Source organism: Pseudoalteromonas sp. 2CM28B, assembly GCF_023161935.1.
Genome location: NZ_JALNTH010000007.1, coordinates 1 through 115,343, shown reverse-complemented (window position 1 = coordinate 115,343; position 115,343 = coordinate 1). Strand labels below are relative to the sequence as shown.

At 40.5% G+C, this 115,343-nt stretch carries 100 protein-coding genes, 1 pseudogene and 2 riboswitches; of the genes and pseudogenes, 40 read left to right on the top strand and 61 right to left on the bottom strand.

From position 1 onward, the window contains the following. Nucleotides 1-485: 485 nt before the first annotated feature. Together MTN96_RS12095 and MTN96_RS12090 are read right to left on the bottom strand one after the other, a co-directional pair. Nucleotides 486-3,632: a pilus assembly protein gene (locus MTN96_RS12095; RefSeq protein WP_248531738.1), complete on the bottom strand. Its 3,147-nt coding sequence runs from the start codon at nucleotides 3,630-3,632 to the stop codon at nucleotides 486-488. 476 nt (nucleotides 3,633-4,108) lie between these two features. Continuing rightward, nucleotides 4,109-4,519 carry a hypothetical protein gene (locus MTN96_RS12090; protein ID WP_004587208.1) on the bottom strand — a complete coding sequence of 137 codons (411 nt, stop codon included), beginning with the start codon at nucleotides 4,517-4,519 and terminating at the stop codon, nucleotides 4,109-4,111. Between the two features lie 272 nt (nucleotides 4,520-4,791). On the opposite strand from MTN96_RS12090, the gene MTN96_RS12085 reads away from it, so the two are divergent. Then, nucleotides 4,792-6,105 carry a S41 family peptidase gene (locus MTN96_RS12085; RefSeq protein ID WP_248531736.1) on the top strand — a complete coding sequence of 438 codons (1,314 nt, stop codon included), beginning with the start codon at nucleotides 4,792-4,794 and terminating at the stop codon, nucleotides 6,103-6,105. Between the two features lie 76 nt (nucleotides 6,106-6,181). Here MTN96_RS12085 and MTN96_RS12080 read toward each other — a convergent pair whose 3' ends face one another. From MTN96_RS12080 to MTN96_RS12035, 10 genes and pseudogenes are all read right to left on the bottom strand, one after another. After that, complete coding sequence (locus MTN96_RS12080) at nucleotides 6,182-6,592, bottom strand: hypothetical protein (RefSeq protein WP_004587208.1); 411 nt, start codon at nucleotides 6,590-6,592, stop codon at nucleotides 6,182-6,184. A gap of 237 nt (nucleotides 6,593-6,829) precedes the next feature. Continuing rightward, nucleotides 6,830-7,345: a M23 family metallopeptidase gene (locus tag MTN96_RS12075; protein ID WP_374275181.1), complete on the bottom strand. Its 516-nt coding sequence runs from the start codon at nucleotides 7,343-7,345 to the stop codon at nucleotides 6,830-6,832. Between the two features lie 55 nt (nucleotides 7,346-7,400). Further along, the gene (locus MTN96_RS12070; protein WP_029772421.1) at nucleotides 7,401-7,670 is read right to left on the bottom strand and encodes a YrhK family protein; all 270 of its coding nucleotides are present in this window, start codon (nucleotides 7,668-7,670) and stop codon (nucleotides 7,401-7,403) included. Nucleotides 7,671-7,896: 226 nt separating this feature from the next. Then, nucleotides 7,897-9,240 (bottom strand): SPFH domain-containing protein, encoded by a 1,344-nt coding sequence (locus tag MTN96_RS12065; RefSeq protein ID WP_004587205.1) that lies wholly within the window; start codon nucleotides 9,238-9,240, stop codon nucleotides 7,897-7,899. Next, nucleotides 9,233-9,571, bottom strand: coding sequence for a methanolan biosynthesis protein EpsI (locus tag MTN96_RS12060; RefSeq protein WP_248531732.1), 339 nt, complete (start codon nucleotides 9,569-9,571; stop codon nucleotides 9,233-9,235). Before MTN96_RS12060 ends, MTN96_RS12065 begins: the two co-directional genes overlap by 8 nt. Before the next feature lie 267 nt (nucleotides 9,572-9,838). Further along, nucleotides 9,839-10,246 (bottom strand): hypothetical protein, encoded by a 408-nt coding sequence (locus MTN96_RS12055; protein ID WP_096739465.1) that lies wholly within the window; start codon nucleotides 10,244-10,246, stop codon nucleotides 9,839-9,841. 270 nt (nucleotides 10,247-10,516) lie between these two features. Then, nucleotides 10,517-10,690 (bottom strand): hypothetical protein, encoded by a 174-nt coding sequence (locus tag MTN96_RS12050; RefSeq protein WP_248531730.1) that lies wholly within the window; start codon nucleotides 10,688-10,690, stop codon nucleotides 10,517-10,519. A gap of 27 nt (nucleotides 10,691-10,717) precedes the next feature. After that, nucleotides 10,718-11,773, bottom strand: a complete 1,056-nt coding sequence (locus MTN96_RS12045) for a sodium:proton antiporter (protein ID WP_248531727.1) — start codon at nucleotides 11,771-11,773, stop codon at nucleotides 10,718-10,720. 152 nt (nucleotides 11,774-11,925) lie between these two features. Beyond that, nucleotides 11,926-12,333: a hypothetical protein gene (locus MTN96_RS12040; protein WP_004587201.1), complete on the bottom strand. Its 408-nt coding sequence runs from the start codon at nucleotides 12,331-12,333 to the stop codon at nucleotides 11,926-11,928. A gap of 229 nt (nucleotides 12,334-12,562) precedes the next feature. Then, nucleotides 12,563-12,888: pseudogene (locus MTN96_RS12035) on the bottom strand (alpha/beta fold hydrolase); the annotation flags it as partial. A 373-nt stretch (nucleotides 12,889-13,261) separates the two neighbouring features. Here MTN96_RS12035 and MTN96_RS12030 point away from each other — a divergent pair. From MTN96_RS12030 to sbcB, 3 genes are all read left to right on the top strand, one after another. Next, a complete protein-coding gene (locus tag MTN96_RS12030; protein WP_248531725.1) occupies nucleotides 13,262-14,443 on the top strand; it encodes a hypothetical protein in 1,182 nt (393 codons plus the stop codon). A 1-nt stretch (nucleotide 14,444) separates the two neighbouring features. Further along, nucleotides 14,445-15,485 (top strand): putative phage abortive infection protein, encoded by a 1,041-nt coding sequence (locus MTN96_RS12025; RefSeq protein WP_248531723.1) that lies wholly within the window; start codon nucleotides 14,445-14,447, stop codon nucleotides 15,483-15,485. A gap of 164 nt (nucleotides 15,486-15,649) precedes the next feature. Then, nucleotides 15,650-17,095 carry an exodeoxyribonuclease I gene (sbcB, locus tag MTN96_RS12020; RefSeq protein WP_248531721.1) on the top strand — a complete coding sequence of 482 codons (1,446 nt, stop codon included), beginning with the start codon at nucleotides 15,650-15,652 and terminating at the stop codon, nucleotides 17,093-17,095. 139 nt (nucleotides 17,096-17,234) lie between these two features. Here sbcB and MTN96_RS12015 read toward each other — a convergent pair whose 3' ends face one another. Next, nucleotides 17,235-18,116 (bottom strand): NAD(P)-dependent oxidoreductase, encoded by an 882-nt coding sequence (locus tag MTN96_RS12015; RefSeq protein ID WP_029773952.1) that lies wholly within the window; start codon nucleotides 18,114-18,116, stop codon nucleotides 17,235-17,237. Between the two features lie 116 nt (nucleotides 18,117-18,232). Between MTN96_RS12015 and MTN96_RS12010 the strand changes: the two genes are divergently transcribed. Both MTN96_RS12010 and MTN96_RS12005 read left to right on the top strand, forming a co-directional pair. After that, complete coding sequence (locus MTN96_RS12010) at nucleotides 18,233-18,784, top strand: glutathione peroxidase (RefSeq protein ID WP_248531719.1); 552 nt, start codon at nucleotides 18,233-18,235, stop codon at nucleotides 18,782-18,784. A 303-nt stretch (nucleotides 18,785-19,087) separates the two neighbouring features. Then, complete coding sequence (locus MTN96_RS12005; protein WP_248531717.1) at nucleotides 19,088-20,068, top strand: 2-hydroxyacid dehydrogenase; 981 nt, start codon at nucleotides 19,088-19,090, stop codon at nucleotides 20,066-20,068. Nucleotides 20,069-20,134: 66 nt separating this feature from the next. Here MTN96_RS12005 and MTN96_RS12000 read toward each other — a convergent pair whose 3' ends face one another. Further along, nucleotides 20,135-21,457: a sodium-dependent transporter gene (locus MTN96_RS12000; RefSeq protein ID WP_004587706.1), complete on the bottom strand. Its 1,323-nt coding sequence runs from the start codon at nucleotides 21,455-21,457 to the stop codon at nucleotides 20,135-20,137. Between the two features lie 138 nt (nucleotides 21,458-21,595). On the opposite strand from MTN96_RS12000, the gene MTN96_RS11995 reads away from it, so the two are divergent. Then, entirely contained in the window at nucleotides 21,596-22,342 is a 747-nt protein-coding gene (locus MTN96_RS11995) for a 4'-phosphopantetheinyl transferase superfamily protein (RefSeq protein WP_248531715.1), read from the top strand. A 15-nt stretch (nucleotides 22,343-22,357) separates the two neighbouring features. Here the strand turns inward: MTN96_RS11995 and lysC are convergent, their stop codons facing one another. Beyond that, nucleotides 22,358-23,743, bottom strand: coding sequence for a lysine-sensitive aspartokinase 3 (gene lysC / locus MTN96_RS11990; protein WP_055255752.1), 1,386 nt, complete (start codon nucleotides 23,741-23,743; stop codon nucleotides 22,358-22,360). Between the two features lie 76 nt (nucleotides 23,744-23,819). Next, a riboswitch (Lysine riboswitch) is annotated at nucleotides 23,820-23,992 on the bottom strand. A 290-nt stretch (nucleotides 23,993-24,282) separates the two neighbouring features. Here lysC and MTN96_RS11985 point away from each other — a divergent pair. The 6 genes from MTN96_RS11985 (at nucleotide 24,283) to MTN96_RS11960 (ending at nucleotide 30,578) form a co-directional block, all read left to right on the top strand. Then, nucleotides 24,283-25,554 (top strand): hypothetical protein, encoded by a 1,272-nt coding sequence (locus MTN96_RS11985; protein ID WP_096041534.1) that lies wholly within the window; start codon nucleotides 24,283-24,285, stop codon nucleotides 25,552-25,554. A gap of 3 nt (nucleotides 25,555-25,557) precedes the next feature. After that, nucleotides 25,558-26,106, top strand: coding sequence for a hypothetical protein (locus MTN96_RS11980; protein WP_024033404.1), 549 nt, complete (start codon nucleotides 25,558-25,560; stop codon nucleotides 26,104-26,106). Next, the gene (locus tag MTN96_RS11975) at nucleotides 26,103-28,880 is read left to right on the top strand and encodes an ATPase (RefSeq protein ID WP_248531713.1); all 2,778 of its coding nucleotides are present in this window, start codon (nucleotides 26,103-26,105) and stop codon (nucleotides 28,878-28,880) included. Before MTN96_RS11980 ends, MTN96_RS11975 begins: the two co-directional genes overlap by 4 nt. Before the next feature lie 108 nt (nucleotides 28,881-28,988). Beyond that, nucleotides 28,989-29,540, top strand: coding sequence for a DUF4136 domain-containing protein (locus tag MTN96_RS11970; protein WP_248531711.1), 552 nt, complete (start codon nucleotides 28,989-28,991; stop codon nucleotides 29,538-29,540). A gap of 392 nt (nucleotides 29,541-29,932) precedes the next feature. Then, on the top strand, nucleotides 29,933-30,229 hold the full coding sequence (locus MTN96_RS11965; protein WP_248531709.1) for a hypothetical protein: 297 nt from the start codon (nucleotides 29,933-29,935) through the stop codon (nucleotides 30,227-30,229). Beyond that, nucleotides 30,213-30,578, top strand: a complete 366-nt coding sequence (locus tag MTN96_RS11960) for a hypothetical protein (RefSeq protein WP_248531707.1) — start codon at nucleotides 30,213-30,215, stop codon at nucleotides 30,576-30,578. Before MTN96_RS11965 ends, MTN96_RS11960 begins: the two co-directional genes overlap by 17 nt. Before the next feature lie 6 nt (nucleotides 30,579-30,584). Here MTN96_RS11960 and MTN96_RS11955 read toward each other — a convergent pair whose 3' ends face one another. Continuing rightward, the gene (locus MTN96_RS11955) at nucleotides 30,585-31,076 is read right to left on the bottom strand and encodes a peptide-methionine (S)-S-oxide reductase (RefSeq protein WP_248531705.1); all 492 of its coding nucleotides are present in this window, start codon (nucleotides 31,074-31,076) and stop codon (nucleotides 30,585-30,587) included. A gap of 177 nt (nucleotides 31,077-31,253) precedes the next feature. On the opposite strand from MTN96_RS11955, the gene MTN96_RS11950 reads away from it, so the two are divergent. Beyond that, the gene (locus tag MTN96_RS11950) at nucleotides 31,254-33,107 is read left to right on the top strand and encodes a TonB-dependent siderophore receptor (RefSeq protein WP_248531703.1); all 1,854 of its coding nucleotides are present in this window, start codon (nucleotides 31,254-31,256) and stop codon (nucleotides 33,105-33,107) included. A gap of 519 nt (nucleotides 33,108-33,626) precedes the next feature. Here the strand turns inward: MTN96_RS11950 and MTN96_RS11945 are convergent. Beyond that, nucleotides 33,627-33,890, bottom strand: a complete 264-nt coding sequence (locus MTN96_RS11945) for a YkgJ family cysteine cluster protein (RefSeq protein ID WP_029774574.1) — start codon at nucleotides 33,888-33,890, stop codon at nucleotides 33,627-33,629. Between the two features lie 169 nt (nucleotides 33,891-34,059). Between MTN96_RS11945 and MTN96_RS11940 the strand changes: the two genes are divergently transcribed. The 4 genes from MTN96_RS11940 to MTN96_RS11925 all read left to right on the top strand — a co-directional run bounded on the left by MTN96_RS11940 (nucleotide 34,060) and on the right by MTN96_RS11925 (nucleotide 40,939). After that, nucleotides 34,060-35,241 carry an efflux RND transporter periplasmic adaptor subunit gene (locus MTN96_RS11940; RefSeq protein WP_154945952.1) on the top strand — a complete coding sequence of 394 codons (1,182 nt, stop codon included), beginning with the start codon at nucleotides 34,060-34,062 and terminating at the stop codon, nucleotides 35,239-35,241. After that, complete coding sequence (locus MTN96_RS11935; RefSeq protein ID WP_154945953.1) at nucleotides 35,238-38,387, top strand: efflux RND transporter permease subunit; 3,150 nt, start codon at nucleotides 35,238-35,240, stop codon at nucleotides 38,385-38,387. Before MTN96_RS11940 ends, MTN96_RS11935 begins: the two co-directional genes overlap by 4 nt. Before the next feature lie 711 nt (nucleotides 38,388-39,098). Next, nucleotides 39,099-39,767: a SulP family inorganic anion transporter gene (locus MTN96_RS11930; protein WP_248531701.1), complete on the top strand. Its 669-nt coding sequence runs from the start codon at nucleotides 39,099-39,101 to the stop codon at nucleotides 39,765-39,767. Nucleotides 39,768-40,048: 281 nt separating this feature from the next. After that, on the top strand, nucleotides 40,049-40,939 hold the full coding sequence (locus MTN96_RS11925; RefSeq protein WP_054983126.1) for a dienelactone hydrolase family protein: 891 nt from the start codon (nucleotides 40,049-40,051) through the stop codon (nucleotides 40,937-40,939). 45 nt (nucleotides 40,940-40,984) lie between these two features. Here the strand turns inward: MTN96_RS11925 and MTN96_RS11920 are convergent, their stop codons facing one another. The 3 genes from MTN96_RS11920 to MTN96_RS11910 form a co-directional block, all read right to left on the bottom strand. Next, the gene (locus MTN96_RS11920; protein ID WP_232510967.1) at nucleotides 40,985-41,149 is read right to left on the bottom strand and encodes a hypothetical protein; all 165 of its coding nucleotides are present in this window, start codon (nucleotides 41,147-41,149) and stop codon (nucleotides 40,985-40,987) included. A 171-nt stretch (nucleotides 41,150-41,320) separates the two neighbouring features. Further along, nucleotides 41,321-41,479 carry a hypothetical protein gene (locus tag MTN96_RS11915; protein WP_004589679.1) on the bottom strand — a complete coding sequence of 53 codons (159 nt, stop codon included), beginning with the start codon at nucleotides 41,477-41,479 and terminating at the stop codon, nucleotides 41,321-41,323. Nucleotides 41,480-41,492: 13 nt separating this feature from the next. Further along, entirely contained in the window at nucleotides 41,493-42,428 is a 936-nt protein-coding gene (locus tag MTN96_RS11910; protein ID WP_029774282.1) for a LysR family transcriptional regulator, read from the bottom strand. Between the two features lie 456 nt (nucleotides 42,429-42,884). Between MTN96_RS11910 and MTN96_RS11905 the strand changes: the two genes are divergently transcribed. From MTN96_RS11905 to MTN96_RS11890, 4 genes are all read left to right on the top strand, one after another. After that, complete coding sequence (locus tag MTN96_RS11905) at nucleotides 42,885-43,991, top strand: major royal jelly family protein (protein ID WP_248531699.1); 1,107 nt, start codon at nucleotides 42,885-42,887, stop codon at nucleotides 43,989-43,991. Nucleotides 43,992-44,043: 52 nt separating this feature from the next. After that, entirely contained in the window at nucleotides 44,044-44,598 is a 555-nt protein-coding gene (locus MTN96_RS11900; protein WP_248531697.1) for a thioredoxin family protein, read from the top strand. Next, entirely contained in the window at nucleotides 44,595-45,383 is a 789-nt protein-coding gene (locus MTN96_RS11895; RefSeq protein ID WP_248531695.1) for a glycine betaine ABC transporter substrate-binding protein, read from the top strand. Before MTN96_RS11900 ends, MTN96_RS11895 begins: the two co-directional genes overlap by 4 nt. A 78-nt stretch (nucleotides 45,384-45,461) precedes the next feature. Further along, nucleotides 45,462-46,115 (top strand): nitroreductase family protein, encoded by a 654-nt coding sequence (locus MTN96_RS11890; RefSeq protein ID WP_054983121.1) that lies wholly within the window; start codon nucleotides 45,462-45,464, stop codon nucleotides 46,113-46,115. Between the two features lie 52 nt (nucleotides 46,116-46,167). Here the strand turns inward: MTN96_RS11890 and MTN96_RS11885 are convergent, their stop codons facing one another. From MTN96_RS11885 to dapB, 11 genes are all read right to left on the bottom strand, one after another. After that, the gene (locus MTN96_RS11885) at nucleotides 46,168-46,752 is read right to left on the bottom strand and encodes a class I SAM-dependent methyltransferase (RefSeq protein WP_248531693.1); all 585 of its coding nucleotides are present in this window, start codon (nucleotides 46,750-46,752) and stop codon (nucleotides 46,168-46,170) included. Between the two features lie 263 nt (nucleotides 46,753-47,015). After that, nucleotides 47,016-47,648 carry a glutaredoxin 2 gene (grxB, locus tag MTN96_RS11880; RefSeq protein ID WP_248531691.1) on the bottom strand — a complete coding sequence of 211 codons (633 nt, stop codon included), beginning with the start codon at nucleotides 47,646-47,648 and terminating at the stop codon, nucleotides 47,016-47,018. 341 nt (nucleotides 47,649-47,989) lie between these two features. Next, nucleotides 47,990-48,904: a major royal jelly family protein gene (locus tag MTN96_RS11875; protein ID WP_248531689.1), complete on the bottom strand. Its 915-nt coding sequence runs from the start codon at nucleotides 48,902-48,904 to the stop codon at nucleotides 47,990-47,992. Beyond that, the gene (locus MTN96_RS11870; RefSeq protein ID WP_248531687.1) at nucleotides 48,850-49,122 is read right to left on the bottom strand and encodes a hypothetical protein; all 273 of its coding nucleotides are present in this window, start codon (nucleotides 49,120-49,122) and stop codon (nucleotides 48,850-48,852) included. Before MTN96_RS11870 ends, MTN96_RS11875 begins: the two co-directional genes overlap by 55 nt. 8 nt (nucleotides 49,123-49,130) lie before the next feature. Continuing rightward, the gene (locus MTN96_RS11865) at nucleotides 49,131-49,622 is read right to left on the bottom strand and encodes a cupin domain-containing protein (protein ID WP_029774290.1); all 492 of its coding nucleotides are present in this window, start codon (nucleotides 49,620-49,622) and stop codon (nucleotides 49,131-49,133) included. 189 nt (nucleotides 49,623-49,811) lie between these two features. Then, complete coding sequence (ribB, locus tag MTN96_RS11860) at nucleotides 49,812-50,465, bottom strand: 3,4-dihydroxy-2-butanone-4-phosphate synthase (RefSeq protein WP_248531685.1); 654 nt, start codon at nucleotides 50,463-50,465, stop codon at nucleotides 49,812-49,814. Between the two features lie 224 nt (nucleotides 50,466-50,689). Continuing rightward, nucleotides 50,690-50,871: riboswitch (FMN riboswitch) on the bottom strand. Nucleotides 50,872-50,937: 66 nt separating this feature from the next. Then, a complete protein-coding gene (locus tag MTN96_RS11855) occupies nucleotides 50,938-51,996 on the bottom strand; it encodes a S66 peptidase family protein (RefSeq protein WP_248531683.1) in 1,059 nt (352 codons plus the stop codon). 353 nt (nucleotides 51,997-52,349) lie between these two features. Next, entirely contained in the window at nucleotides 52,350-52,826 is a 477-nt protein-coding gene (greA, locus tag MTN96_RS11850) for a transcription elongation factor GreA (RefSeq protein ID WP_004588092.1), read from the bottom strand. A 46-nt stretch (nucleotides 52,827-52,872) separates the two neighbouring features. Beyond that, complete coding sequence (gene carB, locus MTN96_RS11845) at nucleotides 52,873-56,091, bottom strand: carbamoyl-phosphate synthase large subunit (protein ID WP_248531681.1); 3,219 nt, start codon at nucleotides 56,089-56,091, stop codon at nucleotides 52,873-52,875. Nucleotides 56,092-56,107: 16 nt separating this feature from the next. Next, nucleotides 56,108-57,244, bottom strand: coding sequence for a glutamine-hydrolyzing carbamoyl-phosphate synthase small subunit (gene carA / locus MTN96_RS11840; protein ID WP_004588094.1), 1,137 nt, complete (start codon nucleotides 57,242-57,244; stop codon nucleotides 56,108-56,110). 364 nt (nucleotides 57,245-57,608) lie between these two features. Next, on the bottom strand, nucleotides 57,609-58,406 hold the full coding sequence (gene dapB, locus MTN96_RS11835; protein ID WP_138685009.1) for a 4-hydroxy-tetrahydrodipicolinate reductase: 798 nt from the start codon (nucleotides 58,404-58,406) through the stop codon (nucleotides 57,609-57,611). A 339-nt stretch (nucleotides 58,407-58,745) separates the two neighbouring features. Here dapB and MTN96_RS11830 point away from each other — a divergent pair, with 339 nt between their 5' ends. From MTN96_RS11830 to MTN96_RS11820, 3 genes are all read left to right on the top strand, one after another. Then, nucleotides 58,746-60,059 carry a Na+/H+ antiporter NhaC family protein gene (locus MTN96_RS11830; protein ID WP_004588096.1) on the top strand — a complete coding sequence of 438 codons (1,314 nt, stop codon included), beginning with the start codon at nucleotides 58,746-58,748 and terminating at the stop codon, nucleotides 60,057-60,059. A 134-nt stretch (nucleotides 60,060-60,193) separates the two neighbouring features. Next, nucleotides 60,194-60,982, top strand: a complete 789-nt coding sequence (locus MTN96_RS11825; protein WP_055255029.1) for a hypothetical protein — start codon at nucleotides 60,194-60,196, stop codon at nucleotides 60,980-60,982. Nucleotides 60,983-61,144: 162 nt separating this feature from the next. Beyond that, nucleotides 61,145-62,158, top strand: a complete 1,014-nt coding sequence (locus tag MTN96_RS11820; protein ID WP_248531679.1) for an alpha/beta fold hydrolase — start codon at nucleotides 61,145-61,147, stop codon at nucleotides 62,156-62,158. Between the two features lie 72 nt (nucleotides 62,159-62,230). Here the strand turns inward: MTN96_RS11820 and MTN96_RS11815 are convergent, their stop codons facing one another. Further along, nucleotides 62,231-63,028 (bottom strand): M48 family metallopeptidase, encoded by a 798-nt coding sequence (locus tag MTN96_RS11815; protein ID WP_004588099.1) that lies wholly within the window; start codon nucleotides 63,026-63,028, stop codon nucleotides 62,231-62,233. A 194-nt stretch (nucleotides 63,029-63,222) separates the two neighbouring features. On the opposite strand from MTN96_RS11815, the gene MTN96_RS11810 reads away from it, so the two are divergent. Then, nucleotides 63,223-64,422 (top strand): Bcr/CflA family multidrug efflux MFS transporter, encoded by a 1,200-nt coding sequence (locus MTN96_RS11810; RefSeq protein WP_024033378.1) that lies wholly within the window; start codon nucleotides 63,223-63,225, stop codon nucleotides 64,420-64,422. A 28-nt stretch (nucleotides 64,423-64,450) separates the two neighbouring features. Here the strand turns inward: MTN96_RS11810 and grpE are convergent, their stop codons facing one another. Both grpE and MTN96_RS11800 read right to left on the bottom strand, forming a co-directional pair. After that, a complete protein-coding gene (gene grpE / locus MTN96_RS11805; RefSeq protein WP_024033377.1) occupies nucleotides 64,451-65,065 on the bottom strand; it encodes a nucleotide exchange factor GrpE in 615 nt (204 codons plus the stop codon). Between the two features lie 58 nt (nucleotides 65,066-65,123). Further along, the gene (locus tag MTN96_RS11800; protein ID WP_029774344.1) at nucleotides 65,124-66,089 is read right to left on the bottom strand and encodes an HrcA family transcriptional regulator; all 966 of its coding nucleotides are present in this window, start codon (nucleotides 66,087-66,089) and stop codon (nucleotides 65,124-65,126) included. Between the two features lie 284 nt (nucleotides 66,090-66,373). On the opposite strand from MTN96_RS11800, the gene nadK reads away from it, so the two are divergent. The 3 genes from nadK (at nucleotide 66,374) to recN (ending at nucleotide 69,649) form a co-directional block, all read left to right on the top strand. Further along, complete coding sequence (gene nadK, locus MTN96_RS11795) at nucleotides 66,374-67,258, top strand: NAD(+) kinase (protein WP_004588103.1); 885 nt, start codon at nucleotides 66,374-66,376, stop codon at nucleotides 67,256-67,258. Between the two features lie 75 nt (nucleotides 67,259-67,333). Beyond that, nucleotides 67,334-67,900 (top strand): hypothetical protein, encoded by a 567-nt coding sequence (locus MTN96_RS11790; protein ID WP_248531677.1) that lies wholly within the window; start codon nucleotides 67,334-67,336, stop codon nucleotides 67,898-67,900. A 75-nt stretch (nucleotides 67,901-67,975) separates the two neighbouring features. Beyond that, on the top strand, nucleotides 67,976-69,649 hold the full coding sequence (gene recN, locus MTN96_RS11785) for a DNA repair protein RecN (RefSeq protein ID WP_024033375.1): 1,674 nt from the start codon (nucleotides 67,976-67,978) through the stop codon (nucleotides 69,647-69,649). A 361-nt stretch (nucleotides 69,650-70,010) separates the two neighbouring features. Here the strand turns inward: recN and MTN96_RS11780 are convergent, their stop codons facing one another. From MTN96_RS11780 to MTN96_RS11765, 4 genes are all read right to left on the bottom strand, one after another. Then, a complete protein-coding gene (locus MTN96_RS11780; RefSeq protein WP_248531675.1) occupies nucleotides 70,011-71,030 on the bottom strand; it encodes a GGDEF domain-containing protein in 1,020 nt (339 codons plus the stop codon). Between the two features lie 218 nt (nucleotides 71,031-71,248). Further along, nucleotides 71,249-72,664 (bottom strand): FAD-dependent oxidoreductase, encoded by a 1,416-nt coding sequence (locus MTN96_RS11775; protein WP_004588108.1) that lies wholly within the window; start codon nucleotides 72,662-72,664, stop codon nucleotides 71,249-71,251. 9 nt (nucleotides 72,665-72,673) lie between these two features. Beyond that, the gene (gene gltB, locus MTN96_RS11770; RefSeq protein ID WP_138611057.1) at nucleotides 72,674-77,131 is read right to left on the bottom strand and encodes a glutamate synthase large subunit; all 4,458 of its coding nucleotides are present in this window, start codon (nucleotides 77,129-77,131) and stop codon (nucleotides 72,674-72,676) included. A gap of 848 nt (nucleotides 77,132-77,979) precedes the next feature. After that, on the bottom strand, nucleotides 77,980-78,318 hold the full coding sequence (locus MTN96_RS11765) for a Grx4 family monothiol glutaredoxin (RefSeq protein WP_004588110.1): 339 nt from the start codon (nucleotides 78,316-78,318) through the stop codon (nucleotides 77,980-77,982). 267 nt (nucleotides 78,319-78,585) lie between these two features. Here MTN96_RS11765 and MTN96_RS11760 point away from each other — a divergent pair, with 267 nt between their 5' ends. The 4 genes from MTN96_RS11760 (at nucleotide 78,586) to MTN96_RS11745 (ending at nucleotide 84,141) form a co-directional block, all read left to right on the top strand. Then, nucleotides 78,586-79,167, top strand: a complete 582-nt coding sequence (locus tag MTN96_RS11760; protein WP_004588111.1) for a Fe-Mn family superoxide dismutase — start codon at nucleotides 78,586-78,588, stop codon at nucleotides 79,165-79,167. Nucleotides 79,168-79,376: 209 nt separating this feature from the next. Beyond that, nucleotides 79,377-81,299, top strand: a complete 1,923-nt coding sequence (locus MTN96_RS11755) for a PrkA family serine protein kinase (RefSeq protein WP_024033371.1) — start codon at nucleotides 79,377-79,379, stop codon at nucleotides 81,297-81,299. Between the two features lie 26 nt (nucleotides 81,300-81,325). Continuing rightward, nucleotides 81,326-82,609 (top strand): YeaH/YhbH family protein, encoded by a 1,284-nt coding sequence (locus tag MTN96_RS11750; RefSeq protein WP_054983102.1) that lies wholly within the window; start codon nucleotides 81,326-81,328, stop codon nucleotides 82,607-82,609. Between the two features lie 17 nt (nucleotides 82,610-82,626). Beyond that, nucleotides 82,627-84,141: a SpoVR family protein gene (locus MTN96_RS11745; protein ID WP_248531673.1), complete on the top strand. Its 1,515-nt coding sequence runs from the start codon at nucleotides 82,627-82,629 to the stop codon at nucleotides 84,139-84,141. A gap of 151 nt (nucleotides 84,142-84,292) precedes the next feature. Here MTN96_RS11745 and MTN96_RS11740 read toward each other — a convergent pair whose 3' ends face one another. Next, nucleotides 84,293-85,264: a diguanylate cyclase gene (locus MTN96_RS11740; protein WP_004588115.1), complete on the bottom strand. Its 972-nt coding sequence runs from the start codon at nucleotides 85,262-85,264 to the stop codon at nucleotides 84,293-84,295. A gap of 3 nt (nucleotides 85,265-85,267) precedes the next feature. After that, on the bottom strand, nucleotides 85,268-86,272 hold the full coding sequence (locus MTN96_RS11735) for a response regulator (protein ID WP_004588116.1): 1,005 nt from the start codon (nucleotides 86,270-86,272) through the stop codon (nucleotides 85,268-85,270). A 216-nt stretch (nucleotides 86,273-86,488) separates the two neighbouring features. Here MTN96_RS11735 and tpx point away from each other — a divergent pair, with 216 nt between their 5' ends. Beyond that, nucleotides 86,489-87,076: a thiol peroxidase gene (tpx, locus tag MTN96_RS11730; RefSeq protein ID WP_004588117.1), complete on the top strand. Its 588-nt coding sequence runs from the start codon at nucleotides 86,489-86,491 to the stop codon at nucleotides 87,074-87,076. Between the two features lie 113 nt (nucleotides 87,077-87,189). Here tpx and adk read toward each other — a convergent pair whose 3' ends face one another. From adk to MTN96_RS11680, 11 genes are all read right to left on the bottom strand, one after another. Further along, the gene (adk, locus tag MTN96_RS11725; protein WP_004588118.1) at nucleotides 87,190-87,834 is read right to left on the bottom strand and encodes an adenylate kinase; all 645 of its coding nucleotides are present in this window, start codon (nucleotides 87,832-87,834) and stop codon (nucleotides 87,190-87,192) included. A 182-nt stretch (nucleotides 87,835-88,016) separates the two neighbouring features. After that, nucleotides 88,017-89,930, bottom strand: a complete 1,914-nt coding sequence (gene htpG, locus MTN96_RS11720) for a molecular chaperone HtpG (RefSeq protein WP_248531671.1) — start codon at nucleotides 89,928-89,930, stop codon at nucleotides 88,017-88,019. A gap of 145 nt (nucleotides 89,931-90,075) precedes the next feature. Beyond that, nucleotides 90,076-91,980, bottom strand: coding sequence for an MFS transporter (locus MTN96_RS11715; protein WP_248531669.1), 1,905 nt, complete (start codon nucleotides 91,978-91,980; stop codon nucleotides 90,076-90,078). Nucleotides 91,981-92,246: 266 nt separating this feature from the next. After that, nucleotides 92,247-92,855 (bottom strand): recombination mediator RecR, encoded by a 609-nt coding sequence (gene recR, locus MTN96_RS11710; protein ID WP_004588121.1) that lies wholly within the window; start codon nucleotides 92,853-92,855, stop codon nucleotides 92,247-92,249. A gap of 6 nt (nucleotides 92,856-92,861) precedes the next feature. Then, nucleotides 92,862-93,188: a YbaB/EbfC family nucleoid-associated protein gene (locus MTN96_RS11705; RefSeq protein WP_004588122.1), complete on the bottom strand. Its 327-nt coding sequence runs from the start codon at nucleotides 93,186-93,188 to the stop codon at nucleotides 92,862-92,864. 59 nt (nucleotides 93,189-93,247) lie between these two features. After that, a complete protein-coding gene (dnaX, locus tag MTN96_RS11700; RefSeq protein ID WP_248531667.1) occupies nucleotides 93,248-95,716 on the bottom strand; it encodes a DNA polymerase III subunit gamma/tau in 2,469 nt (822 codons plus the stop codon). 3 nt (nucleotides 95,717-95,719) lie between these two features. Further along, nucleotides 95,720-96,265: an adenine phosphoribosyltransferase gene (gene apt / locus MTN96_RS11695; protein ID WP_004588124.1), complete on the bottom strand. Its 546-nt coding sequence runs from the start codon at nucleotides 96,263-96,265 to the stop codon at nucleotides 95,720-95,722. A 172-nt stretch (nucleotides 96,266-96,437) separates the two neighbouring features. Further along, a complete protein-coding gene (locus MTN96_RS37025) occupies nucleotides 96,438-96,560 on the bottom strand; it encodes a hypothetical protein (protein ID WP_004588125.1) in 123 nt (40 codons plus the stop codon). A 72-nt stretch (nucleotides 96,561-96,632) separates the two neighbouring features. Further along, nucleotides 96,633-97,385, bottom strand: a complete 753-nt coding sequence (locus MTN96_RS11690) for a DUF2063 domain-containing protein (protein WP_138578846.1) — start codon at nucleotides 97,383-97,385, stop codon at nucleotides 96,633-96,635. A 10-nt stretch (nucleotides 97,386-97,395) separates the two neighbouring features. Further along, nucleotides 97,396-98,223 carry a DUF692 domain-containing protein gene (locus MTN96_RS11685; protein ID WP_095206655.1) on the bottom strand — a complete coding sequence of 276 codons (828 nt, stop codon included), beginning with the start codon at nucleotides 98,221-98,223 and terminating at the stop codon, nucleotides 97,396-97,398. Nucleotides 98,224-98,336: 113 nt separating this feature from the next. Further along, nucleotides 98,337-98,822, bottom strand: a complete 486-nt coding sequence (locus tag MTN96_RS11680; protein WP_096739419.1) for a hypothetical protein — start codon at nucleotides 98,820-98,822, stop codon at nucleotides 98,337-98,339. Between the two features lie 227 nt (nucleotides 98,823-99,049). Here MTN96_RS11680 and MTN96_RS11675 point away from each other — a divergent pair, with 227 nt between their 5' ends. Continuing rightward, a complete protein-coding gene (locus MTN96_RS11675; RefSeq protein WP_054983096.1) occupies nucleotides 99,050-100,030 on the top strand; it encodes a tRNA-dihydrouridine synthase in 981 nt (326 codons plus the stop codon). Between the two features lie 57 nt (nucleotides 100,031-100,087). Next, on the top strand, nucleotides 100,088-100,420 hold the full coding sequence (locus MTN96_RS11670; RefSeq protein WP_248531665.1) for a TraR/DksA C4-type zinc finger protein: 333 nt from the start codon (nucleotides 100,088-100,090) through the stop codon (nucleotides 100,418-100,420). A 4-nt stretch (nucleotides 100,421-100,424) separates the two neighbouring features. On the opposite strand, the gene MTN96_RS11665 is transcribed toward MTN96_RS11670, so the two are convergent. From MTN96_RS11665 to pyrC, 9 genes are all read right to left on the bottom strand, one after another. Then, nucleotides 100,425-101,468, bottom strand: a complete 1,044-nt coding sequence (locus MTN96_RS11665; RefSeq protein WP_248531663.1) for a hypothetical protein — start codon at nucleotides 101,466-101,468, stop codon at nucleotides 100,425-100,427. Nucleotides 101,469-101,531: 63 nt separating this feature from the next. Further along, the gene (locus tag MTN96_RS11660; protein WP_004588132.1) at nucleotides 101,532-102,791 is read right to left on the bottom strand and encodes a hypothetical protein; all 1,260 of its coding nucleotides are present in this window, start codon (nucleotides 102,789-102,791) and stop codon (nucleotides 101,532-101,534) included. Nucleotides 102,792-102,802: 11 nt separating this feature from the next. Then, nucleotides 102,803-103,417 (bottom strand): energy transducer TonB, encoded by a 615-nt coding sequence (locus MTN96_RS11655; RefSeq protein WP_004588133.1) that lies wholly within the window; start codon nucleotides 103,415-103,417, stop codon nucleotides 102,803-102,805. Next, nucleotides 103,417-103,821 carry a biopolymer transporter ExbD gene (locus MTN96_RS11650; protein WP_004588134.1) on the bottom strand — a complete coding sequence of 135 codons (405 nt, stop codon included), beginning with the start codon at nucleotides 103,819-103,821 and terminating at the stop codon, nucleotides 103,417-103,419. Before MTN96_RS11650 ends, MTN96_RS11655 begins: the two co-directional genes overlap by 1 nt. Before the next feature lie 14 nt (nucleotides 103,822-103,835). Next, nucleotides 103,836-104,360, bottom strand: coding sequence for a MotA/TolQ/ExbB proton channel family protein (locus MTN96_RS11645; protein WP_004588135.1), 525 nt, complete (start codon nucleotides 104,358-104,360; stop codon nucleotides 103,836-103,838). Beyond that, on the bottom strand, nucleotides 104,360-105,724 hold the full coding sequence (locus MTN96_RS11640; RefSeq protein WP_004588136.1) for a MotA/TolQ/ExbB proton channel family protein: 1,365 nt from the start codon (nucleotides 105,722-105,724) through the stop codon (nucleotides 104,360-104,362). The genes MTN96_RS11645 and MTN96_RS11640 overlap by 1 nt, the downstream gene beginning before the upstream one ends. Nucleotides 105,725-105,731: 7 nt before the next feature. Continuing rightward, complete coding sequence (locus MTN96_RS11635; RefSeq protein ID WP_004588137.1) at nucleotides 105,732-106,502, bottom strand: DUF3450 domain-containing protein; 771 nt, start codon at nucleotides 106,500-106,502, stop codon at nucleotides 105,732-105,734. Between the two features lie 865 nt (nucleotides 106,503-107,367). Beyond that, a complete protein-coding gene (locus tag MTN96_RS11630) occupies nucleotides 107,368-107,571 on the bottom strand; it encodes a cold-shock protein (RefSeq protein WP_004588138.1) in 204 nt (67 codons plus the stop codon). A 464-nt stretch (nucleotides 107,572-108,035) separates the two neighbouring features. Further along, the gene (pyrC, locus tag MTN96_RS11625; RefSeq protein ID WP_064386682.1) at nucleotides 108,036-109,085 is read right to left on the bottom strand and encodes a dihydroorotase; all 1,050 of its coding nucleotides are present in this window, start codon (nucleotides 109,083-109,085) and stop codon (nucleotides 108,036-108,038) included. Nucleotides 109,086-109,299: 214 nt separating this feature from the next. Between pyrC and MTN96_RS11620 the strand changes: the two genes are divergently transcribed. From MTN96_RS11620 to MTN96_RS11610, 3 genes are all read left to right on the top strand, one after another. Then, nucleotides 109,300-111,669: a GGDEF domain-containing protein gene (locus MTN96_RS11620; protein ID WP_248531661.1), complete on the top strand. Its 2,370-nt coding sequence runs from the start codon at nucleotides 109,300-109,302 to the stop codon at nucleotides 111,667-111,669. Nucleotides 111,670-112,122: 453 nt separating this feature from the next. After that, on the top strand, nucleotides 112,123-113,010 hold the full coding sequence (locus MTN96_RS11615; RefSeq protein WP_248531659.1) for a LysR substrate-binding domain-containing protein: 888 nt from the start codon (nucleotides 112,123-112,125) through the stop codon (nucleotides 113,008-113,010). A gap of 51 nt (nucleotides 113,011-113,061) precedes the next feature. Next, a complete protein-coding gene (locus tag MTN96_RS11610; RefSeq protein WP_248531657.1) occupies nucleotides 113,062-113,826 on the top strand; it encodes a YdcF family protein in 765 nt (254 codons plus the stop codon). Between the two features lie 13 nt (nucleotides 113,827-113,839). Here the strand turns inward: MTN96_RS11610 and MTN96_RS11605 are convergent, their stop codons facing one another. Next, nucleotides 113,840-114,592 carry a Nif3-like dinuclear metal center hexameric protein gene (locus MTN96_RS11605; protein WP_248531655.1) on the bottom strand — a complete coding sequence of 251 codons (753 nt, stop codon included), beginning with the start codon at nucleotides 114,590-114,592 and terminating at the stop codon, nucleotides 113,840-113,842. Between the two features lie 150 nt (nucleotides 114,593-114,742). On the opposite strand from MTN96_RS11605, the gene MTN96_RS11600 reads away from it, so the two are divergent. Next, a complete protein-coding gene (locus MTN96_RS11600) occupies nucleotides 114,743-115,111 on the top strand; it encodes a hypothetical protein (RefSeq protein WP_004588144.1) in 369 nt (122 codons plus the stop codon). The last annotated feature ends 232 nt before the right edge of the window (nucleotides 115,112-115,343 follow it).

Genomic DNA, 115,343 nt, shown 5'->3' with positions numbered 1-115,343 from the left:
AGCGGCAAAATTAAGCACTAGCAACCATTAAAAATGGTAAGTTTTATAATTCTTTTTTTTAACCATGTTATGCAAATATTGCTTTACTATTTAGTGACTTATTTAATGTTTATTTACACATTAATTGGTTTATTTACGAACAATTCATAAACCAATTCATACCTGTATGTCTATTATCAATATAGGGACAATAAGCCCTCTTTTTATAATACTTAAACACAATAATTGCGAATAAATGTTGGCTTAGCGTAAAACAATGTTGGCTTTTATTAATATAAATTCGCTTGGTTAGGTAATCTATTTTAAGTAGGAGGCGTGTTGAGTTTTAGGCAAAAATTACATTGTTGAGCTTTCTTTAGCAGAACACTTTAACGTAGCAAGGTTTGCTTTGGGTTCTATAGTATTAGCTAGAAAAGTTAGCGCATGCCTTTTAAAGGCATGCGCGGTAAATAATAAAGCGCTGCGACTCCTGAGCTAAGGCTAACCTAATCAGATGAAGAATCGTTTTCTTCACGCTTATATATGTAGGTTTGCTGCGTTTTAAAGCCAAAGCCTAATGTATCACTGTCATTTACAAGTTTAACTTTACCATCAACAACAGTTAGCCCTGGTCCGTTAATTTCAGGCGGTTTGATTGGGTTTACTGCACCTTCACCAGTAAGGCTCGGGCCGATTAAATAAAATTGGCTTACTTGGCTCACAGGTATTGTTTCTTCGTACTCGTAGCCACCACCTGGGGTACCGTCATCTGGGTCACCATCATCAGGTGTTGGCACATCACATAATCCATTATTATTAGCATCTATACATGAGTCGCCTTCACCAAAATACAACTGAGCGGTATCGGGCACATCGTAGCTGGTAGTAAATTTAAGTTGGTCGTACACTTTTGTGCCATAGTGCAAATGAAAAGCGTACATTGCACCACCGCCCCCTGTTAAAGAGCACTGATTTTTATCAGACTCTAGTGCAGGTGTAAACGATGTATAATAAGCTACGCCTCCTACCACGGTGGCTGCAGCCAATGATTTTTCACCATTACTTAGCTCATATCGCCACCCTTTAAAGCCTGCTAAATCAGCTTCAAGTTCTACAAACTCATCTACATTATCTAGTGCATTGCCAAATGGGTCGTCATTCATAAGCATTAAATCACTTGGTACTATGGGCTCTGGCGTATTTTGTGAATCGAAGGTTTTAGTTACGGTTTGTTCATCGCGAATCATGTAAAGGTGATCTTGCTCATTGGTTGCAAGCGGATTTGAGCGATTACCACTGCCTATCACGATTGCATCGTAAGGCGTATCTAATCGTGTGGTTATTTCTTCACCGCCATAGCTCGTTTTGCTCACTTTACTAAACATAGTACGTGCCACTAGTGGCTTGTAAAAAAAGCGTCGGTCTTGGGTTGCTAATGAACTGCCAAGCTCTGCTAATTTGTAATGAGAAAAACTATTTTTGTCAGAGCCTGGCATATCCACACGCCAAATATTACCCCCCGTATCGGTGGCATATAAACGGTCAATGTAACCATCATAATCTGAGTCAAGCGTTGCTATATCAGCAGCTATACTGTGCTTACCTTGGAAATTATTATCCTCGGGCGTTAACGCCCATACTCTTTCGCCGGTTTTAGCCTTAACAATGTAAATTCCCGTGCCTGATTCATCCTCGCTACGAATCGCGTTGTCTTTGTTTGTATCGTATCCGCCACCAAATACCAGTAAAGGCTCATCTCCAAACGCTTTAATATAGGCTATTTGTGGTTTTGACCAGGTTTGAGCTAGGTATTCAAACCCATCTGAGCCGCCTACAATAGGCTTACTCCAAAGCTGTTTTGGTTTATCTGGTGCGCTAATATCAAGTGCATAATAGTTTTTACCCCCGCGGCGCATGCCAGCAAATGCCCATACTTCATCACCTTTAGTGGCATCTATTACTCCGTCATTTAAGCCGTCACTGTTTAAACTTTTATTGTTAAAAAACACACTAATAGGCCCATCCATACCATACACTTTAGTATTGGCTTGATTTGTACGAAGTGCAGGTATGTTTTTTAACAGCTCAGCAGGCATAAACGCCCACTCCTCTTCAATGCTGTTACCTTTATCGTTAAACATGTGCAGAAAGCCAGCATTAGTGCCCACTAAAATACGTATGTTGCCATCACCATAATCAATAGATACCGGCTTAGAATGCAAAGGATCACCAAAAATATTGGCACGCTGATCTACTGATGAGCTATCGCTATCTTCGTTATCTACATCCATGCCTCTTGCCCAATTAATATCATTGCGCGAGATAGCAATATCAGTACCCGGTATGATGCCACCTATGGCGTCTGACACTATATTTAAAATTTCTTTAACTCTATCAAAGGTAAAATCAACAATACTACCGTCCGAATCTATATACAGTTTGCGGCTTTGTGAGTCTAAGCTTGAAAGTAAGTAGTTTACGCCGCCTTGTGCGACTAAATTACCATCAGCCGGTTTATTTGAAGGTAGCCAAAACGTGCGAGCGTCTTCTTTAATTAGGCCGTCATCACCTATTGCCTCACGGCCTGTGGAGTCAACTATGTTAGAGCCCGACATAACTAATTTTTTTAAATTGCCGCCCCAACGAGCCCCGGTCTCAGGATAGAACATAGCAAAATAGATTGCTTCTCGGCTGCGGGTTTGGTCAACGTTATTACTGGCAACCGTAGGCGATGAAAAGCTATCGTTTACTTCGCGTATTCTAGAAATAGTATTATTTAACGCTTCAGAGAGCTCTGCTGAGGTATCTGCGTGAAGGTACTCGCCACCACCTAGTTCAGCGGTTTTTTCAAGAAGCGTTTTACCTTTGCTACTCATGCCACTACCAAAACCAATAGTAAATACGCGGCCTGTGTCTGCTACTTCCGGTGTGTCTTCGTAAAGATCTATTTCAACGTCTTGTGTACCATGAATTATTTGCGCTAATGCTGCTAAATAACTATTACTTGTTTTGCTGGGGTTATAACCAAATTTTTGCTTGTATAAATCTTTAATATCGTCATTACGGTTATTATCCTGAGTAGGGTCGCCGTCGGTCATTAATATTAAATTTATAGAATTATCACAGCGCTCTTGCGAACCATATGCCTGTCTAAACGGCGATATATAATCAGGGGGCGTTAAAGGGTTGTCATTGGTCTCTACACTAAAGTCACGTTGATTGGTATTTTGTCCATACCAAACAGTTTGGCCTGTCATATAAAGGTAGGCTTCCCATAAGGTTTCTGTAACGGGGGTGTTTCCGCTAGCAGGTAGCTTTTCAATTTGGCCTAAAATAGTGTCATGTGATGAGCCTAAACCAGCCATAATATAACCACCGTTGTTACCATTAAAACGCATTAAACCAAAGTCAATGGCGCTATTATCATTAACCAGTTGGGTCATGGCATCTTTAGCTGCATCTATTTTTTTAGGTCCGTTGTAAGGAAGCTTACTTCCCATACTTCCGGAGGTATCAAAAATAATCACAACACGGGGGTTTTCATCGGTTTCTACGTTATGGTTTACGTATAGCTCTATATCTTCGGCGGTTACAGAGAGGCTAACAGTTGCTGCAAAAAAAGATGCAACAATGCGATTGAAGGTAAATTTCATTTTAAATCCTTTTATCTGCGCTAAAATCACGCAGTTCCATTAAAAGTGCAGTTACTTATTTATTTTTAGTTTTAATTAGAAAAATGCACAAAACAGCTAAATGCCATTAAACATAAACTTATTTACAAAGATTAATATTAACTGAATTTGCTATATTTTAAGTACTTTAATGAAAACAGGCGCAAATATAAAGAAATTTAATACCCTTAGAGCATTTTATATACGCATCGCCATTAGTAAAATATCCCGCTTTTAAAAACAATTAACCCTGTGATTCTCGGTTAACCTTACTTGCAATGGTGTTATTACCATATTTTAAGTTTAAAACCCCCTATTAAAATAGGTATTTAAGTGAGGATACACGTTAAACCCGCTTAAAAATTAACAACTCACATTGGTTAATTTAAAAAATAAAAACTAAAAAGCCCCCGCGAGTTATAAACTCGCAGGGGCTTTTTAAGTGCTAAGTAATAAATTTATAACGATAAATCTTCTTTAGCACGCGTTAAATTATGAGATACCAGTGAGTTTTTAGAGATTTGATACGCTTCGTATAAATCTGAAAGGCCTGCGGTGTCTTTTTTAGCCATCATGCGGGCTACACCACGGTTACTTAATGCAAACGATGTAAGTTCGCGCACTTTTAAACGTGGGCCACGGCTTTCTTTTAATAAGGCAATTGCTTGTGTACAAATGGCTTCAGCTTCTGTGTAGTTTTTAGATTCTACATTAAGTGCACAGCTATTAAATGGCTGTTCAAACTCAGGTGCGGCTGTTACAGAATCTTCAATAACCATTAATTTGTAGTCACTTTGATCAGCCATTGCAGCAGCTGAGCAAGTTAATAATGAGCCAAGAGCGATGGTTTTTAAAAGTGTACGTTTCATGATTATCTTCCTGTTTGGTTAGTCGTGCTTGTTGCCGACAACTTAACTTTAGATAAATCCTCTTGCCCCGACAAACGATAAAAACAAACCTAATAAGTGAGAAAATCTAACTTATAGACTTAGCCTACCCTTCTTTTACAGCAGAAGATTGGCCGACTGAAAGCTATAAATAAACTTAAATAAACTCAACAATTTACACAATGGTTACCTATTGCCAAAAAAGCATTAGTGTTGTAACTTTGTTAATTAACCCAATATTTACAAGGATTGTCATGATTAAAAAAACAAAAAATATAATTTTATCTAGCTCAATTTTATTACTCTGTGCATGTGGCGGCTCCTCAGAGAACGAAGGCAAGGTTATAAGTTCCGACCCTGCAATATGTGCTAGTCAAACAGCACAAAACGAAGCCCTTTGGGACTACCTCCAAACAGATTATCTTTGGAGTGAGCAGCTAAATACCTCAACAAACCCATCTACATTTGACTCATTAAGCGATTTAATGAGCGAAGTTAAATCGCAAGTAGAATTAGACAAATACAGTTATGTAGTCACCGCGCAAGAATATGAAGACCGATACCTTAACGCGAGTTATTTTGGTTATGGTTTAGCAAACAAAATAGAATCTAACGGTCTTCTTGTAAAGTATGTATTTGACGATGGTAATGCAGCAGCTATGGGGTTAACCAGAGGCTCATTAATCACCAAAATGAATGGCGTAAATATTGAAGAAGCAATAACCAACAATACGTTTGACTACGATGCCTTATTGGGGCCTGAAGAAGAAGGCTATACAGTAGACGTAACGTGGATAGATTTAAACGGTGAAGAACAAACCGGCACTATGGCACGCGCAACGGTTAGCACAAACACTATTCTAGACGCCCGCATATTAGAATCTAACACAGGTAAGGTTGGCTACCTGGCCTTTAATAGCTTTATTGAACGCAGTGCCCCAGACTTAGATGACGCATTTTCGTTATTCGAGCAAGAGGGCGTTTCAGAGCTAGTACTTGATTTACGCTATAACGGCGGCGGTTACCTTAATGTAGCTAAACAACTAGCAAGCCAAATTGCTGCTGAGAACGTGCTTGGCAAGCCTATGTTTAATTACGAATATAATAAAAACCGTGAAACTAACAGCGTAGATTTCGAGTTAAATAATAATCAACCACGCCTAAATTTACCTCGTGTAGTAATACTTACCACTGAACAAACATTGTCTGCCAGCGAAGTGGTAATAAATGCGCTAGAACCTTACATTGATGTTCAAGTAGTTGGCACAAGTACAGGAGGAAAGCCTGTTGGCATGGATATTAATCAACTTTGTGACCACGTTGTGTTTGCCATAAACTTTAAAATGACTAACTCAGCTGGCTATGGTGATTACTTTGATGGTTTACCTGCAGATTGTTACGCCGAAGATACCATTAATTCTGATTGGGGCGATACCAAAGATCCTCTTCTAAGCGAGGCTCTATACTTGTTAACTAATAATAGTTGCTCAACAACTCAAACAAGCCAGTTACCTAAACAAAAATCGCTTTATAACAATTTTGGTCTATTCGATAAAAACACGATATAAAACTTTCAATTGTATACAAAAAAGCCGATGCAGGATTATCCCTTCACCGGCTTTTTTATCGCGTTATAAAACGTTTTTATAACGATAAATCTTCTTTAGCACGCGTTAAATTATGAGATACCAGTGAGTTTTTAGAAATTTGATACGCTTCGTATAAATCTGAAAGGCCTGCGGTGTCTTTTTTGGCCATCATGCGGGCTACACCACGGTTACTTAATGCAAACGATGTAAGTTCGCGTACTTTTAAACGTGGGCCACGGCTTTCTTTTAATAAGGCAATTGCTTGTGTACAAATGGCTTCAGCTTCTGTGTAGTTTTTAGATTCTACATTAAGTGCACAGCTATTGAATGGCTGTTCAAACTCGGGTGCGGCTGTTACAGAATCTTCAATAACCATTAATTTGTAGTCACTTTGATCAGCCATTGCAGCAGCTGAGCAAGTTAATAATGAGCCAAGAGCGATGGTTTTTAAAAGTGTACGTTTCATGATTATCTTCCTGTTTGGTTAGTCGTGCTTGTTGCCGACAACTTAACTTTAGATAAATCCTCTTGCCCCGACAAACGATAAAAACAAACCTAATAAGTGAGAAAATCTAACCTATAGACTTTAGTCTAACACCTGCTTTAAATAGCGTTTCTTTCACTTTAAAAAATACAGCAAAAACAAGCGAGTTAACTACGTTGGCAGTTTATTAGTAAAGGCCCACCTATAAGTAAAACTGAGTTAGTTAGCAGTTAACTTTTTATGTGGGTTTAAAAAAAACATCTTTTTCCACCCTTGGCTTTGTGTTGTAAAAAGCCACGGCATAGGCATAAGCGATAATATAGAATAATGCACATGAGGTTGCTTTCCTGCGGCATTACCTGTATCGCCCAGTAAGCCAATTTGGCTGTTTATGCTAACTACATCCCCTGCACTTACATGGTAGTCATTTAAATGTGCAAAATAATGCACTCGCCATTTTGCACCTAATACCGCAACCACTTTGCCACCTCGGTTTAGTTCACCTGAAAAAATAACAATACCGCTTGTTGCTGCAACCACAGGCGTGTTTTTAGCGCCAAAAATATCAATTCCTTTATGCACACCCGAGCGCCCCCACGGCTCATACCAAAACGTATTGTGGTTCCAATCCTTACTTGTAGCGCCTTGCACAGGAATTACTAGCTTCTCAGGAATGAGTAAACCCACTATTAATAAAATTATAACTGCGCCAAAAGTCCACTTTAGTAGTTTCAATGCATTACCTTTGCTGTGAATAGTCATTAAATTATTAATTACAATACCTGAACGCCTAGTGAGTATTATTAGAATGAAACACTTTTTTAACGTGAACTAAACTCATTAATTTTAATACAGGTTTTATTATTAATTGCGCACTGCCAGCTATAAAAAGCCAGGTACCGCTTTCAACTAATGACTCATTTAAAAAGAAAAAGCTACCAATTAAAAACCACACCGCAATTAAAAAATCGTTAACTGCGCCTAATGCTTCATAACGGCGTTGGATAGTAATATGCTCTTGTCCTAAGTCTAAATTAAGCTGATTTTTGCTGGAGCCCATCAATACTACTCACTCTTTTTACTGTGTAATTAAAAAAACTGTTTTCACTAGCATCTAATACCAATTCGCTTAATTAAGTATTATTGCGAATTGGTATAGGCTTATCTGCATAATACAATAGCAAAAAACACACAATAAAAAACGCTGCCTGATATATCAGCCAGCGTTTTTATTGGTGTAGAGTCTTTATAGCTAAAAACTCACTATTGCTTGTATATTTAATTGTTTATTTTTGGTCTTTTTCTAAACGTTTTTTAAGACTTAAAGCCGCATCTGCCGCTAATAATCGCATAAATTCAGAACCATTGCTTTGCTCGCCCTGCCCTGCACCTATTACAATTTCAGGCACTAAACGGCTTTTTCCTAAACTATTGAATAAAGCAGTTTGAATTTTCACCTCAGCTTTTAATGTTTCATCAAACACATATTTAGGATCAAGCGCTGCTGATTTAGCACGTAAGCGTGCCTCAGCTAACACATCCATACCTAGTGCTTCCAAACGCTGTTGCTTTAATATCTCTTCTTGCTCTTTAGCCAACTCAGCTTTTACAGCTACACGTTGCTGCGCAGAAATAATAGCATTCGCTTTAATACGCTCGGCATCGATTTGCTCTTTAATTTTAAGCTTTTCAGACTCTGCCCGCTGCTTTGCTATTGCTTGTTCGCCTAAGGCAACTTCTGTACGCGCTTGTTGCTCTGCTTTTTTAAGATTTTGACGTGCCAAGGCTTCATCTGCAGCCGCTTGCTTTTGCGCTTCTAAGCGCGCGTTTACTTTACTTTCGTAGTCAATATCAATAATACTTGCATCTACAACAGTAATACCATACGCACCTAAAATCGGCGCATTACGCAGCGGTTTACCCTCTTTATCAGATTTAATATTTACCGTTACACGCTGCTGTTTACTTAAGCTACCTAGTTCATCGCTTTTATCCCGCTCACCGCTGCTGATTATTTGCTCAGTAACAAAAATACCATTAGTAAGTTGATCAGAGAAGTCTTGGCTAAGTTGCCCGTTTCCACCAGAATAATGCTGCTCAACCGACATCATACGCGCCGACGCTTTAACGTTTTCTGTAGTAGCACGCATAAGTAAATTAGATATAAGCGTATCTTGCGAACCAAACTCTTCGTGTATTTTTAGTAATCCACGTAATTCACCTTTTTCAGTGGCTGGTACATTGCCTGGCAACCTAAAGCGCGATACACCACGTGCACCACCGGTTGTTGTATCCAAAAAGCGTATTGGAATAAGAGGTACAATTGCACTCGCAGTCGCGTTTTCGTCACCCGTAAAGTTAATCGATATAACCTTTTTATAAGCAGATGTAGTGCCAAATGCTTTTAAGTATGGGCCAGCTTGGTTAATAACCGTTAACTTTCCGGTAAACGCCGATTGATGAACTAAACGCTCGTCAGCTTCGTTCCAAGAAATAACTTGTGAAGTAAGCGTTGCTATAACAGCCAACACAACCACTATTGATGTTACTAAAATGACATTTCGGCGGCCAAAACGACCTATAAATGATTGTGACTTTTCTTCTGGAACCGCTTTTTTATCGCTATCCATTTTCATTACTCTCCATGTTTAGTTTTTTCTTAACAAAGTAAATAATTTCTTGCTCGCTTAAATGCGTACAAAAACTACCTGAGCGATGCAATTCTATAAATGTTGCAAGGATCTCTTCTTTGCCTTTTATTTTTTTATGTTTATCTGCTTGGGCTTGGTTTTTATCCGTAAGTTGAGTAATAAGCTCATCTACAATGGTGTCTTTATCAAACAGCACATTGTATTCCTTAGTTTTTCTTACTCGGTTTTTGCGTATATTGCTATAAATAACATAAATAGCTAAACACAAAATAATAACCAATGTACTCAACCCAACAATATAGAAAATCATATAACCTGCTTATATTTAGTTGAATGATTACGTCAATAACAGGTGTTATAAATCAATAACAAATGTTAACTCATTAATTTTACAGAAACCTCGTATAAAAAACAGGTAAAAGTAATAATTCCAAAAATAAAGCTTTCTAAAACGGGCTTTCTCGCTTTTAAATTTACATGTGAGTTTTATAAAAAAATTTTATTACACGCACAAAAAAGCCCCTACCTAATATAAATCGGTAGGGGCTTTTTTGTGACTCTCGCTAATTAAATTGCTTTATAAGGCAAGCTCTTCTTTAGCGCGAGTTAAGTTATGAGACACTAAAGTGTTTTCAGAGATTTGTACTGCTTCGTATAAATCAGCTAATGCTGCTGTATCGTTATGCGCTTTTAAACGTGCAACGCCACGGTTGCTTAAAGCGTACGATGTAAGCTGGCGTACTTTAAATTTAGGGCCTTGTGCATCTTGTAATAGTGCAATGGCTTTAGTACAAATTTCTTCAGCTTGAGCGTAATTTTTAGATTTAACGTTAAGTGCGCAGCTATTGAATGACTCTTCAAGTGGCAATGGCGCAGTAGCGGTTTTGATAACCATTAGTTTGTAGTCACTTGAATCAGCCATTACAGCTGCTGAGCAAGTTAGTAATGAGCCAAGAGCGATGGTTTTTAAAAGTGTACGTTTCATGGTTTGCCTTTCCTAATTAAGTTAGTCGTGCTTGTTGCCGACAACTGAACTTTAGAGTAATAGCTCAGCGACGACAAACGAGAAAAACAAACTCAATAAGTGAAGAAAATTAACCTATAGACTTTAGTCTAATATACGTACAAATTTAAATGTTTAACAGCGTGTAAACCAGCGTAATTACTGCTTGTTTTGAAAAAGGTTTTAAAACGAGTGTTATGCAGTAGTTACGCATACAAGCCAGCAAGCTGTACAAAAATCAATCTTTAAAATTTATTTTGTTTTTATGCTTTTGGCGACTTTTCCTACGCTCAAGCCTTGTACTAAAATTGAAAAAACCACCACTGCATAAGTTAAAGCCAATAAAATATTACGCTGCGATCCATCAGGTAGCTGCAATACTAGTGCCACCGAAATACCGCCACGTAGTCCTCCCCAGGTTAACACTTTCCATGCACCGCTGGGCAGCTCGAGCTATTTATTAAAAATAGTTGTTGTTAGGCCAACCACAATAAGACGTGCGCATAGCGCAATTAAAATGGTTAAAACGCCCGCCACCAGCAAATTAGCTGAGTACACAATCATTACCACTTCAAGGCCAATTAGCACAAATAAAATGGCATTTAAAATTTCATCAATTAGCTCCCAAAACAAATCAACATAGTGGCGTGTTTTATCACTCATGGCTAAATTACGGCCATGATTACCCACCATTAATCCCACCATAACCATCGCAAGTGGCCCCGATAAGTGCCAGTGACTCGCCAATGCATAACCGCCTATAACACCCGCTAGCGTAAGTAATACTTCTTCTTGGTAGCTATCTATTGCTTTTAATAAATAATTTAAAGCAGCGCCTAATATTAAACCAAATATTATACCGCCCCCCGCTTCAACAGCGAGTGTATGAGCCACTGAGTATGTAGTTGGCATATCACCACTGGTTAAAATTCCTAATAAAAGCGCAAATACCACCACGCCTATACCATCATTAAATAGCGACTCCCCCGCTATTACGGTTTCAATACTTTTAGGCGCGCCAGCAGAGCGTAAAATACCCATCACCGCTATCGGATCGGTTGGCGAAATCAACGCACCAAATAATAAACACCATATAAACGATAAATTAAATCCCAATAAAGGCACTACTACATATAACGCTGCAGCAATAATCACTGTTGAAATTAGCGTACCCACACACGCTAAAATACCTATGGGTAATTTATAACGTCTTAAGTCACTTACATTAACGTGCAGCGCCCCAGCAAAAAGCAGCATTGAGAGCATGCCGTCGAGCAATACATGAGTAAAATTGAGTTGATCAAGTAGGCTTACTTCGTAATCAATAAGTTCATTAAACCCTAAAAAGCCCATAAATATGGCCGAAATAGACACTAAAAGCGAAATAACCATCACCCCAATGGTGGTTGGCAGGCCAATAAACCGATGATTTATATAAGCAAGTAATGCGGTTATAGATAAAAAAATCGCGCTAATTTCAAATATGCTCAACGTACTCGTGACATCCATAATCTAGCTCTCTTAAATTTAAAGCCTAATAAGTAGTTTCCACTTTTATGATTTGCAGTTTTTAACCGTGCAACGCAAAAAGCCCATGTTAAGAATAAACCTAACATGGGCTTTTTATACACTGGCTTAATTAAAGCAAGTTTAGTGCTTTTTTATAGCGCAAGCTCTTCTTTAGCAAGTGTTAAATTATGCGATACCATTGTACTGTTAGACATTTGCGCTGCCTCGTACAAATCAGCAATGGCTGCTGTGTCATTATTTGATTTTAAGCGTGCAACACCTCGGTTACTTAACGCGAATGACGTAAGTTGGCGTACTTTAAATTTAGGGCCGTCTGCATCTTTTAAAAGTGCAATTGCTTTTGTACAAATTGCTTCAGCCTCTGCATAGTTTTTTGACTTAACATTAAGTGCGCAACTATTAAATGACTGCTCAATTGGCTGCGGTGCAGTCGCTTGTTCGATAACCATTAATTTGTAGTCACTTGTATCAGCCATTACAGCAGCTGAGCAAGTTAATAAAGAGCCAAGAGCGATGGTTTTGATAAGTGAGCTTTTCATGATTATGTTCCTGTTGAGTTAGTCGTGCTTGTTGCCGACAATTCAACTTTAGAGAATTAACACAAAACCGACAAACGATTAAAACAAAACCAATAAGTGAAGAAAATTAACTTATAGACTTTAGTCTAATGCCAAATTACTAATTTAGGGCAATTAGTATTTATACAATCGGCAACCGAACCACACCTTATTGAGTGCGTTCGAGTAACTTAATTACTTGGCTTTAAAGCACTTCTGGCTCTTCTATTTTCAGTGTTTTGAGTAATAACACAGCCTCAGCTGCATATTCATGTTAGCTATAGTTTTTCTTTATTTGTGCAGAACCAACATTACCAATACGAGAATACCGTATAACTTTCGCGTGCTTGGTAATTGATTCAAAAAAAACGGTTCCCAATCACTTAAACCAGCAGAACTGCCCGCTTCAAGTAAAATAGTATGTTTACCTTTTCCAGCTAACTCGTATTCAACGTAAAAGCCATTTAATTGAACTTTAGCCAGCTCAGCTAAAGGGCTATGTGAGATGAAAAGTGAGCAATAAATAATAACCTTTATTAATTATTTCATTGTTATAAATAGGAAGTGTTATTGAAATAATTTTACAAAATTAAGCACCTTTATGTTTAGCTTCTAGTAATATTAGGTACAATTGAATTTAATTATGTGCTGCTAGGCGTCTTAGTAACTGTACTCTGACATTTAGTTAAAGGTGAGAGCCTGAAGCTAGAGTTTAATAAAGGTAATTTTATTTTTGTAGTGCCTGATGCAGAGTGCATTTACGGTTTGTAAACCAAGCCATCTTTAAACAGCTTATTACCAAAGTGGACACTATTTCCTAAAAGCCGCTAACCCAACTGACCTGAACAACTAAGTTACCATTGCAAGTAAGTGGTTATAAAAAGATTAATAATAAATTAAGGGAATAATTATGTTTTTTCAAAAAGAAGATAACAAAGCTATTATCAGAAGCTTTCTAGATTTACAGCTATTAAAAGAGGATGAAAATAAATTCTTTGAAAATGACATAGCTGATGCCAATTTTGATTTGCTTAAAACGTCAGCAAATATCATCAAAAATACATTCAATTACCCAGTCGCTTGGGACAATTATACAAAACTAAATATCGGCCTTTATGGCGAACAGTTTCTTGATTGCATTAAAAAGGTTACGAATACTTCTGTTAACAATGATCATATATCCCCTCATATTCAAAAACTTTACTTAAGCTCATTAAGGTTTTTCTTTGAAATAGACTTTATGCTCAAAGAAGGTGAAGAAGAGCATGAAGGATTTAAAAAATCTTTTTCTGGAATGAACATAAAAAAAGAAGCTGTTAGCAATACTATAAATGAATTTTTTGATGACGAATTTAAATTAGAGTTACTTTACATCATTAACTCAACTCCACTTCTAATTACAAAAAATTTATTTCACTCTGAACAAATTAAACTTTTTTCTACATTTGACGAAAAGAGATTAACTGCTGAAGAAACATTAAATAATATTGCTAGCTCAAAAGATGAAATTACAAATAAAATATCTGACTTTCAAACCGAATTAGAAGAAAAGGAGACAATAGTTATAAGTCTCAAAGAAACGTTAGATAAACAAAAAACTGCTTTTAATTTCGTGGGTTTGTACGATGGTTTTAATCAACTATTGAGAACTAAAATTAAAGAGTCTAGAGTATTATTAGGCTTATTAGCAGTGATGGGTTGCATGATGATAATTCCATTATTATGCACGATTTTCGGTTGGCTACCTGAAAACATATTGAAAGACGAAGAGCCAATTTCTCACTTGTTGAAACTAGTCCCATTTATTTCATTAGAGATCTTACTCATTTATTTCTTTAGAGTCATACTTCAAAACTATAAATCAGTAAAAGGACAAATACTTCAAATTGAGCTAAGACAAACCCTTTGTCAGTTTATTCAAAACTATGCTGAATATTCAAAAGAAATAAGAACAAATGACTCTCACCCATTAGAAAAATTTGAAAATCTAATTTTTAGCGGGATTATTAGCGATGCTGAAAACCTCCCGAGCACATTTGATGGCATGGATCAGATAGGTAAACTATTCAGCGCACTTAAGGGTAAGGGATAGCATGGAAAAGCTCATTAAAAGAATTTGTATAACCGCTGCAATAGCTGCATTAATCGCTATAGGTACCTTCATCTCTCATTTTGGGTTAGGTTTCGCATCTAATATTGGCAACTGGGGTGCAGTAGGTGACTTTTTTGGTGGTGTATTAAATCCCACATTTGCACTACTCAGCTTAATTTTAATAGCTTATACACTAATGCAAAATAAAAAAGCATTGGATCAAAGTGAAAAAGCAATACAACAAGGCACTGAAGCAATCGAGCAAAATGAAAGAGCATTACAAGTAAGTAATGATGAGTTGGCTCTTACTCGAAATGAACTTGCTAATTCAGCAACAGCATTAGAGGAACAAGCAAAGTTACTTGCAGTACAAAGTTTTGAAACTACCTTTTTTAATATTTTGGAATTGCATAATAAACTTATCAATCAGTTCATTTATATTCACGAAAACTCCCATGAGGGGATCTCAAGAAAACTTAACATAGATTCTTACTCTGCCGGAACAGTTATGAAGGTAGAGCCAGGAATAAAAAGCATAAATCGATTATTAATGGCTATAGAAAACGCAAATAATAAAATTGTTAGTAACAAAGCAATTATTTTAACGTTTTCAATGTTCTATATATATGAAAATAAAGAATTTGGTAGGTACTTTAGAAATCTATATCAAATTTTGAAATTAATAAAAAACAGTTTCCCCGATATAGGTATTCAAAAAAAGTATAGTAATATTCTCAGAGCTCAATTATCAAACCAAGAATTATCATTATTAATTTTAAACTGCTTGTGTCCGCATGTGGATAATGGCGAGTTTAGAAAGTTAGTAATTCACTTCGAGCTACTCGAACATTTAGATATCACCTACAAGTTAGGGGATAATTACATCGCTACTTTTACAATAAATAGCCCAACACTGAATTTGACTAGTAATGAAATCGACCAGTATTTTTCAATAGACACTAGTGGCAAGCTCGTTAAGTCTGCTTTTGGACGAAACTCTCAAATTTTGGATTATTGTAAGTTCAAAAACTTGGTAGACTAGTAGAATAAAAGCCTGCTAACAGTAGGTTGTCTTCTAATAAAACCTGTTTTATCACCCAAACCTATAAACTCCCTCGCCCATATGCCATAATCTAAATAATTCATTATTTTAGTAACTTGGCGCATATTTAGGCGTTTTTAAGTTAACTACTCAGGGTTTTCAGCATGGCATATCAAGAGCAAAATCAAGCAACAATCTATTGGCACGATTATGAGACCTGGGGGGCGAGCCCTCAAAAAGATAAGCCGAGCCAGTTTGCGGGAATTCGTACCGATCTTGATTTAAATATAATTGGCGAGCCGCTTATTGAATATTGTAAGCCGCAGGCGGATTACTTGCCTCACCCTGAGGCGTGTTTAATTACCGGTATTACGCCACAAGTGGCGATGCAAAAAGGTTTGGTTGAGGCTGAGTTTATAGCCAAAATTCATGCTGAATTTAGTGCGCCAAACACCTGTGTGGCTGGTTATAACAGTATTCGCTTTGATGACGAAGTAAGCCGTTATAGCTTTTACCGTAACTTTTACGACCCGTACGAGCGCGAATATAAAAACAATAACAGCCGCTGGGATATTATTGATTTAGTACGTGCGTGTTATGCGCTGCGCCCTGAGGGGATTGAATGGCCGTTAAAAGAAGACGGCAGCCCGAGCTTTAAGCTTGAGCATTTAACGGTAGCTAATGGCATTGAACACGCCGCTGCTCACGATGCGCTAAGCGATGTAACTGCCACTATTGCACTGGCTAAACTTATAAAAGAAAAACAACCAAAGCTTTATAACTTCTTTTTTGGGCTGCGTAATAAAAAAGCGCTTGGCGAGTTAGTTGATGTATTTAACATGACGCCGCTGGTACACACATCATCGCGTATTCCTGCAACGCAGGGCTGTACTACGTGGGTAGCGCCTATGAGCTTTCATCCGGTAAATAAAAACGCGGTTATTTGTTTTGATTTAACCCAAAGCCCGCAAGTATTGCTTGATTTAAACGTAGAAGAGTTACGCAATCGTTTATACACCAAACGCGTTGATTTAGCCGAGGGTGATTTACCTGTTGGTTTAAAATTGGTGCATTTAAACAAGTGCCCTATTTTAGCGCCTGCTAAAACGTTATTGCCTGAAAACGCAGCCCGTTTAGGCATTGACCGCGAGCAATGCCTCGCTAATTTAGCTATTTTAAAAGCCAATACCGAGCTTCGCGATAAAGTAACTGAGGTGTTTAACGAAAAAGGCGATTACAGCGCGACCACTAACGTTGATTACTTACTTTACGATGGCTTTACAAGCCACGCCGACAAAGCTAAATTTGCGATTATTCGCGATGCTAAACCAGACGAGCTAGCGGGCTTAAATTTAGATTTTGAAGATAAAAAATTCAATACATTACTGTTTAGATACCGTGCACGAAACTGGCCAGAAACGCTAAACCAGCAAGAGCTTGACCAATGGCGTCAGTATTGCCAAAACAAGTTAATGCACGGAGAAGATCAACCCTCAATTAGCGCACAAGACTTTATGATCACCCTTGAAAACTTGGCCCATGAGCACGACGACAGCGAAAAAAACCTAACCATTTTAAAGGCTTTGTATAACTACGCGCAAAGCATGTAATTTTCTTTTAGTTTATTTGTATAGCGCATATAAAAACACGACGCTTTAATTACTAAAGCGTCGCGTTTTTGTTTAAATTATTACGGGCTTTGCCCATCACGCCAGCAAGCTGCGCATCTAACTAGGCATACTCAAAACGTTATTTTTTATGCAGTGCTTCAATGCGTGCTAGTAAGCTTGATGTATCGTATCGGCCCCCGCCAAGCGCTTGTACGTCGGCGTAATATTGATCAACCGTTGCAGTCATAGGTAACGTAGCGCCGTTGTTTTTAGCTTCATCAAGCGCGATGCCTAAATCTTTGCGCATCCAATCTACGGCAAAACCAAACTCGTACTCACCTGCCCACATTGTTTTGTAGCGGTTTTCCATTTGCCACGAACCCGCAGCCCCTTTTGAAATGGTTTCAATTACTTTTTCACCATCAAGCCCTGCTTGTTTAGCAAAATGTAAGCCCTCGGCTAAGCCTTGCACTACGCCGGCAATACAAATTTGATTAACCATTTTACATAACTGCCCTGCGCCCACATCGCCTAATAACTGGCTAAAACGGCTATATGCCGCCATTACGGGTTGCACTTTAGTGAAAACAGCTTCGTTACCGCCTGCCATGACTGTAAGCACGCCGTTTTCAGCACCTGCTTGTCCACCTGATACGGGCGCGTCTATAAAATCGATATTTTGCAAGGCTGCTTTTTCTGCTACTTCACGGGCTACTTCGGCCGATGTCGTTGTATGGTCAACCAAAATGCTATTAACGGCCATCCCCGCTAAAACACCATTTTCACCATAAACAACCGCACGTAAGTCATCATCATTACCTACACACATAAATACAATATCAGCATTATTAGCAGCTTCTCGCGGCGTGGTAGCAAAGCTTCCTGCATACTCATCTACCCAGCTTTGCGCCTTTGCTTGAGTGCGGTTATATACACACACATTAAAGCCCGCTTTTGCTAAATGCCCTGCCATTGGGTAACCCATTACCCCTAAACCTATAAATGCAACATTGATTGACATAAAAGTGCCTTATTTTCCTGCTAACTTAGAAACTATGCCCGATTATGTCAATCGGCTGCTTAAAAAGCGAATTAAGTCTTTATAAATTTCCAACGTAAGGAAATAAGTAGGTAACCATGGATAGTATTTATCAATTTAGTGCCCCTTTGTACAACAGCGAAAGCTATGCGCTTAGCCAGCTAAAAGGCAAAACAGTACTTATTGTTAATACAGCAAGTAAGTGTAATTTTTCGGTGCAATTAAGTTCGCTAGAAAAGCTCTATCAAGAATATAAAAATAGCGGTTTCACTATTTTAGCGTTTCCGTGTCATCAATTTGGCCAAAACGAGCCGCTTGATAACCTCGCGATCAAAGACTTTTATCAAGGGCAATTTGACGTGTCGTTCAAAGTGTTTGGTAAGGTCATGGTAAATGGGCCCGAGGCGCATCCGCTGTTTAATTATTTAAAGTCGCATACCCGTGGTATTTCGCAAAACCGCGCAGTAAAGTGGAACTTCACCAAGTTTTTAATTAACCCACAAGGTCAGCTCGTTGCACGTTATGCGCCGCGCACCAAGCCCGAAACGCTTAAACAGGTCATTGAGGCAAACTTACCTAGCGCACTAAACGCTAATAACTTAAATAACGCAAAAATAATACCCAACTTTAATGCATTAAAAGGCGCTTAATTATTCTAAATCAATAAATGGGTGGTTACTCAAGCATGCTTTATTAAACTAGTTTAAGGTTACGTATAATACCAATCAGCAATAATACTTAATCATTTTTAGGGGCTAAACGTGTCGCTATCTGCGTTAAAAAACTCTCATTTACGACTGCATGGATGCAGAAGGTAGAGCAATGCAGGAGCAATTGCCGAGAACAACTAAATAGCGAATTTTTTGCCTTACTATCAACGCGTTTTTACATCCTCAAAATAGATCACTTGATTATGCGCATTGGTATAACAGCTAGGCTTTGGAGTAAATAACATGAACATTGCTTTTTTTAGTACGCAAAAATACGAGCAGCCTTTTTTTGAGCGCAATATTAACAAACACCCTCAAATAGAGATTTGTTACTTTGAGCAAGCACTGAACGAGCAAACAGCACTGCTTGCTAAAGGGTTTGATGCTGTGTGTGTATTTGTAAACGACACAGTTAACGCCCTCGTTATTGAGCACCTTGCTGAGCAAGGAATTAATACTATTTTACTTCGCTGCGCAGGGTTTAATAATGTTGATTTAGTGGCTGCCAAAGCACACAACATTAAGGTATTACGAGTGCCCGCATACAGCCCAGAAGCCGTAGCTGAGCACTGTGTTGCACTTATGCTTACCCTTAGCCGTAAAACACATAAAGCCTATAACCGCGTACGCGAAGACAACTTTGATTTAAACGGTTTATTAGGCTTTAACTTACACGACAAAACAGTTGGCATTATAGGCTGTGGTAAAATTGGCCTTGCCCTTTGTAATATTTTAAATGGCTTTGGCGCGCATGTTTTAGTGTGCGACCCTTATGCAACACCTGGCAATTACACCATTACCGATTTAGATTCGCTGCTTACTAAAAGCGATATAGTTTCACTGCACTGCCCACTGAATGAGCAAACACACCATTTAATAAATGACGATGCATTTAATAAAATGAAACCTGGGGTAATGCTAATTAACACTTCGCGCGGTGCGCTACTTAATAGCAAAGCGTGTATAAATGCGCTTAAAACTAAAAAGCTAGGGTATTTAGGGCTTGATGTGTACGAGCAGGAGTCGGAGCTATTTTTTAAAAACCATAGCGACGAGATAAACCAAGACGATATATTCTCGCGCTTAGTTAGTTTTAAAAACGTATTAATAACTGGCCACCAAGGCTTTTTTACTCAAGAAGCCCTTAGCGAAATTGCCAATACCACCATACAAAACGCAATAGAAATTAATGAACAGAGACCTTTAACCAATGAGGTTTTATAAAGCCGCGGCCCATTAATTTGCTTTACCCGTTTTGCTATTTACATAACGGGTAAAGCTTAAAATACTTCAGCCAAACGCAACGTTTGCAAAAACAAGAGTCATTAATACTGGGCACACAAAACGAATGTATTGAGCAAACCAGTAATGCGTGCCGGTGCTGGCTTTATGAAGCTTATTACCGCGTTTCCACATCCAACCTGCGGTTATAAAATAAAACAGCCCCATAAGTGGTAGTTGGTACTGAGTAAATAGCATGATTACTAAACCAAATAACCACTCAAAGTTTAATATTATTGCACTAGCGCATATTAACACCACTAGGCTAACGGCCCACGTTGCTTTAGTACGATCTACGCGGTGGTTTTCTACTAAAAACGCTACCGGTATTTCTGTGGTAGAAATAGTCGATGTAACCGATGCAATCGACATAAGTACAAAAAACAGTAACCCAATTAGTAAGCCAATTTCGCCCATGGTACTAAAAAGCTCAGGTAAAATAGCAAATATAAGCTGCCCTTCACCTATAAGTTTTCCGCCGCTAAACACCTCTACCCCGTTATGTTGCGCTACATAAATTGCAGGCACTATCAGTAAACCTGCTAAAAATGCCACACTGGTATCAAGTAGTGCAACGCTTGCAGTTAGTTTTGGCAGGTTTGCATCTGGCTGCAGGTACGAGCCATAAATCATCATGCAGCCAACCCCTAATGAAAGCGAGAAAAACGCCTGCCCCATTGCAGCAATAATTAAATTTGGATCAAGCACTTGGCTAAAATTAGGAATTAAATAAGCAGCAAACCCTTCGCTGGCGCCTTCTAAACTGGCTATATAAAAAATTAAGCCTATTAGTAGCACCAATAACAATGGCATTAAACGGCGTGACCAAGTTTCAATCCCTGATTTAACCCCTTTTAAAATAATACTGGCGGTTAAAATAAGCATAAGCGGCGTAAATATAAAATTACGCACCATGGAGTCGCTGTGTAAAAATTCGCTTGCTGCGGTAAAACCAAAAAATGTAGTAATAGGCTCTATCGCGTAAGAGAGCATCCACCCAGCTACAATAGAATAAAAGCTAAGCATAACCACAGCGCCCGCAAGGCCAATATATCCTGCGGCAGCCCCTACTTTTTTGTTGGTATTTTGCCACGCATTACCCAATGCTTTTACTGGGTTTGCTTGCGCTTGGTGGCCTAAATAAAGTTCGGTATAAAGCGCAGGTAGCGCAAGTAAAAATATAACTACAAAGTAAACCAATAAAAATGCACCGCCACCATGGTTGGCCGCCTGCGTAGGAAAACCCCAAATATTACCTAAACCCACTGCTGCGCCTGCAGCGGCTAAAACAAAACCAAAACGGCTTTGAAATCCATCACGCACTTGTGCCATACACCTACAAATTCTGTTATTCTTTGATTATTGTGAATTAAACCATATTTAATGCCAACTGAGTAATAAAATTGCTTTTGGCATAAATAAGCGCTGTTAACCGCTCACAATTACAGCACTCAATTATTTTAAGCGCGTATGACTAACCACTTTTTTAAAAACACCCTAAGTGTTACTCCTTCTTTTTATAGCGATTTACCCCCTAGCAACAATACTATTTTAGTGTTTAATGCCAACACACTTAATGTAGAACACCTTGATTTAACCCAGTACCTAAGCCCATTTGAGCTAAGCGTTATAAATCGTCGTAAACGCATGCAAGCAAAGCAAGAATATCTAGCATCGCGCATATTACTAAAGCAACTTGCAAAGCATACTCAGCCCCAATACGCACACATACCGCTTAATAAAATGAGCACCCACTTTAATGAAGAATGCTCAAAACTGCAGCTCCATATAAACCACACCGTTATAAATACCTGTATTTCGCACTCGCATGGCTTAGTTGGCGTTGCACTTAATGTTACTAAGGCGGAGTTTGGCTTTGATATTGAAAAAAATAACTTAAAACGCCCATTCGAAAAGCTCGCTAAGCATTTTTATCATAAGGCTGAAATTGCCTTAATTACCGCGCCTTTGGCTATAAAAGAGCAAGCTCAGAGCTTTTTTAGAATTTGGACCTTAAAAGAGGCACTCGCTAAAGCAACTAGCCGCCCAATAGCGCAATTGCTTAGCCCAAATGTATTTGATGAATTTTCTTTGTTAAACCTTACAGCATCGAGTAACAGCATAACGGTTGCCAATGAAGAGTTTGATATAAGCGTGGCGCATAAAAAAAGCACCGACTGGCGGTGCTTTATACTTAATAACTTGGATACTGAATAACTTGGCTTTAAAAGCTTAAGCAGCGCTTTCTAATAAGCGGCTGTGTATTGCTTGTACCACGGTATCTGATTCGCTTTGCTCTACTAAAAAGCATAAGTTGTGCTTACTTGCACCATGACAAATTAATCGAATATTAAACTCTTTTAATACGTTCATTAAGTTCATTTCGTGCTGGCGTAGCTGTATTTCAGACCCTATAAGCGCCACTAAGGTTAAGTTATTTTCAACCGATACATGACAAAATTCGGCCAATTTATCTAAACACGCTTGCTCAAGCTCAGGTCGCGAGGCATTAGGCGCGTTATCGAGTGTAATGGCAACACTAATTTCTGAGGTAGTAACTAAATCTACCGATATATTAAATTCACTTAAAATGGTAAATACACGGGCCAAAAAGCCACTTGCTAATAACATTTCTGGGCTTTTAAGCGTTAGCAATATTTGGTTTTTACGCTGCGTAACGGCACGAATACCTGGCTGCTGCGATTTTTCACGCTCAATCCACGTCCCTCCACGTTCCGGTTCGCGGCTAGAGCCTACAAATACATTAATATGGCTACGGCTTGCTGGTAAAATAGTCGCAGGGTGCAATACTTTTGCGCCAAATGTCGCCATTTCTGCGGCTTCATCAAAGCTTAAACGAGCAATTGGCGTTGCCTTAGCGCATAAACGCGGGTCGGTGCTAAAAATACCCACTACATCGGTCCAAATGTGTACACTTTTAGCGTTAATAGCCTCTGCTAATAACGCCGCACTGTAGTCAGAGCCACCGCGACCAAGCGTTGTGGTTTGGCCAAATTCATCACTACCAATAAACCCTTGTGTAACTATTACTTGCTCATCTAATAACGGAATTAACAGATCTTTAGCGGCTTGTGCAGTGGCCGCAACATCGGGCGTTGCTTTACCAAATTGGCTGTCGGTTTTAAGCACTTTGCGCACATCAAACCTATCTGCATTTAAGCCTTTTAAGCGCAGCACTTGAGCAAATAAATAAGACGATAAACGTTCGCCAAAGCTAAGCAGCTCATCGTGTTGTTGATCAGTGGTGAGTGTTTCAAGGGCTAACATTTGAAATGCTTTTAACGTTTCGTTAAAACCTACGGCTAAATCGGCATCAAGTGACAGCTCATCTAAAATAGCCTGTTGAATAGCCAATACGCCATCTATGTGTGCTTGGCGCTGCTCTTTACTAAGGTCGGGTTTGCATAGTGCAACTAAGTGGTTAGTTACGCCGGCACTGGCGCTCACAGCTACAATACGTACGCTTTTATCTGCAACAATAATTTCGCTGCAGCGACTCATCGCTTCAAAGTTTGCAACACTGGTTCCGCCAAATTTGGCAACGATGTAATCTGATTTTGCGCCTGATACTGTTTGTGGCACTGATTGGGTAGTCATTTCGTCTCCTTTCGCGGTATCCAAACCGCTAAAAAACAAGAAGAACTTGGCAAAGGAATGCAAATAAGATGTGTCCGCTGCCAGAAGCTCTCCACCTAAGTTGGTGACAGTTTTGGGGATTCAGCCCCATAAACCGAAAAACACGGTTGACGTAACCTTGTTTTCCTCGGCGAGTACTTCCCTCTTTAATGGTTATGGGCGTTCGTCACCTACCATTAAATACCTAAGTATCGCACCTCTTCTGAATGTTGTATTAACCTGTGGCTAATAAAACAAAAACCCACTGTGTAGCGGGGCTTTGAAAGTTATCGTTTAGACGTCTAGCTGTCAAGGTGTTTTAGTTAATATAACGCGAATAATTTAGCCAAGGTTTACATTGCTGGCTACTTTTACAGCGCTTAATGTAACTCGCCTGTACGCCAGCTAAAAAAATGTGTAAATTAAGCCAGTTAATAACGAGTACTTTTTATTATAAAAATATAAAAACTACGCTCTGCTTTAAGCGTAGTTAACTCATTACTAGGATGTATCACCGCATTATGATCCCAGCTAAAAAGCTGCTTAACACCCTTAGCGAACATTGGGGTGTTTTAGAGCTATTATTTAAACGTTTTAAAATGGCCGACTTTAGCCTCAAAGACGTGCAAAACGCTATTAAGCAAAAACAGCCCACATGGACAAACGAGCGCATTTACAAAGAAACAAACCGTTTGCTCAATCAAGATATACTTATTCCATTGGCTAAATCATCCCAGCTTGAAATAAACCGCGCCATTGCCGATTTTGCGACCTTTTTATTACAAGAAGAACACCTAGGTTTAGCACAAGAAATTAGCGTTTTGGTTGATGATTTAGCACGCCTAGGAAACCGATTAGATAATGCCGGCGAAATAGAAGACTATGACGATTTACGCCGCTATAGCCGCATTATGGATGATCGGGTGCGTAAAATAATGAAGCTTTACGCGCACAACGAAAACGCTATTTTAAACATTGTTGAGCAAGCTAAATCTGATCACGCGGTGCAATCTTTGCAAAAGCGCTACAAAGCGGTAATAGAAGCCTTTGATGAATACATAGAGCCGATGCTTGAAATGGTCGATATTCGCGGTGACTTTCATGCCTGTTTTACACTTATTGAGCAACAAATAAGTAAGCAAATAGAGCACATTGAACGCTCAGGCAAAGCCTACAGCGACAAACGTATGCTTGAGCAATTGCGTACTCGGATACTCGAAATGCATTTAGTTGGCCGAGAAAGCTTACGCAAAAGTGCCGATATGCTTATGCCACTGCGCGAAGAGCTACGCCGTAATAACCTAATTACCCGCCAGGCAGCAAAAGTGCTTGGCCTTGTGCGTAAAAATGGCGTAGACAACATGCTAAGCGCGGTACAACCAAACTTTGTAAGCGATGCGCAGCGTTATTCGCTTGGCCAGCAGCGTCATATAGTTGCCTATATGGCAAGCTTGGTAGAATTTGAACACGAAGAATACCAGCTCCCAGAGCAACAAGACGTGCCGGCATTTGTTACGCCAAACATTCCTGATTACCACGATGTTAAAACAAGCTTTGCAAAACGCTTTAATAAAAAACGTAAAAAGCCCCAGCCATTACTGCAATTTTTAGATGAAAGCTACCCAGAATTAGACGCCGACGAAATGCTATTTTTATATCAAAAACTAGTCAGCGACAGTGAAATTCACATTAGCCAAAGCGATGAAAAGACACGCGTAAAAATTGCCGGCCAGCATTTTTCGTTATACCCATTTAATTCTGCGCCTCAGCCAGATACACAGGCAGACGAGTAACACATGACACATATAAACTTAGACGAGCTTACGCACCTACAAGCCATTAATAAAAAATTAGGTGCGGGTTACCATATTTGCGAACAAGACAACGTAATGTGGCAAGAGCTTGACCAGCACATAGAATCTTACAGCGCCTTATTTAGCGCCCTTGGTCACGATTTAAAACACGACAGCCGCGGCTTTTACTACTTTGCCAGCGACGAAAGCACGCCAAACATGGGGAAAATATCCCGTGCTATAGCACTGACTATTTACATTTTAATTGAGCATTTTGCCAATACGGGTAAAGACCCAATGCGTGCCCTATTTGATGAAGTAAACGATTTAGAACTGATGCAAACCTTAGTGCAAATTAATAAACACTTGTTTGATCAACTTGAGATATTTTCGGGCTCAGATTTACGTAAAGACGTATACCTGCGCATGGTACGTTTAGGCCTTGCCCGCGAAGTAGAAGGCGGCTTTATGTTACAAGCGCCTATTCACCGCTATATTGATGCACTTATGGAAGTAAACGAAGAAACCTACATTACTGAGGACGAGCAATGAAAAACTTATACGGACTAAGTAAACTCGCCCTACTTAATACCGCAGGCTATGCAAAGTGTGTTATTCCGCTTGATAAAAGTAGCTCTATTTGTGCACCAAACAATACCGGTAAAAGCTCGGTTATTAACGCCCTGCAATTTCCGCTAATAAACGATTTGCGCCTAACCGAATGGGACGGGCACGATTTAGATGAAACCCGTAAATTTTATTTTTCATCAGATCAGTCGTACATTTTGCTTGAAGCCAACCTCCCCCATGGCTCGGTGGTTATTGGTGTAGCAGGCCTTGGTAAAATAGCCGGTTACGCGCATCAGTACTTTTGTTATCAAGGCAAACTTGATTTAGCGCAGTACACACAAGGTAATACCATTATTAAGTTTACCAAGCTGTTTAATCATTTAAAAACGCAAGGTTACAACCCTATAGAGCTTAAAGCACAAGAGCTAAACGCCCTACTTACCGGCGGCGCAACCCCTTTTGACGGCGACATTAATTTAAAAATGATCCCGCTTAATAACGTGCAAGACTCCGCCATTTATAAAGAAATTTTTAGGCGTATTCTTAACTTACACAAATTGGGTGCAAGCGATGTTAAACGCTTTATGCTGCGTGTGTTTGAACGCCATATGTCTAACTCTAAAGTGGACTTTTACGAAGTATGGCGTCGCTCGTTTGATAAAGTAAATCGTGCTAAACGCGAATTAAAAGCGCTTGAATCAATGCAAGAGCCAATAACAGCGCTTGAATCAATGCTTGAAAACCAAACCGTGCTTAAAGGTAAGTTAGCAGCCTACGCGCCTAAAATTGATCAAGCATTAATAGACTTTGATACCTACCAAGAACAGCAACTAAGCGAACTAGCCATTGCCCTTGAAGACATAGAGCAGGAAAAACACGAGTTTGAGCAAAAGCAAAGCTTATACGTACAACAATCTCGCGATATAGAGCGCAGGCAAACCCAAATTGAGCAATGGTTTTTAGATTACAGCGCTCTTAAAAGCGAGTTTGAACTGGTAAATAAAGCCACCCTTAAAACCAACCTTGGCCAACTTAAGCAAGACTACGAGTCGCTTTCGCACTCGATTACCAGCGCACAAGGGCAAAGCCTACACACGCTTGATTACCGCATTAGCGAAACTCAAAAGCAAATTAAAAGCTTAAAACTGCAGCTTAAAAACCTTGAGTTTAATTTGTTTACTCGAATGCGCGAAGACCTATCACTTAAAGAAGTAGAAGAAATATCGCGCATTTTAAACCCCGATATACTCTCGTTTGCCACCACCAGCAATGGCGATATAACCATTGATGATGAAGACGCTTTTGGGGAATTTTTATCGCTATTAAGCGAAAACGTTAAAGGCGGTGTACTAACCCTGCCAGGGGCAAGCATTAAACTTAAAAAACTGTCGCCAGTGCAAATGCAAAGCGGCGAAAACAAAGCCCAGCTTAGCGCTCAGCTAGACGCGCTGGAACGCTCGTTAAAAGAGTTTAAACAACAGCGCGAAGTAGCCGCTAACGTGGCCGATAAACAAAAAGAAAAAGATGCACTTTACGATGAGCTAATGAGCGCAGAGAGCGCCCTAAAACGCTTAGAGCAATTTGAGGTAATGCAGCAGTCGGTAGAAGCGCAATCCATGCTAAAAGAGCAGTTATTAGCAGAGCGAGAACAAGTTGACGACTACCTGCAAGACATTCAAAAAAATAGTGGCTCAATTGCAGACAGGCGCTCGTTAATTAAATCTAAGCAAGAGCAAATTAATCGCCAAACCGAGCGCCTACGCCAAGTTAAAAGCGAACGAATTGACCACACGCTTGATTTATACAGCGGTAAAGTAACCCCGTATATGATTGATATAACAGTCGACTTTGATAACCTAAGCGACTTAGTACATCACTTTAATAAAGACTGCCAAGAGCTGCGCAACTTTGACATAAACGTACGTAATACCTATTTGCATGTATATAACGCGGGTATTACTAAATTCGATAACGAAAACGACGAATTTACTAAATACCAAAAGTTGATTAGCGCGTTTCATAACCTTGATAACGAACGCGATGCCGTTGAGCGCCAAGGCCGCGTAGCCCTAACCGAAGTAGCCGCCACAATTAAAGGCTTGCGTGAAGACTTAGACCGCCTTCGCCGCGAAATGAACAGCTTTAATAAAGGGATAAGCCAGCACCGTATTTCTAACCTTCAAGCGTTTAAAATTAACGTAATACCGCGCAAAATGCTGGTTGATAGTATTGATACCATTATCAGCACGTCGCATCAGTTTGAACAAGGCGACACCCTTGATTTATTAAGCCAAGAACCTTACAGCGAAAGCGCGGTAAACGAAGCAAAAGATCACCTAATAAAACTTGCCTCCGACAAAGCAGGCCTTACATTAACTGATTTATTTGATATTCGTTTTGAAGTGGTTAACCGCGCTGGCGAAACCGAACACTTTGAAAAAATAGACTCAGCTGGCTCAAACGGCACACGTATTACTATTAAGTTATTATGTGGCATGTTGTTTATTCGTTACTTATTAAGCGATCAGGAACAAAACCTTTACCGTATACCTATTTATATTGATGAAGCGGCTGATATCGACCCGCAAAACCAAAAAGCAATCATAGAAACGGCACTGAGCTTTGGCTTTGTGCCAATTTTTGCCTCGGTTAAACCGCAGGTAAGCTGTGATTACATTGTACCTATTCGTTCAGTAAAAGATGGCGCCCAAAACTGGGTAGACGAAAAAGACTGGATTGAAGTTGAACACAATTAATTGGCCGTTAAGGCAAACCAACTAAACTAAAATATAGGACGTTAAACTAATACACATTTAAACGATGTGTGTTATTTTAAATTAACGCATTTTATTGGAGCAAAGGTAATGAAAAATATACTTATTGTTGCAGCGCTGACATTACTTACAGCCTGTACGCAAACCCCAGACTGGGATTACGACAAATCAGCCAACTTTAGTAATTTTAAAACATTTGCTTGGGTAGAAAACGCGAGCCTAACCAAAGACACCACAAACTACCAAATTAACGGCTTAATGGAAAAACGTGTACGTACTGCCGTTAATAAAGAGCTTAGCCAAACATTAGGTATGAGCTTAGTAGACCCAGCCCAAGCTGACGTACTAGTTAACTACCATGCATCGGTAGATAAAGAGCTAGAAGTAGACAGCTTTAACGTAGGCTACGGCGCACGTTGGGGATACTGGGGTACGGGCTTTCAACGCGATATTAGCGCCCGTGAATACGAAGTGGGTACTTTGGTGATTGATATTATTGACCGCGAATCAAACCAACTTGTATGGCGCGGCGCAAAAGAAGGCCGTTTAAAGAAAAAACAATCGCCTGAACAACGCGAAGCATCAATTAAAGAAACAGTCGCTAATATTTTAAGCAACTTCCCGCCGCAAAAGCAGCATTAAGTTAAAATTAGCGTTAAATAAGTTTTAAAAAGCTCACATTATGTGAGCTTTTTTGTGGGTGTTTATTTTTGGGACTTCAGATTTAAATAATTATGAGCTGCGCTCATCACGTCAGCAAGCTGCACGTCTACAACTATTCCGAGCTAAATTTAAGTTATAGGGACTAATTATTTGAGCAAGAAAGTGAAGCTTTAAATTATGTATAATTTTTCTAATATAATTTAAGTGTGAGCCTACCTAGAGTAGCGTTGACAGTAATATCTTTGTAAATAGTTTTTAGCAGAAAACACTTACACCACTTCCAAAGACTGGTATTTACAGTAAACCGCTGATCAAGCTATATTGATTTTAAAGTACTAAGAGAAATTAAAAAGGTTAAATAAAGGATTAAAATGAAACCTACATGGCCTAGTTGCCATAATAAGATCAAAAGTACGGAAATAAAAAACACTAATAAAAAAGGGATATTTTTTGAAGTCGAGTGCCCATATTGTCAAACATGGATACGTTTGAATAAAACACAAGAAATTATAAAAGCTGCTGGAATATCACTTTTTTTAATAACTAGCCTGCTAAATATTTTCAGTATTCAAAGTGAATATAGTTTAGTTTTCTCAACCGTAGGCTTTGTCGGTATATTTATAGCTATGATTATTACTTTTTTTGGTAAACATGAAGCAACCAAATAATAAAAAAACAAAAAAGAAGCCAAAAATAAAACACGCTAATATTAGTAATACCAGAATGTTATTAAATCAAATAGCATTCTCCTTGTTTTTTTTAGCTATAGGCTCCTTATCTATCATAATCGCAGTCAAATCTATATACGACGGTTATGTACTTACACCAACAGATTATCGAGTTGAATCTGAGGTTTATTTTTTCTCTACCTCTCCATTTGCTTATCTTTTTAACCTTTTTTTTTACTTAGGGTGTGGGATCTTTTTTTTAGCAGTACCGTACCTAATCAGAGACATGTTTCCGCGTAAAAAAGAGAAAAAGCTAAGCAAAAAAGCTCAAAGAAAAAATAAACAATAGTTTTTATTAACTCGTTTTGTATTTATACAATAACTCAAAAGGTATATGGCAATAGTCATCTGGGTGGTTGGTTAAACGGTCTTGATGCTCAGGATCGCTTGGTACGTAATTAGTTAGCGGCTCTACCTGTACAGCGATTTTATCAGCATCGCTGCGCTTTTTGATATAGTTGTTTGCTGCCTCTAAATGGCTTTGGTGTTTGCTGTAAATAGCAGTGCGGTATTTAGGGCCTACGTCATCCCCTTGTTTATTAATGCTGTATGGGTCAATAATTTCAAAAAAGTAGTCAAACAGCTTATTTAGGCTAACGGCGTTTAGGTCAAAAATTACCTTTACGCATTCTGCGTAACCATCGTATTCGCCATCTGTAGTTTTACTTAAACCATTAGCGCGCCCTGCCTGTGTGCTAACAACACCTGGCAAATGCTTCATAAACTCTTGTACGCCCCATAGGCAGCCACCAGCAAAGTAAATAGTATTGTGTTCTTTAATATCCATTATAAATGTTACCTAATGAGAAAAGTGTGAATGGTTATCAAATGCAGATATTAACAAATTAATGTACAATCGCGCACAGAATTACTGCTGTTACATTTGGCTATTTTATCATGCCCAAATATAAGCTTTGAAATTAATTGTAACCGCAGCTACAAATAAAAAAACGATGAGAAACACATGAACCGCACACCACACATTATACTGCCTGCACTTTTATGCAGTGTTACCCCATTTGTTTATGCTAATACGTTATCTGATGAGTCTTCAATCGAGCAAATAACAGTGGAGGCTTCGCCTACTGCGAATAAACTGCCTGTAGGTACATTTGACTCGCCTATTTCTAATTTAGAATACGATCCGCGTGTAGATCTTCAATCACGAAATATGGCTGAGGCACAAGCTGATGTAACTATTCGTGGCGGTATTTTTGAAAACACCGGCTTTAGAGTAGGCAGTGCTACCCTGCTTGACCCGCAATCTGGTCATTATTTTGCTGAAATTCCCATTGCACCGCAAATGCTAAGCGGCCCAGCAGTTTTAACCGGTGCCGATAACGCACTGTACGGTATGAACAGCTCTGTAGGTACGGTTTCGTTTGGTTGGAAACCGATTATTACTGGCGGTAGTGTATCGCTTGGTACTGGTACGAACGACTTTAATCTTCAAAGCATTCATGCTGCTAAAAACACACAACTTGATAGCTTAGCTGACTATACCTTAGGTTTTGAAGGTGAATATTCTCACTCGCAAAGTGATGGCACTATTGATAATGGTGACCATGACTTTTCGCGCGCCTCAGCTCGCGTGCAATTGGCAAGTAAGAATAGCCAAACCGATTTATTTTATGGCTCGCAAGATAAGTTTTTTGGCTGGCCTAACTTGTATACCCCTTTTGGCGTTAACGAAACTGAAGATTTAGAAACCCGCCTTTGGATGCTTAATCACAAACAAAATTACGCTGAAAACAGTAATGTTGAAGTATCGGCGTATTACCGCACCCATGACGATCACTATATTTACTCGCGCGAAAACCCAAGTGCATTTGAAGCGTTTCATAAAAGTGAAGTTAAATCGCTTGCTCTTTCGGGCCGCCATGCACAAAGCAATGCATTTGCAATCAATTACTCAGCACAATTTATTGATGACTCGATTGAATCAACCACACTTGAAAACAATTTCACCTCACGAAAATATTATAAGCTGAGCGTATTGCCCCAATACACAATGGCGCTAAAGGCTAACCAACAGCTTATTTTTCGTTTAGGGGCGGCGTATGACGATACAAACCGTGATGATGCTGAAGTATCAGCTATAGGTGATATAACCTTAAATACCCAAAATAATGACGGCACAGCGCAAAGTATTTATTTATCATACGCGCAGGCAAGCCAAGTTGCAGGCTACACAGCCATTGGCGGCAGCGATTCTGGTGGATTATTTAGAAGTAACTACAACCTTGAGCGCGAAACTACTTCAAACTTAGAGCTAGGTTTATTACTTGAAGAGCAAAGTTGGCAGTTGAATTCGGCTATTTTTTATCGAAAAGATAATAACTTAACCGATTGGACCTTTAATTTTGATTCTACCTCGGCGCGCTTTGCAAACCCGGTTGATATTGATACTGCAGGGGTTGAATTTTTAGCGACTAAGCACTTTGATACAGCAAAACTTATTGCTAGCTACACCTATTTACATAAATCAGAGAACTACGGCGCAACCGATATTGATGCCAGTTTTTACGCGTTAAACTTCCCCGATCACCGTTTAACACTCGGCGCTGTGTATAACCCAACTGATATTTTAGAATTTAGAATAGATAACGAATGGCGTACACAACACAAAAACGCGCTTAGAAACGGCGACGACAACGCGCTTTTTACCCAACTCACGCTTAAAATAACCCCGCCTCAGATAAGCAATTTATTTATTACTTTAGCGGCAGATAAGGTATGGGATGAGTCGTTTGAAGAAATACCTGGTACACCAGGGCGCGGTGAGCAATATACGCTAAGCGCAACGTATAGTTGGTAAAATTAAAGCGGCGTTTACAAACTCAATTTATACTTTGATTTGTAGACGCTGTGTTTATTGATACAAAAGCATAGTTTTTATGCAAAAAATATTGCACAAAGAGAAGCGAATGAGGAGTAAATGAGAAAACAAAAGCCAACTACTGCTTAAAGTTAATCTCTTCCTCTAAAAGCGCAGCGCCTCTTGCCCTCTTTGTGAGTTACTCACTTTATGGCCTTAAGCCAGTAAAAGCAGCACAAAGAGAAACGAATAAGCAGTAAATGAGAAAACAAAAGCCAACCAATACTTAAAATCAATCTCTCCCTCTAAAAGCCCCGCGCCTCTTGCCCTCTTTGTAAATAATCCACTTTTACAGGCTTTGCCTGTCACGTAAGCAAGCTTCACGTCTACAAAACAACCATATATCTACACGTTTGCGGTAGACGCAGAGCTTGCTCGCGTGAACAGCGCAGCTTTTAATTACTTAAAAAATTACTCAGTAATAGATAAATGTAAATATATGTGTATTAACTTCGTAAGCTAGGTTAACTGCTCAAGTTCGGTAATAAGCGCTAGAGCCTCTGCATTAGTTGACCCACATACATCGCGCGTGGCGCTAAAATCGCTACATACTTTAGGACGGCTTTCATCGCCAAATAGTTTACATAAATTGTTCTCATCAAGCTGAATACAACGCTCTCCGGCTTTTTTACCGTTTGGCATACCTGGTATTGGCGAGCTAATACTCGGTGCAATGCAACATGCGCCGCAGCCTAAGCGACATGCCATAGGCTCTGTTTTCATAAATACCTCTGTTAGTTAAAGCCAGGCCTTTGTATTTAAATTTACACCCTGCCTAGCCCATTATTCATCTGTAATACACATATGTAATGCTTTGTTACATCTTAAAACGCCTTGTAAACACTTTATTGCGTATTATTGCCTTGTCACCAAATATATGAAGGAATGCCTTGTGGCTACTAAAAAACAAATTTTATTACCAGTCGCGGTTTTAGCAGCCGGGATTGCACTCGCTTTTGGCCTTTCAGCCATGAAAACGCCACCAGAAGAAAAACCAGAACAAGACACTCGCCCACTTGTTGCTGCGCAAAACGTAAACATTGATGCAATAACGCTCGATGTTAAATCGTACGGCGTAGTAAAACCTAAAGACCGTACAGAGCTGGTTGCACAAGTAAGCGGGCAAGTTATTTCAGTAGCCGAACAATTTGTTGAAGGCGCGTTTGTAAAGCAAGGCGATATTTTAGCACGAATTGATCCAAATGATTACGAGGCCGATTTAATTGAGGCCGAAGCAGGCCTTGCCCAAGCAAGTTCAGCGCTTGAAATAGAACGCGCGCAAGCTCACGTAGCTAAAGCCGAATGGGAGCGTATTAAATCAGACTCAAGCGATGCAATTGCATCAGAGCTTTATTTACGTAAACCACAACTTGCAGAAAAAATGGCAAACTTTCGCTCTGCCCAAGCCCGTGTAAAACGCACTAAACGTAATTTAGAACGCACGTACATCAAAGCCCCTTACGACGCTATAATAAATCAACGCACCATTAGCTTAGGCTCAGTGGTTAGTGCGGGTAGCAAGTTTGGCGAGCTAAGCGCTACCTCAGTTGCAGAGGTACGTTTACCAGTTGCAGATAAAGAGCTGCAATACTTAGATAACGGCGGTATTGGCGCGTTGGTTACACTTAACGCTGAATTTGCCGGCAAACAAACAACATGGCAAGCCAAGGTTGTACGAAGCGAAGGTGTGGTAGATCAAACCAGCCGTATGAGCTATTTAGTTGCTCAGTTACCAACTCCGTACGCTGATAACACCAAACCACTGCGTTTTGGCTCTTATATAAATGCCACCATAAAAGGCCGCGCGCTTGATAACGCGATTATAGTGCCGCACCATTTAGTTAAAAATAACAAAATTGCTATTTTAAACGACGATCACACCCTGAGTTTTAAAACGCTTAATATTGTACGTGAACAAAACGGTATGGTGATTGCAAACCAAGGCTTAAACAGTGGTGAGCAACTAATTACCTCTGCCCTTGAATACCCAACAGAAGGCATGGCGGTTAAGCTAGAAGGCACTGAGCCTAAAAGCGATGTGACTCAATTAGCACTTAAAGAGGATACACCATGAGTACCTCAGAAAAAGGCTTAATTGCTTGGTTTGCACGTAACCCAGTGGCGGCAAACCTCATCATGATTTTTATACTTATTGGCGGGCTTTTAACGGCGCTGACAATTCGTAAACAGGCATTCCCGCAGTTTGAAAGTAACTGGGTGAGTATTCAAGCGGTATACCCAGGCGCAGCCCCGCAAGAGGTTGAAGAAGGTATAACGATAAAAATTGAAGAAAACCTTGAAGGTACCGAGGGTATAAAACGTTTAATCACTTACTCTAACCGAGGTTATGCGCAAGCGTGGGTAGAAATAGAAGAAAAATACGACCTACAAGAAGCCCTAGACGAAATAAAAGCGCAAGTTGATTCTATCAATACCTTTCCGGCAGGAATGGAGCGCCCTGTTATTCAGCGTGAAAAATTTCAGCAAGAGGTGATGATCCTCGCGCTTTATGGCGACATGAGTTACTACCAGCTTAAAGAGCTAGGTAACGACATAAAAGATGAACTACTCGCCTTACCTGGCGTTAATTTAGTCGACTTTTACAGTGGCCTAGATTACGAAATAGGCATAGAAATAAGCCCCGACAAACTACGTGAATATGGCCTAACTTTTAGAGATGTTTCAAGTGCGGTGCAAAATTTTTCTACCAATATGTCGGCAGGGCAAATTCGCTCTGACACTGGCTATATTTCAATGCGTGTTGAAAAACAAGCCTACCGTGGTGGTGAATTTGCAAAGCTTCCGCTTATAACGCTTGCCGATGGCGCACAGATTAACTTAGGCGATGTAGCAACGATTAATGATGGTTTTGAAGAAGGCTTACTTTACTCTAAATATAACGGTAAAAACTCACTCACGTTTGAAGTAGATGCCTCTAAAGATCAAGACATTACCGATGTAGCTAAAATTCTTAAAGGCTACATGGCAGAAAAACAATCAAAGCTTCCACAAGGCGTAAAGCTCTCCCCTATTGTTGATTTAACTTACTACCTTGAAGGTCGACTCGATATGATGATCGACAACATGGTATGGGGCGGTATTTTAGTAATGATAGTGCTGGCACTGTTTTTACCGCTGCGTTTAGCTTTTTGGGTAATGATGGGCTTACCCGTTTCATTTTTAGGTGCCTTTTTGTTTATGCCAATTGGCTTTTTAGACATCACCATAAACATGGTGTCGTTATTTGCCTTTATTATTGTTCTCGGCATTGTGGTCGACGATGCCATAGTCGTGGGTGAGTCTGCCAGTGCCGAAATAGAAAAACACGGCCATAGCCTTGATAATGTTATTCGCGGAGTTAAGCGCGTTGCAATGCCTGCCACTTTTGGTGTTTTAACCACTATCGCGGCGTTTTTACCGCAAGCTATGGCATCGGGCCCAGGCGCTGCGTTTTCTAAAGCCATTGGTGTGGTTATTATATTGTGTTTGATTTTCTCGCTGATTGAATCAAAGCTAATATTACCTGCGCATATTGCAGCCATGAACCCACGTAAACCTAACCCTAAAAACCCATTACATAAACTGCGTAATGTGGTTGATAGTGGCTTAAAACACTTTGTACAAAACTATTACACGCCTTTTATAGGTCATTGTATACATTATCGTTATACCGTAATTATTGGCTTTTTATGTATATTAATAGTCAGTGCAGGTATGTTTGCAGGCGGCTTAGTTAAGTTTGTGCCTAACCCTAAAATACCGCATGATTTTCCGCGTATTACGCTTGAAATGAACCTGGCCTCTTCGGAGCAAGCCACCCTTGAAACGGCCCGTAAAATAGAAGATGTATTACTCAAAGTAGATAAAGAGCTTGAAGAGCAATACGGCCAAAGCATGATCCGCGATTTATCGGTAAGCCTACGCGGGCGTACTCAAGCAAACATTATGGCTATTTTAGTAGAGCCACACTTGCGCCCTATCGACACCTTTGCATTAAGCACTTTGTGGCGCGAGCAAATGCCCCCGCTTCCAGGTGTTAAAACGCTTAATATTCAAGATAATATTTTTAGCGGCGGACGTGATGACGGCGACGTAAGTTTTAGGCTACAAGGCAAAGATGCCGATGAGCTAAAAGAAGTAGCTGGTAAACTAAAAGCTAAACTACAAAGCATGGAAGGTGTAGGCGATGTAAACGACTCACTGCAAAGTGCCACCGACGAAGTACAGCTTGATTTAAAACCTCTGGCCTACAGCATGGGACTTACACTTGCCGACGTTGCATCGCAAGTAAGCTTTAGTTACTACGGATTAGAAGCACAGCGTATTTTACGCGAAGGCGAAGAAATTAAAGTAATGATACGCTACCCAGAAAGCGAGCGTAACTCAATTAGCAACATTCAAAATGCGCGTATTATTACCCCAACCGGCGCAGAAGTACCGTTAAGCGAAGTAGCCGAAGTTAGGCTAGTAGATGGTGTAAACCGTATTCGCCGTGAAAATTCAAACCGTACTGTTAATGTCTGGGCAGCAGTAAATACTGACCAAGTTGAGCCGTTTGCTATTGCACAAGAAATTCGCGATACCTATTTACCTTCACTGCTTAAAAGCTACCCAGGCGTTAAAAGTAATGTGGCTGGGCGCGTACAAGAAGAAATGGACAGCGCCGATGAGCAGTTACGCGACTTTGCTATATCGTTGATGATTATATTTGCCTTATTGGCCATTCCGCTTCGCTCTTACTCGCAGCCGCTTATTATTATGTCGGTTATTCCATTTGGTGTAGTAGGTGCAATGTTTGGTCACGTAATATTAGGTATGACTATGAGCGGGCTGTCTATGTTTGGCATCATTGCTGTAGCGGGCATAGTCGTAAACGACTCCCTCGTAATGGTTGATTTTGTAAATAAAGCACGCGCAGAAGGCATGGCCGTAAAACAGGCCGTTATGCAAGCCGGTGCAAAGCGCTTTAGAGCTATATTGCTTACCTCAATCACTACATTTATTGGTGTAATGCCAATTATTATGGAAACCAGCTTACAGGCTAAAATAGTTATTCCTATGGCGGTATCGCTGGCCTTTGGTGTGCTATTTGCCACGGTAATTACTTTAATACTTATACCTTGCCAATACGTAGCACTAGAAGACGCTAAGCGCCTTACCCGTAAGCTACTTGGTAAATCGCAACCTATAAGTATTCAACCGGCACCCACTGCCAAATAATTAAAGTTTCTCTCCCAACCATTAAAGCTCGGCCTAATACGCCGAGCTTTTTATTGCCTAAATATTGCACTGCGTTATTAATAGTTTTTATAAAGTGTTTCAAATAAATTATGGATAATTATTTTAATTATATCAGCGTATTATGCGCCCTCAATTTAAAGCATCGCTAACGCATTATAATTTTATTGCTTAGCATTAAGCTCACACCGCAATGGTTTTGAGCCGCTTGTCAGTTAAGTGCCCTCCACTTAGCTCTAATAACGAGGGCGTGTTGACCTTTGGCGTTTGAATTTGCAGCAGTATGTTTGGTTTTTAGGCAAGGCAGAGCCTATGAAGTGTGGTTACTCCCCATAAATGGGCGATAACGTAGCATAAATGCCAAACATACGCTGCCCTTTGGGTTCTGCCTAGGGGCGATAAACTCTTTGTTGCCTACATGGATGTAGGTAAGGGGCGTGAGCAGGACGCGGAAGCTTTGCTCGGTTTTTACTTATTCTTAATGGATGTAAGTCATTAGAATAACGCAGGAGCAGTTATCGAGCCCACTAGGTTACAAACCTCGCGCCGCGATTTGATCGCCCCTAGATTGAACAAATCTCAATCCGCAAAGATCAACACGCCCTATACACGTAAATTTAAAACACCTAAACATACTGCTATCCGCTTAAAGCGCTATGGCATCTAGTTTATTTATGCACCCTAAGGAACCCTATGTTTGATTTAATAAGCAAACGCAGCGCTAATTTTAAAAATGATGTATTAGCCGGCTTAACCGCTGTGCTTACGCTCATTCCCGAAGCCGTTGCGTTTACCTTTGTAGCGGGAATTGACCCAATGATGGGACTTTATGGCTCGTTTTTTGTTGGCTTTATTACCGCCGTGTTTGGCGGCCGCCCTGGTATGATTTCGGGTGCTGCTGGCTCTATGGCTGTAGTCACCACCGCCTTTATTATTATGTTTGGACTCGAGTACTTGTTGGCCGCCGTGGTATTAACCGGTGTGCTGCAAGTTGTGTTTGGCGCTTTTAAAATGGGCAAATTTATTAGGCTGTTACCTCACCCTGTAACGCTTGGCTTTGTAAATGGCTTAGCTATTGTGATTGGTATGGCGCAATTTGGCCAATTTAAAGAAAACGTTCGCGTAGTTTACGATAAGCAACACGATATGTTTACCTACGCAGGTGATTGGATGCAACTAACCAGCCCAGCTATGCTTACCATGATGGGGCTAATTGCGTTAACCATGGCAATTGTGTATTTTTTACCGCGCTATACTAAAGCAATTCCTGCCCCTCTTGCTGCAATAGCAGTGTGTACGGCGCTGGTCACCTTTACGCCACTTGAGTCCAGAGTCTGCCAAGTTATTGCAAAAAGCCGGTGATTTGGTTGAGGTTAACATTGTTGAAGACCCTAAATACCCTGTAGCCAACGACGCTATGGCGTAACACGTCACTTAGGTAACTCACTAAAAAAGCTCAGAATTTCCCGAGCTTTTTATAAATATTGATGAAGGGCTATGAAGGTAGATAAATTAAAGTTTACTAGTCTTTTATTTTATATTAATGAGATCTATAAATTTAAAAGATAAACTGCTCGTTTTTTACTCCTAATACGTTATGGTATTTAAATAATAAATATACATAATAAAGTTAAGGAGCAGCCATGAATACCCCGCAATCAGATCATATCCCGCAAGAAGCCTTTGATTGGTACGACGAATACGCCCACGGTTTAATGGACCGACGTACATTTATGAAAAAACTAGGTGGGTTAGCTGCACTTGGTTTTTCAATGAGCGTACTAACCAGTGCCCTGTTACCTAATTATGCGTTTGCAGAGCAAGTATCATTTAACGATGATGATATTAAAGCCACCTACGAAGAATTTGATTCGCCAAACGGGCATGGTAAAGGCAAAGGCTACTTAGCTGTACCTAGCAAAATTGAAGGTAAACTGCCGGTTGTATTAGTTATTCACGAAAACCGTGGTTTAAACCCATATATTAAAGATGTAGCCAGGCGCTTAGCCAAAAAAGGCTTTATTGCCTTTGCACCCGATGCGCTCTTTGCGCTTGGTGGCTACCCGGGCAATGACGATGAAGGCCGCGCCATGCAAAAAACCATGGACAGAGCTAAAATTCAAAACGATTTTGTAGCTGGGGCTCACTTTTTAAAAAATCATTCGAATAGTAACGGCAAACTGGGAGCTGTGGGCTTTTGTTTTGGTGGTTACATTGTTAATTACTTAGCGGCGGTTGAGAGTGACTTATTGAGCGCGGGCGTGCCTTTTTATGGTACTCCTGCCAGTGAGTCACTGCACAAAAATATAAAAGCGCCTTTAATGATTCAATTAGGTGAGCTTGATAAACGCGTTAACGCTACATGGCCTGATTATGAAAAAAGCTTAAAAGCTAACAATGTTGAGTACATTATGCACATGTACGAAGGCGCTAATCATGGTTTTCATAACGACTCTACTGGGCGTTATGATGAGCAAAAAGCAGAACTTGCTTGGCAGCGTACCTTAGCGTTTTTTAATGAAAAACTAAGTTAATAATAAGGTAATGCCACCAGCTTAAAATGGGTGGCATTTTTTAAGTTAATTGAGCTCTGTAATGTGTAAAAGCTCACCAGATGGTCCCCATAAATAAATCACTTTACCCCACGGCTCTTGTTTTATCCCTTCAAAGCGAATATCAAAGTGAGTTAACTTACTAATAGTGTTAAAGGCTTCGTTTATGTTTAATACGCACACTTGCAGCATTAAATTTTCAGCAAATTCTTGGTTGTAGTAACGATTAATACCAATCGACTTAAATATTTAATCATTCTAGCGTGCTAAAAGCGTTATAAATTTCTTATGTAGAACAACTACATGACGATATTTATGCCTTGTTATCACGCTATTTAACTGTCGCTATAAATGCCTAATAACTTAACACGATTGGTATAAAAACAAACTACATTCACCTGATGTTGCAATACTTAAATCAGCTGATGCAGGCTCAATAGTAAAGCCAAGCGCCTGATAAAAGTCGCACGATTGCTGATAATTTTTACACGGCACAAACACTCTAATATCATCAACTTGCATTATCAGTCCTTCATTAGCCAAGCACGCTTTTATCAATAATCCCTTTTGCAATAAGGGCTTTTAAAATACCGGCGCTTTTTTCTCTAAAGGCATCGCGAAGTAAGCGCACCGCCGGAGTGATTGACTGCCTACTTGGGCACACCAACCAAAGCTCTGTAGGCGTGGGTTTAAAGCTTGGCATAACACTTATGACATTACCGGCAAGTAAGTCGTTAGACATATCTAAGCACGATTTAACCGCCAGCCCCTTGCCCGACACACACCAGCGCCTTACTAAATCTCCATCGTTAGCCGCATGGCCACCGTGCAATTTTACTTTAAACTCTTCGCTGGCATCGCTAAATACCCATACATCTTTAATTATATCTTGCAGTTGATAAAACAGCCCTTTATGTTCTGTTAAATCATGAGGATGAGCAGGCGTGCCATGTGTATCAAGGTAGCTTTGTGCTGCGCATAAAATACGCGGTACGTCGCAAATTTTAAAACCGTACATGCTGGCATCGTTAGGTTTACCATAACGCAGTGCAATGTCGACCGAGTCACGATAAAAGTCGATATTACTGTCGCTAATATTGGCGCGCAAGCTGAGCTGAGTGTGGGTTTGCATGAACTCGTCAAGCCAGGGGATCACAATGTTGCGCCCTAAATCAGAAGAAAGCGCAATACGCAGCTCGCCATCAATTATATCGTCATCGCTTTTAAGTGTATTTTTGGCTTGTTCAAGCATTGCCAATGCTTGCTGGCATTGCGGAATGTAACGCTCGCCGGCTGCAGAAAGCCTTAAATGGCGAGTGGTGCGTATAAATAGTTCAAAACCTAAAGCCTGCTCTACCCTTTTAACAGCAGCACTTGCTGTGGCGGTGCGCATATCTAAATTTGATGCTGCAGCAGTAATACTTTTAAACTCTGCCACTTTTAAAATTACCTGTAAGTCTTCTAAAAGCATTGTGTATTAATCCATTATCAACTTAATAATTTAATTATTATTTTTGGCAAAATTAAGCGCTTTAGGTTTGCTTACAGTGTATTGAGCAATCAAAAAGTGATTTATTGTCTATTTATATTTGACAATGCTTATCTATTGCGCGGTTTATCAATATAAAGGCAAATATTACACTGTACCCAACAGCTAGTCACTAACCACTATTTATTAAATTAGGACAATCTTTAAGGCGTTTATTAGTAAACCCAGCTTTTGGGCAGTAATAGTATGTTTAAAAAGAAAATTTGTTTAAAGCAATCGCTCGCTTTATCAATTAACTAATATTATTCGATAAAGATTCAATTATTACCCTGTTTATCACATAAAAATTCTCACCTATTATTCACCTCAACGCAAGCGAAGTCATTTAGGCTATTTAAATCGCTTTACTCTATTTTTTAGCATAACGGGTATCACAGTATGAAACGATTAAAAACCACTTTAGCAATAGCAACCCTGTCATTAGCCGCAAGTGCTTTTTCAAGCGCCTATGCAGCAGACGTTGGCCCCCTTGAAACGGTGACTACTTTTAATAAATATCGCGGCGCAGGTATAACTATAACACCTGCAGGACGAATGATTGTAAGCATGCACCCGCTTGATGCACCAAAAACGCGAGTAGTTGAAATTATGGCAAACGGTGCTCAACAACCTTTCCCTAGCGAAGATTGGGCTGACGGCCCCGAGCTTGGCAAAGTTGGCCTTGCAGCCGTAATTGGCGTACATAGCGACAGCAAAGGTGTGGTGTGGATTTTAGACATGGGCAGCGAGCAAGTAGCTGCAAAACTAATTGCCTGGGACAGCGTTGCCAATACCTTAGTTAATACCATTGAATTAAATAAAGACGCTGTACTTGATAACTCGTTTTTACAAGACTTTGTTATTGATGAACGTAACGACAAAATTTACATTGCCGATATGTCTTTTGGTAACTTTATGGGCGCCACTAAACCTGCGTTTATTGTTGTTGATTTAAAAACCGGCGAATCAACGCGTGTACTTGAGGGCAATGCTAAGCTAATGCCAGAGGAGCGCGATATTGTCATCGAAGCCTCTCCTGTTGCGTCTAAATCAGCAAAAGGTGAAACAACAAACCTACGTTTTGGTTTAAACCCAATTACCATTGATGATAAAAATGAATGGGTATACTTTGGCGCATTTACAGGCACAAGTGTTTACCGTATTCCGGCAAAAACGCTCGCTGATAGCACGTATTCAGATGCTAAAAAAGCAAAAAGCATTGAAGTTTTTGGCCCTAAAAACCCAAGCGATGGCATGACCTACGCGCCAGGTGGCGGTATTTTAGTAACCGACCTTGAAAACAATGCCATTGGCTTAACGACTAAAGGCCACTACGAAATAATTGTTCAAGACAAACGATTATCATGGCCTGATAGCCTAGCAGTGAGCAATGGTTGGATTTATGTAACACAAGATCAGCTCCACCAGCACCCTGCATTTAGCCAAGGCTTTGGTAATGCAAAACCACCTTACGTATTAACGCGTTTTCGCTTTAATCAAAAATAATTAATTATTTTTATAAGCCAGCCATACCCGCTGGCTTTTTAGGAGTTAAGTTATGTTACTCGATACCCCTATTTGTGACTTTGGCTGGCAAGCACCCAACTTTACGTTAAAAACCCCGCAAGGCGAGCCTTTTACCTTAGCCGACAACCTAGGCGAAAATGCCTTGTTAATCATGTTTATTTGTAACCATTGCCCTAATGTGCAACGTATTGCAAGGCGCTTAAGCGAAGATACCGCGTTATTAATAAACGAAGGTATAAATGTGTTAGCTATTATGTCGAACGACTATAAAAGCGTCCCTGCTGACTCCCCAGCTAATATGGAAAAATTTGCTAAGCAGCACGGCTTTTTGTTTCCCTACCTTGTTGATGAAAACCAACGCGTAGGCAAACAGTATGGCGCGGTTTGCACGCCTGATTCTTTTGGTTTCAATAAACATGGGGCACTGCAATACCGTGGCCGCTTAGACGATGCAAAAATGAATGACGATGCACATCGCACTCCTGAGTTAGTTAATGCCATGCGCCAAATTGCGGCCACAGGCAAAGGTCCTGAGCAGCAAACACCCAGCATGGGCTGCTCTATAAAATGGAGTAATTCATTATGAGTACAGTACATTTAAAATTGGGCGTAACCGATTTATCGTTTCACCATGTTACGGCCTCTTTAGTGAGCCATGTTTTAACTGATATGGGCTTTAACGTTGAGCGTATTTATGCGCCGCATCAAGATAACTTTAAAAACCTTAAATCTGGTGAAGTAGATTTACTCGCCTCAGCATGGCTGCCTTCAAGCCACGGTATTTATAAAGCCGATGTTGAACAAGTTATGCCACTCGTTGAGCTTGGCTTACATTATGAGCCATATGCACACTGGGGCGTACCAGATTACGTACCGCAAAGTGCAGTAAACGAAATTAGTGATTTGCTAAAGCCAGATGTGCTTTCAAAAATGCAAAAAACAATTCAGGGCATTAAGGCCGGTGCTGGTATTACCCGTTTTTCTATTAATATGATGAAAGAATATGGGCTGACGAGCGCAGGGTATGAGTTTTTAACCGGCACAGAGCATGACTGCTTTAGCGCGTTTGAAAACGCCGTCGCCACCCAAACCTGGTGCGTAGTGCCGTTATGGAAGCCACAATTTTTGCATAACAAGCACACAATACGTGAGCTTAAAGAACCACAAGGGTTACTAGGCGTTGTTGATAGAGCTGTTTTACTCCTAAGAGAAGATAAACAAGCGCTGTTTAACCAAGCACAGTTAAACACCCTTGATAAATTACGCTTTTCAAATGAGATCATTGCCGAGCTTGACTATAAAGTATGCAAAAACTTACAACCCCTCGATGACGTAACGCGTAATTGGCTTAATAACAATCCAATTAAATAGTAATTTGTGCTTTGTTTTTTTTAAAAAGGCTCAATATAGACACTACTTGGCTAAAATAGCCACTTAACGGAGATAACCATGACCCATCCAATTATTAATGATTTAGAAAAACGTTATACAACTAAACGCTACACAACCAAGCGTATTCCTCAAGATGATCTAGATGTAATTTACGAAGCTATGCGTCTTTCTCCTTCATCTATTAACTCGCAGCCGTGGAAATTTATTGTTATTGAGTCAGACGAAGCTAAAGAGCGTATGCACTCTACGTTTGCTAATAAATTTCAATTTAATCAGCCGCATATTAAAACTGCATCGCACGTTATTTTATTTGCTTACAACCCTAAATATAAACGTGATGACTACGCACAAGTCATTGATGCAGACATTAAAAATGGCCGTACTCAAAGTGAAAACCGTGAACAAGCGTTTGGCGCGTTTGCTTTTGTTGATATGAATACCGATGAGCAAGGCAACAATGCAATGTGGACCAAAGCGCAAACTTACATTGCCCTGGGCAACACAATGCACGCCGCAGCACGCTTAGGCGTTGATTCAACACCTATGGAAGGTGTAGATGCACAGCTTATTGGTGAAGTGTTTGAACAAGAGCTCGATGGCTATATTTGTGATGTAGCGTTGGTACTTGGCTACCACGATGACACTGAAGATTATAACGCTAAGTTACCTAAATCTCGCTTAGCAAAAGAGCAAGTTATACAGGTTTTATAAAAACCTATTAAAAAAGCTTAGCGCTAATGAGTGCTAAGCTTTTATATTCATTTTATTTTTTAGCAATAGCTTGCAGTACCGACGCTAAACCCGTGTGGTATGTGCCTTCAAACACTTCTCGCTTTAATTCTTCTAAATGCACAAAGCTAAGCTCGGCTAAGTCATCTTGTAAATCGCTTTTTGAGGTTTTAGTATCGACACTTGGGCCGCCTCCGGTATTATAATTTACTTGCTCAGGCGTATAAGCCTCAAGTAAAAACACCCCACCTGGCTTTAAATCTTTAACAGCGCGCTTATATACCGCTGAACGCACGGCACTTGGTAAAGGGCAATAAATAGACACTACTGCATCCCATTTTTCTTTTCCAAAATCAAACTTCGCTAAATCGGCGTGTACAAGCTCAATGTTTACGTTGTGCTCTTTGGCAAGCTTTGCCGCTTTTGCAAGCCCTACTTTTGAGCCATCAACCGCGGTAACGCTGTAACCCATTTTTGCTAAAAATACCGCATTTCGTCCCTCACCTTCGGCTAAGCTAATAACATTGCCTTTAGGTAATTGCTTATAGTGCTCGGCTAAAAAATCGTTTGGCTGCTTGCCATAAGCGTATTGCTGAGTGTTATACCTTTCATCCCACATAATAGCTCCTGGTATTATTTTGCGTATTCATAGCGTTGAATAAGCCTGATTAATAATTCCACTAATAATATGTAGTGTAAATAGGTAACTAATTTTTAATGTTATTAATATACTACTCAGCCATGCTCACGCACACTGCTAAGTGCTGGATTAAAAGGGGGGATTTTCAGCGCTAAATAAAAAAAGCCAGTGACGAGGTCACCGGCCAAAAGAAGGCAATACGAAGGGAGTCGTACTGGCTGTTAAAACTTTTTCAGTATTCGTTATCTTAATAACGGCACATGAGATTCTAATGCTTGATAGTTCATCCATTGGTTTAATTGCTCTGGCCAGGTAATGGTTGGCTCGCAATATAAACCGCGTAATATAGAAAAATAAATAGCGCTATCAAGCAAGCTTAATGACGTTTTACCATTATTAATATTGAGCTGTTTTTCGGTGCCAATTAAAAATTCATTTACTTGTAAAACGATCTCAGGAGTTGATGCTATTAGGTTTACAAAGTTAAGCTCTGTCGATTGCTTGTTATCTTCCCACGCTATGCGGCTAGATTCTGTTTTAAACTCTTTTAAATCAAGTAATGGCCAGCGCGGCAAACCAATTTGCAATAAAGGCGCAAACGAGCCACCTTGCCACTCAATAGCCCCTTGCGTTGGCTTGTTTGATTCGCTAGAACCAGCAAGTTCAATAAACAGGCTAATAATTTCGTTACTTTCACTCATAACAGTGCCGTCATCCATTTCAAGAATAGGTACCATTTTTTTACCAATTAGTTTTGTTAGTGTTTCAGTGTCGTCGTAATCAAGTACAACGTCATCAAGCTTAATGCCTAATTTACCTGCTACATATTTAACACGCGCACAAAAAGGACAATGAGAGTAACTGTATAGTTTCATAATTAATTAAAGCCTAAAGCGGGTTAAGTACCTATGCCCGTAAGATACCCAAATAGTCAGCGCAGAAAAACCGCATTTAGGTTGAAACTTTATCTTGTAAAAATTGATAATCACGCTTTAATACCAGTCCGCATAATTAAGTGATCTATTTTGAGGATGGATAAACGTGTTGATAGCAAGGCAAAAAATTCGCTATTTAGTCGTTCTAAATGAGAATTTTTTAACGCAGATAGCGACACGTTTAGCCCCTGAAAATGATTAAGCGTTAATGCGGATTGGTATAAGTAGTAAATAACATAAAAAAACACGCCATAAAGGCGTGCTTAATTTACACATTATAGTTAGCGCCCTATTACGCCCTCAGCTAAAGGTTTAAATCTAAATATGTAATAGGGTGCTTTATTTTGAGCATTGCCGTTATTAAGTTGTGCCGAAAGCGGCAATTGCGCAGCGCCGGTGTACATGTAACCCTCAGGTCCAATGCTTACACCATCTGGCCAAATCATGTTTTTATCGTACGTGTAATCACGGTACGTACGTGTTTTGGCGTCAATAACGCCCACAGTACGCTCACCCACTATGGTTAAATATAAATTATCATCAGCATCAATACTTAAACCACCGTTTACTGGTTTTTGTGCGTATTGCTCTACACGTTCGCCTAGTTGTTTATCGGTTAATTGCTCGTTAGCAATGTCGGCCATTTTTATACGGTAAACATACTTTTTATTAAGCGGAGCAAAGTAAAGCCATTGCTGCGCGTTATCAAGCACAATGCCATCGGCACCAATAAAGGCATTAAGTTGCTTTTGGTTATCAGTCCCTTCATCAATCATTATTGGCATTGTGTAATCGGGTAATGCACTTTCGTGACCTTGCAATACTCGCCGGCTCTTACCTGTTTTAGTATTAACGATAATAAGGACGGCTTGCTTGCCATTTCCGCCATCTGCAATACCTTCATCAGCGATCACCAATGTATTGTATTTGCTCGATATAGCTAAATCATTAAGTTGAGATTGAGCAACCGATATAGGGCTAGGTAAATAAATAATTTTATTAAGCTTATTGTTTAGCGCATCCCATGCTATCAGCTTTGGCGTAATACGCGGCTGCGCCTGGCCTGAGTCGAGTATCCATACATTACCTCTGTCATCAGCCCTTACCCCTAATACCCAATTTAAATAGTTAGCGGGATTTTTTAAGCTGCCATCACTTTTATAAGGAGTTTGCATTTGCGCATTAGGAAATGGCACCACATCACCACTTTTAAGAGCTCCCCCACTTTTACTTTTGGGTTATAAAAAGGGTGATAACTAAAAATAAAGCGCTTGTTTTGTGTATACGTAATACCGCCCACAGCACCGTCGGTTTGTGCGTAAACCTCAGCGGGTACCGTGTCATTTGCAAAAGCTGAGGCACTTATTAGCAAGGCTATAGCGCTTAGCCCTAATTTAGATTTATTTAAAAACATAATTTGCCCTACTTTTGCTTAATGTAATTAGCTGTGCCGTCTATCCAGTCTTGTCGAGCTGGGGCAAAAAAATCAATATCTACCGTATCTTGGGTAAAGTGAAATTCGTGCGGTACATTGGCCGGAATCACCATCATGTCACCCGCTTTCATAAGGTATTGTTTACCGCCAGAAAACACTTTAGCCTCGCCTGACATGATCCACGTTACTTGTTCATTAGGGTGTTTATGAAGCGGCACTTTGCCACCTTTTTTAGCCACCCATTTTACAAACGTAGATTGCGTACCATGAAAATATTGGCGTGTTAAATATGGCCCCATTTGCTCTTTGGGTTGGCTGTCGAGATTAAGTAAAAAAGGGGCGTTGGTAATGTGCTGATTATAACTATCCATTATGCCCATTTGGGGTGCAGGCGTTATTTGCTGTTCAAGTTTACTTTGCGCTGCCCATACGCCACTGCTTGTTAAAGCAGTTGCTAATAAAAGCGTGTTAATTTTCATAGTTTCACCTAAATAATAAACTGTGTGCGGCTGCACTGACTATTTAGGTAAAGTTTACAGGCTGAGGATTTTTGAAAAAGCCGCCTAGGCAAGAAACATTATCAAATAAAAACGAGTAATTAATTACTTATTACAAAATATAAACCCAGCAATAAAGCTGGGTTTTACTTAGGTAATGCTTAAAAAACCTTAACTGACCTTTAATTCTTGCATTTGTATGTACTGTACTAAGTCTTCAATCGTTACCACTGTCATGCTGTGTTTATTAGCATAATCACTTACCTGTGGTAAACGCGCCATGGTGCCATCAGGATTAGTGAGTTCACAAATAACCCCAAACGGTTTTAAACCAGCCAGCTGCATTAAATCAACAGATGCCTCGGTGTGGCCGCGGCGAACTAAAACCCCACCTGTTTGTGCTTTTAAGCCAAATACATGGCCTGGGCGCGATAAATCACTGGGTTTGGCGTTATTGGCTGTGGCGGCTTTAATCGTTGTTACTCGATCGGCGGCCGATACGCCGGTTGTAACACCGTGTTTAGCCTCTATTGTGACTGTGTAGGCTGTATTATTTTGGCTGGTGTTGTGAGTTACCATTTGCGGTAGCTCGAGCTGCTTAATACGCTCATCGCCCATACACAGGCACACAATTCCGCTGCCTTCGCGGATCATTTCCGCCATTTGTTGGGTGGTTAAATGCTCGGCAGAAAAAACAAAATCACCTTCGTTTTCGCGGTTCTCGTCATCAACAACAAGTACGCCTTGGCCTTGCTGCAAAGCAGCGATGGCGTTTTCTACGCGGGTGTGGCTTTCGCCAAATTGGCTAAGTAAAGACTGAATCATTATTATATTCCACATAAAAATAAATAGATTCAGGACACTGAAAGGCATGGCAAAACACACAAACTAAATTGCGCACTTTTTGCCACTAAACAGCTTATACCAATCCGCTTAATTAAGTGATTTATTTTGAGATTGGAAAAACGTGTCGCTCAAAATGATTAAGTATTATTGCGAATTGGTATTAAACACGCAGCCACAGGCCACGTGTTTGCATACGCTACAAGCTATATTCTCTTTCATCCGGACTATAACCGTCGGCTCTGGCATCTCACCAGATCTGCTTGACCTTTATTTAATACATTAAAAAACGATTATTAAATAAAGCGCTCGCGGGCTCGTTTTATTCAAAAGCTAATGAGTAAAACATACCGCCGGTGGGGAATTTCACCCCGCCCTGAGAATGTACCGTGAACTTATCTGTTCACGGCCTGCGCATTATACGCGTGTATTTATATGTTATTCAAAATAAACGTTAAATAAGTTCAGTATTTAGTGAGGCATTGAGTACTTTACCTTGGTTAATATCGGCCGTGAGTGAGCATTTTGCGCCATTAACTAAGTTTAAATTTGGCTGCACATGGCCAATATCAGCATCTATTATTACCGGGAATAAACACCCACCCAATGCCACCTCTAGCGCATGGCGGTAATCAAATGCATCGTGATGACTTTGTGTTATTTCGCTGCGCCCTAAAATAAGGCCGTTAATATCATCAAATACACCGGCAAGTTTGAGCGACAGTAAAAATCGTGCCACGGTGGTAGGCGTAAGCTCTGAATTTTCTAGGTATAAAATTAGCCCTTCGTTCGCACTGTGTTTTTTAAAGTCGTGCAATGCTAAAAATGGCGAATCCAGCAATAATCCTACCGTATCAAGGCAGCCGCCAAATAAGCGCCCAGACATCTCTATTGTGCGCTCATCGGTGTAATTTAGGCACTGCCACTGGGTAGGCTCGCTTGGCGCTAGCAGCTCATCGGGGTTTTGTGCGTAATTAGGTTTATTTTTTTGATAATAAGCAGAGGGACCTTGCTCAAATTTACTTCCCGACTCGTAGGTAATGGTTTCAAAAATTTGTAAGCTGTAGGGGTTTGTTTCATCTGGGTGGAGCTGCATTAGGTTGGCACTATGAAGTGTTGCCCATTGGCACTTAGCCGTAAGTGCACAGGCAATTGTGCTTACATCAGAAAAACCCACCAGCCATTTAGGCTTGACCTCTTTTATGGCGTTAAAATCCAGTAGTGGCAAAATTTCCATTGCCAGCTCTCCGCCCATTGGCGGCATAATGGCGGCAACCTCATCGTCTAGCAAAAAGCCCATTAATTGCTTGGCATGCGCTTTTGCATCTAATTCATCACGGGGTTTATTTTGGCGTAAAAACTCCCCTTCTACTACCTCGTAGCCACGGTGTTTTAAACCGTCTATCACTCTATCTAATCGTGCATGGTATTTTTCTTTTAAGCCCGACGAAAGCGAGCAAATAGCAATTTTAGAGCCTACTTTTAAAGGCGCTGGATAAAGTATATTAGCCATGAATGTTCCTTTTAATAAAGTGATTCCACTGTGTAAAAGCCGTTATGCATTTACACATTACCTATATGAATGTACCTATATCAACACGCACACTCTTTATGCAATATGAATAAGCGTAGAGTGTGTTTAGCACTTATGCAGTCACCATTTTATTTATAAATTTTTTAACGGGTAATGGCACGCGCTTTTTTAGCAATCCACTTATGCCAATCCGTTTAACTCAGCTGTCTATTTTGAGGGGTGGTGTTATATATGGGGTTTATGAGGATAAGTTGGCATTAGCTAGTTTTTAGGCATAAAAAAACCGATGCAATTGCATCGGTTTTTGCTTGTAAATTACTGTGAGCTAAATATTAAAGATACTCAACGTCAATGATTTCGTACTCAACGTCGCCTTTAGGCGTTTTAATGGTCACAGCATCATCTGTTTGTTTACCAATTAAACCGCGCGCAATCGGTGAGTTAACAGAAATTAAGTTATTTTTAATATCTGCTTCGTCATCACCCACAATACGGTAGGTTACTTCGGCATCTGTTTCTACATTTACAATCGTGACAGTAGTACCAAAAATAACTTTACCTGTATTAGGCATTTTAGTTACGTCAATAATTTGCACATTTGAAAGCTTAGCTTCAATTTCTTGAATACGGCCTTCACAAAAACCCTGTTGCTCACGCGCTGCGTGGTATTCAGCGTTTTCTTTTAAGTCACCATGTTCACGTGCAATCGCAATATCATTTACGATTTTAGGACGGGTAACTGTTTTTAATTCGTTAAGCTCTTCGCGCAGTAACTCTGCGCCACGAACTGTCATCGGAATTGATTGCATACTTTTCTCACTTAACACCAAGGCCTAGTGGCCTTGGTACATTTCCTTAGTTCAATCGCTGGTGTAGCTCTTGAACTGACGTCACTTTACTACGGTCGTCCGCTTGGTTAGCAGTACAGTTAGCAAATGCCGCGTTCAAGGTTGTCGTGTAGTTGGTTTTGTTTTGCAATGCACCACGACGCAACACCTTCGAATCTTCGATCGCTTGGCGACCTTCGGTGGTATTTACGATATAGCTGTACTCTTTATTCTTGATGTTATCAAGAATATGCGGGCGGCCTTCATATACTTTGTTTACACGGCGTACTTCAATACCGGCCTCTTTTAAAGCCTCTGCTGTGCCACCTGTTGCATCAATTTCAAAACCAAGGTCTGTCATGGTTTTAGCAAGTTCTACAACACGAGACTTATCGCTGTTACGTACAGATAGTAACGCGCGACCACCGCGTGGTAAAGTGTTGCTTGCACCTAATTGTGCTTTTGCGAACGCTTCGGCGAAAGTATCGCCAACACCCATCACTTCACCTGTAGAACGCATCTCTGGGCCACGGATAGGATCCACACCTTGGAACTTAGCAAACGGTAAAACAACTTCTTTAACGCTGTAATACGGTGGAATTACTTCTTTAGTAATGCCTTGGCTTGCTAAAGACTGACCCGCCATACAACGCGCGGCTACTTTTGCAAGTGCAATACCGGTCGCTTTAGATACAAACGGTACAGTACGCGCCGCACGTGGATTCACTTCAATTAAGTACACTTTGCCATTTTTTACAGCAAATTGTGTATTCATTAAGCCCACTACGCCAAGCTCAAGTGCCATATCGGTTACTTGTTTGCGCATAACATCTTGCACTTCTTGTGATAAAGAGTGTGCAGGTAATGAACACGCTGAGTCACCCGAGTGGACGCCCGCTTGCTCAATGTGCTCCATTATGCCGCCAATAATTACTTGCTCGCCGTCACAAATTGCATCAACGTCCACTTCGATTGCATTATCTAAGAAGTGATCAAGTAGTACTGGCGCTTCATTTGAAGCTTGTACCGCTTCGGTCATGTAACGACGTAAGTCTTGCTCATCGTAAACAATTTCCATTGCACGGCCACCCAGTACGTACGATGGACGCACAACCAGTGGGAAGCCAATTTCACCTGATTTAAGTAATGCTTCTTCAGTTGATGTAACTGTTGCGTTTTCTGGTTGTAGTAAATCAAGACGCTCTACTAACTGTTGGAAACGCTCACGGTCTTCTGCGCGGTCAATCGCATCTGGTGAAGTACCAATTACTGGCACACCATTCGCTTCAAGTTCACGTGCTAGTTTAAGTGGTGTTTGGCCACCGTACTGTACAATCACACCTTTTGGTTTTTCAACACGTACGATTTCTAGTACGTCTTCAAGTGTAATTGGTTCAAAGAATAGACGGTCAGAGGTATCGTAATCGGTAGAAACCGTTTCAGGGTTACAGTTAACCATGATGGTCTCATAGCCGTCTTCGCGTAGCGCAAGGGCTGCGTGCACACAACAGTAGTCAAACTCAATGCCTTGGCCGATACGGTTAGGACCGCCACCAATAACCATGATTTTGTCTTTGTCTGACGGGTTCGCTTCACACTCTTCATCGTACGTTGAGTACATGTAAGCTGTGTCTGAGCTAAATTCAGCAGCACAGGTATCAACACGCTTGTACACAGGTACAATGTTTAACTGATGACGCTTTTTGCGAATTTCGGCTTCAGATACACCAGCAATTTCAGCAATACGTGGGTCGGCGAAGCCTTTACGCTTAAGTTTACGTAAAAACTCGGCATTTAAGCCGGCCATGCCACCTTCAGCAATTTTAGCTTCGTCTTTTAAAATGTCTTCTATTTGTACTAAGTACCAAGGATCAACTTTGGTAAGTTCAAATACCTCTTCTACGCTCATACCGTGGCGCATTGCATCGGCAATGTACCAAATACGCTCAGCGCCTGGCTCGCGTAGTTCACGGATGATTTTTTCGCGCGCTTTCGGGTCATCAAGTGCTACAATTGGGTTAAAGCCCGTTGCGCCTACTTCAAGACCGCGTAATGCTTTGTGTAACGATTCTTGCTGGTTACGACCAATCGCCATTACTTCGCCCACTGATTTCATTTGCGTTGTTAAGCGGTCGTTCGAGCCGGCAAATTTTTCAAAGTTAAAGCGAGGAATTTTTGTTACTACGTAGTCGATTGATGGCTCAAATGACGCTGGTGTTTTGCCACCCGTAATGTCGTTTTGAAGTTCATCTAACGTGTAACCAATTGCTAACTTAGCGGCAATTTTAGCAATAGGGAAACCCGTTGCTTTAGATGCCAATGCTGATGAGCGAGATACACGAGGGTTCATCTCAATGATAACCATGCGGCCATCATCAGGGTTTACACCAAACTGTACGTTTGAACCACCGGTTTCAACACCAATTTCACGCAGTACCGCCATAGAGGCATTACGCATTAATTGATATTCTTTGTCGGTTAGCGTTTGTGCTGGTGCAACGGTGATTGAATCACCAGTGTGTACACCCATTGGATCAAAGTTTTCGATAGAACATACAATGATACAGTTGTCTTTTTTATCACGAACAACTTCCATTTCATATTCTTTCCAGCCAATCAGTGATTCATCAATCAACAACTCACTTGTTGGTGATAAATCTAGGCCGCGCTCACAGATTTCGTTAAATTCTTCCATGTTGTAAGCCACACCGCCACCGGTGCCACCCATAGTGAAAGAAGGACGAATAATACACGGAAAACCAATACGTGTTAGCGTATCGTGTGCTTCATCCATAGAGTGAGCAATTTCAGCACGTGGGCATTCAAGGCCAATGTTTTTCATGGCTACGTCAAAGCGTTCACGGTTCTCTGCTTTGTCGATTGCATCGGCGGTTGCGCCAATTAGCTCAACGCCGTGTTTAGCCAGTACACCGTGCTTATCTAAATCAAGTGCACAGTTTAATGCCGTTTGACCACCCATTGTTGGTAGTACTGCATCTGGCTTTTCTTTTTCAATAATTTTTTCTACCACTTCCCAATGAATAGGTTCGATGTACGTTGCATCGGCCATTTCTGGGTCAGTCATGATAGTTGCTGGGTTTGAGTTAACTAATATAACTCTAAAGCCTTCTTCTCTAAGTGCTTTACACGCTTGAGCACCAGAGTAATCAAATTCACAAGCTTGACCAATTACAATTGGGCCTGCGCCTAAGATAAGAATGCTTTTTAAATCGGTACGTTTTGGCATTATTACTCCAGTTAAATTAGTTATTACGCGCTTGCATCAGGTCGATGAAGTGGTCAAATAATGGGGCTGCATCGTGCGGGCCTGGGCTTGCTTCTGGGTGACCTTGGAAGCTAAACGCTGGCTTATCAGTACGATGAATACCTTGTAGTGTTCCATCAAATAACGATTTGTGCGTGGCACGTAAGTTACTTGGTAGTGTGTCTTCATCGGCAGCAAAACCGTGGTTTTGTGCGGTGATCATAACTACATCGCGGTCTAAGTCTTTTACTGGGTGGTTACCACCGTGGTGGCCAAATTTCATTTTTACTGTTTTAGCACCTGAGGCCAGTGCTAATAATTGATGCCCTAAACAAATACCAAAAATTGGTGTGTCGGTTTCTAAAAAGGTTTTAATTGCATCAATAGCGTAAGTACATGGCTCTGGATCGCCAGGACCATTAGATAGGAAGATACCATCTGGGTTTAAAGCAAGTACATCGGCGGCTGAGGTTTGCGCTGGTACAACGGTTAATTTACAACCGCGATCAACTAGCATACGTAAAATATTACGTTTAACACCGAAGTCGTAGGCTACTACATGAAACTTTTCATCATCGCTGCTAAGGGTTTTAAATCCTTGGCCTAATGTCCAGCTTGATTCGCGCCACTCAAAATTTTCCTTGGTTGAGACAACTTTTGCTAAATCCATACCTTTTAAACCTGGGAAGGTTTGCGCGGCTTGTAACGCTTTGTTTTCGTCTAACTCGTCACCGGCAATAATACAGCCGTTTTGTGCGCCTTTGTCGCGCAAAATACGGGTAAGCTTTCTGGTGTCGATGTCCGCAATACCTAAAATATTACGTTGTTTTAAGTAATCATCTAACGATTGCTCGTTACGAAAGTTACTTGCTAGCAGTGGCAAATCACGGATCACTAGGCCTTTAGCCCAAATTTGATTCGCTTCTTCGTCTTCGCTGTTGGTACCCGTATTGCCGATATGTGGGTACGTCAAAGTTACGATTTGTTCCGCGTATGATGGATCAGTCAAAATTTCTTGATAACCAGTCATAGACGTATTGAATACTACTTCACCGACTGACATGCCGTCAGCGCCGATTGCAGTACCGCGAAACACTGTGCCGTCTTCTAGGACTAACAGAGCGGATTTAGTCAAGTTAAACCTCCTAACAGTAAAAAACGGGAGTAAGCAAATGCTTAACACCCCGCCAATACCCAGAGGGATCGTCAAAACCAGATTTTTTTGTGAGCTTAAATTGTTTTACGCAGTCTTAAATGATGCCGATATAAAACGCTAAACCTTCAATCATTTTTCTTGCCTAAAACTCTTTTCATTCCCACTGAAACCCCTGGTTTTACTAGCCACTTGGGTATAATTGGAAACACGCATTTAGTAATTTTTGGCAAATTGGCTGCATTCTACATGAAGATGCTATTTAGGTCTAACGTTATTTAGATAAATACTACAAATAAGTCGCTTTAGGCAAAAATAGACCCAAACAGCTAAAAAAGTAACTAAACTACTTCAGATCTAGCACATCTTGCATATCATAAAGTCCTGCTGGTTTATTTTGTAACCACTGCGCAGCCCTTATAGCTCCTAATGCAAAGGTCATTCGCGAACTTGCTTTGTGGGTTAATTCAAGCCTTTCGCCCATAGTTGCGAAATAGGCGGTGTGTTCACCTACTATGTCCCCGCCTCTTAGTACTGAATAGCCAATTTCATTTTGTGATTTTGCGGTTTCTACTTGGCTGCGGTCGTATACCGCTACTTCATCGTGATCCCACCCTTTAGCCTGTGCAATAGATTCACCAATGGCTAATGCTGTGCCCGATGGCGCATCTATTTTATGACGATGATGCGCTTCAAAAACTTCTATATCTAGGTCGTCACCAAATTTAGTGGCCGCTGTTTGCACTAGGTTAAGTAGCACATTAACGCCAACGCTGTAGTTACGCGCAAACACAATAGGAATATGTTTAGCAGCATTTTCTAATAATGCCATGTCTTCGCTAGTTAAACCTGTGGTGCCTATAACCATAGGCAGTTTTTTATCGAGCGCTGTTTTTAAGTGATTGCGCATACCTGCTGGTAACGTAAAGTCGATAAGTACATCAACATCAGCAACCTTGCTCTCGTCGCTAAAGCTAATGGCTTTGTCGGCTGCACTGTTTACTTGATTTACATTAATACCCAATAACGATGAGCTGCTGCGAACATACGCACCACCAAGTTGTGTTTGCTCTTTAATTGTCGCGGCTTCTAATAGGGCTAAGCCCATTCTGCCGTTAGCACCAAAAACACCTATTCGATTCATTGTTATTGCCTTAATCTGATTTAGTTGGATCTGTTGTTGCGTACCCTGACTAATTTGCCGCCCTAAACTTGCTTTGAGCAATTATTAGCCGCATATAATCGCACACCGGTAGATATTATCTAAAAGTCGTGCAATAGTCAGGTAAGCCCTTAATTAAATAATAATAACAATACCAGTTTACTTTAGCCATCTATACATTTAAACTTCTCCTTCGCGTCGATTTGGTCTTTGGCTTGCGGGCGCTGTGGTCATCAACTTTTTTATTAAAGAGTGATCTACTAAATTCAGCTAAAAGAGGAGTTTTGGCTGTGGTTATATTAACTGGTTATGAGGAATACAATGCAGCCAACATTTAATAAAAACAAAGCAATTCTATCTTTGCTTCCCCTTCTTACCTTTGTTGCCCTTTTTTTAGGCTCAGGTTTATATTTACAATCGCAAGGGGTTGATTACGCTTTTTACCAGCTCCCAGCACCGGTTGCTATACTACCCGCTATTATGCTTGCCTTTATTTTAAACAAAGGCACTGTAAACCAATGTGTTGAAACCTTTATTAAAGGCGCAGGACACAACAATATTATTACCATGTGTTTAATTTATTTACTTGCTGGTGCATTTTCGGCAGTAGCAAGTGCCACCGGTGGTGTGGATGCGGTTGTAAACGCTGGCTTGTCACTTATTCCCCCGTCGCTGTTATTACCTGGGCTATTTTTAATTGCTGCGGTTGTCTCTACTGCAATGGGTACATCAATGGGTACCATTGGTGCTATAGGGCCAATTGCCTATGCGGTATCCGTTAAAACAGGCATCGACCCTGCACTAATGGCCGGTACTATAGTATCGGGCGCAATGTTTGGTGATAACCTTTCTATTATTTCAGACACAACCATTGCGGCAACGCGTACGCAAGGCTGTGAAATGAAAGACAAGTTTAAAGAAAACTTAAAAATAGCGGTTCCTGCTGCCGTATTAACCATTGCTTTGCTGCTTTATTTAACACCTGCTCCACAAGCAGTAGAAACAAAAGATTTTGATTTGTTATTAGTGCTGCCTTATGCCTTTATTTTAGTATTGGCTGTAGCCGGTATGAACGTGTTTGTGGTGCTATTTAGCGGTATTGTATTTGCTGCGCTAATGGGCTTTACCGGCAGCTACGAAGGCGCAAGTTTTGTAAAAGATATTTACAAAGGTTTTACCGATATGCAGGAAATATTTTTACTTTCTATGTTTATTGGTGGCTTATCTGAATTTATTCGTATTAACGGCGGCCTTGATTTTCTGGCACAAAAAATTCAAGCCATTACAAAAGTGATTGCCAAGTGGCACCGCAAAGTAGCTGATCAGCTTGGTATAGCTGCATTGGTATTAACCAGCAACGTGTGTATAGCCAATAACACGGTATCAATTATTGTTGCAGGCCCTATTGCTAAAAAACTTGCTGATGATGGCGAAATAAGTGGTAAACGCTCTGCAAGTTTACTCGATATTTTTGCTTGTGTTACGCAAGGCTCACTGCCCTATGGTGCTCAAGCATTACTGTTAGGTGCTACGTTTAAAATTAGCCCGTGGGAAGTGTCAACGTCATCTTACTACTGCTTTATTTTAGCCTTTACTGCCATTGCCGTTATTTGTTTGCGCCGCAATAAAGCCTAAATTTCGTGCAAAACCTTATGTTGCAGCTTAATAAATAAGCTGCAACATATGTTAAAATAATAATCTACAAATCAATACCTTGTGCTATAATGCGCGCTTTCGCGTGTCACTAAAATTATAGTTAAATACAGATTATGAAATTTAAAAAAATACTTCCCCTCGTTACCCTTACGTCAATCGCTTTATCATCTTCTGCCCTTGCTGCTAATTGGAGCAGTACCGCATTACATGTTAATAATGGCGACCAAAAAAACCCATTTACCAAGCAAGAATCAGACACTACTGTTTACTCGCTGCAACATGCATCGGGCTATGATTACGGTGATAACTTTTTCTTTATTGATTACAGCAAAGACGATACAACCGACGGCTACCAAGATAGCGACTTTTACGGCGAATGGTATTCAACGCTAAGCTTATCGGCTATTAGCGGTGAGAAAATTGGCGCTGGTGCATTATTAGATGTAGGCCTTACTGGCGGAATTAACGTTGCCGGCGATGCCAAAATGATGAAATACCTACCGGGTGTTAAATTAAGCTGGGATGTACCTGGGTTCAACTTTTTTCAAACACTTGTCACTGCCTATATTGATGACAGTGAAGGCGTAGCCAAAGGCGGTGCCCCTATTGAAACTAACAGCTGGATGTTTGATGTAGCCTTTGAATACCCGTTTACCCTAGGCTCGCAAAAATTTAGCTTTAAAGGACACGCTGAATACATTGCAGAGCGCGAAGATGAGTTTGGTAACGACGTAGAAGCGTGGATACTTGCACAGCCTATTTTAGTATGGGATATGGGCCACGCGTTAGAAATGAAAGAAAACACCCTATTACTGGGTATGGAACTGCAATACTGGCATAATAAGCTAGGCACTGAGGTCACTGAATCGGTTCCACAAATACACGTTGAGTGGACTTTTTAAGTCCATACAGTGTAAAACAGAGTCAACATTACTTTTAAACGGAGCACTTAAACAGTGCTCTTTTTTTTGCCATGAAAACTATTTAATTGAACAGCCTTTAATACTTAGTTATTGTCTTACTTTAATTAAAGCCGTGTGCTTGCCTTTAATAGGAGTAAGGAAATGCCAGCGATTAAAGTTATTTGTTTGTCTGCATTATTAGCCTTTACTAATAATGCATTTTCCAGTAGTACAGAACCCTCTAAAACCCTCTCTTACGATGCACTTTTAACAAATTACCAGTATGATTTTAAAGTAAATTATTTTGATATTGCATCACAAAAGCAATCGCTAAAAATGGCGTATATTTATTTAAAACCCACGCAAAAAAATATGCCAACAGTGACGCTAATGCACGGTAAGAACTTTAATGCCGACTACTGGAGCCCCACAGCCCGTTACTTACAGTCGATTGGATTTGGGGTGCTGATACCCGATCAAATTGGTTTTGGTAAATCTTCAAAGCCCACTAACTATCAATATTCATTTGCGGCGCTTGCGCATCATACACATGCATTAATGGACTCGCTAAATCTTGAAAAGTCGATTGTTGTTGGCCACTCTATGGGGGGAATGCTAGCGAGCCGTTTTGCATTAATGTACCCAGATACAATCACTAAACTGATTTTGCTTAATCCAATAGGGCTTGAAAACTACTTACACTATGTAAAATACAAAGACACCAACTTTTTTTATAAAAATGAGCTTAACAAAACGCCCGAAGGTGTTAAAAAGTACCAGCAAAGAAACTATTACGATGGTCAATGGAATGCTAAGTATTCAGCATTAACCGACTTTATTACAGGGCAAATACAAGGCCCAGATAAAGAGCAAATTGCTTGGGTTAACGCTAAAACCTACGATATGATTTTTACCCAACCGGTGATCACTGAATTTAAAGACTTAACCGTGCCCGTTAAATTAATTATTGGTACGCGTGACAGAACAGGCCCTGGCCGAAACTGGAAAAAAGACGGGATAGATTATCAGCTGGGACGTTACGACAAATTAGGAAAACACGCTGCTGCGCTTATTCCTGATGCGCAACTGTTTGAACTTGATAATTTAGGTCATTTACCGCAAGTAGAAGATTTTGAGCGATTTAAGGCAGTGTTTAAACAAGCACTAAGTGAGTAATAGCTTGATACTTAATAAAATAAAGCCCCTGTAAGTAAACCGCTTACAGGGGCTTTTTATATAAAAACTAATTTACAGCGTACATTGCGGGTTTTTACCCTGCGATTTAGCCGTACTTTGCTCGCTAAGAGCTTCGCTCATTTGTGCTTGTAAATTATTAATTCGATTGCTTGGTGCAGGGTGAGTAGATAAAAACTCAGGTGTGCTACCACTGCCTGCTGCGCTCATATTTTGCCAAAGCGTGACCGACTCTTGTGGGTTAAAGCCAGCCTGCGCCATTAAATCTAAGCCAATGGTATCGGCCTCTGATTCGTGTGAACGGCTAAATGGTAAAACTACGCCGTACTGCGCCCCTAAGCCTAAACCTTGCATAATTTCGTTGCGGTATTGTACGTTGCCCATTTCAAGCGCTGCGCTGCCTAATTGCATACCGGTATCTAAAATTGAGCTTTGCGATACACGCTCATTTGAGTGCTCTGCTATAACGTGGCCCACTTCGTGCCCTAGCACGGTTGCAAGCTGATCTTGATTGGTGGCTATTTTTAATAACCCCGTATGAACACCTATGTAGCCACCAGGTAATGCAAAGGCATTTGCCGACTCATCTTCAAATACCACGACTTCCCAATTTTGTGAGGCGTATTCTTTTGGTAAAACAGCCACGACCTTTTCAGCAATACAATTTACATACGCATTGGTTTTTGCATCTTTATTGATTGGCTGTGATTCCTTCATTTGAGCAAAACTCGCGGTGCCCATTTCACTCATTTGTTGATCTGAATAAAGCGCAATTTGAGTACGCCCCGTAGGCGATGTTTTACAGCCGGCTAAAACTGCAGTTGCGAGTAAGGCAAGGGCTAGTTTTTTCATGGTGTTTCCTTCAAGTCTTTAATTTTTATTAGTTGTAGAATAGCAAACACGGTGCCAGTTTAGAATCTTTGCTCTTTATTACGCCGCTTTTTATTTTTAATAAATAAATGACCTTGCCAGACAAACTAAGTTTATACCCTTGCATAGCCCTGTTACACTATAAGCCTTGTTTTTAGTGAATGTTGAGTGACTACATGGACGCCTCGGCCTCGTCTTTTAATACCCGAATTTTGTTACCTTTGTTAGCCAGTATTGTTGCTATTACGCCACTGGCTATAGACATGTACTTACCGGCCATGTTGGTTATTGCGAACGATTTACAAACCACTATGCCAAATGTACAAATTTCGCTAAGTATTTATTTGGCTGGCTACTCGCTAGGCATGTTATTTTTTGGCCCTATTGCCGATCAACTCGGTCGACGAAAACTAGCCCGTATTGGCTTAACCTTATTTGGTGCAAGCTCATTTGCGCTGGCTTTTACCACCGAAATACACACCTTTTGGGTACTTAGAGCCGTGCAAGCATTCACCGGCGCGGCAGCTACGGTGGTTGTGCCTGGCGTAATTAGGCATATTTATCAAAAAAACACCGCTAAAGGCATGTCGTATGTATCTATGATTATGATGGTAGCGCCCTTAGTTGCCCCCTCTGTGGGGTCGTTTATTTTAGGGTTCTCGGTATGGTCAACCATATTTTTGGTTCTTGCTGCCTATAGCTTTTTAATTTTAGCGTTTGTACAAGTGTATTTAATTGATATCCCCATTCATAAAAATGAGAAAAAAGGCCTAGCCTTGTTTTTCGACAGCTATAAAACGGTACTTAGTAATAAAGATGCACGTGCAGACATATTGAGCTCTATGTTTGTCTCGTTTGGCTTTTTTTGCTTTTTAACCTCAGTGCCTTTTGTATACCTAGATTTATATAATGTATCTGAGCAATTATTTGGTATTTTATTCGCATTTAATGTCATGGCACTTATGTGTGGTAACTTTTTAAATACCCGAATTGTACCAAGAATTGGCTCTCGAAAAATGCTGTACATAGGGCTTGTATGTGGCTTTGCCTCTGGGCTGGCACTGCTTACGTTTAGCTTGTTGCAGCTTTCTTTATATTACATTGTAGCGGCCATTGCGCCTTTAATGATGAGCCTAGGGGTAACGGCGAGTAATGCTGATTCATTAATATTAATGAAGTTTGAAAAAAACACCGGTACCGCCACCGCTGTTATTGGAACGCTGCGCTTTGGCAGTGGCGCGCTCGTTGGCCCATTGCTTGCGGTGGTGCATGCAAAAAGTGCTGTGCCGTTTTCAAGCTTAATGTTTAGCGCCGTGCTATTAACTATGCTGGTGCAGTTAATCCACTATAAAATAGACAAAAAAAATGCCTCATAATGAGGCATTTTTTATAAACAGCGACTAATTAAGCGTCTGCTGCTTTAGATACCATAACCATTGCAGGGCGTAATAAACGACCATTTAATGTGTATCCTTTTTGCATTACTGCAAGTACCGTGTTTGGTGAAACATCGTTACTTGGTTGGATAGACATTGCTTGGTGGAATTCTGGATTGAATTGCTCACCTTGTGGGTTAACAATTTCAACGCCAAACTTTGCAACCGCATCGTTAAAGCTTTTAACTGTCATATCAATACCTTCAAGCAATGGCTTTAGGGTTTCGTTTTCTTTATCAGAAAACTCAATAGCACGCTCTAGGTTATCGATTACTGGAAGTAATTCGTTAGCAAACTTTTCCAGTGCAAATTTATGTGCTTTTTCTACATCTTGTGCAGCACGACGACGAATGTTATCTACATCTGCGGCGGCGCGTACAACGCTGTCTTTTTGATCCGCAATGGTTTGCTTAGCGGCTTCAAGCTCTGCGTATAGCATTGCAATTTCAGCTTCAGGGCTTTGCTCTTGGTCTGCTTCGTGTTGCTCTGCGGCTTCTACTGCTGCTTCAACATCAGCTTCCATTTGAGCTACTTCTTCGTTTAGTTCTACTTCTTGCTCTGGGTTTTGTGTCTGCTCAGACATAAAATACGTGCTCCAATTCTTTACAACTGCGGTAATTATGGGGATTGAATAAAAAGATTCAAGAGTTAGATGGCTCTAATAATTTAAATTCTTGGATTAATTGTTCAATTTGCGCCGATTTAGGGCAAATTACGCAAAAACGGCTTTGATACTCTTGATTTTGAAAGTACGGCACACTAATTACTATCAGCTCATTGCACTCTGTAAACGGTAAATTTTCAGTGTTTAAAACTGATACCCCGTTTTTAAATGCGAGTTTATCTTCGACAAAATTTAAAAATGAAACGCCAATATTTAAGCTTTGTTCGCAATCGACCTTTTTATATAAATAGTTTTCGCCTACTACAATACTGTTATCTGATCCAAGCTTTTGACTAAGCTGGCGCGTCCACTGTGTCAGTGAGTCATGGCAGTTACGTGGTGCAGTGTTTGCCATTGCTTGCATTCTGTACAAACCTTCCATTAAGGTTTGTTGGCTAAATACTGTGTTTAACCAAGTCGCAAATTGATAACGCACGGCATCTGAGGAATCATCAGGTTTATTGATACAAATATTGTGGCTTTGCCCTGCTCTATCTATTAGCAGTACAAGCCAATCGTTAGAATCAAACTCAAGTACTTCTACTCTAAACACTTGTTGCGAGCTTGCTTGTGGTAAGCCTACACAACAACATACTTGATACTTTTTACTTAATCCATGTGCAAGCTCCACAAGTTGTGCTTGTTTTGGCTGCCAGTAATTAGCTATTTCAGCTAACGGAAAAAACTCATCAAACCAATAATCAAACCCTTGGTTTGTAGGCACACGCCCTGCCGATGTATGAGGGGAATATAACAAGCCTACTTTTTCAAGTCGCGCCATAGCATTTCGTACCGTGGCAGAACAAACCGCCATGCCTTTTTGCTTCGCTATTTTTGTTGATGGAACGGGTAACCCTTCACCATTACAATAAAGGCTCATCACTGCTGAAAAAATTTGTTGATCTCGCGGGTTTATATTCATGTTATCTACATCTTGTTGCATGAAAGAGATATCGGGGCAGTTAAAACAAATTCAAGCCTAAAGCACGCTTTAAGTGAATATGTTGTTGCATGCATTACAATAAAACACTGCAGTAACTATTTTTAAGCATTAAATACAAAAATTAAAGGGGTAATTTAATCTGATGAGCCAATAATCAGCTCTTAGGTGAGCCTGGCAATATACAGGCGTAATTGAATCATTATCATATTGGTAAATCTGTGTTTTCAAACACTTCTGTTTTGAGTTACCCTACAAAAATATTATTACTTTTTATTGCAGCCGTTATGCACTCACCGTTTAAAACTATTGGCCTTATAGGTAAACCAAACCACCCTAAAGCTGCGGCTACGTTACAGCGTTTACATACTTTTTTATCGGCTCTTGGCTTTACCGTGATTGTAGAAAAGCGCACCGGTGGGCAGTTATCAGATGTCCCTGATACTCATCAAGTTGACCTTGTTAGCTTAGGCGAGCAAGCCGACCTTGCTATTGTTGTAGGGGGTGATGGCAATATGCTTGGTGCTGCACGCGTACTTGCACGCTTTGATGTAGCTGTAATAGGCGTAAACAGAGGTAATTTAGGGTTTTTAACCGACTTAAACCCAGAGGGCTTTGAAGGTAGCCTAGAGCAAGTGTTAAGCGGCGAATATTTAGAAGAAAAACGCTTTTTGCTCGAGGTAGAAGTATACCGCCATAACGAACTTAAAAGTGCTAATTCAGCCGTTAACGAAGCGGTGCTACATGCCGACAAAGTTGCCCACATGATTGAGTTTGAGGCTTTTATAAATAACGACTTTGTGTTTTCTCAGCGCTCTGACGGTTTAATTGTATCAACCCCTACCGGCTCTACAGCTTATTCTTTATCGGGTGGCGGGCCCATTTTAACACCTGAGCTTAATGCAATTTCGTTAGTGCCTATGTTCCCGCATACATTATCAAGCAGACCCTTAGTGGTTGATGCCGATAACGAGGTACGCTTAAAGTTAAGCCTTGAGAACACCGACAGCTTACAAGTCAGTTGCGACAGCCATGTAGTGCTTGCCGTTTTACCCGGCGATGAAGTGGTTATTAAAAAAGCCGACAGAAAACTGCGCTTAATTCACCCAAAAAACTACTCTTACTACAACGTTTTACGTACTAAACTTAATTGGGGCAGCCGTTTATACTAATTTTATTGCCAAGCGTAGTGCTTTAGCGCAAAATACAAGACAAATAAAAATTAATCAAACTAGGAATATCTAGCAATGACTTATGTTGTTATCTTTGCTTTGTTATTACTTATCACTTTGCTTGGCGCTTATATTAGAGTTGAAAACAATAGAAAAAAAGCGTTAGAAACCAAGAAAAAACAATTTAACGAACGTGTTGCCCAAGTAAACACTCGCCTCAAAACCAAGCTAAACAATTTATTAGAAGCCAAAATAATAAGACCTAAGTATGTAGCGCAAATTCAGGCAATTGTGGCCAATTTTTTTGTAGTTCAGCCCCATACTGATGAAAACCTGCAACATTTAGAAGATATTAGCGACAGCTTAGTGAGCACGCTTTCGATTGAGTTTCAAAAAGCACTGCAAAGTGAAAACGCCCAAGCGCTACAAGATAATATACAGTACTTTGTGAGTGAATTACCCCAGCAAGGCATACTATATAATAAAGCGTTTTATCATGAAATTTTGCCCTCATTGATTGTACAAATTAAAACTGACACACCTGAAAACCCAAGCGAAAGCCTTGAAAATACTGACGAAACACCTTCTTATGAAAGTACTGACTCTGATAGTCAGTTTTCTCAAAATGCGAGTGTTGCTTAAAAAGTAAAAAATTAATTTGCAAAAAACCTAAACACTGTATAAATTAACAGTTAATTCACTGGATGGATAAACAGTATGTTAATTGGTTTAGAAATTAAAAATTTTGCAATTGTAAGTAACTTAAGCACTGAGTGGCATAACGGCATGACGGCGATCACGGGTGAAACCGGCGCGGGTAAATCGATTGCCATTGATGCACTTTCACTGTGTTTAGGCGAGCGCGCTGAAGCGTCGGCGGTTCGCCCTGGCACAGATAAAGCAGAAGTGTGCGCACAATTTGATTTAACTGCCCTTCCTCTTGCTAAAGCATTTTTAGAACAACACATGCTAACGAGTAACGACAACGAATGCCTACTTAGACGCGTTGTATGTAAAAATGGCCGTAGCAAAAGCTATATTAATGGCAGCGCTGTTACAGCAGCTCAACTTAAAGAGCTGGGACAGTATTTAATTTCTATACACGGACAGCATGCTCATCAGCACCTTTTAAAAGCTGAACACCAGCTGCAACTGCTAGACGCCTACGCAGGCCACAATCAGCTTGTAAAAGCGGTTAGCCAAAGCTTTAAATTATATGCAAACCTGCAAAAAGAATTTAAACAGCTTGAGCAACAGCAATTACAACAAGCCGCTCAAAAACAATTACTCGAATACCAAGTTGCCGAATTAGATGAGTTTGCCTTACAAGACGGCGAGTTTGAACAAATAGAAGCCGAACATTACAAGCTAAGTAATAGCCAAACCATTTTAGAAGCCTGCCAGCGCGAACTTCAACATTTATACGAAAGTGATGAGCAAAATGCCTGTTCAATGCTGCAACACAGCGCTCAGCAATTTGCCGAGCTTGCAAATTATGACGAAAGCTTAGCAAGTGTAGCTGCATTATTAGATGAAGCCGCAGTGCAAGTTGAAGAAGCAAGCAGAGAAGTAAGAAACTACGCAGAGCAGGCCGACTTAGACCCTGCTAGATTAACAGAAGTAGAAGCGCGCTTAAGTGGCGCAATGGACTTAGCCCGTAAGCATCATATAAAGCCTCAAGAGCTGGTTGAGTTTCATCAAGGTTTAACACAAGAGCTAGAATCAATTAGTAACAATAGCTCACGTTTGGCGCAATTAGACGATGAAATAACTAATGCGCTAAGTGCATACCAGCACGCCAGTGATCAGCTAAGCGAAAGTCGCCATAAATATGCTAATACATTAAATCAATTAATTAGTGAAAGCATGGCTAATTTATCGATGGAAAATGGGGTCTTTGAAATTCAGCTTACCCAAGAAGCTGAGCGCCAACCCAATGCATTAGGTTTTGATAGCGTCTCGTTTTTGGTCTCTACTAACCCTGGGCAGCCATTACAACCTTTAGCTAAAGTTGCCTCGGGTGGTGAGCTGTCGCGTATTAGCCTTGCCATACAGGTGATCATTGCCCAAAAAGTGACAACGCCAACGCTTATTTTTGACGAAGTGGATGTAGGTATATCAGGTCCTACCGCCTCCTCTGTAGGGAAGTTACTACGCCAACTAGGAAAATCAACACAGGTTATTTGTGTAACCCATTTACCCCAGGTTGCAAGTAGTGCGCATCAGCAGTTTTTTGTAGCAAAAGAAATAGCACAAGGCGAGACCTTTACTCAAATGCTCAGCCTAAATAAAGACGGCCGTATTAATGAAATTGCACGCTTACTTGGCGGCGATAATATAAGTAAAACCGCTAAAGCAAATGCTAAAGAGCTTATTATGGCGCACGCCTAAGTTATACTTTTGCTACAACAGTGGAGAGACGTTTTAAATGCAAAGCATGCTGATAAATTTTTGCCATGTTACTGGGTGGCTACTTGTTGTTTTGAGCTTTTTGCTTATTGGGTTTAGTAAGTTTAAGCACGCAGAATTTAAGCTAAAACTTTTTAGCTTTTTAAAACTTATATTGGTTTATCAAGTAACGGTGAGTGTTTGGCAGTGGTTTATTATTGGCAACATAGTGGCTAATAATCAATGGTTACTTTTATTAGCACAGATACTGTGCTGTGCAATGTGCTATTTAAGTTTACAGCGGCGAAAAAGTAAAAGCCGCCCCAACCTTGATAGTTTTTCTATGGATTAACTAACACAAGCGTTAAGAGCAAGTTCTATTTTTACCTTGCTCTTTTGCTTTGTATAATCGCTCGTCGGCAAGCTTTATGTCTTGGGCTATGGTTGTATCTAACTGGCTTTGCACAAGCCCCATACTTATAGTTAATACCACCGATTTCCCACTCATGCGCACTGGATTTTTTTGTAATTCTGCATGAATTTTTTCTGCAATACTTTGCCCCTGATCTTTGTCGCTGTTTGGTAGTGCAATTAAAAACTCTTCACCGCCCCACCGAGAAGCAATACCTTGCTTTGGCATGCTCTTTTTTAAAATATTGGCAAGTTGGGTTAACGCTTCATCACCAAAGTCGTGGCCGTAGTTATCATTAATGTTTTTGAAATTATCAACATCAGCTAGCAAAATTACATACGGCTGCTTATTTTTTTTATGAAGATGTTTAAGCTCAGCAAGTTCTTTCATCATAAAACGTCTGTTAGGTAAATCAGTTAAGTGATCTATTGTGGCAAGGCGCTCATTTTTTTGACTCAGCGCGACTATTTTTTCATTGTATTTTTCGCGTGAGCGCTCATAAAAACCACTTAATAAAGCAACAATAATAAAAGAAATGACCACCCTTAGTGGAAGTGCTTCAGGCTGATAATCATAAATATTAAAGTTATCTGTAATAATAAAGCCGGCGATCACGGCAAATAAAAAGGCAACAATATCAAATGTTCCTTTTTTAAGGCCTCTAATAGAGTAAGTCACCGGTGATACAATAAATATCCAAATTGGCCCAGTACCTTCAGCTCCGCCCGAGATCACTAAATACAGCATTAAACAGTAAAGGTTATATAAAATGGTGGTTGCTGATTTTTCAACTGCGCGGTAAAGGCTAAAAGCCCACGCATAAAAACCAGCTGAAACTAGCAGCATAATACCAAGCACTACATCAGCATTAGACAATGCATTACACGCCATAGCGAAGGTAGCTATAAATCCGATGGTCGAAAAAAAGCGAACAATTAGCTTTCTTTCTCTGTTGTCTGAGTATGCATTCATATTATTATTTTTTATTTGCAAGCGAGCTTTAAAAGCTCATTTTCCGAGGATTTAAAAAAGAAGTTAGCAGCAAGTTTGTACTGAAATAGTACTTTAAGCAAGATTTACACGTTAATTATTGGTTAATGACAACTTTTTAATACTTTTTCATTTGAAAAAGCAAAAAAAAAGCAAGCCAGTTGGCTTGCCTTTATTATATTTAAAACTTAACGAGATAATTAAACCTCTAAATAATCCATAATACCTTCAGCAGCGTTACGCCCTTCAAAAATAGCCGTTACCACTAAATCAGAGCCTCGCACTATATCGCCACCTGCAAATATTTTCGGATTAGTTGTTTGATGAGTAAATTCACCTTGCTCTGGTGCGTTAATGCCGCCCCAGTGGTTAATTTCTACATCATACTTTTCTAACCAGTCCATTTTGTGTGGTTTAAAGCCAAACGCCATAATAACCTGGTCTGCCTCAAGTACGTGCTCAGAGCCTGGTACAACTTCTGCTCGGCTACGGCCGTTTTCATCAGGCTCACCCAGTTGTGTTTTAACCATTTTAACGCCTGCAACATGACCATTATCATCAAGTACAATACCCGTTGGCTGTACATTAAAGGTAAAGTTTACACCTTCTTCTTTAGCGTTTTTAACTTCACGCTTAGAGCCAGGCATATTTTCTTCATCACGACGATAAGCACAAGTTACTTTAGCTGCATTTTGGCGAATAGACGTTCGCACACAGTCCATCGCGGTATCACCACCGCCAAGTACCACAACCTTTTGATTGGCCATATCAATGCACGCTTGGTTTTTTTCATCGTAACCCATAACGCGATTTGTGTTACCAATTAAAAATGGCAGTGCGTCGTGTACGCCTGGCGCGTCTTCGTTTTCAAGACCAGCACGCATACTCTGATACGTACCTACACCTAAAAATACCGCGTCGTAGTCAGCTAAAATTTCGTCCATAGTGATATCTACACCCACTTCAACGTTTAGCTTAAATTCCACACCCATTTCGGTGAAAATTTCACGGCGCTTTTGCATTACTTCTTTTTCAAGTTTGAAAGAAGGGATACCAAAAGTAAGTAATCCGCCAATTTCTGGGTGACGGTCAAAAACCACTGGCTTTACACCGTTACGCACTAAAATATCTGCACAACCTAAACCAGCCGGACCCGCACCAATAATAGCTACTTTTTTATCCGTCCATGTCACGTATGACATGTCTGGTTTCCAGCCCATTTTAAATGCGGTATCGGTAATGTATTTTTCAATATTACCTATCGTTACTGCGCCAAACTCTTCATCAAGCGTACATGAACCTTCACACAGTCTGTCTTGTGGACAAACGCGTCCACACACTTCAGGTAAACTGTTTGTACGATGAGAAAGCTCAGCCGCTTCTAAAATACGGCCAGTTCTAATTAGTTTTAACCATTGTGGAATGTAGTTATGCACTGGGCATTTCCATTCACAGTAAGGGTTACCACAATCTAAACAACGGTCAGCTTGTGAATTTACCTGATTCTCAGAAAAGGGTTCGTAAATTTCCACGAAAGATTTTTTACGCGACGAGATTGGTTTTTTGCGCGGATCAACACGCTGCACGTCTATAAATTGATATACATTTTCGCTCATACTGCCCCCTTATTGCGCTTGAACACGAAGTTCTGCGCTACTGCGAGCGCGGTGCCCGAGTAAACTTTTTACATCACTTGATTTTGGTTTAACTAGTTTGAACATAGGTAAGTACAGTTCAAAATTAGCTAAAATGGTTTCTGCTCGACATGAACCCGTAAGCTCTAAATGCTCGGCAATTAGGCCACGTAAATGCTCTTGGTGCGAACTTAAATCATCAAGTGTTACTACTTCTACAAGCTCTGGATTAATGCGTTTTTCAAAGTCACTTCGCTCATCTAAAATATAAGCAAAACCACCTGTCATACCCGCACCAAAGTTAACGCCTACATTACCTAGCACGCATACAACACCGCCAGTCATGTATTCACAGCCGTTATCACCTACGCCTTCAACAACGGCTTGCACGCCAGAGTTACGCACTGCAAAACGCTCACCAGCACAGCCTGCGGCAAATAACTTACCACCCGTAGCACCGTACAAACATGTGTTACCAGCAATAGTCGCTTTATGACTTTCAAACGATGATCCCAGTGGTGGGCGTATAACAAGCTTACCACCAGCCATGCCTTTACCCACGTAGTCGTTTGCATCGCCAATAAGGGTCATTTCAAGGCCACCGGCATTCCAAACACCAAATGATTGCCCTGCTGTACCATGTAGCTCAATAGATACTGGATCTGCAGCCATACCTTGGTTGCCATGCTTAGAGGCTATGTAACCCGACAGCATTGCGCCCACTGAACGGTCTGTATTGCATATGCGACTCACGAGCGAAATACCCGATGAGGTATCAATCGCTTGTTGCGCTTTACCTAGTAACGTTTCGTTAAGTTCACCTAAATAGTGCGAGCTATTTGGTGCGCTGCAAAATAAGGTTTCGCCCGTTGGGTTATTTGGCTGAGCAATCACAGACGATAAATCTATTTTCTTTTGCTTCGCTGTTTTACCTTCAATCGCTTCTAATAAGTCTAAACGGCCAATTAAGTCAGTTAGATTAGCAATACCTAAGCTTGCCATAATTTCACGTGCTTCTTGAGCTATAAACTTAAAGTAGTTCATCGCCATTTCTGGTAAGCCGTGGTAATGCTTTTGACGAAGTGTTTCATCTTGCGTTGCAACACCGGTCGCACAGTTATTTAAATGACAAATACGTAAGTATTTACAACCTAGCGCGACCATTGGGCCTGTACCAAAGCCAAAGCTCTCTGCACCTAAAATAGCGGCTTTAATGATATCTAAACCTGTTTTTAAACCACCATCTGTTTGCAGGCGAATACGGTGACGAAGACCATTTTCAACAAGCGCTTGCTGGGTTTCTGCAAGGCCAAGCTCCCACGGGCTACCCGCGTATTTAACTGACGTTAATGGGCTTGCCCCGGTACCACCATCGTAACCTGAGATAGTAATTAAGTCGGCGTACGCTTTAGCTACACCTGTGGCAATTGTGCCTACACCCGGCTCAGATACTAACTTCACCGATATCATCGCTTCTGGGTTTACTTGTTTTAAATCGAATATTAGCTGGGCTAAATCTTCAATTGAGTAAATATCGTGATGCGGTGGTGGTGAAATTAATGTTACACCGGGTACCGAATAACGAAGCTTTGCAATATATGGCGTTACTTTTTCGCCTGGTAACTGCCCGCCTTCGCCAGGTTTAGCACCCTGCGCCACTTTAATTTGAATTACATCAGCATTACGAAGGTAGTGCGGCGTTACACCAAAACGACCCGAGGCAACTTGTTTAATACGTGAGTTTTTCTCGGTGTTGTAGCGCAACTTATCTTCACCGCCTTCACCTGAATTTGAACACCCGCCTAAGCGGTTCATTGCAATGGCGAGCGCTTCATGCGCCTCAGGCGAAAGTGCACCAATACTCATAGCTGCAGAGTCAAAGCGCTGGTATAAAAATTCAGCCGGCTCAACATCATCAATGCTAATGCCTTTTTCAGGTAGTTTAAGCGCTAACATATCGCGCAGCGTTGCAATAGGACGGTTATTAACTAAGTCAGCATAGGCTGCGTAGTCTTTATAATCGCCTGAACGTACGGCTTTTTGTAGCGTTTGAATAACATCTGGGTTGTAAGCGTGGTATTCACCACCGTGAACGTATTTTAATAAACCGCCATGGCTCAGTAACTTACGTTTACTAAAAGCAAGTTTATGAAGCTTTTGCTGATCAATATCAAAATCGCTAAAACAGGCGCCTTTAATACGACTTGCCACACCTTTAAAGCACATTTCTACCATAGCATCAGATAGACCAACCGCTTCAAAAAGCATTGAACAACGGTACGATGCAATTGTGCTTATGCCCATCTTAGACATAATTTTGTACAAGCCTTTATTAATGGCTTTTCGGTACGAAAGCGTCACTTCGCAGTACGATTTATCAATCACTTTACTGTCGCTCATCGCAACCAGTGACTCGTATGCAAGGTATGGGTAAATTGCGGTTGCACCAAAACCAAGTAATACGGCAAATTGGTGTGCATCGCGTACGCTACCTGTTTCAATAATAATATTAGACTCACAACGTAAGTTATTATCTACTAAACGTTTTTGTACAGCACCTACCGCCATAGCAGCAGGAATTGGTAATTGGGTTTCGCTAAAGTTACGGTCAGATAAAATAAGCATTACACAGCCGGCTGCTGCTTTTTCTTGTGCAGCGTCGCAAATACGTGCAACCGCTTTTTCTAAACCTTCCTCTGCTGTGTATGTAATATCAATTTTACAGTAGCTGTAATGCTCGTCATCGGCATTTAGTAGCTGCTGCATGTCTGCATACATTAAAATTGGCGTATCAAACTGTAGGCGCTTAGCGTGGCCTGTGGTTTCATTAAATACGTTTTGCTCACTACCAATACAGGTTGCCAATGACATTACGTGGTTTTCACGCAGCGGATCGATTGGCGGGTTAGTCACTTGCGCAAACTTTTGGCGGAAGTAATCGTACAATGAACGATGCCCTTCGCTAAGTACTGCAAATGGCGTGTCATCACCCATAGAGCCAGTTGCTTCTTGGCCGTTTTCACCCATTACGCGAATAACACTATCGAGCTCTTCGTTAGTGTAACCAAACATTTTTTGGTATTTAGCAAGTGTTTCGTCATCAAATGAGCGATTACCCGCATCTTGCTCGGTAAGCTCTTCAAACGGGGTTAAACGTTTAACGTTTTCTTCAAGCCATGACTTATAAGGATGACGCGATTTTAGATCTTGATCGATTTCGTCTGAGTGCCAAATTTTGCCTAATTTAGTATCAATTACTAACAGCTCACCTGGTCCTACACGGCCTTTTTCGACCACTTCATCTGCAGTGTAATCCCAAATCCCTACCTCAGAGGCAAGTGTAATAAAGCCATCTTGGGTAATAACATAGCGCGCTGGACGCAGGCCATTTCTGTCAAGGTTACAGGCTGCAAAACGCCCATCAGACATAACAATGCCCGCAGGGCCATCCCACGGCTCCATATGCATAGAGTTAAAGTCGTAAAATGCGCGTAAGTCATCATCCATAGCACGGTTTTTCTGCCATGCAGGTGGCACAAGCATACGCATAGCACGGAATAAATCCATGCCACCGGCTAAAAACAGCTCCAGCATGTTATCTAAGCTTGAAGAGTCAGAGCCAGTTTCGTTTACAAACGGCGCTGCACTTTGTAAATCAGGAATAAGCGGCGATGAAAACTTATACGAACGTGCACGAGCCCATTGGCGGTTACCTTCAATGGTATTAATTTCACCATTATGCGCTAAATACCTAAATGGTTGTGCTAAAGGCCAACGCGGCTGGGTATTAGTAGAAAAACGCTGATGGAATACACAAATAGCGCTGGTCATACGAATATCAGCTAAGTCTAAATAAAAGTTAGGCAAATCTGCAGGCATCATAAGGCCTTTATAGATAGTCACTAACCCCGATAAACTCGCAATATAAAACGACTCATCCTCTGCTAAACGCTTTTCTGCACGGCGACGTGCTACATATAAACGTCGCTCTAAATCTTTAGAACGCCATCCTTCAGGCGCACTAACAAAAATTTGCTCAAAACCAGGTAATTGCTGTGTCGCAATTGGCCCTAGCATTGAAGGGTCAGTAGGCACTTCACGCCAACCGAGTATTTTAAGTGTTTCTTGTTCTAATTCTTCACATAAAACCTGTTTTGCAGCTTGTGCTAAAACGGGATCTGAATTTAAGAAAACCATGCCTACGGCGTAATTTTTACCTAAGTGCCAATTATGCTCACTCGCAATAGCACGGAAAAAACTGTCAGGTTTTTGTAGTAATAAACCACAGCCGTCACCTGTTTTACCATCGGCAGAAATACCACCGCGGTGCTGCATGCGATCAAGTCCAGTAATAGCTGTACGAATAAGCCGATGACTAGCTTGACCATTTACTTGGGCTATTAAGCCAAAGCCACAATTATCTTTTTCTAATGTTGAGTCGTATAACATAGACCCCTCCCTTGCTGCACTGTTAACGTGAATGAACTGCTCGACGATTTGCTAACAGACGCACAAAACTAGCCTCTATAGTAAATAGAGTCAATATTATTTTGAATACATATTCACATTCTTGAATATTTCTCACTTCAAGGCAAGATTTCTTTTTCACCCATAAGTTTTAACATTTAGCGCTTATTTGCGCGTTATTTTTTCATGACACTGGTGTCAATTTTAACATTTTGTAAAAACAAAGGCGTTAAAGCAATACCCTTTACGTAAACGTAAACCACTAAAACAATGAATAAATATTCACTAATTTCCCACAGGTTCAGTTAACATTTAGATAGTTTAATGCGTTTTAAATAAATTAGAGGTTTAGGATCACGCTTTTTTAGCGTTCATTAGTATAGTTATTAATTGTGGTGTCGTTTTTAGTGCAGATGTAGTGAATTTTTATTTAATACCAATTTGCTTGATTGAGCGAACTATTGTAAGGCTGGAAAAACGTGTTGATAGCTGGGCAAAAAAATCGCTATTTAGTTGTTCTAAAAAAGAATTTTTTAGCGCAAATAGCGACACGTTTAGCCCCACAAATTGATTACGTCTTATTGCGCATTAATATAAAACTCATATTTTAATTAAAATTCGCGCTTATATAAGTAGCATTGTTGCTTACTTATCCTGACTAGGTGAACCTAAACGAGAGGCGAAGGCTGAGTTTGCTAACTATTGAGCACAAATTAATGGTTATAATCACCCACTGATGGGCTGTTCAAGAGATTAAGACGTAATAAAGTTATATATAGGCACAAAAAAGCCACGTAAAACGTGGCTTTAATAATCTAGCGAAGTAGCAATTACTCTGCGTCAGCTTCTTTATACTTAGCTGCAGTTTCAGTGATCAGTGGCTGTAATTCACCACGTTGAAACATTTCAATGATAATGTCACAACCACCTACTAATTCGCCCTCAACCCAAAGCTGTGGGAAAGTAGGCCAATTTGCGTATGCTGGTAACTCAGCGCGAATATCTGGATTAAGTAAAATATCAACATAGGCAAATGGTTCGCCACATGACATTAGAGCTTGTGACGCTTGTGAAGAAAAACCACAATTTGGTAATTTAGGCGACCCTTTCATGTAAAGGATAATTGGGTTTTCTGAAATCTGCTGTTTAATTTTATCAATGGTTTCCATCTACAACCTCAAAATGACGATAGCTTGATATACCTAGGGCTTGAAAATAAATCATTGTGGCCACAGATATATAACTTAAAATGGGCAAATAAAGCCGCAATTGAAATAGTCTTCAGCAATAGCATTGCTGTTTGCTTAAACTTGAGTAAAATACTCAACAATTATAGTAACACTATATTTTCGTTTGGTATAGGTAAGTGGTCTGTTCTATCAGGCATTACGTACTATCAAGCGAGTTATCAACCAAAAGAAGATGGAGATAAAAAAATGGCATTTGAACTACCGTCACTACCATATGCAATTGATGCACTTGAGCCTCATATTTCACAAGAAACTCTTGAGTATCACCACGGTAAGCACCACAACACTTACGTTGTTAAATTAAACGGTTTAATTCCAGGTACTGAATTTGAAAACAAATCTTTAGAAGAGATTGTTTGTTCATCTGAAGGTGGCGTATTTAACAACGCTGCACAAATTTGGAACCACACTTTCTACTGGAACTGTCTATCTCCAAATGGCGGCGGCGAGCCAACAGGTGCTATCGCTGACGCTATTAACGCTAAATGGGGCTCTTTTGACGCGTTTAAAGATGCATTAAACGACAAAGCGGTTAATAACTTTGGTTCTAGCTGGACATGGTTAGTTAAACTAGCTGACGGTTCATTAGATATCGTAAACACGTCTAACGCAGCAACGCCGCTTACAGACGAAGGTGTTACACCAATCCTAACTGTGGATTTATGGGAACACGCTTACTACATTGATTACCGTAACGTTCGTCCTGATTACCTTAAAGGTTTTTGGGCGCTTGTTAACTGGGAATTCGCGAACGCTAACTTCGCTTAATTAGCTATTATACGCTGATTTAAAAAGACGCCTCGGCGTCTTTTTTTATGCCTTTATAAAATTAAAATCGCCTTTATATGCGCTAAATTGCTAATTTAGCCACATGATCTTTTTTCACTTAAATTTTTAATTTTATTGCACAAAAATATCAATCTCTGACTAAACTTTAAAAAGTAAGCACCTTTTTAAAGCGGGTTTCGGAGGTTATTATGACTATTTTTGAGCACTACCAAGCACGATACGAAGCAGCACAAGAAGAAGAATACAGCATTAGCGAATTTCTAGAAATTTGTAAAAATGACAAATCAGCTTATGCCAGCGCCCCTGAGCGTTTACTTATGGCAATAGGCGAGCCGCAAATGGTTGATACTGCAACCGATGCACGTTTAAGCCGGTTATTTTCTAATAGAGTGGTTGCACGCTACCCTGCCTTTGCAGACTTTTACGGCATGGAAGATGCCATAGAACAAATTGTCTCCTATCTAAAGCATGCGGCTCAAGGCCTAGAAGAATGCAAACAAGTCCTTTATTTACTTGGCCCTGTTGGGGGAGGTAAATCTTCAATTGCAGAAAAACTAAAATATTTAATGCAACAAGTGCCTATCTATTCAATTAAAGGCTCTCCGGTAAACGATCACCCTCTCAGTTTGTTTGACCCAGTAGAAGATGCCAGCGTTCTCGAAAAAGAATACGGTATTAAACCACGTTATTTAAAAACGATTATGTCGCCATGGGCTGGTAAACGATTAAAAGAATTTAACGGCGATATTAGCCAATTTAGAGTCGTCAAACGCTACCCCTCTATTTTAAATCAAATAGGTATAGCCAAAACCGAACCCGGTGATGAAAATAATCAAGATATTTCTGCATTGGTGGGCAAAGTAGATATTCGCCAGCTTGAGCACTTTGCTCAAAACGACCCCGATGCCTACGCTTACTCAGGCTCTTTATGTTTAGCAAACCAAGGTTTAATGGAGTTTGTAGAAATGTTTAAAGCCCCTATCAAGGTGCTGCATCCACTCCTTACCGCAACGCAAGAGGGTAACTACAACGGTACTGAAGGTATTAGCGCTCTGCCCTTTAACGGCATGATTTTAGCCCACTCAAATGAGTCTGAATGGCAAACATTTAAAAATAATAAAAACAATGAAGCGTTTTTAGATCGTGTTTACATTGTAAAGGTCCCTTATTGCCTGCGCGTGACCGAAGAAATAAAAATCTACGACAAACTTATTCAACATAGTGAACTTGCCAGTGCACCGTGTGCACCAGGTACGCTTAAAGCGTTAGCGCAATTTACTACCTTATCTCGATTAAAAGAGCCTGAAAACTCTAGTATTTACTCAAAAATGCGGGTCTATGATGGTGAAACCCTAAAAGATACCGACCCTAAAGCAAAGTCTTACCAGGAGTATCGTGATTACGCAGGGGTAGATGAAGGCATGACCGGCCTTTCCACTCGTTTTGCTTTTAAAATTTTGTCGCGCGTATTTAATTTTGATACCACCGAGGTTGCAGCTAATCCGGTGCATTTATTTTATGTTTTGGAGCAACAAATAGAGCGTGAACAATTTAGCGCCGAAGTGGAAGAGCGCTATTTAAGTTTTTTAAAAGGCTATTTAATTCCGCAATATGTTGAGTTTATTGGTAAAGAACTACAAACCGCGTATTTAGAGTCATACTCTGAATATGGCCAAAATATTTTTGACCGCTATGTGATTTATGCTGATTTTTGGATACAAGATCAAGAATACAGAGACCCAGATACAGGACAGTTATTTGACCGCGCCTCGTTAAATGCAGAACTTGAAAAAATAGAAAAACCCGCCGGCATTTCTAATCCCAAAGATTTTAGGAACGAAATAGTTAACTTTGTATTACGTGCACGCGCTCACAATAATGGTAAAAACCCGTTATGGACAAGCTACGAAAAACTACGCACTGTGATTGAGAAAAAAATGTTCTCAAATACCGAAGATCTACTCCCTGTTATTTCCTTTAATACAAAAACCTCCGCTGAGGATCAACAAAAACACGAGGACTTTGTTAACCGCATGGTTGAAAAAGGCTACACGCAAAAACAAGTGCGTTTACTTTCTGAGTGGTATTTACGGGTTAGAAAATCGCAGTAACCTTCATGTAGTTTAGGGGGAACAGTATGGCGCATTTTATAGATAGACGCTTAAATGGTAAAAACAAAAGCACGCTTAATCGTCAGCGCTTTATTAGGCGCTATAAAAAGCAAATAAAAGAAGCAGTGTCTGATGCGGTTAATAAACGCAGCGTTACCGACTCAAGTTCAGGAGAGAGTATATCTATCCCGCAACGAGATATTAGCGAGCCCATTTTTCACCAAGGTAAAGGGGGCGACAGAGAACAAATTCACCCTGGCAACGATCAATTTTCAACAGGTGACAAAATTGAGCGCCCTAAAGGCGGCCAAGGTGGTGGCGCAGGCGATGGCGATGCAAGTGATTCAGGCGAAGGCCAAGATGACTTTGTGTTTTCTATTTCTAAAGATGAATACCTTGATTTACTCTTTGAAGACCTAGAACTGCCCAACTTACAAGAAAACCAGCTAGATAAGCTTGTACAAATGAAAACTCATCGGGCTGGTTTTTGTAGCGATGGTATGCCCAGTAATATTGATATAGTACGCTCATTACAGGGCTCACTCGCCAGAAGAGTCGCCATGAGTGCGGGTAAAAAAAGGCGCCTAGCAGAGCTTGAAGGCCAACTTGCGATGGAGCGTGAGCAAGCCAACAGCGACCAAGCCATCATTGCGTTATTACAAGAGGAAATTGAGCAACTTAAACAGCAAATAAAAGCCGTACCATTTATTGATAATTACGACTTACGTTTTCGTAATTATGAAAAACGCCCCCACCCCACCAGCAAAGCCGTTATGTTTTGTATTATGGATGTATCAGGCTCAATGGATCAGGCCACAAAAGACATGGCAAAGCGTTTTTATATTTTGCTGTATCAATTTTTGACCCGAAGTTATAAAGACATTGAGGTGGTGTATATACGCCACCACACACAAGCTAAAGAGGTCGACGAACAAGAGTTTTTTTATTCTCAAGAAACTGGCGGCACTATTGTCTCCAGTGCCCTTAAATTAATGAACGAAATAATAAAAGAGCGCTATGATTCAGAGCAATGGAATATATACGCAGCGCAAGCATCTGATGGCGATAACTGGGCAGACGACACCCCACACTGCGGTGAAATATTACGCAATAAGCTACTTAATGCGGTACGCTACTTTGCCTATATAGAAATTACCACGCGTGCGCACCAAAGCTTATGGCGCGAATATCAAAACATCACCCAAACCCATAGCAACTTTGCAATACAACATATTCAAAGTGTTGAAGACATTTACCCTATGTTTAGGGAGCTATTTAAAAAAAATCGTCAACAACAAGGGGCTGCTTAGCCTAAGCGAGGTTTACTATGAGCACTGAACGAATTAGCGATGGCCCAGATTGGACCTTTGAGCTGCTTGAGCAATACCAAACTGAAATAGCCCGTGTTGCAGCGCATTACCGGTTAGACACTTACCCTAACCAAATTGAGGTAATAACAGCTGAGCAAATGATGGATGCTTATTCAAGCGTTGGCATGCCTATAGGCTACAGCCATTGGTCATATGGTAAAAAATTTATACAAACCGAACAAAATTATAAGCGTGGGCAAATGGGGCTGGCTTACGAAATTGTGATTAATTCAAACCCCTGTATTGCTTATTTAATGGAAGAAAACACACTCCCTATGCAGGCACTGGTTATGGCGCATGCCTGTTATGGCCATAACTCATTTTTTAAAGGAAACTACTTATTTAAAACATGGACTGACGCCGACTCCATCATAGATTACTTAGTGTTTGCTAAAAATTACATTAGCCGCTGCGAAGAAAAATACGGTATTACACAAGTAGAAAGCTTAATTGATTCGTGTCACGCATTGATGAATTACGGCGTAGATAGATATAAACGCCCGCAGCAAATTTCCCTTTTTGAAGAGCAAAAACGCCAAAAAGAGCGTGAAGACTACATGCAATCTCAAGTAAACGAGCTATGGCGCACTATCCCCGCTCAACAGCAAGAAGCTAAAAAGCAAGAGAGACATTTTCCGCAAGAGCCGCAAGAAAACATTTTATACTTTATTGAGAAAAACGCGCCTTTATTAGAGTCTTGGCAGCGAGAAATAATACGTATTGTACGAAAGATATCGCAATATTTTTATCCGCAAAAACAAACCCAAGTGATGAACGAAGGCTGGGCCACCTTTTGGCACTACACCATTTTAAACCACTTATATGATGAAGGTAAATTAACCGACTCCTTTATGATGGAGTTTTTGCAAAGCCATACCAACGTGGTTTATCAGCCACCTTATAACAGCAATTACTATTCAGGTATAAACCCGTATGCATTGGGTTTTAATATGATGGTGGATATTCGCCGTATTTGCGAAAACCCAACAGATGAGGATAGACGCTGGTTTCCTGAATATGCAGGCACTAATTGGCTAGACACACTACATTTTGCGATGGAAAACTTTAAAGATGAAAGTTTCATAAGCCAATTTTTATCACCTAAGTTAATTCGTAATTTTAAGCTATTTACTATTGTCGATCACAGCCGTAATCCACATCTAGAGGTAGGCGCAATACATGATGATAGCGGTTATCAGGCTGTACGCGAAGCGCTTTCAGCGCAATATAATTTGAGTAATCACGAACCTAACATTCAAGTATATAATGTTGATGTTAGAGGCGATCGTTCTTTAACGTTGCGTTATGTTCCTCACAATAATATCCCCCTTGCTGACTCGCATAAAGAAGTGCTAAAACACCTTTACAGGTTATGGGGATTCAAGGTTCAATTAGAGCAAGAGACCAGTACAGGCGATGTGTCTACTCTTGGCCAATGCCCAGCAGATGATACTCGCCATACTACAGAGTAAATAAAACGGCTGATAAAAACGGCACTTTAACCAAGCCCTTGTTAAGGATTTACTGCCAAAGCTTGCAGCGCAATTAGGTGCATCCTTGGTTACTTTAATTTAGCAGTAATATTACCGCTGCCTTAATTTTAGCAGCGCATAAAAAAGACGCTTATGCGTCATTTTTTATATCCTCAAAATCGGTTACTCTGTTACGGCCATGCTCTTTTGAGTGATACAGGGCTTTGTCAGCGGCTTCAATCCACCGCTCATGTTTTGCAAAGTCAGGGCTATTTCCTGCAAAACCAACACTCACAGTCATCTCTATTTTTGTGTTTTTATAAACAAAAGGGTTGGCTTCTATTAACGCTCTTATGCGCTCGGCAAAAGTTGCTGCGCCTTGCTTGTCGGTATCGAGTAAAGTAACAACAAACTCCTCCCCACCATAACGCCCTGCTATATCGGTTTCGCGAAGCGTCGTTCGTAGCAGTTCTGAAAGGTGGCGTAGCGCTTCATCGCCACAACTATGGCCATGCTCATCATTAATTTTTTTAAAATGATCGATATCAAACATCAATAATGTGCTGCTGCCACCGCTGCGCTTAACACGTAAAAACTCTTGGTGCAGTGTGCTTTCCCAATGCCCACGGTTAAACAGTTGCGTTAAGCTGTCGGTTTGGCTTACTTGCTCTAAACGCTTATTTAAATCTTCTAATTCTTTTTTATTGACCGCCACATCGGTAACATCATAAATAATGATACAAATATGACTGACCTCACCCAGAGTGTTGGTAAGTGGAATAAAGGTCGCATTTTGGTACATGTAATCTGCTTTACCGGTAATGGGGCGGTAGTTTTTAAAACGAAAGATGTAAGGTTGCTGCTCCCAGATAGTAAAAGAGCGGTTTTTAAGTACAAATACAGACTCTGACTTGCTTCTAAACCATTTCTCATCAATCGAAGGAAATAAATCAAATAGGTCTTTGTCTTTTACAGCACTTGGTAATAGCCCAGAATGGTTTTCCATAAAGCCATTCCACACACACACTTTATAATTTCTATCCAGTACAACCAGGCCCACATCAACCGTGTTAAACATATCCATTAACCAATGGATCTCATTCATTTCTAAATCAGCGGCCATAACTTAGTCTTCTAATAGGTAAGCAACTTTGTATTTCAAAGTTTTAAGTGAATCTTCGGTAAATAACAGCATAAGATCGCAGTTAATATCGTGGTTTTCGATGCCGTAGCTTATTTCTATCGCTAAGGTTCTTTGCCAACGAGATTTATTTGATTTAACCAATTCAGATACATCGCGATGTTGGCCAAGTACAATGGGATGACCTTGGCTAAAAGACATATCTAGCTGTTTAGAAAGCCCCGTTAAAATTGAGCCTATTAAAATATTACTAATATCCATAAGTAGCTCAAGCTCAACTTTGTCGTTAAGCTCACCGTCGTAATTCATCAGTGACGCAATTTCTTTAAAGCTTGAGTCGTTTAATAAAAGTAATGCCTCGCCCGATACGCCACCACCAATAAAGCCTTGGCACACCCCTGATGTGGCAGCATTATTGTCAATTGACTGCAGCGCCATATCCAGTTCATTAACTTCAAGCACATTCACATTCGGAATTGGCAGCTCTACAAACACATTCAAAAGCCGTGCAAGCAAATCGCCTGCTTGGCCCATAGCGACATTTGTAAGCTCTTGGTATATATCGCGCACATCTGGGTCTACTTGTTCACCTAAAGAATGAGCAAGGCGCTCGCGCATGGCTTTATCTTTAATGCCATGATGCTCGATAATATCGGCCAGTTTTTCAGGTGAGCAAGGTTTTTGGATAAAATCAATGGCGCCTAATTCAAGTACGCGCTGGTGCGCATTTGGCTGAATATCGCCAGATACAACCACGGTTAGAATATTAAGGCCTTGCTCTTTCATGGCCATAAGGACTTCGTAACCGTCCATTTCAGGCATGTTTAAATCAAGAAAAAGGATTTCGGGCTCGATTATTTTTAGTTTTTTGATGCAATCAACACCATCTTGAGCAAACTCTACTTTAATATCCCAGTCATCTGGTAAAGAGCGAGCTAGCTGGCGCCTCGCTAATTTTGAGTCGTCACATATTAATACGGATGTTGACATACTATCTCTCTATTATTTAACCCAATGTTGTCAATAGGCCTTATGACTTTATTAAAGATACATTTTGTAACTACATGTTAATAAAAGTTCATGCAGTTTACAATTTATATATCACAGAACTTATTATTACTTTTACAGTGATATTTAATCGCTTGGTCAGTGATATTGAGTATAATACACTCAAACCTATTGCGTTAATTTAAAAGGAAATAACCTATGGTACGCTCTCTTATTTTTGCACTAAGCACACTGGCTTTAAGCTCAGTTGGGCACGCATCACAGTACCCAGAAAACACGCTTGATGCAGGTAAGGTCTCTGCTCAGGGTAAGCCTGTCACTTTGTTAGGTAAAGGTGTAAGTGTAGGTGATAATGCGCCAAATTTTAAAGTGGTTGATGGTGGTTTTGCCCCTGTAAATCTTAATGATTATAAAGGGCAAGCTGTATTAATCAGTGTGGTGCCGAGTTTAGATACAGGCATTTGTAGCTTACAAACCAAACATTTTAATGAAAAAGTAGCGACGCAATTTCCTGCTATCGCAATACTGACCATCAGTGCTGATTTACCTTTTGCTCAAAAACGCTTTTGTAATGCTGAAAACATCGATAAAGTAACAGCCCTTTCTGACTCTGTATGGCGAGACTTTGGCCAAAAATATGGCTTAATTATAAAAGATATGGGGCTACTAACTCGCGCTGTGCTTATTTTAGATAAAAGCCATACAGTGATATACAAACAGCTAGTGTCTAATTTATCTACCGAGCCAAACTACGACCCAGTAATAGAAAAGCTAAAAACGTTATAGGTAACAGGGCGTGTTGACCTTTAATGGTTTAATTTTAAATTATTAAAAGCTAATAAATACATAAAAACCGCCCGAGGGCGGTTTTTTAATACCTAAGCTGTGTTTAGATTATATTAACCTAAAAGCTCTGCTAGTTGCTGGCTTACTGTTTCAACAGCTTGCGTACCATCAATTTTATGGTACTGCGTGTTACCTGCTTGCGCTTCAGCTTGGTAGTAATCAACCAATGGCATAGTTTGCTCATGGTAAATAGCTAAACGTTTACGAACTGTTTCTTCCGTGTCATCTGCACGAATAATAAGCTCTTCGCCTGTTTCATCGTCTTTACCTTCCACTTTTGGTGGGTTGTAAACAACGTGATAAACACGGCCAGAGCCAGGATGTACGCGACGTCCACCCATACGCTCAACAATTACTTCATCAGCAACGTCAAACTCAATAACGTGATCAACCACAACGCCATTTTCTTTCATAGCATCTGCTTGTGGAATGGTACGTGGGAAGCCATCAAGTAAAAAGCCTTGTTCGCAGTCTGGTTTAGCAATACGCTCTTTCACTAAACCAATGATGATATCGTCAGAAATTAACTGACCTGCATCCATTACTTTTTTCGCTTCTAAGCCAAGTGGTGTACCTTCTTTAATGGCTGCACGAAGCATATCACCGGTAGAAATTTGTGGAATACCGTATTTGTCCATTAAAAACTGAGCTTGAGTACCTTTACCAGCACCTGGCGCGCCCAAAAGAATAATGCGCATATCATTGTCCCCTAGTATGGATATTTATTTTAAAGCCTGAATTCTTCCACAAGCGCTGCAGATACTCAAGCAACTTATACTAATTGCCTACTTTAGAGCGCATAAAAAAAGGAAGCATACGCTTCCTTTATAATTATGGTTATATTTTAGGCTCTTTTAGCAATTAAAAGAGCCTGTTAGCCTTACTTATTTAAATCAAGCATTAACTTGTTTAAACGTGTTACGAACCCGGTAGGATCTTTTAATGTACCGCGTTCAGCAAGTAAAGCTTGGTCTAGTAATACATGAGACCACTGTGCAAACTTATCTTCGTCTTGCTCATCGTTTAAGTGCTTAACTAACTGATGCTCAGGGTTAAGCTCAAACACTGGCTTAGCCTCTGGTACAGGTTGCCCTACTGACTCCATAAGCTTTTGCATTTGCGAGCTCATGTCGTTCTCATCGCTAACCACACAGGCAGGAGAGTCTGTTAAGCGATGCGTAAAGCGTACTTCTTTAACTTCTTCGCCTAGCGCTGTTTTAATGCGCTCAATTAAGCCTTCTACTTCTTTTTCAGACTCTTCTTGCGCTTTTTTTGTTTCTTCGTCGTCAAGCTTACCTAAATCAAGGTCGCCACGGGTAATTGACTGGAATGATTTTTCGTTAAACTCAGTTAAGTGGCTCATCATCCACTCATCAACACGGTCACTTAGTAATAATACTTCGATGCCTTTTTTGCGGAAGATTTCTAAGTGCGGCGAGTTTTTAGCCGCTGTAAACGAATCAGCAACCACGTAGTAAATTTTATCTTGCTCATCGTTCATACGCTCAATGTATTGCTCAAGCGATACATCTTGCGTTTCTGAGTCGGTATGCGTAGATGAGAAGCGTAACAATTTAGCAATCGCTTCTTTATTCGCTGTATCTTCTGCTGGGCCTTCTTTGATTACTTGGCCAAACTCGTTCCAAAATGTTTGGTAGTCTTCGGCTTTGTTTTTAGCCATACGCTCTAGCATTTTTAAGATACGAGACGTACACCCTTTACGAATCGCTTGCGTTACTTTGTTATCTTGTAAAATTTCGCGCGATACATTTAGTGGTAAATCGTTTGAATCAAGTAAGCCTTTTACAAAGCGCAGGTAGCTTGGCATAAATTGCTCAGCGTCATCCATAATAAAGACACGTTGAACATACAGTTTTAAGCCACTTTGGCGCTCACGGTTCCATAAATCGAACGGCGCTTTTTTAGGGATATACAATAAGCTTGTGTACTCAGTTTTACCTTCTACTTTATTGTGCGCCCAGTTTAGCGGCTCTTCCCAATCATGGCTTACATGCTTGTAAAACTCTTTGTATTCTTCATCAGAAACCTCTGACTTATCACGTGTCCATAAAGCGGTTGCACGGTTAATGCTTTCCCACTCACCTGGAACTGCAGGGATTTTTTCGCCGTCTTCGCCTTCAGACTCAGGCACTTCTGCTTTATACATTTGTACAGGCGTAGAAATATGATCTGAGTATTTAGTAACGATGCTACGTAAACGGTATTCATCCGCGTATTCTTTTTCTTCATCACGCAGGTGTAAAATGATATCCGTACCACGGCCTTCTTTTTCAATTTCTTGTAACGTGTACTCACCTTCACCTTGTGACTGCCACTCGTACGCTTGGGTTTCACCCGCTTTACGCGTGCGCACTGTCACTTCATCAGCCACAATAAATGCCGAGTAAAAACCAACACCAAATTGACCAATTAATTGCGAGTCTTTGCTTTGGTCGCCGGTTAAGTTTTTGAAAAACTCAGCAGTACCCGACTTAGCAATAGTTCCTAAAGAACTAATCACTTCTTCACGCGTCATACCTATACCATTGTCAGAAATGGTAATTGTGTTTGCCTCTTTATCTGCGCTAATACGTACACGTAAATCGGCATCACCTTGGTAAAGGTCGCCATTTGAAAGCGCTAAAAAGCGTAGCTTATCGGCGGCATCTGATGCATTTGATACAAGCTCACGTAAAAATATTTCTTTATTCGAATATAACGAATGAATCATTAAGTTTAATAGTTGTTTTACTTCTGTTTGAAAGCCTAATGTTTCTTTTTGTGCTGCAGTCATTTATGTATCTCCAATTAGCAAAGTGTCTGCGTTATGCACTTAATATGGGGTGAGGTGGAATAACTTCAAGGGAAAAATTTAAAAAAGCAGCTTTTGTGCTGACATAAATAAAAAGCCACATAAAAATGTGGCTTTTAGGGTTTAACTATGGTGTATTTTTAGCGTGCTGGGCTTTTAAAGCGCTGACTTGTTCGTGTAAATAGTTAGCACTTACCTGCTCAGCTTCAATCGGCTCTCCCACATTTACCGATACTAAAGACCATTTAAGGCGTGGTAGTTGCCACTTGGCTTTACGGCTAAACATACTGCCCCACAAGCCACCTAAGTGAACGGGTACAACAGGCACAGGTGTGCGCGCTATAATGCGCTCAATGCCCCGCCTAAACATGTCCATTTCGCCATTACTTGTTAGTTTTCCTTCAGGAAAAATACCAACTAACTCACCGCGTTCAAGCGCTGCGGCAACCTCATCAAATGCTTTTGCAAACGCCTTTGGGTTGGCTTTTTCGCTATCAATTGGAATAGCTTTTGCCATTTTAAATAGCCAATGCAGCGCTTTTGAATAATAAATTGGGGCAAACACCATAAAGCGTATAGGCCTAGGCGAAGTGGCTAAAATAAACATCCAATCTACAAAGCTTACATGGTTAGCTACAATAACGGCTGCGCCTTCGCTTGGAATATTTTCATGCCCTTTTGTGCGCACACGATACATGCATATAGCTAAAATATAGATAACAAAGCGCAAGAAAAATTCCGGTACCTTAGTGTAAATATAAATAGAGATAAGCAAATTAAGCCCCGCCAAAAGCAATAGTAACGACGAAATATGCCACTCTAAAACAGAGAGCGTTACAATACTTAATATGGCACTGCCAACCATAAAGAGCGCATTAAGCACATTATTAGCAGCTATCACCCGTGAACGACTTGCCTCCTCGGTACGCTGTTGAATAAGCGCATACAGCGGCACAGTATAAAAGCCGGATGCAATACCAATACCTGCCATCCAAACAAAATGCCATACCATGTCGCCTGTATTAAGCACTTGTTTAAGCGTTAATAAATTTTCAGAGGGCGCAATATATTCACTAATAGCCGGCTCTTGGCTTAATAAATACAAAAATAGCGTAATTAAAATAGCGCCAAAAGGTACAATGCCCAGCTCAATACGTGAGCGCGAGAGCTTTTCGCACAACAAAGACCCCACGGCAATGCTTAGCGAAAACACCACCAGCGCACTGGTTACAACGAGTTCATCGCCACCCATTACATGCTTAACGTAATTAGGTAATGCCGTTAAAATAACCGCGCCTATTAGCCAAAACCAGCTTATACCCAACACCGATTTACCAACCGATTCTGTTTGAGCATTAAGCGCTTTAAATACATTTTTAGTGGATGAAAAAATATTATAGGTAAAGTGCAAATTAGGATTATTGGCTTGGCTTATAGGAATAAAGCGGCTGCTGAAAAAGCCAAGTACCGCAAGTACCAGCACGGCAATACTAATAATTGTTGGACCTGTTGTTTGAGTAATGTAATAGGTGCCAAAAATAGTACCAATTAAAATAGCTACAAAAGTGGCAGACTCAACCAAGCCATTGGCTTTTGTTAATTCGTTAGGCGCCACATGCTGCGGTAATATTGAATACTTAAGCGGGCCAAAAAAAGTACTTTGCAAGCCCATAAAAAACACGGTGGTCAGCATTAGCCACACATATTGCGTAAAAATAGAGGCTGCGCCAATAACCATAATCGGTATTTCGCAAAATTTAACAAGCCGGATCAGCTTTGATTTTTCTGTTTTTTCGGCTAGTTGCCCCGCCATTCCTGAAAATAAAAAAAACGGTAATATAAATAAGCCCGCTGCAAGGTTTGAATACAGCGCACCATCGCCAAGGGTTGCAGCTTGAAACACTAACAATATAAGCACGGATTGCTTATACACATTATCATTCATAGCCGACAAAAACTGCGTTACAAATAGCGGTAAAAAGCGCTTACTGCTGAGTAAACCGCCTTTATTGTCGTGTTTATTATTTTGCATAGTACTCCTTACTAATCAGATAAATTCCTGATGTTTTTATACCAACTTGAGCGATATTTTTAAGGCGCGTGAGCCGTGCAACTATCACGTTATCTAGTTTTTGTTAGTCAATAATTTATAACACAACGTCGCCAAGTTTAACTCATTTATTAATTTAATATGATTACCGGCAAACTCACACACGTTATACGGTAATTAAATAGCAAACACAAAAAAGCCCACATATTTTACTATGTAGGCTTTTAAAACGATTTCAGATAGTTGTGTTAGTCCTGCATAACCGCTCGGCGGCCACTAAATGCATGCATTAACGTTGTGCCATCTACTAAATCAAGCTCGCCACCAACAGGTATACCATGCGCTATACGCGAGGCCCCTACTTTATATTTATGGCAAAGCTGGGCAATATAATGTGCAGTGGTTTCGCCCTCAACCGTGGGGTTGGTAGCTAAAATCACTTCGTTAATACCGCCGTGAGAGAGCTTTTGTTCAAGTATATCAAGGCCTATTTCTTTAGGGCCAATACCGTCAATTGGCGATAAATGCCCCATAAGTACAAAATATAAACCAAGGTATTGGCCTGTTTGCTCTATTGCCAACACATCGGTAGGCGATTCAACAACACACAGCACACCACTGTCTTGGCGTTTTGTACTTAAGCAAATATCACACTGCGCTTGCTCAGTAAAAGTGCGGCACGACTGACAATGCCCAACCGCGCCCATGGCTTTGGTCAATGCGTTACCAAGTTGAGTACCGCCTTTACGATCGCGCTCTAATAAATGAAACGCAATGCGCTGAGCCGACTTAGGACCAATACCCGGTTGGCAACGTAGCGCTTCTATAAGCTGCGTTAAACTATCTGAAAGTTGCATATTTGCTTAAAACGGCATTTTCATACCTGGTGGTAATTGCATACCGCCAGTTACTTTGCCCATACGCTCTTGCGTTTCGTCAGCAACGCGGCGAACAGCATCGTTACATGCTGCAGCAAGTAAATCTTCAATCATGTCTTTGTCGTCTTCCATAAGGCTTTCATCAAGCTCAACACGACGCACATTATGATTACCAAGCATGGTTACTTTTACAAGGCCTGCGCCGGCTTCGCCAACAACTTCCATTGTCGCGATTTCGTCTTGGGCTTTTTGCATGCGCTCTTGCATTTGCTGCGCTTGCTTCATCATGTTACCCATTCCACCTTTAAACATAATTTTCTCTCTTTCTTTTAAACTCTAGTTGTCATGAAGATAAGGGCGATTGTATTTAATTACAATGCCTGAATACTGTTTTCGTCAATTTCGGCGCTAAATAGCTGCTGAAATTGTACTATGTTTTCATCAGATGTGATCACATCAATTGCTTGCTGGTGTCGCCCTGCATCTATTTTTTGCTGAATTAAATAAGGCGAGTCAATCACCCCTTTTGCAAAGTTAATACTCAGCGATACGTTATGCCCGTAAATGCTTGATAACGCCGCATCGAGCTTTTGCCTAAGCATGGGCGTATCTAAGTGTTTTTGCGATTCATCCACGTCAATATGTAAACTGTCGCCTTGCTTGGTAAAAATCGAGTGTAATGCAAATTGGCGCATTCGCCCACCAAGCCCCATACGCTTAATTAAATAAGCCCACTCATCTTGCTGATGCGCAAATTTAATCTCGCTAATTGGGCTTTGAAAATCATCAGGAACCGGTATAGCGGGCTCTTGCTCTATTACCTCAGGCTTTTTTTGCGGATTAATTTGCTCCAGCAGCTCAGGCGCTAAGTTTTCAGTAATTGTTTGATGCTTTTCTTTAAAATCAACCTTACGCGCTGGCTGGCTTTGCGTTACTGGCTCAGCTGGCGTTTGGCTCCCTGTTACTGGGAGCGTTGGCTTTTTTTCGCTATCGCCTTGCGCATGGTCATGCCATGGCGGTGAATCGTTTTGTGACTCACTCGCTTGCGGGCTTGTATTGTGTGGCTTTGCTTCGCTGTTAGGCGTAGCTTGGGCAGGTGTTTTTGGTGTTTGCGCTTGCTCAGAGGTATTTACACTCCCCCCTGAAAGCCTGCCTGCCCCCGATATATTTCTATCCCGTAAAATTCGCGCAATTGCTGATTGTGCTTGAGCTTCTTGTTCACGCACACTGCTATCTTTAGCATCGGCGTTTTCAGGCGCGGGTTGTGTGTGTTGCGCTACAGGTGCAGGGTTATAACCTTGATCTACCGCACTGCTCATAACATCATCAAATTGTGCAGCTAAGCTTTGCTCCATATTACTGTGTTGCAGATAAGCATCGTCTTCACTTTGGCGCTCAGCAGCATCGCCACTCTTAGCTATGTGCGCACTTTGCTGCACAGGGCTCGGTATATCGTTTTGCGGGCTTTGAGCCGCAGCTGATGCGCTGTTGCTGTTTTGCTCACTTGGCGAGCGTGTTAGCTGCTCTGTGGGCGGTTGCTCTACTGGTTCATCACTTGTTTGGCTTTGCGCTGTGCTTTGGTTTTGGCTTTTCTCAACCATTACTTGCGGAGCAGGAGTTTCGTCTTGCGATGGTGTTTTATTTTTATTTAATATATCACGCAGCGCATCGGCACGGCCTTTACTACTGGTAGGCGCAGGCATTGCTGCACTTGGTGTGTCACTAGGCTCAGAAAGCGATTGAGCAGGCGTTGTACCTGCAGACTCAAATGCTAATAAACGCAGCATTATCATTTCAAAGCCTAAACGAGGCTCTGGCGCCCATTGTAAGTCTTTTTTACCGTTTAATAGTAACTGGTAATAAACCTGTATTTGTTGAGCCTGGGTGTGCTGTGCAACATGACTAACATAATCGGCGTTTTTATCATCAAGTTGCGCTGCTTGAGGGACAAGCTGAGTTAATTGAATAAGGTGAGTTAATGCAATTAAATCATCAAGTAGTGCAATATAGTTAGGATTACGGCTCGCTACTTGGGCTATTTCGTCCATCAGTGCGCCACCATCTTGTGCTAACAAAGCAGCAAGCAAACTCTGGCTGTAATGTGTGTCCATTAAACCAAGCATAGCTTGTACGGCTTGATTGTTTATGTCGCCGTTGGTTTGCGCAATAGCTTGATCTGTTAAGCTCAACGCGTCACGCATACTGCCATCGGCGGCTTTTGCAATAATACTTAGCGCATCTTTATCAAAGTTTAACTCCTCTTGAGTAAGGACATGCTCAAGCTGAGTTTTAATTTCGCTTTGCGAAAGTGCATTTAAGTTAAACTGTAAACAGCGTGATAAAATGGTAACAGGTAACTTTTGCGGATCGGTGGTTGCTAGTAAAAATTTCACATGCTCTGGCGGCTCTTCCAACGTTTTTAATAACGCGTTAAAGCTATGCTTAGAGAGCATGTGTACTTCATCTATTAGGTATACTTTATAACGTCCACGCGTGGGGGCATATTGAACGTTATCAAGAATTTCACGAGTATCTTCTACTTTGGTGCGAGAAGCGGCATCGATTTCAAGTAAGTCAATGTATCGCCCTGCTTCTATGTCAGTACAACTGCTACATTGCCCACAAGGAGATGCCGATATACCCTCATCACAATTTAAGCTTTTAGCAAAAATACGCGCAATGGTCGTTTTACCCACACCACGGGTTCCAGTGAATAAATAAGCGTGATGCAGTCTATTTTGCGTTAGCGCATTAACAAGCGCTTGCTTTACATGAGACTGGCCAACCAATTCATGAAAGGTTTGCGGACGCCATTTTCTCGCTAGAACCTGATAACTCATCAATTACTCGCCTTCAAACTCAACCAGTTTTAAGATTTTAATACCCATTTTTTCTATACGCTGCTCACCACCAAGCTCTGGTAATGAAACAACAAACGCTGCATCAGTGGCTGTGCCGCCTAATTTTGCAACTAGCTTTGCTGTGGCTTCAATTGTGCCACCGGTCGCTAATAAATCGTCAACTAATAATACTTTGTCGCCTGGGACAATAGCATCAACATGAAGCTCTAATGTGTCTTCACCGTATTCAAGTAGGTAATCTTGGCGAATCACTTCGCGTGGTAGCTTGCCTGGTTTACGAACAGGAATAAAAGGGATCCCTAACGCGTAAGATAGCGGTGCACCAAAAATAAAGCCGCGAGATTCTGTACCAATAATTTTTGTAAAGCCTTGGTTTTTATATTCGTTTATAAAAGCATCGATTGTTGCTTTAAAGGCTTCTGGATTTGCCATTAGTGTTGTTACATCACGAAACATAATGCCTGGTTTAGGATAGTCGGCAATGGTTGCGATACTGTTTTTAATAATAGCGGGTGTTACTTGAGTCATAAGTTTAATTGCTCAATAGTTTATATTTCAAAGCAGCTGATTATAACCTTAACTGACGTTAAAATGCGAGTTTGCTGTTATTAATACCAAGGTGGTTTGAAAATTATAAGGGTGGAGGAAGAAAAGAAGCTTAAGGCTGATATAAACAACAGCCTTAATAGAGCAAGGAGCTTTAAGTTAGGCTTGTGATCCAGCCTAAAATCGCATTTAAACAGCCAATACCTACAAAAACTGCTAAAAAAGCAATAAAGTAAGTAGCGTTAAACGGATCTTTAAAGTCTTTATCATCTGACATTGGTATAACCTTTTTTTAAGCACGACAAATAAGGCTGCCATGATAGACGAAGTAAAAACATCTATAAAGACCTTAATGTTGATTTTTTGTCACGATAATACCGCGCTCGCACATTGCATTAAGTGTACTTAACGCACCATGCGCAATTTGTTGTTCGCTAAAATTAGGCGCATGCACTAAAACCTGCTGGCATACACTCTCAAACTCAATGCCCGCATTGGATTCTATTATTGAAAGTAGCAAGGCGGTCATTGCATTTGTGGCTAAAAACTGTACGTCGTCGTTATCATCTCTGTATACAACAAAGTAATTAGGCTGCTCAGATGGCGTGCTGGGTTTATACTCTGTGCTGATATTTTGCACCGCATATTGGTAGCTTAAATTACGCGCTACACTCGATAAGTAAAGTTCAGAACTGGTTAGTTCAGTGCTTTTTAAGCGTTGCTCGTTGGTATCTTCATTAGCCACGGAAACATCAAGCTCTATCCACTCATAATGTGCTAGCTCCAGCATAAATGCATAATCGTACTCTTGCAGGGTATAGCTGCTCGATAAGTAATTAATAAATTCCCCTGCTATGTCTAAAAAATAAGGCGACTTGCAGTCATGCTCACTAAAAAATGCCCTTATTAATTTTTGCCATTGTTGCTTTGTGTATAAAGTTTTAAGCACCGGAAAACCTGATGAGATGAACCCTGCAATATTATTAAAAAATAAGTCGCGGTAAATCGCCATGCGTCTATCTTCAATATCGTTAGGCTTTGGGTTATGCTCAGGCTCACGTATGTGCGCCATAAACTCATTTTGGCTGTCAATAAAGCTCATATTTCTTCCTTTATGCTAATTGCTGAGTAGGCGATGCGCATAACTGCTTATTTTGTAAATCGTGAATAATATCAAGCTCTTTTGTAAGTGTATTTATACTTGGAATATTAAAATCACGCTCCAATAAGGTAGGAAACACCCCATGCGCTTGGTACGCTTTATCAAGCAAATCCCATACGGGGTCAATAACATCAGCGCCGTGGGTATCAACAATTAAATCATCGGCTTCATTGTAGTGCCCAGCTACATGTCCATATGCAATGCGTTTTGAAGGTAGCCCTAATAAAAACGCTTCGGCGTTGTAACCATGGTTAATTGAATTAACATAAATATTATTTACATCAAGCAGTAGCTTACAATCGGCTTGCTCTAAAATCGTGTTTGTAAATTCAAGCTCAGATAACTGCTGACCAGGCGCCGCATAATAGGAGACATTTTCGATGGCTATTTGGCGCTCTAAAATATCTTGCACTTGTTTGATGCGAGGTACAACGTGTGCAATGGCATCTTCAGTAAAAGGGATTGGCATTAAATCGTACATGTGCCCCTTTCCAGAGCAGTAACTTAGGTGCTCACTGAATAGTTTAATGTTGTGCTGATCAAAAAACGTTTTTAGCGATTTAACAAATTCAATATCAAGAGGTTCAGGCGAGCCGATAGAAAGCGATAAACCATGGCAAACAAAATTATTGGCGTCAGTTAAGGTTTTAAATTGTTTTTTAAAGCGCCCTCCCAGCTTAAGCCAGTTTTCAGGCGCTACTTCCATAAAATCGATTTGCTTTGGTGTATGCGCTAGTAGTTCATCAAGCATCTCTCGACGAAGACCTAAGCCCACCATCCCAAATGCTGAGTTTTGTGTTGCTCTCATCATTATCTCCTAAAACAAAAAGGGCCTTTTGGCCCTTTTAGCATAACGTATATCTGAGTAAATCAGGTACTTAAATCAGCCTGTTATTGGCCGCCACATTTGCCTTCGCCGCATTTACCTTCTTTTTTACCTTTTGCGTCGCCGCCACATTTACCTTCGCCGCACTTACCTTCTTTTTTGCCTTTTGCGTCGCCACCACATTTGCCTTCGCCGCATTTACCTTCTTTTTTGCCTTTAGCGTCGCCGCCACATTTTCCTTCGCCGCACTTACCTTCTTTTTTACCTTTTGCGTCGCCGCCACATTTGCCTTCGCCGCACTTACCTTCTTTTTTACCTTTTGCCTCACCGCCACATTTGCCTTCGCCGCACTTGCCTTCTTTTTTACCTTTTGCGTCGCCGCCACATTTGCCTTCACCGCACTTACCTTCTGCCGCATCAAGCTGGTATCCGGTTACTAGCTGTTGAAATTCAAATGGGTTTGCTTGTGCATCTGCAGAGGCAAAACTTGCAGAGCCAACAACTACTGCACCTAAGGTTAACGCGATTGAGTTTTTCTTTACTGTATTCATTGTATGACTCTCTTATATAAGTGTGTATTAAGATAACGCAAACTAATTATTGTCAATTATGCGTTGCTTGTATAATTAAATAGACCCGCTATCAAATAAAAACTTTCATTTATTTTCATTTTTTTTACTTTTAAATTTATACAAACAAATATGGGCAGTAATTTAAGTTTTATCAAACCATACTTTGCAGGTACACTACGCACCCGTTTTTTCAATAAAAATACTCTATGAAACTTGTTTTAGCGCCTATGGAAGGTGTTGTTGATTTTAAAATGCGCCAACTTCTTACCAATATTGGTGGCTTTGACCTATGCGTAACAGAATTTGTTAGAGTAATTGATAAATGTTTACCGGCTAAAGTGTTTCATCGCTATTGTCCTGAGCTCAATAATAACGGTTTAACCAAAGCCGGTACTCCTGTGCGCGTACAGTTATTAGGGCAAGTGGCCGACGTATTAGCAGAAAATGCGGTTAGAGCTATCGAATTAGGCTCCCACGGTATAGATCTTAATTTTGGCTGCCCTGCAAAAACGGTAAATAAAAGCCGCGGGGGCGCTGTACTGCTAAAAGACCCTGATCATATGTATGACATAATCAAAGCGGTAAGGGATGCGGTCGATAGTAAACATCAAGTAAGCGCTAAAATACGCTTGGGCTTTGATGATGATAGCAATAGCCAAGAAATTGTAGATGCAGTTGTAAGCGCCGGTGCAGATAGTATTGCAATACATGCCCGTACTAAGCGTGATGGTTATAACCCACCTGCATACTGGGAAAAAATCCCCCCGCTAATAAAAGGTAAAAACATAGCCGTGGTTGCCAACGGTGAAATTTGGCAAGTGGAAGATGCCCTACTTTGCCAGACCCGAAGCCAGTGTAGCGATTTAATGCTAGGGCGCGGTGCGCTTTCTCACCCTGATTTAGCGAAAAAAATTAAAGCTCATGTTAATAATGAACAATATAATGGCCTAGAGTGGGAACATATAATTTATCATTTGATTCACTCTGCTATTCATCAAGACCCCACACAAGATGAAAAATATTTTGCCTCTCGTACTAAACAATGGCTGGGTTATCTAAAACGCCAATACCCACAAGCTAATGCACTATTTGATGAAATAAGACGTCTTAAAGTAAAAGGTGATGTAGCACAGGTTTTAAAAAAATACGCTAAGTCTCCGCAACTTGATTCAAATCATAGCGTATAAGCAGCGCAGCTCAGATAATACCGGTATAACGAAACGCTAAATGAAGGTTATACCAATATGCTTTATCAGCAACAACTGCACAGTGAAATAGCACACGTTAAATCAGTAATATTAGCGATGCTGAGCCAATCTGCATACCCTGCCCATCTTAAGCTACGTGACGTTATATTAACTAGCCAGCATAACGAATGGCTTGACACGGCCACCTACCACTTAGGTCCTGAATATCAAACTTTAGTTAATAGGCTGGCAGAATTAGAAGCGGCAATAAGCCAAATTGATATTGGTCAATACGGCTATTGCTGCGATTGTGAAGAAGCAATTTCTGAGCGGTTACTTAAAAAAGACCCTGCAACACAGCGTTGTGAAATGTGCGCTAAGCGCACATAAGCGTTTAAAGTGTTAATAGTTGCTCGGCAAAACTAAAAGCGTGGCCTGGGTAAAGCACACTATCTTCAACTAAATACTGCGCATCGCGCTGTGAAATAGCTAATCGTTTTACTAAGTTCACTTTTGCCTGAGATAAAGTCCATGCATGGTAGTGTATGCCCACATCGGTTTCCATTAGCGCAAGCATTAGCCTTTTATCTTCTGGGCTCAGCTGGCTGTTTTTAGCCATAGCTGGCAATAGCATGTAATCAGTTTGCCAATCAATCCCTTTTACTTTTGGCGCCTTGCTTAAATATTGGCTAATAAACGAAGTACTATGATGCTCGTTATAGCTCAAATTAGGCGCAGTATGCGAGTCAATTTGAAGATGCTGATTAATAGTATCAACCCATTGCAAAGGCGACTTAACTGCCCCACTGAAGTAATTTAGTTTACTTTGATACCATTCACTGCCATTAGCAAGTCCACGTAAGCCAATGCTCCCCCTTGGTTTGTACTGAGCCAAGTAATCATTAAACTCTGAAATCTGGGCTTTTAAATCGCTTACGCTAGATTGTTTTAATTGTGACGTTTGTAAGTAACCCTGTAGGAGGTTTAATTCAACCTTGTTTAATCTCAAATTGCTTTGCAGCGCACTGTCTAATTGATCTTGAGTGAACTTAAGCCACTCAATTACCTCGTTAGCCTTAGTACTTTGAATTTGCGCTGATAATAAGTTCTCTAACACATTGACCTGTGCAGGCCAGCTGAAAAAGCGCTCAGGAAAACGCTCAGCAATAATTAAGTAATTTAGCTGCTGTGTTTGCGCGTTTGAAAGAGTCATTGTTTGTAGGCGCTGATACATCTGATGACGAAGCGATAAATACGCTGAGGAAAAAGGCAGTACTTGTTCAGTGGATACACTTGCAGTGTCTGCAGGCTTTAGCACCGTGTTTAAACTTTTAATACTCTGCTGCGCAGCATCATAAGATTCAAAAGGCGGTGGTTGTTTTGAACAAGCAACCAAAAACAGACTAAATAGGACAGACAAAAGATGCGTTTTATTCATTATAAATTCCAATAAAAAAAGCCCCAAAGGGGCTTTTTATATAATTGCTAAAACAAATTAAAGTTAAATTTTAACACCGTTGCGAGCGGCTTTATCTTTAATAAATGTAGACCAACCTTTAGCAAACTTACGTGTGCGTGGGTCGTCCATTGCTTTAGTAATAGCAGCATAAGCTTGCTTGTATTTAGCTTGGTAGTAGTACGCTTCAGCTAAGTCTGAATAAATGGTGCCTTTTTTGTCAGAGCCAAGCTCTAACGCTTTGTTCAAACGAACAACAGCAGCACTAAAGTTCTCAGATTGTAAAAGTAACGATCCTGCTTTGCGGTAAAGCTCTGCATCGTCGTCAAATTTAGCAGCTTCTTCGTAGTACTTAGCAGCTTTTTCGATGTCTTTAGAACGGTGGTAGTTACTAGCAATTGCGTTAACATTTTGCTTAGTACGCTTAACTTTGTCTTCTTTAATCGCATTTTCAAGGGTTTTAGCCGCTTTAAATGGAATTTCGTTTAAAGAGTAAAAGTTAGAAAGTACTTTGTAATCTACTTCCGCTTCAAAATAGCCATTTTTGAATGCTACTTCCATGGTCGCTAGACCTTTAGAGTAGTCTTCGGTTTGTAGGTAGTATTTACCTAAACTAACCCAGGCTTTTTTGTCATCTGGCCAAACACGTACAATCTCTTCACCAATTTTCACCATGTTGGCGTAATCTTTAAGTTCAAAGTAAGAACCTAATTTTAATTGGTAAGGGGCCTTGTTAGGCTCCTTTTGTAAAGAGATTGCCTTGTCGGCAGGTTTAAAAACATCACGAAACTGACCTAACTGATAGTTAGCTTGCGCGATACGAGTATACACTTTAGGGTCTTCTTCGCCGGTGAAGTCCATCCAAGCTGTATAAGCTTTTTTGGCTTCTTGAAACTTTTCAGTACCTGCGTATAAATCACCTAATAGCTTTAAAGTTTGCTCGTGATCTGCGAAGTTTAAAATATCAGGGGCAACAGCTTGTCTAGAGTATTTAATCGCTTCATCGTACTTCTCTTTTTGCGCGTACATGCTACCTAAGTAACGATTTACAGTCGCTTTATCGAAGTCGTTAGATGCGTCAATCTCTTTTAACAAGGCAATTGCTTCATCAATTTTGTCTTCATTGTACAAGTCAAACGCTTTAATTACCTTTTTACCAGTACGCTCGCCCATGATTTTAGTCTTGGCTTTTTTACGCTCTTCAATTTTAGCGTAATCCGGCGCTGCTAATACAGGTGCAGTTATAGCTGCACCTGACACAGACATAAGAATTGCAAGAGCAGTTACTTTAGATAAATTTCTCATTACTCGCCTCCTTAGCCTTGGTTAAGTTTAAAGTCTAGTTGAACTTGTAAACCAACTTGTTTTTGTGGTTTACCGTCAATAATTTTAGGACGGTATTTCCACTTGCGTAATGCACGTTTAGCTTCACGGTCAAAGATACGTTTTGGTTCTGCGTCAATAACTTGAACGTCAGTCACGCCACCTAACTCATCAATTGTGAACGAAAGTTGTACCCAACCTTCTTTACCATCACGCGCTGCTTGCGTTGGATATTTTGGTTCAATACGAACGATAGGTGTCGCATCACCATCTCGTCCAAATGCACCTGGACCACTTAGTCCACCAGCCGAACTTCCTACATCGATGCTACCCATGTTAAATGACATAGCACCAGGGTTAGGATTGTTATTCTCCGGCTGTGGCGGCTGCGGTTTAGGCGGCTGCTTTGGCGGTGGCGGAGGCGGAGGCGGAACACGCTTCCTCTCCTGCACCTTAGATTCAGGCGGATTCGTCATTATTTCGACTATGATCTGCTCTTTTTGTTCAGTATTACGGTCAGCCCCACCAGAGATGAGGTAAGCCATGAAGTAGAACAAGCCGAAAGTAACTGCCCCACCTGCAATCAGTGAAAACAGAAAACGAATCATTACTGATCTCCAGCTATTGAAATTCTCAGGTTGTCACCTGTCGCTTTGATCTGGTCCATAACTTTAACCACTACGCCGTGCTTTGCTTCTTTATCAGCTTGCAAAATCACAACATCAGTAGGTTGTTCTGCTAATAAACTTTCGATTTTTGCTGAAACACGTTCAACATCAACTTGCTGTTTATCAATCCAGATAGCACCATCACTGCGAATAGCAACAAAAATGTTAGCATTTTTTTGCTTCGTAGCTTGGGCCGCTTTAGGTTTATTGACCTCGATACCAGCCTCTTTAACGAACGATGTAGTTACGATAAAGAAAATAAGCATGATAAATACGATGTCAAGCATTGGCGTCATATCTACCGCTGCTTCTTCTTCTTCACGAAAACGTTGTTTACGTGCCATATTTAATTCTCTCTCTAGTGATGAGGCATGCTATCTACAAGTTTGGCTTTCACCATTCTCGCTCTTGCCTCAAGGCGTGAGCTAAAGAAAACTCCAGATAGTGCCGCAACCATTCCAGCCATTGTTGGGATTGTTGCCATTGAAATACCTGATGCCATTAAACGTGCATTACCAGTACCTTGGGTTGCCATGGTTTCGAAAACCGCGATCATACCCGTTACAGTTCCAAGTAAGCCTATTAAAGGACAAACAGCTACTAATGTTTTAATCAACAACATACGCTGATCTAATTTTTCAGACGCTTCAGAAATCCATGCTTCACGGATTCTGTGTGCGTACCAAGACGTAGTGTCTTGGCGGGCATCCCACTTTGCTACAATATCCTTCGTTAAACGAGGAAATTCAGCAAGTAGGAACCAATAGCGCTCAATCATTAAAACCCACATAAGAAAGAGTGCTATCGCGACCACGTATAATACCTGGCCGCCTGTGCCAACAAAATCCCTGATAGATTCCCATATCTCCATCAGGACTAGCATTAGGCTTTCTCCTTCTCCGCGTGAGTAGCAACGATACCTGCGCTTTGCTCATCAAGGATATGTAATACTGACTTACTACGACCTGCAACAATTGAATGAAGTAGGATAAGTGGTAGTGCAGCAATTAGACCTAGCGCTGTAGTTACAAGAGCTAGAGAGATGTTACCAGCCATGATCTTCGGATCGCCCGTACCGAACAATGTGATTGTTTGGAACGTTAAGATCATACCGATTACTGTACCTAGTAGACCAAGTAACGGTGCGATTGCAGCAAGAATCTTGATGATGTTAATACCAGCTTCAACACGTGGCGTTTCACGTAAGATAGCTTCATCAAGTTTAAGCTCAAGGTTTTCAACGTCTTGGCTCTTGTTGTCATGGTACACTTTAAGAATACGACCCAGTGGGTTGTTTGTATTCGGTGTAGACAAGTTTTTAAGCTGAGACTTGATCTTAGAAGTAGTAAGCGCTAAGTCAACGAAACGTACTAAGAAGATTAGTAGACCAACAGCTAATAAAACTGTAATGATGTAACCAACTTCAGCACCTTGCTCGTAGTATTCCATAAGCGTTTTCTTCTGCGTGTTGATACGTAAGATTGCACCACGAGTCGGGTCAATGTATACGCCAGCGTAATTGTCAGAAGAAGTACCTTCAAGAGCAGAGATACCATCTAAAATGTAGCTATCAGGTTGTTTACCTAAAGGCTGAATAGATTTTGTCTCTGGCGAGTAGATTAAGTAACCTTCGTCAGTAACTAAGTTAAAGTTACCAATACGTGTTACTTGCTTAACTGTAGAGTTGCCGTCAAGACCTGACACTTCAGTTTCAAAAGTAGAAACTTTTGCTGACTCAGTCATTTCTGTTTGAAGTGCAATCCAAAGTTCTTCAAGTTCACGAACTGTTGGAAGCTCTTTAGCAGCTGCTAATGAACGAAGTACTTCTGCACGGCCTGGCTTTTCAGCACTTACTAGTGAAGCTTCGATAGAACCGATAGCGTCTTGCGCTGCACGACGTACAACACCAAACATTTCACCAAGAGTACCTTGTGCGTTTTGAAGCGCTTGCTCTTTTTCAGCTAATGTATTTTCGTTTTGTGCATATTGCTTAGCTAAGCTGTCACCGCGTGCTTTTTCAGACGCTAATTGGCTTTTTGCTTTGTTAAGTAATGCTTGCTTGTCAGCACGTTCTGATAAGAACTCTTGCTCACGTTGCTTATTGATTTTACCTTCAGAGATACGTTCTTGCTTTACTTGCTCAAGAATTTTATCTAAAGCATCAGTATTTGCATGTGCATTAAGCGCGGTACCTGCAGAAACAGATAGTACTGCTGCAACAGCAAAACCTTTAAATAGTTTCTTCATTATTCGATTACTCCGCGCCAAAGATTGGTAGTTTAACAAGTTCTAGTGTCGCTTGCTTACGCGCCATACGAATCACTTCTTTAACTGGTTTTAGGTATTCTTCACCTAATTCTTTCCACTCTTTAGTGTTGTTGTCCCACACCCAAGCGTGTTTTAAGTCAAAAGATTGTGCTACGTAAGTGATACGACCTAAACGACCGATATCAACGTTAATGTTTTTACCATCAACTTCTAAAGTACCTTGAGAAGCAGTTACAGCCGAGCTGTAAGCAGTTTCAACTGTGTATGCTTCAAGAACTTGGCGGAATTTCTCAGACGTCGTTACAGACGCAGAAGCCATGATTTCACGAAGTCTTTCTACACGAGCAAGACGAGAATCAAGATTGAACGGAACGTCCGCTTTGATGAATTGCTCAAGCGTATCGATCATGCGATACATCAAAGGCACAACGTTTTGTTTAGTGTTGTCGATAGTAGCGATTTGACGGTCAAACGATTCGATTGACGCATTTTGGTCAGCGACCAAACGTGCTACGTGATCGTTGTACACTTTCATAAGTTCAGTCTCATCAACAATACTACGGTACTCAGCGATTAGCTCTTGAGTTTGACCGTATACGTTGTCAATTTTAGTTTGAGACTTAACAGCAGCCTTTTGAATTTGCTGACCTGCTTTTTGCACGTCATTCAAAGGATCTGCAATCACATTGCTGCTTGCAAATGCAAAAGCGCCAACCAACGCAGATGCTACAAGACTCTTTCTGATTTTAACAGACATAGTTCCCAACCAATTAAGTAATGTTACTTTTATAATTTAATTATCAACCTTATTAAGGATGACAACCCTGATATCTTTTAATAGATATCAACCCTCCAATAATGCTAAATGCAATACGCCCTGTCAACTTGATGTTAGCTATTCAAAGTAAATAAATACCTTGAAAAAGCTAAAACTAAAGTATTACAAAAAATACTGTTAACATAAATGCAACCAGCATTAAGCCGTTTTAGCATTATATAGCCCCTTTAAAATTAAACACTAGTTAAAAATTAGACACTTACATGAAACAAAAATGCAACATCTAAACAAAACTGAATTGCACCTTAAAAAAAAACAAAAATAATAAAAATGTGACAATTTGATGAACTAGATTTGGTTAAATTAGGCTAAAAACACATCTTAACTTACAAATCCTGCGCTTCATCGTATAAAAATACAACAATTCGAAAGTGGTTTTGAGATGATGTATAAATATTACTGCATTTAAGTTAATGGCTTTAACTTTGCTAAGCCCAAGTTAAGCCTTATTAAAGCCAGTAAAACACTCAGTTAATTACACGGTTTTTTAATACACACTATGCGTGTGGTAAATGTATTGTTTAAGCTTGGTGAAAGTATGCAGATTATGAACTGTTAGTGTATTGAAGCGGCGTTGCTATTAAATAGGGTTTTTAACTATTTAAATGGCAAATATGTTAAACGTGTTTGAAGCTATAGCGAGAAGTAAATTTTAACGTTTGACTGTATTAGGGAGTGAACAAACAATATTAGAGAGTATAAAAACAATGAGGAAGATTTTGAGGAATTATGGTGAAACAGAAAACTGCTTCACCAAGATGAACTAAGGTTCACATAATTAAAATTATGCTACTTCTACGTTCTCAGCTTCAGGGCCTTTTTGACCTTGTTTGATGCTGAAAGTCACTGCTTGACCTTCGCTAAGAGTGCGAAAACCAGAACCAGTGATTGCGCTGAAATGTACAAACACGTCAGGACCATTTTCTTGTTCAATGAAACCAAAGCCTTTAGCTTCGTTGAAAAATTTTACTTTACCAGTAACCGACATACTAAATTTTCCTGTAAGTCAATAATTAAAATTCAGCCATATTATTATGGCTATATCCTCCCTGAGTCAGTGCCCAAAATTCTGGAGGTATAGTACAGGAACAAGTTTTAACCTAACCGGTAACCTTAAACGCAGCACAATATCCGTAAATTCAATACGCAAAAACTCAAAGCAAGTTAAGGTTAACACATTAATTTTTTTTTGGCTCTATTAATTAAGATTTATTTACTCAGAACAAAAATAAATAAAGCATTATGTGTAAGTGGTTATTTTTAAAGCTAAAATTGAACAAAAAACGGCAACTTTGTTGCTCCTAATTGTAACAAATCATGTATAACAGCTTAGCTTTACAAATAAAGTACCTCGTAAAGAGCGTTAAAACTCGCGTAAAGATTGAATTTCAAGCAAATAAAAAGCCGTACAGCAAGCTATACGGCTTTAATACAATGCTACTTTAATGCACTTTACTTAACCTGCCAGTCAATCGTAGCTTCTGCTTTAATAGGCACAACTTGTGAGTCACCAAGTGTGTAACTTGCGGGAACTTGCCAAGGGCTTTTCTCTAAGGTAATTGTATCGGTGTTACGGGCAAGTCCGTAAAAGTCAGGCCCAAAATGGCTTGCAAAGCCCTCTAGTTTGTCCAGTGCGCCCGCCTCTTCAAAGGCTTCGGCGTAAAGTTCAATCGCAGCATGTGCTGTATAGGCGCCGGCACAACCGCATGCAGCTTCCTTTTTATCTTTATAATGTGGTGCTGAGTCAGTCCCTAAAAAGAACTTTTTATTTCCACTTATAGCTGCCGCCATTAATGCTTGTTGGTGAATATTGCGCTTTAAAATAGGTAAACAGTAATAATGCGGACGTATGCCACCAGCTAACATGTGGTTACGGTTGTACAATAAGTGATGCGCGGTAATGGTTGCCGCCACATTTTGGGGTGCGGCTGTCACAAAATCAACAGCGTCTTTTGTCGTAATGTGTTCAAGCACTATTTTCAGATTTGGAAAATCAGCGACAACATCGCCTAAAATCGTCTCTAAAAATACTTTTTCACGGTCAAAAATATCTATTGATGAATCAGTCACTTCACCATGCACTAATAACAGCATGCCCACGTCTTGCATCGCTTCTAATACAGGGTAAATATTCTTTACTGATGTAACCCCAGAGTCTGAGTTAGTGGTTGCCCCTGCTGGGTACAACTTGGCAGCAACAATTTTACCCGTTGCTTTGGCTTTTTTAATTTCTTCAGGTGTGGTTTTATCGGTTAGGTAAAGCACCATTAAGGGTTCAAAGTTGCCCTGCGGCCCCGCTGCCATAATTCGCTCTCGATAAGCTAGCGCTAAATCAGTGCTCGTTGCTGGCGGTACAAGGTTTGGCATTATGATGGCGCGGCCCATGTAGCGGCTAATATCGCGTACTGTATCTTTAAGTTGCTCACCATCACGTAAATGGACATGCCAATCATCAGGACGAGTTATGGTTAATGTGTTTTTTGAATCGGTATTAATGCTCATTACTTTTTTCCACGGCTGAATTTATCCGATCATAGGCATATGGAAAGATCTAGTAAAGTGTTATCTAAACTATTCCCCTTTATGAGTGCTGCAAAATACTATTGGGTTTAAGTTTAACGACGATTACACTCGTTTAAGCGTTTTATTTTGAACATGCTTCAAATTTGGGTTAACTTATCGGTGCTAATACAAATAAAAAGAATAAAATTACCCTATGTCGAATCATATCGATACCTATAAAGCGCTCGAAGTTAAAACTGAACAGCTGAGCATAATAAATCAGTTTTCCTCAAGCTTATTACAGCTCGATACCCTAGAAGAGTTATTTGAGTATGTAACCACTCAAGTAGTAAACCGCCTAGGGTTTGTTGATTGTGTTATTTACCTGGCTGATGAAACACGTTTACAGCTAAATCAAGTCGCTTCTATGGGCATAACCCACGCCAGAGACGAATACCAAGCAGAGCGTAAAATTATTGGCTTTAACGAAGGTATAACCGGTTATGTCGCCCGTACAGGCACAGCTATTATTATTGGCGATGTAACGCAAGACCCTCGCTACATTGCCGATGAACGCCCTGCTCAATCAGAGTTATGTGTGCCACTTATATACAAGGATCATGTTTTAGGGGTTATTGATTGTGAACATCCAATAAAAAACTACTTCACAAACGCCCATTTAGAAATATTGACCACGGTTGCGCATTTATTAAGTGCTAAGCTAAACCAAGTAAACACGGTCAATAGCTTAACGCACACAGTAAAACAGTTAAATGATGCGCAAAAGCTTGAAAACAGCTTACTGCAAATCGCTAATTTAACGTATAAAGCCAGTAACCTAGATACCTTTTTTGAGTCTCTTCACAGCATAATAAATAGCTTACTTCCTGCAGATAACTTTTTTATTGCCCTTTACGATAAGCAAGTAGACATACTCGATTTGGTTTACATCGTTGAAGAAGGCATTCAAACGCACGCCCACAAAAAAATATCAAAAGAGCAATTAAAAGACACAGCTTCGTATTACCTACTAAAATCAGACCGTGTACTGCTATTAAATCAAAACGATTATCAGCAACATATAAATAACGGCGACTTTAAACTTGTAGGCCGTCTTTCTGAATCCTGGCTAGGTGTGCCTTTTAAAGCAAATGATAGAATAAGCGGTGTAATTGTTGTTCAAAGTTACGATAAAAAGCTGCATTACAACGAACACGACAGCGCCCTTTTAACCTACGTAAGTAGGCAAATTAGTATGGCCATAGATAGGCAACTTGCAAGGCAAGAGCTTGAACACAAAGCATTGCATGATGAGCTAACAGGCCTCGCTAATCGCTCGTTACTTATTGAGCGTATTAAACATGCAATTTTGCGTTTATCGCGTGTTAAAAAAGGCACGAGCCACGCCTTGCTTTATTTAGATTTTGATCGATTTAAAAGTATCAATGATTCGCTTGGGCATGAGGTTGGCGATCATTTTTTAATTAAAATTTGTGAGCTCATAAAAGGCACCGTCAGAAACACTGATACGTTTGCACGCCTTGGTGGCGACGAATTTGCTATTTTTATGGAAAACATCACGCACCGAAACCAGGTTAGCGAAGCGTTAAAACGAATAAACACAGCCCTTGCTAAGCCACTTAATGTGGATAGTCATTTATTGCAAGCATCAACCAGTATTGGCATCGCCTTTAGCGAAAGCAGCGACGATAAAGCCTATTTGTTATTACAGCAAGCCGATGCCGCTATGTACGAAGCTAAATCAAGCGGGCGTGGCCAAGTTAAGTTTTTTAATAACACCATGCGTAAAAAGCTCAAAACACATGCCGATATAGAAAACGACTTACAACACGGCATTGAACACAACGAATTTGAGCTTTATTTTCAGCCTATTTTTACTATAGCGACAAGCGAAGTTGTCGGCTTTGAGGCATTAGTGAGATGGCACCATCCTAAAAAAGGGTTTGTGCCACCAAATGAGTTTATTCCGATAGCCGAAACCACTGGGCAAATTATTAACCTCGATTTGCACTTGCTTGACCTCGCAGCCCAACATATTGCGCACTGGCACACATTAGGGCATCGCTTTTTAAAAGTAACGGTCAATGTGTCATCGCGTCATTTTGCCAGCCTCGACTTTGTTGCCCAAGTTCACGCATTGTATAATAAATACCAACTGCCTTTAGGGTCGTTGTGTTTAGAAATCACTGAATCAGGGCTTATTGCTAACCTTGATTTAGCAACCCAAATAATAGAAGGGCTTGCCCCACTTAAAGTGAAGTTATGCTTGGATGACTTTGGTACTGGATACTCAGCACTTGGTTACTTACACCAATTACCTATTCATATTTTAAAAATAGATAAAAGCTTTATCGATCACCTCAACAAAACCAATAACCCATTAGTAGAGGCCATTCTCTCATTAGCGCAATCACTAAACTTTGAAGTTGTGGCTGAGGGAATCGAAACCCAAGAGCAACTAAATATTTTACAAGCCACTCAATGTAATTACGGGCAAGGCTTTTTAAAGTCAAAACCAGTTACAGCACAACACGCCATTAAACTTATCCATAAACCGCTGTAGTAGCTGTTATCCAAAGGCTTACTTTTTCACAACCAAAAGATATAAAAAGTAAGCCCCGTAATACCCATTCGTTTATTTAAGCGCTCAGTTTTGAAGTAATAAAAACATGTTGTTGCTGTTTAAGCTTTAGCCCATTAAAAACAGACCTGTTATTGCGCGTTGTGATAATTACTTATCCCTCTTAAAAACCAGTGCCATTTATTAAGCCGCCCTGCCCATAACGCGATTTTAACAGCCGCTGCATAACCCAACAAAACAACTTGAGCTAAACTCATGCCAAACTCATCAAACCAGTAGCAACCAAAGTACTCACATTAGTTAATTTAACTTTAAGGGGTTATTTTAGTAATTAATCGATTGTTTTAGCCATCTAGACGTTGAAACGTTTTTTGTAAAGGCGTAGTATGTAGTCAATCTGAGCCAAACTCACTTTTCCCTTGAGAATTATTAAAGATGATTGATATAAAACACCTGAAAACTATTGCGACATTAAAAAACACCGGATCGTTAGTTAATACAGCCCGCGAATTATTTTTAACGCAATCAGCTTTATCTCATCAAATTAAAGACTTAGAAAACAAATTAGACTGCCAATTATTTGAAAGAAAAACGCAACCTGTGCGCTTTACGCCACAAGGAATGCTATTACTCGAACTTGCCAACGAAGTTTTACCTAAAGTAGAAGCCACTAAGTGCCGTTTAAAAGAAAGCCTTAATCAACCTATTTCCCAACTGCGCTTAAGTGTTGAATGCCATGCGTGTTTTCATTGGCTGCTTCCTACTATTAAAGAATTTAATAATTTTTGGCCAGATATTAAAATTGACTACGAACGCGGCTTTAGCTACGACGCTATACCAGATTTACTCAACGATGAGCTCGACTTAGTATTGACCTCAGATATACGCGATCCTGATAAACTTGAATACGCTCACTTATTTGATTTTAAATTAAAGCTTATCGTCGCCCCTGATCACGACCTAGCTAAAAAAGCATATGTAACGGCGCTTGATTTAAAAAACGAAACCATTATTTCGTATCCTATTCCGCGCGAGCGACAAGATATATTTAAACACTTTATTCAAAATGCCCGCTTTGACGGCACCTTAAAAAATGTAGATCAAGGCTTATTAATTTTTCAGCTAGTGAGTGCAGGAATGGGTGTAGCAGCGCTGCCTGATTGGTTGGTAACACCTTACGAAAGCCAAGGTTTAATTAAATCTATCCCGCTTGGTGCACTAGGGCTAACCCGCCCTATGTACCTAGCAATGAAAAAAGACATGAAAGACAACCCCGTTTATCGCCATTTTTTAAATACCTGTAAGCAAAATAACGGTCGATAAATCACAAACGAATAAGTAACATAAGGCCTATTGTGTTTTATGTTGCTTGTTATGTTTGAATTAAAAAAATTATTAGGTGGCTTAATTATGCCGCTACCACTATTTGGTTTACTTGCGTTTGTAATGCTAGTTTTGGCGTTTCGTGCACGTAAGCCTGCTTTAGTGATCGCAAGCTTAAGTCTATTGGCGTTTTTAGTGTTAAGTACGCCATTTGCTGTGCATCAACTGATTAAAAACAATGAGCCCGTGTCATTGGCATTTAATGCACTAAAACACCCTACCCTTGATAAAATTGTTGTGCTGGGTTGCGACATAAACCCTAATCCTGCTTTAAGCGCTAATAACCAGCTAGGAAATTGTGCGCTTACTCGCTTGGTAGAAGGGGTTAAGCTTGCAAAAAAATACCCTAATGCAACGCTTATCGTATCTGGCGGTGGCTATGGCAAAGTAACCAATAGCGCGTTAATGAGCCAAACAGCAATAAATTTAGGGGTGAGTAAAAACCGCATAAAACAAAACCCACAGGCAATGGATACAGCCGCAGAAGCCAAACTCCTCGCGCCTAAGCTCGTTGATTTTAAGGTTGCACTGGTTACGTCTGTGCTACACATGCCGCGCTCAATAAACTTGTTTAATGCCCAAGGCATTGAGGTAATTCCTGCCGCTACGGATTATCACAATTTTGCGGCTTTACCTTTGTATAAACAATTTATACCAAATGCTGAGGCATTACGTGTAGTAACGCAATATGCCCATGAAGTGATTGGGAATGCTTGGATAAGTATGCGCCGCTGGATAAACCCAGAGGCGCTGTAGAGTATATATAAATTTATACTGGGTTATCTATATCTATAAAGCTCACATCAAAACCATGTTCTTTAGTAAGTAGCTCACCAAGGGCTTTAATTCCGTAACGCTCTGTTGCATGATGCCCTGCTGCAAAAAAGTCTATATTTTGCTCTCGCGAGCTGTGAATAGTTTGCTCTGAGGCTTCACCCGTTAGGTATGCATCAATCCCCTGCTCTGCTGCTAAATCGATATAACCTTGCCCGCCTCCTGTACACAGGGCAATGGTGTTAATTTTTTCATCGCGTACAACACTACTTAAAGGTTCGCGGTTTAAAACTTTGGCTATTTTATTTGCAAACTCGCTACCTGTAAGTGGAGTTTTTAACCGTCCTTTCATAGCAACGCTATTAGTAACGGGTTCAAGCCCTGTCTCTATTTCAATATCAAGCAAATTAGCAAGCTGGGCGTTGTTACCTATAACAGGGTGAATATCAAGCGGTAAATGATAGGCAAATAAATTAATATCGTGCGCTAACAAAGCCCCTATACGGCGTTTTTTCATGCCTGTAATAGGTTGCGATTCACCTTTCCAAAAATAACCATGGTGGACCAAAACAGCATCGGCTTTTTTTTCTATTGCTGCATCAATGAGTGCTTGGCTTGCAGTCACCCCCGTAACAATCGTTCTGATTTCATTTTTACCTTCGACTTGCAGCCCATTTGGACAAAAATCTTTAATTGTGTGAGGCTTTAAAATGTCGTTTAACAGTTGGTTAAATTCTCTACGTTGCATACTTATTACCTTACTCAGCACTGAATTTTGTGCAAATTTTGGCGTTTATGGGGCTAAAATGGAAGGAAAATCGCAAAAAATTGAAAAACAGTTGGAAAATAGGTATAAATACGGCTTCTTTATCTGTGTTCACAACGTATAGGGTCTCTGATGAGCAAACTAGACAAAACAGAAGTTTTATCTGCCTTTGAAGCTGCATATGAAGCTGCCAATGGTAAAAAACCTGAAATTACTACAAAACCTGGCTGGTACAGCATCGATGGTGGCAAAAACTTACGCCTAGCTGATGTAGCAGAGCTAACGAAAGAATTAAGCTCTGGCAAATCGCCTGCACAAGCTGAGCAAAAAGCGCCTGCGAAAAAAACTAAAACTAAAGCTGCTGCGCCTGTTAAAGCACAAAAAACAGCGCCGTTTACTGTTGTAACACAAAGCGAAGACGGCTACACAGCTGAAGAGCTTTGGATTGTTGAGCTTGCAAGTAAAGATCACGACTGTCGCTTACCGCGCGGTGTTGTTTAAACAACATGTGATTAATAAAAAGCCGCGTTAAGCGGTTTTTTTGTGCCTGTTTATCACCTTCTATCAATTCGCTTTATTAAATAATTTATTTTGAGCTAAAAAAAAGCGGCTAATAGCCGCTTTTTAAACGTGTATTACTGTCTTGTCCTGAAATGTGTTTACACATTTAGGACTTATTTTATGAAAACCACTAAAACTAAAGACGTTAAGCGTACTCAGCGAGATTATACAT

Coding starts and splice junctions, on each gene's coding strand:
- MTN96_RS12095 (WP_248531738.1), bottom strand. CDS start 3,632: ATGAAATTTACCTTCAATCGCATTGTTGCATCTTTTTTTGCAGCAACT.
- MTN96_RS12090 (WP_004587208.1), bottom strand. CDS start 4,519: ATGAAACGTACACTTTTAAAAACCATCGCTCTTGGCTCATTATTAACT.
- MTN96_RS12085 (WP_248531736.1), top strand. CDS start 4,792: ATGATTAAAAAAACAAAAAATATAATTTTATCTAGCTCAATTTTATTA.
- MTN96_RS12080 (WP_004587208.1), bottom strand. CDS start 6,592: ATGAAACGTACACTTTTAAAAACCATCGCTCTTGGCTCATTATTAACT.
- MTN96_RS12070 (WP_029772421.1), bottom strand. CDS start 7,670: ATGGGCTCCAGCAAAAATCAGCTTAATTTAGACTTAGGACAAGAGCAT.
- MTN96_RS12065 (WP_004587205.1), bottom strand. CDS start 9,240: ATGGATAGCGATAAAAAAGCGGTTCCAGAAGAAAAGTCACAATCATTT.
- MTN96_RS12060 (WP_248531732.1), bottom strand. CDS start 9,571: ATGATTTTCTATATTGTTGGGTTGAGTACATTGGTTATTATTTTGTGT.
- MTN96_RS12055 (WP_096739465.1), bottom strand. CDS start 10,246: ATGAAACGTACACTTTTAAAAACCATCGCTCTTGGCTCATTACTAACT.
- MTN96_RS12045 (WP_248531727.1), bottom strand. CDS start 11,773: ATGGATGTCACGAGTACGTTGAGCATATTTGAAATTAGCGCGATTTTT.
- MTN96_RS12040 (WP_004587201.1), bottom strand. CDS start 12,333: ATGAAAAGCTCACTTATCAAAACCATCGCTCTTGGCTCTTTATTAACT.
- MTN96_RS12030 (WP_248531725.1), top strand. CDS start 13,262: ATGTTTTTTCAAAAAGAAGATAACAAAGCTATTATCAGAAGCTTTCTA.
- MTN96_RS12025 (WP_248531723.1), top strand. CDS start 14,445: ATGGAAAAGCTCATTAAAAGAATTTGTATAACCGCTGCAATAGCTGCA.
- sbcB (WP_248531721.1), top strand. CDS start 15,650: ATGGCATATCAAGAGCAAAATCAAGCAACAATCTATTGGCACGATTAT.
- MTN96_RS12015 (WP_029773952.1), bottom strand. CDS start 18,116: ATGTCAATCAATGTTGCATTTATAGGTTTAGGGGTAATGGGTTACCCA.
- MTN96_RS12010 (WP_248531719.1), top strand. CDS start 18,233: ATGGATAGTATTTATCAATTTAGTGCCCCTTTGTACAACAGCGAAAGC.
- MTN96_RS12005 (WP_248531717.1), top strand. CDS start 19,088: ATGAACATTGCTTTTTTTAGTACGCAAAAATACGAGCAGCCTTTTTTT.
- MTN96_RS12000 (WP_004587706.1), bottom strand. CDS start 21,457: ATGGCACAAGTGCGTGATGGATTTCAAAGCCGTTTTGGTTTTGTTTTA.
- MTN96_RS11995 (WP_248531715.1), top strand. CDS start 21,596: ATGACTAACCACTTTTTTAAAAACACCCTAAGTGTTACTCCTTCTTTT.
- lysC (WP_055255752.1), bottom strand. CDS start 23,743: ATGACTACCCAATCAGTGCCACAAACAGTATCAGGCGCAAAATCAGAT.
- MTN96_RS11985 (WP_096041534.1), top strand. CDS start 24,283: ATGATCCCAGCTAAAAAGCTGCTTAACACCCTTAGCGAACATTGGGGT.
- MTN96_RS11980 (WP_024033404.1), top strand. CDS start 25,558: ATGACACATATAAACTTAGACGAGCTTACGCACCTACAAGCCATTAAT.
- MTN96_RS11975 (WP_248531713.1), top strand. CDS start 26,103: ATGAAAAACTTATACGGACTAAGTAAACTCGCCCTACTTAATACCGCA.
- MTN96_RS11970 (WP_248531711.1), top strand. CDS start 28,989: ATGAAAAATATACTTATTGTTGCAGCGCTGACATTACTTACAGCCTGT.
- MTN96_RS11965 (WP_248531709.1), top strand. CDS start 29,933: ATGAAACCTACATGGCCTAGTTGCCATAATAAGATCAAAAGTACGGAA.
- MTN96_RS11960 (WP_248531707.1), top strand. CDS start 30,213: ATGAAGCAACCAAATAATAAAAAAACAAAAAAGAAGCCAAAAATAAAA.
- MTN96_RS11955 (WP_248531705.1), bottom strand. CDS start 31,076: ATGGATATTAAAGAACACAATACTATTTACTTTGCTGGTGGCTGCCTA.
- MTN96_RS11950 (WP_248531703.1), top strand. CDS start 31,254: ATGAACCGCACACCACACATTATACTGCCTGCACTTTTATGCAGTGTT.
- MTN96_RS11945 (WP_029774574.1), bottom strand. CDS start 33,890: ATGAAAACAGAGCCTATGGCATGTCGCTTAGGCTGCGGCGCATGTTGC.
- MTN96_RS11935 (WP_154945953.1), top strand. CDS start 35,238: ATGAGTACCTCAGAAAAAGGCTTAATTGCTTGGTTTGCACGTAACCCA.
- MTN96_RS11930 (WP_248531701.1), top strand. CDS start 39,099: ATGTTTGATTTAATAAGCAAACGCAGCGCTAATTTTAAAAATGATGTA.
- MTN96_RS11925 (WP_054983126.1), top strand. CDS start 40,049: ATGAATACCCCGCAATCAGATCATATCCCGCAAGAAGCCTTTGATTGG.
- MTN96_RS11920 (WP_232510967.1), bottom strand. CDS start 41,149: ATGCTGCAAGTGTGCGTATTAAACATAAACGAAGCCTTTAACACTATT.
- MTN96_RS11915 (WP_004589679.1), bottom strand. CDS start 41,479: ATGCAAGTTGATGATATTAGAGTGTTTGTGCCGTGTAAAAATTATCAG.
- MTN96_RS11910 (WP_029774282.1), bottom strand. CDS start 42,428: ATGCTTTTAGAAGACTTACAGGTAATTTTAAAAGTGGCAGAGTTTAAA.
- MTN96_RS11905 (WP_248531699.1), top strand. CDS start 42,885: ATGAAACGATTAAAAACCACTTTAGCAATAGCAACCCTGTCATTAGCC.
- MTN96_RS11900 (WP_248531697.1), top strand. CDS start 44,044: ATGTTACTCGATACCCCTATTTGTGACTTTGGCTGGCAAGCACCCAAC.
- MTN96_RS11895 (WP_248531695.1), top strand. CDS start 44,595: ATGAGTACAGTACATTTAAAATTGGGCGTAACCGATTTATCGTTTCAC.
- MTN96_RS11890 (WP_054983121.1), top strand. CDS start 45,462: ATGACCCATCCAATTATTAATGATTTAGAAAAACGTTATACAACTAAA.
- MTN96_RS11885 (WP_248531693.1), bottom strand. CDS start 46,752: ATGTGGGATGAAAGGTATAACACTCAGCAATACGCTTATGGCAAGCAG.
- grxB (WP_248531691.1), bottom strand. CDS start 47,648: ATGAAACTATACAGTTACTCTCATTGTCCTTTTTGTGCGCGTGTTAAA.
- MTN96_RS11870 (WP_248531687.1), bottom strand. CDS start 49,122: ATGTTTTTAAATAAATCTAAATTAGGGCTAAGCGCTATAGCCTTGCTA.
- MTN96_RS11865 (WP_029774290.1), bottom strand. CDS start 49,622: ATGAAAATTAACACGCTTTTATTAGCAACTGCTTTAACAAGCAGTGGC.
- ribB (WP_248531685.1), bottom strand. CDS start 50,465: ATGATTCAGTCTTTACTTAGCCAATTTGGCGAAAGCCACACCCGCGTA.
- MTN96_RS11855 (WP_248531683.1), bottom strand. CDS start 51,996: ATGGCTAATATACTTTATCCAGCGCCTTTAAAAGTAGGCTCTAAAATT.
- greA (WP_004588092.1), bottom strand. CDS start 52,826: ATGCAATCAATTCCGATGACAGTTCGTGGCGCAGAGTTACTGCGCGAA.
- carB (WP_248531681.1), bottom strand. CDS start 56,091: ATGCCAAAACGTACCGATTTAAAAAGCATTCTTATCTTAGGCGCAGGC.
- dapB (WP_138685009.1), bottom strand. CDS start 58,406: ATGAATCGAATAGGTGTTTTTGGTGCTAACGGCAGAATGGGCTTAGCC.
- MTN96_RS11830 (WP_004588096.1), top strand. CDS start 58,746: ATGCAGCCAACATTTAATAAAAACAAAGCAATTCTATCTTTGCTTCCC.
- MTN96_RS11825 (WP_055255029.1), top strand. CDS start 60,194: ATGAAATTTAAAAAAATACTTCCCCTCGTTACCCTTACGTCAATCGCT.
- MTN96_RS11820 (WP_248531679.1), top strand. CDS start 61,145: ATGCCAGCGATTAAAGTTATTTGTTTGTCTGCATTATTAGCCTTTACT.
- MTN96_RS11815 (WP_004588099.1), bottom strand. CDS start 63,028: ATGAAAAAACTAGCCCTTGCCTTACTCGCAACTGCAGTTTTAGCCGGC.
- MTN96_RS11810 (WP_024033378.1), top strand. CDS start 63,223: ATGGACGCCTCGGCCTCGTCTTTTAATACCCGAATTTTGTTACCTTTG.
- grpE (WP_024033377.1), bottom strand. CDS start 65,065: ATGTCTGAGCAGACACAAAACCCAGAGCAAGAAGTAGAACTAAACGAA.
- MTN96_RS11800 (WP_029774344.1), bottom strand. CDS start 66,089: ATGCAACAAGATGTAGATAACATGAATATAAACCCGCGAGATCAACAA.
- nadK (WP_004588103.1), top strand. CDS start 66,374: ATGCACTCACCGTTTAAAACTATTGGCCTTATAGGTAAACCAAACCAC.
- MTN96_RS11790 (WP_248531677.1), top strand. CDS start 67,334: ATGACTTATGTTGTTATCTTTGCTTTGTTATTACTTATCACTTTGCTT.
- recN (WP_024033375.1), top strand. CDS start 67,976: ATGTTAATTGGTTTAGAAATTAAAAATTTTGCAATTGTAAGTAACTTA.
- MTN96_RS11780 (WP_248531675.1), bottom strand. CDS start 71,030: ATGAATGCATACTCAGACAACAGAGAAAGAAAGCTAATTGTTCGCTTT.
- MTN96_RS11775 (WP_004588108.1), bottom strand. CDS start 72,664: ATGAGCGAAAATGTATATCAATTTATAGACGTGCAGCGTGTTGATCCG.
- gltB (WP_138611057.1), bottom strand. CDS start 77,131: ATGTTATACGACTCAACATTAGAAAAAGATAATTGTGGCTTTGGCTTA.
- MTN96_RS11765 (WP_004588110.1), bottom strand. CDS start 78,318: ATGGAAACCATTGATAAAATTAAACAGCAGATTTCAGAAAACCCAATT.
- MTN96_RS11760 (WP_004588111.1), top strand. CDS start 78,586: ATGGCATTTGAACTACCGTCACTACCATATGCAATTGATGCACTTGAG.
- MTN96_RS11755 (WP_024033371.1), top strand. CDS start 79,377: ATGACTATTTTTGAGCACTACCAAGCACGATACGAAGCAGCACAAGAA.
- MTN96_RS11750 (WP_054983102.1), top strand. CDS start 81,326: ATGGCGCATTTTATAGATAGACGCTTAAATGGTAAAAACAAAAGCACG.
- MTN96_RS11745 (WP_248531673.1), top strand. CDS start 82,627: ATGAGCACTGAACGAATTAGCGATGGCCCAGATTGGACCTTTGAGCTG.
- MTN96_RS11740 (WP_004588115.1), bottom strand. CDS start 85,264: ATGGCCGCTGATTTAGAAATGAATGAGATCCATTGGTTAATGGATATG.
- MTN96_RS11735 (WP_004588116.1), bottom strand. CDS start 86,272: ATGTCAACATCCGTATTAATATGTGACGACTCAAAATTAGCGAGGCGC.
- tpx (WP_004588117.1), top strand. CDS start 86,489: ATGGTACGCTCTCTTATTTTTGCACTAAGCACACTGGCTTTAAGCTCA.
- adk (WP_004588118.1), bottom strand. CDS start 87,834: ATGCGCATTATTCTTTTGGGCGCGCCAGGTGCTGGTAAAGGTACTCAA.
- htpG (WP_248531671.1), bottom strand. CDS start 89,930: ATGACTGCAGCACAAAAAGAAACATTAGGCTTTCAAACAGAAGTAAAA.
- MTN96_RS11715 (WP_248531669.1), bottom strand. CDS start 91,980: ATGCAAAATAATAAACACGACAATAAAGGCGGTTTACTCAGCAGTAAG.
- recR (WP_004588121.1), bottom strand. CDS start 92,855: ATGCAACTTTCAGATAGTTTAACGCAGCTTATAGAAGCGCTACGTTGC.
- MTN96_RS11705 (WP_004588122.1), bottom strand. CDS start 93,188: ATGTTTAAAGGTGGAATGGGTAACATGATGAAGCAAGCGCAGCAAATG.
- dnaX (WP_248531667.1), bottom strand. CDS start 95,716: ATGAGTTATCAGGTTCTAGCGAGAAAATGGCGTCCGCAAACCTTTCAT.
- apt (WP_004588124.1), bottom strand. CDS start 96,265: ATGACTCAAGTAACACCCGCTATTATTAAAAACAGTATCGCAACCATT.
- MTN96_RS37025 (WP_004588125.1), bottom strand. CDS start 96,560: ATGTCAGATGATAAAGACTTTAAAGATCCGTTTAACGCTACTTACTTT.
- MTN96_RS11690 (WP_138578846.1), bottom strand. CDS start 97,385: ATGAGCTTTATTGACAGCCAAAATGAGTTTATGGCGCACATACGTGAG.
- MTN96_RS11685 (WP_095206655.1), bottom strand. CDS start 98,223: ATGGTGGGCTTAGGTCTTCGTCGAGAGATGCTTGATGAACTACTAGCG.
- MTN96_RS11680 (WP_096739419.1), bottom strand. CDS start 98,822: ATGAATACAGTAAAGAAAAACTCAATCGCGTTAACCTTAGGTGCAGTA.
- MTN96_RS11675 (WP_054983096.1), top strand. CDS start 99,050: ATGAAACTTGTTTTAGCGCCTATGGAAGGTGTTGTTGATTTTAAAATG.
- MTN96_RS11670 (WP_248531665.1), top strand. CDS start 100,088: ATGCTTTATCAGCAACAACTGCACAGTGAAATAGCACACGTTAAATCA.
- MTN96_RS11665 (WP_248531663.1), bottom strand. CDS start 101,468: ATGAATAAAACGCATCTTTTGTCTGTCCTATTTAGTCTGTTTTTGGTT.
- MTN96_RS11660 (WP_004588132.1), bottom strand. CDS start 102,791: ATGAGAAATTTATCTAAAGTAACTGCTCTTGCAATTCTTATGTCTGTG.
- MTN96_RS11655 (WP_004588133.1), bottom strand. CDS start 103,417: ATGATTCGTTTTCTGTTTTCACTGATTGCAGGTGGGGCAGTTACTTTC.
- MTN96_RS11650 (WP_004588134.1), bottom strand. CDS start 103,821: ATGGCACGTAAACAACGTTTTCGTGAAGAAGAAGAAGCAGCGGTAGAT.
- MTN96_RS11645 (WP_004588135.1), bottom strand. CDS start 104,360: ATGCTAGTCCTGATGGAGATATGGGAATCTATCAGGGATTTTGTTGGC.
- MTN96_RS11640 (WP_004588136.1), bottom strand. CDS start 105,724: ATGAAGAAACTATTTAAAGGTTTTGCTGTTGCAGCAGTACTATCTGTT.
- MTN96_RS11635 (WP_004588137.1), bottom strand. CDS start 106,502: ATGTCTGTTAAAATCAGAAAGAGTCTTGTAGCATCTGCGTTGGTTGGC.
- MTN96_RS11630 (WP_004588138.1), bottom strand. CDS start 107,571: ATGTCGGTTACTGGTAAAGTAAAATTTTTCAACGAAGCTAAAGGCTTT.
- pyrC (WP_064386682.1), bottom strand. CDS start 109,085: ATGAGCATTAATACCGATTCAAAAAACACATTAACCATAACTCGTCCT.
- MTN96_RS11620 (WP_248531661.1), top strand. CDS start 109,300: ATGTCGAATCATATCGATACCTATAAAGCGCTCGAAGTTAAAACTGAA.
- MTN96_RS11615 (WP_248531659.1), top strand. CDS start 112,123: ATGATTGATATAAAACACCTGAAAACTATTGCGACATTAAAAAACACC.
- MTN96_RS11610 (WP_248531657.1), top strand. CDS start 113,062: ATGTTTGAATTAAAAAAATTATTAGGTGGCTTAATTATGCCGCTACCA.
- MTN96_RS11605 (WP_248531655.1), bottom strand. CDS start 114,592: ATGCAACGTAGAGAATTTAACCAACTGTTAAACGACATTTTAAAGCCT.
- MTN96_RS11600 (WP_004588144.1), top strand. CDS start 114,743: ATGAGCAAACTAGACAAAACAGAAGTTTTATCTGCCTTTGAAGCTGCA.